The following is a 115,343-nucleotide window of genomic DNA, read 5'->3' as shown; positions in this document are numbered from 1 at the left end:
ACTAAGAATAGTATGAAAAAAGAAGGTGACTAAGGTGAAATTACATAAAGCTCTTCAGCCAAGTTTTATAAAACGAATGTACTATATGAGATTTTTAGGGAAATTTACAAAAGCTGAGAAAGAGAAGAGTGGAGAGAATTTCTTTGTACAATGCTTATCGCCAATACCATTCACTTTACAGGAACAATTTACAAATGAACCATATGTATTTGAAGGGTTATGTAGCAATAAAAAGAATGAAAAAATCTTTTCGGAATTAAAGAAGAGAAAATTAGAAAAGCAACTAGTAATGTTTCGTCTTTATTATGAAAGAGGAAATGTATACGTGGAGTTAATATGTACAGAAGAACCGAAAGAAATAGCAAGCAGCTATAAAATGATTCCGGCACCTAAAGTTACAAATAATAAAAAAAGAGAATCTTTAGAACGAAAACTTAGCAACGGTTATTTATCATTTCTTATGCCAAAATTTCCGAAAGACTTTGAGCCTCCCGAATTATTGTGGCACGATGGAAGACTTTACGGAAACATATCCCTAAAGCCATCAATTAGCTCAATCGCCTATTTTGAACAGAAACGTGAATGTAAATATATAAACTGCAGTGACTGGCCGAAGTATGTAGAAATAGCGGTAGAAGATCAATTATATTTTGTAAGTGATTATGTGTATGAGCAATTAAAAAAACGAATGCATGAAGAAGGTAAGCTAGTTGAAGTAGAGGATATAAAAGTACAAAAAGATGAATGGGAATGGGATGAGCGTGAATCGTCTTTTTTACAGTATGTACAAAGTATGGTGCATAATAAAGGGTTATATTTGGATGAAACGGATATTTATAATTTTCATATAAGTGTAAAAACAAATATGTTAACGATTCTTGGTGGTATACCGGGCATTGGGAAATCACGTTTTGTGCAAACTTATGCAGAAGCATTAGGGTTACAGTATGGGGAAGAGTTGGTTTGGATTCCGATTTCGCCATCGTATCAAGAACCACATGATTTACTTGGTTACCTTCATCCAAATGGTACTTTTATTGAAAGTGAAACGAAGTTAGTTAGGACGTTAATGAAGGCGAAAGAAAATCCAAATCAACTGTATATAATCGTTTTTGATGAAATGAACATGTCTCATATTGAGCATTGGTTTACTCCGTTTCTATCTGTTCTTGAACTTGAAACAAAAAATCGTATTTTAAACTTGTATGAGGGTGTACAGGACATAGAGAATTCAATTCCATCAACAATTGAAATTGGAGAAAATATTATATTTGTAGGTACTGTGAATTTTGATGAAACAACAAAAGAGCTCTCTGATCGATTATTAGATCGAACGAACCTAATAACGTTACAGAAAATTCCGTTTTGTGAGATGGACATGGAACAGGGGAAAGTCGTATTACATCCACCTTTGAAAGTAACAGCGGGAGAATTTCGGATAAATTGGATGAGAAATAAAGCGATGATTGAAGTGTTTTCTGAAGAAGAATTAGAGCTATTAGATAAGTTGCATGTCGTATTGTCATCACATGACGCGTCTAAGGGAATTTCTTTCCGATGTGCAAATGCAATTGCGACTTATTTGCAAAACATACCGTTCCAAAATAACCATACCTATATGATCAGTAGAGAAGAGGGGTTTGATTTACAAATAAAGCAGCGTGTATTGACGAAAATCAGAGGGACCGAAATGATGGTTGGGCCTTTACTTTCTGAAGAAGCAAAAAGGGGGGCGACCTTAGTACCTCTTTTGCAATCTGCACTTGCAAACAGAGTATCTACATTTGAACACTCTTTAGCATATATACGAGAAAAACGTAGAGAACTGGAGCTGTATGGATATGCAAAATGAAGGGCGTTACGAAACAAAAATCGTTGATACGAATGAAACGCTCCCTTTTGTATTAAAGTTAATCATTGGAAATGAGGGGAAAGGAGATTATATTTTATTAAATCGTCTTTGTACATCTACTACAGCATTAGTTCAATGTATTTATAAAGTACAAGAATTAAAACCAATAAGATTGCAGTACAATTATGAAATTCCAATGAATATTACTTTTATATGGAATAAAGTATATGAGGGACAGAAAAATATAAAAGAGGCTCAATATGAAATAAATGAAAAAAAACAAAGAGTATTAATATATGAACATGGGAAAACAGAATTCTTTTATCCATGGCGCTGTGGTTTATACCATTTTGAAGTGCGTATAGAAGATACAACGTATTATGGCGCATTTCAAATCGTACCGAAAAACTTTTTTGATGATCAATTTGAAATGATTCAAGACTATGTGAAGTCAATTTTAAATGAGTTGATTTTGGATAGAGGTTACTATAAAAAGACCTTCTCTGCACTTAGCGATATTGAGGATTCTTCTTATTTAGTGTTACTTAGAAAGTTACCCCAAAAAATGAAAATGATAAAGCAAATCTTTAAGAAAATAGAATCAAGCTCAAAATTTATAAATGAATATAAATGGGAAGGAAAAGAGCGAAGGCCAACAAGAAAAGGAACTATAGTGGCAGAACGAAAACCTTATGCCAAACATTATAATCGTAAGTTTATGGAACAAAAAAATAGTAAGGAAAATGCATTTCTTAAATATAAAGCGATGCAATTTTATCATTATTTAATTGAAGCAAAAAGTTTTTTACGTCAAACAATTGAAATCTTAGAAAGAGAAAAAAAGAAAAAATCAGAAGAGTTTCAAGCCGTAAAAACGATTATACAAACAATTGAGCGTAATGGATCGGTAACTGATAGAGAGAAGCAAAAATATAAAAATATACATTTACTAAAAGAAGCCGATTTACGAAAGAGCTCAATGAAAATACAAGAATATAAAATATTGGCGCATATTGTGCGTGAAAATGTACAATACTTTCAAATGTTAATGCATTCTTCGTTTTGGAGGGAAGTTACTGAAACAAGTAACATGAACTTACATGATTTACCGATACCACATCAACAATTACTACATCATTTAGAAGTACTCCCGCAATATACGGATCAATCTCCATCGTTATTATTTGTTTATAAGCCAACGTTTTTAGTGTATGAATATTACGCTTTTTTTATCGTTATTTCAATTTTAGAGCAAATTGGTTTTGAAGCTAGAAACTCTATCCGTGAACAAATACAAGAACATTTTTATGTAGATGGATTACAAGATGGAACGACAGTAGTTTTAGAACGGGATGATATAAAGGTGCATGTTGCATTTAATGACTTAATTGAAACACATCCTCTTATTGCATTAAGTAAAGGTAGTAATTTTTACAATGGTGAGGATACGAAGAAGCCAGATATTCGCTTAGACTGTTATGTAAAAGAAGATGGGAAATACGTATATAAATCTTCTATTATTATTGAAGTGAAGTATAGTCCAATGTACAATATTTTTCAGCACGTCGGAAATACGAAAGCAACTGAGCAAATGTATAAGTACTGGTCTATAAAGTATGTAGAAGAACAGGATGGAAAGCGAGTCTATTATCGAAGGTCAATTTATGAAGTCATTTGTGTATATCCAGGAAGCCATATGCACAGTAAAAAAATTGAGTCTGGATGCGGTGTTTTCTTGCAGTTATATCCATATAAGACGAAACAAGGGGAAGAGAAATTAGCTGGAAAACATGGGATGGTACAAATTTTTGAAAAATGGTTAAAAAGCATTAAGAAGTAAAAGAAATCCTTTTTCATAAAGGATTTCTTTAGATTAAGAAGAATTATATGCTGTATGGAAAGAAACATAATGTAATTTAGATTTGAAAAGTGCTACAAATGTGTTATTAAAAGGAATGTGAGCGCGGGATAAAAGTCGATTAAATTGGAATCTAATTCATTTTGCAGAATATAATAAGTCATAAATATTTTTAGTTGCATACGAAGATTTGTTCTTATATGATAGATAGTGAAAGCGTTATCAAAAACAGAGCGACGATGGGAAAGGCGGTTAAATATGTTCCAGCGTGTTCAAACAAAGGAAGAACATTTTGGGTTCGAGCAACTATGGGGAGATTTTTGTGAAGAAAGAAACTTAATGTTCGTAGAACGTAATTTAAATCCATCACGATTTTTATTAATAGAAGATGAACATCCTATTGGTACAGTAGAATGTATTAAGTATACGATACCTGAACAATCAAATTCTGAGTTTTTCTATCCGTTTTCTAAAAATGATTTAGTAAAAGATTTGAAGAATGTATATGAAATAGGCAAGTTAAGTATTTCGAAAACGTCTCGTGGGAGAGGACATTTCAAAAGGCTAACAGCTATTTTATTTATACATGCGTTAGAAACAAAAGCTGAATGGTACATTGCAGCAGTAACAAAAAGAATGTATATGTATTTACTTACACTTGGTTTTCCAATTGAGCCAATAGATAATCCATTTCAGTTTCATGATACTTTACAAGGTGTACCAGTAAGAATTCATGCTCGAAAAGGGGTTACGCATTTGTATTCTTTAAAAGAATTTCGTGATGTGATTCAAGGGAATGCTCATGCACAGGCATTAATTGCAGAATACAGTAAAAATATTATGTTAACGAAATAAAGCGAAGTGAATATGTATAATAAAGAGAATAATATTTGTATAGGATATAACTCTTCATTAAAAAAGACCCTTATTATTTTAATAAGGGTCTAAAAATTATAATCCAAATATACTAAAAATCATTTTGCGGCGCTTCGGTTTCTTTTCTCGTTCATATGTTGGTTTTGAATCAGGAGTAATATAAATGGGTTCTTCTTTCGTTAGGGCAGCTTCTAATTTTTGAATTCGCTCTAACATTTCCTCCATTTCACGACGGTGTTGTAAAAGTTGGTACGTGACGACATCATTTGCCTTATCTTGCATTTGTTCTTCCATTCGATCAAGTCTTCTCGTAATAGTGTTTAATTGATCAGCTAATTGCTCAAAATCATTGGGTAATATGTTTTGAACAATTGTATTAACTTGAGTTTTTAATTCCTCAACTTCATTTGAGGAAGCCTTTTGAGTAGATTGAGAATTTTGAGATTGCTCTATTTGAAATCGATGGTGTTCTAACATTTGATCGACATCCTCTTGTGTGAAAATAAAGTGGCCATATTTGTTTTTCTCTATCGTAAGATTTAATTGTTGTGCGATCCGGACAACAGCCTTTGGGCTAACACCTAATTTCTTTGCGATAAATGGTGTTTTATATTCCAAAATAATCCCTCCTATATATATCCTGTTGAATGATTTCGAGCTATGAAGTAAGTTCCCTTCTAGTGCGACAAAAGAAGTGTGGAATCGGCAAAGAAAGTGTTTTTTCACGAAATTGAGTTGAGAAGAATAGTTCGTTTAAATAAAAATGTTTTATCGTAACATTTAGAATAATTTGACGAGTGTAAATGAATTAGATTATCATAATGATAAATATCTTTTTTATGTATGCATATAATATATAAAAAGGTGGTTGCTAATGTAGAATTTTGTTAGAGTATTAGAAGGCTTACTTCACTTGAATAAAATTAAGTAGGAGGTGGCTTCCTTGCTTACAAAGTAAGTAAGGAAAAGTATTTGGACATATATAGTATAAGTATAGTGATTGTTTTAATTGCTTTAACGGCATTTTTCGTTGCAGCAGAATTTGCAATTGTTAAAGTGAGAAGTTCACGAATTGACTATTTAATTGCAGAAGGAAATAATCGTGCAACATCGGTCAAAACAGTCATTACAAACTTAGACGAATATTTATCTGCTTGTCAGCTGGGAATTACTGTTACAGCTTTAGGAATTGGGTGGTTTGGTAAACCTGCGTTAAAGCAAATATTTGATACGCTTTTTGCAAATTGGAATATCTCTACTCAACTAGCAGACATTTTTGCTGTAATTTTAGTGTTTTTGTTAATTACTTTTTTACATGTTGTAATAGGTGAATTGGCCCCAAAAACATTTGCAATTCAAAAATCTGAACAAGTGAGTTTACTTGTTTCTAAGCCGTTAATTTTCTTTTATCGTATTGCATTCCCATTCATTTGGCTATTAAATGGTTCAGCTCGAATCATTACGAAGCTGCTAGGGCTGAAACCGCCGAAGGGACATGATGAGGTTCATTCAGAAGAAGAATTACGGTTGTTAGTTTCAGAAAGTTATAAAAATGGTGAGATTAATCAATCTGAATATAAATATGTGAATAAAATTTTTGAATTTGATGATCGCATTGCAAAAGAAATAATGGTACCTCGAACTGAAATGAATATTATAAGTAAAGAGATGCCTGCTGAAGAAGCTTTGCAAAAAATGTCTCGTGAAAAATATACAAGGTATCCAGTTGTTGATGGCGACAAAGACCACGTAATAGGTTTTGTGAATTTTAAAGATATTTTTACTGAATTTGTACAACATAAAGCTGTTAATAAGAAGACAGTAGAGCAATATATGAGACCAATTATTTTAGTTATCGATTCTATTCCAATTCATGATTTGTTTTTAAAAATGCAAAAAGAAAGAACACATATTGCTATATTGATAGATGAATATGGTGGAACATCTGGACTTGTTACTGTTGAAGATATTCTGGAAGAAATTGTTGGAGATATTCAGGATGAGTTTGATACGGATGAGCAGCCAGAAATTCAAAAGGTTAGTGAAACGAAGACGATACTAGAGGGAAAAGTACTTGTTAGTGAAGTGAATATGTTATTTGGTTTAGGGATTGATGATGATGGTGTTGATACAATCGGTGGTTGGATTTTAACGAAGAATATAGAGATTGCTGAAGAGGATTCCATTGAAATTGAAAATTATAAGTTTTGTGTGAAAGAATTAGATGGACATTATATAAAAAGATTAGAAGTTACAAAGATAGTAGAATCGATTGTTATTTTAGAAGATGAAAAACAAATTTCGTTACAAGAGCAAATTAGCTCGTAAACTCTGCTATATAGCAGAGTTTTTTTGAGCATAATGTTTTTTGAGGGATAGGAGCTATGATACAATGACATAAGTCGAACCTTTCACTAGGTGAAGTATTGTTGTATACATATATTTGGAAGGAGAAGAATTATGAAAAAGCATTTATATATAAATGGAGATTGGAAATCTGTAAACACGTATAAACCATTATATGCACCATATTCTGAAGAAACATTAGCGGAAATTGCACAAGGCACGGAAGAAGATGTAAAAGAGGCTGTTACCGCTGCAAAAAATGCAATGACAAAAATGAATACATTATCTGCATATGATCGTGCGACTATTTTAGAGAAAGTTGCACAAAAAATGGATGAAAGAAGAGAAGAATTTGCAGAGATTATTGCAAAAGAAGCTGCAAAACCAATACGTGCTGCAAGGGGAGAAGTAGATCGTACTGTTCAAACATACAAATTTGCAGCTGAAGAAGCGAAGCGTATATATGGTGAGACATTGCCATTAGACGCCGCACCTGGTGCAGATGGGCGTATTGCATATACAATCCGAAAGCCGATTGGGGTTATAGGGGCTATTACACCATTTAATTTCCCATTAAATTTAGTAGCGCATAAAGTTGGACCAGCAATCGCTGCCGGAAATACAGTTGTATTAAAGCCAGCTGATCAAACGCCATTATCATCTTATGCATTAGTTGAGTTATTTGAAGAGGCAGGATTGCCAAATGGAGCTTTAAATATCATTTCTGGTCCTGGCTCCACGGTTGGTGAGGCAATCGTCAAAAATGATTACGTTGCTTCTATTACTTTTACCGGAAGTCCAAAAGTTGGAATCGGAATAAAACAAAAGGCTGGGCTAAAACGAGTTACGTTAGAACTAGGCTCAAATGCTGCTGTTATCATTGATGAAGATGTAGAGTTAACAGATGAAATAATTGAACGTGTAAAATGGGGAGCATTTGTTAATAATGGGCAAGTTTGTATTTCAGTACAACGTGTTTTTGTACATGAAACGAAAATGCATGAATTTCTTTCGAAGCTAAAGAAAGCGATGGAATCAGTTGTTGTTGGTGATCCACTGCTTGAGGAAACGGATGTATCAGCTTTAATTTCAAAAAGAGATGTAGAGCGAATTGATATGTGGGTTCAAGAAGCAATTAAGGAAGGAGCAACTGTTTTATGCGGTGGTAAGAAGCGGGATGCAAGAATTTTTGAACCGACTGTATTAACAAATGTTCCAGATCATGTATCTGTGCAGTGCCAAGAAGTATTCGGTCCACTCATGACAGTAAATACATTTAAAGAATTTGATGAAGCGATTGAACAAGTAAATAATTCGCGTTACGGCTTACAGGCAGGTGTATTCACAAATAATTTATTTAAAGCAATGCGTGCAATTGATGAGCTAGAGGTTGGTGGTGTCATGATTAATGATATCCCAACGTTCAGAGTAGATCATATGCCTTATGGTGGTGTGAAAGAAAGTGGTACGGGGCGTGAAGGAATTAAATATGCAATAGAAGAAATGACAGAAATGAAATTAGTATGTATTAAAAAATAAAATAGAAAAACTTAAAACTTGCACTAAAAAACGAGTAGGAAATGTTTACGATTCCATACTCGTTTTTTACGCTGCTAGTAACTATTTAATTAAGTGTAACTTTTACTTCATTTCTTGTTTGAAAATAGTATCTTCTACATAAATTTGTTCTTTATCTATAGCAGTAGCATGAGTTAATACTAAACCGATGGGTGTTTTTGTATCTTTATTTTGAACAATTGTAAAAGGAACATTTTTTTCGTTTGCTAATTTAATGTATTTTGATAAATGTGGGTAAGCAATGCCACCATTTAGGAGGAGTTGTAATGATTGAGAAGGGCGCATGCTACCCGCCACTTCAGAGTATACATTACTTTGCATTACTTGACCGATCGTTAAAGCGATTTCCACACGCTCACGTAATGTAGTTAAATACATATTACGTTCTTCTGGTTTGTTTTGCTTTTGGCCGTAAATGCCTTCTTGGAGATAATCTTCCACATTTTTATTTACCATATTTTTCACACCTTTCATTTTCTATTGTACGCAAGAATTAAAAATGATGCAAAAAAGTCGTTTTGATTACGGAAATAATGAAAATATGTGAAGGAAAAAGGGGATTTGCATACAATTAGTTAAATAAGAAAGAAAAAATAATTTTATCAACAGAAATTAACAAAATGTGACAAAAATCTATTAACGAATCGTATTTTTTGTGTTAATATTCAAAATATAAAGGGTATTCGTCGTATGGAAATGGAGGGAATGGAGGTTTTTCCAATCGATAAGGATATTAAAGAAATATTTTGTTCACACTTGAAAAACAATAGGCACCAATTCGTAGAGAACTGGAAAAACAAAATGATAATTTCCGAAAAAGATCCATTTAAACTAGAAGTAGTTCAAAATGGAGAGGATTTACTAGAGTTAATTATCGAACTTACTATGGAAGATAAAGATATAAATTATCTTCAACCGTTATGTGAGAAAATTGCTATTGAACGTGCTGGAGCAGATGCGAATATTGGAGATTTTGTTTATAACGCAAACGTGGGAAGAAATGAACTTTTCGAAGCGATGTGTGAATTAGATGTTAGCGCTCGTGAATTGAAACCAATTATGGCAAAAATACATACTTGTTTTGACAAATTAATTTATTATACCGTTTTAAAATACTCGGAAATTATATCGAAGAATTTAGAGGAAAAACAGCAATATATTAACGAAACACATAAAGAAAGACTGACGATTTTAGGACAAATGTCAGCTAGTTTTGTACATGAATTTCGTAATCCGCTTACTTCCATTATGGGGTTTGTCAAATTATTAAAGGCAGATCATCCGAGTTTATCGTATTTAGATATTATTTCGCATGAATTAGATCAATTAAATTTTCGTATTTCGCAATTTTTACTCGTATCAAAAAAAGAAATGTGGAATGAATCGGAACGGTTTTGGCTTAATGACTTGTTTCAAGACATTATACAATTCTTATATCCGAGTTTGGTCAATGCGAATGTTTTGATTGAAAAGAATTTACCGTATCCAATTCCGCTTGTTGGTTATCGGAGTGAAGTGAGACAAGTATTTTTAAACATATTAATGAATTCAATTGATGCTCTTGAATCAATGAAAGAAGAACGAAAAATTATCATTGATGTATTTGAAGAAGATCAAGCTATTCGAATTGTGATAAAAAATAATGGACCAATGATTCCAGCTGAAAATGTAGAAACGATTTTTGAACCATTTGTAACTACTAAAAAGTTAGGAACTGGTATTGGATTATTTGTATGTAAACAAATTGTGGAAAAACATAATGGATCCATTATGTGTCGATCAGATAACGATTGGACAGAATTTCAAATTGCATTTCAAAAATAAACAGTCTACACCAAATGAATGGTGTAGACTGTTTTAATTTGTGAGTATAACGGCTTCTAATTTAGGATCTTTAGTTGAATAACCTACTATTGAAATTGTATAAATAACATTTGGTTCAACATTGAATTTCGGTATAGTCAATAAAATGTTTTTATTATCTGCGAGTGAAATTTCAATATCTGCTGTACCAGGGCTAACTTGCAAAAAATCGGTTATTTGTTTAAAGAGTACATTTTCAAATAAATGATCTCCATCTTTTAAATCTACATTTACAACAGGGGTATCTGGAGAGAAATGTGCAAAGCGTATTTTTGCTTGACCAGCTGGTAAATGTGTATTATCAAGTATAGGTTGTAATTGTAGGTGATTATCACTATTTATTGCAGCAAGAGTATAAGTATGATTTCCCATTATTGGTACCAACGCTGAAAAGATTGGAGTTTCATTTCCGACAGGAACAATATCTATACGGTATTTCCCTTGCACTAATGATAAATAAGGGCTGAATTGCTTAAATGAAATATTTTTAATAACCTTTTGTCCGTTTACTAAAATGTCAACCGCCGGTATATTTGGATCGGCATGAAAAATTCTTATATGTGATGGTAAAGCAGCTTCTTGTGAGTCTCTTGTTTCATACGCCTGTACAAGTTTTGATAGTGCATCGTAATATTTCATATATAATTCTATATATTTTTTAGGGTTACGAAACTGATAGTAACGTGCGAGCTGTTCGTATTGCGTAACTTCTTGTCCATATTTTTCGATTTCAGATTGAGACATGAACATTCCTCCTTTGTCATCATTAAAACTATATGCGAAGCAAGAAAGCGGTTATGCAAAAAAAATGATTTTATAAAGGGAAAATTAAAAAGTGACAACAAATATGTTTTCATAAAGAGGTGCTGGTGCTTACGAGAATTTCACAGAGTAAAGCAGTACATATGACTGTACGAAAGTAAAATAAATGCCAAATTGAAAGTGCATTTCAATTAACATATTGAATACATGTCCAAAAATCGCTAGAAAACTAGGGATTTTTTTAATTATAGGCAAATACACATACAAAGTGATAATTGTCCTACATAAATTATAAAGGAAAGATACTTTGAATCTGAGGAAAGGAGTGCCACTTCGGGATAGGGATATCCCGATAGTAATTGTGAATGAAGTTATGAAAAGGTTTTGTGTTATAGACTGTAGGATGAATTTGTAAACTTCATTTTTCTATTTATTTTAGCAATTGACAGTATTAACCCATAAGAGAGCGTCATGACGAACTGATTAGTGTGGTTAATCGGTTCTTTTTTTATAGTTTAAAAATGAAAAGTTTACATAATGAATAGGAATCTGAATTGATTAGTAAGGTGGGTGTCGAAATTTGTTTTAAAATATGCAATTTAAAGTAGGATAATAGGAAGGAGTTTAACGGGAGTTCCGTCGAAGTGTACAGAATGTCGGTATTTAAGGACAGCTGGCATTATGCTATAAAAACATTTGGTGATGCAGTCATTTCATATAAAAAGGAGGGTCATTTGGGCGTATAGAAAAGGGTTGGTCTTCGGTTTTTTAGTTCTGAATTTTCTGTTTTATAAAATTTTTTAAGCACTCATTTGTATATTTTATAATAGTTTTTTGATAAATTCACTGCTTTTGCAGAGGATTCTTTTTTATGAAAGAAACGTCAATTTTCTTCATATATATATACAAATTGGAGAAATGGGGGAGCGCTATGCGCGATTACTTAATTAAACCACTTGTTGGTCAGCCGTATCCAATGATTTCACATGGAAAAGGTGTTTATTTGTATGATCAAAATGGCAATAAATATTTTGATGGTTCGTCAGGAGCAATTACGGCAGGTATTGGGCATGGCGTAAAGGAGATTGCAGACGTTATTAAAAAGCAAGCTGAGGAGATTGCTTTCGTTTATAGATCACAGTTTACGAGTGAACCAGCTGAAAAATTAGCGAAGAAGTTAAGTGATTTAAGTGTAGGAGATTTGAACTGGAGTTTTTTTGTAAATAGTGGTACGGAAGCGAATGAAACAGCTATGAAAATTGCAATTCAGCATTTTCAAGAGCGAGGTATTCAAGGGAAACATAAAATTTTATCAAGATGGATGAGTTATCACGGTATTACGATGGGTGCTTTATCAATGTCTGGGCATCCACTACGTAGACAACGTTTCGTATCTATTTTGGAAGATTATCCGACTATACCAGCTCCATATTGTTTCAGATGTCCTGTTCAAAAGGTATATCCAACTTGTCAGCTGGCATGTGCGACTGAACTAGAAAGATCAATTGAAAGAATTGGTGCAGAGCATATTGCTGCTTTTATTGCTGAGCCGATTATCGGAGCAGCTGGAGGCGCGGTTGTTCCGCCGAAAGACTATTATAAAGTCATTAAAGAGATTTGTAATCATTACGATATTTTATTTATTGCGGATGAAGTAATGACTGGGCTTGGTCGTACTGGAGCATGGTTTGCGATGGAGCATTGGGGCGTAGAGCCGGATATTATGACACTTGGTAAAGGGTTAGGAGCGGGATATACACCGATGGCAGCGACAGTTGTAAGTGATCGTGTTATGGAACCAATATTACGTGGATCACGTTCAGTAATGAGCGGTCATACGTTAAGTGCAAATCCATTGTCTGCAGCAACGGCTTTAGCTGTTATTGAATATATGGAGAAACATAATCTTCCTGAAAAAACAGCAGAAAAGGGAGAGTATTTAATAAAAGGCTTACAGAAAGTTCAGCAACAATCGACAATCATTGCTGATGTGCGCGGAAAAGGGTTGCTAATCGGAGTAGAATTGCAACCGTTTACAAAAGCGTCAGAGCTTATTTCAGTTGCAGCTAAAAACGGCCTACTTTTATATCAAGCAGTTTCAGGGCAAGCAGGAAAAGAAGATAGTGCACTGCTTGTAGCACCGCCAATGACAACTACATATTCCGAGTTAGATGAATTACTTTCAATTTTCTCTAAAAGTGTGGAAGAGATGATGCAAAAAGGAGGGCATAGTATCGCATGACAACTATTACAAATACATTCGGTAAATTAAAAGAAATTGAGGAAGTAATTTCTTTGTTCCATGATGATATGACATTAATGTTTGGGGGATTTGGAGGGATTGGATCCCCTCCATCTTTAATACAGGCAATTTTAGAAAAAGGCGTTACAAATTTAAATTTGATTGGAAATGACACTGGATTTCCTGATGTAGGTATCGGTCGTCTTGTTACAAATGAAAGAGTTAAATCACTAATTACTTCTCACATTGGCTCCAATCCAAATGCAGGAAGGCAACTAAACGAGGGAAGATTACAAATTGAGTTTTCTCCGCAGGGAACATTAGCAGAGCGCATTCGCGCTGGTGGCGTTGGTCTTGGTGGTGTTTTAGTTGATGTTGGTGTTGATACGATTGTGGAAGAGGGAAAACGAACAGTTGAAATGAATGGTAAGACCTACTTAGTTGAAACAGCATTAACTGCTGAAGTTTCAATTGTATATGCAAAAAAGGCAGATCCGTTTGGTAACCTTGTATTTGACAAAAGTGCACGAAATATGAATCCTCACGTAGCGATGGCTGGGGATATAACAATTGTAGAAGCGGAAGAAATAGTCCCGCTTGGAAGTTTAGATCCAGAGGAAATTGTCGTTCCAGGTGTTTTCGTAAATTATATTGTACCGTCGGAAGGAGTGAACTGGAAATGGGTATGGGCGTAGAAGTGAGGGATAAGATTGCTAGGCGTGCGGCGAAAGAAATACAAAATGGTATGATTGTAAATTTAGGTATTGGCATACCATCGCTTGTACCAAATCATTTGCCTGACGATATAAATGTTATGTTTCATGCCGAAAATGGAATCGTGGGCATGGGACCAACGCCAAGTAAAGGGAATGAAGACGAAAATTTGTGTAATGCAGCAGGTTTACCAACTTCTCTTATAACAGGAGCGAGTTATTTCGATAGCTGCACAGCGTTTGGGATGATTCGAAAAGGTTTGCTAGACATAACGATTCTTGGTTCATTACAAGTAAGTGAAAATGGCGATTTAGCAAACTGGATTGTACCTGGAAAACGTGTTCCAGGTATTGGTGGAGCAATGGATTTAGCACAAAAAGCGAAGCGGGTCGTTGTTGTGATGAATCATGTTGATAAGTACGGAAATGCAAAAATTGTTTCAGAGTGTACATTGCCATTAACTTCAAAGAAATGTGTAGATTTAATTATTACTGATATGGCAGTCATGGAGGTAACTCCGAGTGGACTTATATTACAAGAATTAATGAGCCCATACACAGTAGAAGATGTAAAACGACATACAGAAGCTGATTTTCAAATTAGTTCTAACTTACTAGTAATTGAATGAAGGGAGATGTAATATATGGAGCAATTAAAAAAGCAAGTTTGTGATTATATTGAGAGCCATGAAGAGGAAAGTGTGAAATTTTTAAAACGATTAATTCAAGAAAAGAGCGTATCTGGTGATGAAAGCGGTGCGCAGGCAATTGTGATTGAAAAATTACGTGAATTAGGTTTAGATCTCGATATATGGGAGCCCTCCTTTTCTAAAATGAAAGATCATCCTTATTTTGTATCACCCCGTACAAGTTTTTCAGATAGCCCAAATATTGTAGCAACTTTAAAAGGAAGTGGCGACGGGAAATCTATGATATTAAATGGGCATATTGATGTAGTTCCAGAAGGGGATGTGAATCAGTGGGAACATCACCCTTATAGCGGTGAGAAAATAGGGAATCGTATATATGGCCGTGGAACGACGGATATGAAGGGCGGAAATGTCGCACTTATGCTTGCGATGGAAGCGATCATTGAATCTAGTATTGAATTAAAAGGAGACATCTATTTTCAAAGTGTAATAGAAGAGGAAAGTGGTGGAGCAGGGACATTAGCAACTATATTACGAGGATATAAAGCAGATGGTGTCATTATTCCAGAGCCTACTAATATGAAGTTTTTCCCGAAACAACAAGGTTCCATGTGGTTTCGTCTACGTGTAAAAGGGAAAGCTGCACACGGTGGAACGCGCTATGAAGGGGTTAGTGCAATTGAAAAAAGCATGTTTGTTATAGAACATGTAAGAAAGCTAGAGGAGAAAAGAAATAGTCGAATTACAGATCCGTTATTTAAAGGAATTCCAATTCCAATTCCAATTAACATTGGCAAAATTGAAGGAGGGAGTTGGCCAAGTTCTGTTCCCGATGAATTAATTTTAGAAGGAAGATGCGGTGTTGCGCCGAATGAGACTATAGAGGCGGCAAAAGAAGAGTTTGAGAATTGGATTGTTGAATTAAATGATGTGGACAATTGGTTTGTTGAAAATCCGGTAGAAGTAGAATGGTTTGGAGCGAGATGGGTTCCTGGTGAATTAGAAGAAAATCATGAACTCATTACAACACTTCATCATAACTTTGTTGAAATCGAAGGGAACGAACCAATTATTGAAGCATCTCCGTGGGGGACTGATGGAGGTTTATTTACACAAATTGCAAACGTACCAACAATAGTATTTGGTCCAGGAGAGACGAAAGTAGCACACTATCCAAACGAATATATAGAAGTTGATAAAATGATAGCTGCCGCAAAAATTATTGCATGTACATTACTAGATTGGTGTGAGGTGAAAAAATGAAATACTATGAATCTTTTAGAGAACAGACGAATTGTTATACAGTAGAAGGCGTTTTAGATTATTTTAATAAACGTATCCGGGTAGATCACTATACAGGAAATGTTGAAAGTATTATACAGACAATTGACGAACTAGCAGAGAAACATTCTTTCACTAAATGTATTATTAAAGGAAAGGGAGAGCATGTTTCAACATGGCTCTCTTTCGGTTTTTTGTTGGAAGCAACGATACCTCATTATTTTCAAGGACACGATGCATACTTTTTTGTGAAATATAATAATGATGAAAGACGAAATAGTATGCATTGGACTGAGGAAGATACTATATTAAGCGGTGTAAAAGGAAAAGAAATAAAAGAAAAAGTAGTTCCAGAGAAATTTTTGCTGAGAAAAGCGACTGAAGAAGATGCAGAAGAATTAGCAACTGTCTTCGGAAAAGTATTTGAAGTGTATCCGACGCCTTTAAATGAAGCGAGTTATGTATTACAGACGATGAAAGAAGACGATACAATTTACTACGTGTATGAATTTGAGGGGAAAATTATTAGTACAGCATCTGCAGAAATGAACATAAAGGAAGGAAATGCAGAATTAACGAATTGTGCTACTTTACCTGAATATCGTAAACATGGATTTATGAAAAGTTTACTAATTAAATTAGAGGAAGAGCTTCGAGAAAGATCTATTTTCTGCTCCTATACAATTGCTCGATCGCTTTCTTTCGGAATGAATGCTGCCTTTCATCAATTAGGCTATACGTATACAGGAAGACTGGCGAATAATTGCTACATTTTTGATAAGTTGGAAGATATGAATATATGGGTGAAAGATCTATCTAGTTATTCGAAAGCAGTAAAACTTCCGTCTCAAAATTTGGTTGTAAAGCAAAACAGTTAGGTGGAGCTGGGTGTTCGAAAAGCTGTACTAATTAGAGTTTCGAGTTATCTAATTAAAATATAAAATTGGTCAAAATTATAGAACGGAATCGTCATGCTTACAATCGCACATAGGTGTGCCGAAAATTCGGCATGTAATTGCCGGATTTTCGGCAAGAGGGGGGATGACATTGCTAGCAGTTTCGACACAAGAAGTCATTGAAGCGATTTTGGGCAGTATTGATGAGGCTATACACGCTGTAGATGAAAATGGAATTACAATATTTTATAATTCTGTAGCTGCAAAACACGATGGATCCAAGATTGAAAAAGTGTTAGGGAAACATCTGTTAGAAGCGTTCCCGTCTTTATCAAGGGAAACGAGTACATTGATGAAAGTACTAGATACAAAAAAACCTATCGTACATCAGGTACAACATTATCAAAATTTAAATGGTGAAGATGTTTGTACAGTAAATACGACGTTACCTATTTTTATAGATGGGAATATTGCTGGGGCTGTTGAAATTGCAAAGGATTACTCTACAATTCAAAAACTTACTGACACAATTGTTGACTTACAGTCGAAAATAAAGCGATCATCTAGAAAAAAAGTAATTAAAAAGCACGCTGCATTTGAGACGATAGTGACAAATGATACGCGGTTTAAACAGACGAAAGAGTTAGCACAAAAAGTAGCACCAACAGACGCGAATGTTTTAATATATGGTGAAACAGGAACAGGAAAAGAACTGTTCGTACAAGCAATTCATGAAGCTTCTAAAAGAAAAAACAAGCCATTTATTGCACAAAACTGTGCAGCTTTACCAGAGTCGCTATTAGAAAGTTTATTGTTTGGAACGACAAAAGGAAGCTATACGGGAGCGATTGAAAGAGCTGGGCTATTTGAACTTGTTGATGGTGGTACATTATTTTTAGATGAACTGAATTCAATGCCTCTTGATTTGCAGGCAAAAATGTTACGAGTGTTAGAAGATGGAGTCATTAGAAGAATTGGTGATAATAAGACGAGAAAAGTAGATGTTCGTGTTATTACCGCAATGAACCAGCCTCCAGAAATATGTTTACGAGAGAATAAAATTCGCACTGATTTATATTATCGCTTAAACGTATTTTCATTATATATCCCACCGCTTCGTGAAAGAACTGAGGATGTACTATTATTAGCATCTTATTTTTTGAAAGAATATAATAAAAGTTATAAAAAAGGTGTACTTCAAATTGATGAGGAAGCGAAAGATAGACTGCAAGCTTATCAGTGGCCTGGAAATGTCCGGGAGTTAAAACATACGATTGAACATGCTGTTATTATTGCAGAAGGGAATACATTAACAGCCAATTGTTTACCACGTACATTTCGGAAAGAGAAGTTTTCGAAGAAGAAGGGTATAATGCCACTTAGAGAAGCACTTCATCAAACAGAAAAAGAATTAATAGATCAAGCGTTGATTGAAACGGAAGGGAATATATTACAAGCCGCAAAAATGTTGGGTATCCCTCGTCAAACGCTTCAATATAAACTGAGCAAGTACGACAAAACCGCCGAATAATCGGCGGTTTTTGTGTGTTTGCACGAATAAAAGAGCGTTTACATATATAAAAAGTAATGAATATGATGTTAAGTATTGATTTCATACAACGCTTAAAAATATTTTTTTGCTTATGTAATAGGGTTCTCCGCACATTTACTTATCAACAATGTAAAGTTGGCATAACTATTGCTTATATAAAGGATGAGCGTATAAAAAGGGGGAATAGCAATGTTACATGATGTATACAAACCAAATCGTCACTGGAAGGATATCGAATTATGGAAAGATGTTACTGAAGAGCAATGGAATGATTGGGTTTGGCAATTAACGAATACGATCAAAACGTTAGATGACTTAAGAAAAGTGATTAACTTAACACCTGAAGAAGAAGAGGGCGTTAAAATTTCAACGAAAACGATCCCGTTAAACATTACACCGTACTATGCTTGGCTAATGAATCCTGATGATCCACGCTGTCCGATTCGGATGCAATCAGTACCGATTTCGGAAGAGTTATATAAAACAAAATATGATTTAGAAGACCCACTTCACGAAGACGAAGATTCACCAGTTCCAGGGCTAACACATCGTTATCCGGACCGTGTACTATTCTTAGTAACAAATCAATGTTCTATGTATTGTCGTTACTGTACACGTCGTCGTTTTAGTGGACAAATTGGAATGGGTGTACCGAAGAAACAATTAGATGATGCAATTGCTTATATTCGTGAAACGCCACAAGTACGAGATGTATTAATCTCCGGTGGTGACGGACTTCTAATTAACGATAAAATTTTAGAATATGTATTAAAAAATTTACGAGAGATTCCGCATGTTGAGATTATTCGTATCGGAACGAGAGCACCAGTAGTATTCCCACAACGTATTACAGAAAACTTATGTAACATTATTAAAAAATACCATCCAGTATGGTTAAATACACATTTCAATACATCTATTGAAATTACTGAAGAATCGAAAAAGGCATGTGAAATGTTAGCGAATGCTGGTGTTCCAGTCGGAAACCAAGCAGTAATTTTAGCTGGTATTAACGACAGCGTTCCAATTATGAAAAAACTTATGCATGACTTAGTAAAAATCCGTGTACGTCCATACTACATTTATCAATGTGACTTATCTGAAGGTATCGGTCACTTCCGTGCACCAGTATCTAAAGGTCTTGAAATTATTGAAGGTTTACGTGGACACACATCTGGTTATGCTGTTCCGACATTCGTTGTTGATGCGCCAGGCGGAGGCGGTAAAATTGCACTTCAACCAAACTATTTAATCTCACAAAGTGCAGATAAAGTTGTACTTCGTAACTTTGAAGGTGTTATTACGACGTATCCAGAGCCAGAGAGCTATATTCCAGGAAGAGCGGAAGGATACTTTAAAGAGATTTATCCGAACTACGAAGAAAAACGTTCAGATGTTGGTATCGCAGGTCTTATGAGCGATAAGAAATTTAACCTCGTTCCAGACGACTTACAGCGTATGAACCGTCGTAAAGACTACGAAGATAATGATACTCATGCATCTTTAAAAGATAAACGTGATAAGCGCGATCAATTAAAAGATAAAAAATATCAAGCACAAATGGCTAAGTTAGAAGAAAACGACAAAAAAACTGAGGGTGATGCAGTATGAATTGTATGTGGTGTGACAGTACAGAAGCGAAAGAAAGCTTGAATACTGTATATTGGGAATTACCAGATGGTACGAAAGCCATTGAAATCCAAGAGACACCATGTATTTCTTGTTCCTCGTGTGGGATGGACTATCAATCAGACCATACAGTAAAAGAAATTGAAGATCAATTATTCTTAATTTACACGAAAGATTTACCAAAACAACTAACATATGAAGAATTAATGGGAAGACCGCGTCTATTAAAAAGAAATTATTTCGACTTTTAACCAGCTTTTATGCTGGTTTTTTTCTTTTTTGCCTTGTATAATGTACCCAAGTTAGAAAGGTAGGGAATATTTTTGAAAAAGACATTTTACCATTATATGATGAAGCATCGTGCAGCTTTATTTAGAAATGAAATTTCAGATTTAGCAGAGGCGATGTATGATGATTTAAGTTTTCCGAAGCAATCTGAAGACTATGATGAAATTAGTTCATACTTAGAGTTGAGCGGAGTGCTAGAAAGTATGTCTATATTTGATGAAGCCTGGGATCTATACATACAAGATAGATAAAAACTATTTGAAAACATACAGAATACATTACTTTGTTTAAAGTGAAGTATTCTGTATGTTTTTTTATTATGAAATTTGTTGATTTGAAGCTAGTCTAGTTACTAGCTTTTGTTTGAGTGTAATGTAAATTTTATAAGATTATATTTTTTATTGAAAAAATTTATGAATATAAGCTTCTGTGATAAGCGTTTTTATGTAGGTTGCATATACTGATATCAAAATCACGACGTCAAAAAAAGGAGAGATAGAGATGGCAAGAAAAAAACAACCTAAATACAACGTAGGGGACATAGTCGTGATTACGCTATATGGAACCGTTGGGAAAATCACAAATATGAAGGTTTTAGATGGAGTTTATGTATACGAAGTCAATAATCACGATGGATTTTACGTAGAGCAAACATTGCAGCACGTTACAGAGCAAGATATGAAAAAGGGCGATACGGAGTGGATTGAATTAAATTATAATTTCACGTTTGGTGATCTTGTGCAAGTAACTGGATATGATAAAGATGTTTTCCGTATTGTTGGTTTTCGTACAGAAGTATGGAGATATAAGAATGACGCATGGGAAGATACAATTTATGAATTGTCACGGATTACGGATGGTGAATGGTTAGAAGCGGATGAATCAGATTTAACGTTACTCGCCAATGCTCAAACGGCAAATGCAATTTTGAAGAAAATGAAACAAGATAAAGCAGGTATGAATAAATTGGATTTAGGTAAGTTAAAGTCAATTAACAACTCGAAAAAAGTGAGTGTTAAGACGAATCGTCAAGAAATCATTGATGGATTACTTGATATTTATAACGATTATCAATTATTGTTCGATACATTTAAAGATGAAGAATATAAAATTGTAATGGATGTTGTTCATAATTATTTAGTTAAATTGACAGAGAAAAAATAGTTAACTAGAAAGAGAGAATAAATTGAACAACAACATATGCAGTATAAGGTATGCCTACAACTATTAAAAAAATAAAAAGCCACTTTATAAGAGAGTCTGCCCATTGATCTTCATGCATGAACTCTTCTTTTGTTTGTCCTACTTCATATTGATTTTCCATTATTATTTCCCCCTTTGAATAGCTTGTACTACAATCGTATGCATCTCGTCCAAAGCTTATGACCTATAAAAAAATAAAATCTATTTTTCTAATCTCATATACATAATTTTGAGATTTTTTCATAAAACAGAAATAAAGGAGTGATGCTCATGAAGGAAATTGAAGTCGTGATTGATACGGAAGAGATTGCGGAGTTTTTTTATGAGCAACTAATTGAAAGAGGGTACGTCCCAAAACGAGAAGAAATTGAAGATCTCGCAGATATTACATTTGAGTATTTATTAGAGAAATGCATGATTGATGAAGTTTTTGATGAAGAGGATGAATGAAAGTAACGACGGGCATAACTCGTCGTTTTTTACTCTTTACAAACCTGTCACAAATATAGTCAATAATTATTGATATAATGAAAAGGAAATTTTACTCAAGAGGTGAAGGAATGTTCAAAAAAATTATTGATTCTTTATTAGGAAAGAAAAAATATCGTTCGTATTCAAGTAGTGATTATCGTCGTAGAGGGCGCTCGTATTCAAGTAGCGATTATAAACGACGTTCATCTGGTTATGGACATCAACATTATAAAAGAAAACGTAAAAGCCGTAGCTTCTTTTCAAGTAGCTGATGAAATGGCGTCGTGTACTAGCATTATTTGATAGACCACTGCGAAAAAATACAATTGTTGCAGAGCGTTATAAAATTGAATCAGTAATTGGAATGGGCAGTTATGGGGTTACATATGTCGTTAATGATTTACAAATAAATAGATATAAAGTCTTAAAACAATTAAGACAAAGTAAACAAAGATATGAGTCTGGTAGAAAATCATTTGAACAAGAGAAAATGATTTTACAAACATTAAATTATCATGCAATTCCTAGTCTATATGATCATTTCATATGGGAGAAAAAGAGCTTCTTTGTGATGGAGTACATGCCTGGTAAAAATTTTGAAGATTATATTTTCATAGATGGGTATGTATATACAGAACGTGAAGTTTTTGAGATTTTATATGAAATATTAGAAATTGTATCGGTGTTTCATAGTGAAGGCATTATTCACCGAGATTTACGCATTCCAAACATATTAATGAAAGAAAATCAAATTAGTATTATTGATTTTGGATTAGCTAAATGGAAAGGTGAGGATGATGAGCGAGCTACAACTTACGAAGGTGAACAAGCTTTGATGCGAGAAGTTCAATTTCGTAGCGACTTTTATGCGCTCGGTCATTTCTCATTATTTTTATTATATGCAGGATATGAATCTAATGAAAAACAGGAAAAACCATGGTACGAAGAATTAACTTTGGAAAATTATAATCGCGAAATGCTTATGCGAATGTTACAAATAAAAACGCCGTACTATGAGAATGTACAAGATTTAAAACAAGATGTAGCTTCTGCTTTAGAAAGGATGGAGACTCCATGTTTCAAAAGTTTTTAGCAAGCGTTGGTATTGGAAGTGCAAAGGTAGATACTGTTCTTGAAAAAGATGAGTATATTGTTGGGGAAGAAATAGTTGGAAAGGTTCATATAACTGGAGGTTCAGTTAGCCAACAAATTGAAAGCATTTACTTAACATTATCGACGTCGTATGTACGAGAAGTGGATGATAAAAAAGTAACAGCAACATATGATTTAGAGCGAGTACGCTTAACCGAACCTTTTTCTGTAGAACCAAATGAAACAGTTGACATTCCATTTTCTTTTCCAATGCCAATTGAAGCACCACTTACACTTGGTATGAAAACGGTTTGGATTCATACAGGTCTTGATATTAAACGTAGTATAGACCCAAGTGACCGCGACTACGTTCAAGTGTTACCTAATGCATTATTAAGTAGTGTTTTAGATAGTGTAAATGAATTAGGGTTTAAAGCACGTCATATAGAATGTGAAGAATTACCGCATCAATTACGTAAACAAGTTCCATTCGCACAAGAATTTGAGTTTATTCCGGTTTCTGGAGAGTACTACGGCAGATTAGATGAATTAGAATTATTAATTTTGCCACGTGCATACGACCGATTAGAAATAATTATGGAAGTAGATAGAAAATCACGTGGATTAGCTGGTTTATTCGCTGAGGCACTTGATCTTGATGAGAAGGTTATTCGCTTCACTGTAACAAGAGAAGATATCCCTGAGATGAAGCAAAAAATTAATAATTATATTTTTTAATAAACTATGCATAAAAAAGAAATGGAGAGGAAAACTAAAACAACCGCTCCATTTTTTTGCATAGTGAGGTTATGTATGTGAAACGATATCGACATTTATACTTGCTAAGTTTTACGTTACTCATTTGTTTTGTCGTATTATCACTTTCGTATCATACCGCTTGTATTGAGAACTTTGACAATATAGTCGCACATTTTATTCAAAGCTTTCGAAACGATTATTTGACGACCTATTTTACTTGGGTGTCTTTTATCGGTTCCAAAAGAATATATTTTCCATTACTCATTATTCTTGTAATGTATTTTCTCGTTAGAAAAAAGTTGCTTAGTGCGTTGCTTCTAACAATTAATTACTACGGATCTCGTTATTTAAACAGTATGCTTAAACTATGGTACGAACGAGCAAGACCTGATGTCACGCAGCTTGTTACTGCAACTGGATATAGTTTTCCGAGCGGTCATACGATGAATGCTACTGCTTTTTTAGGATTTATTGCATACGTCACAATTACTGAAGAGCGTATTTCGTTGCATAAAAAATTGTTAATTATTCTTATAGCAAGCTTTGTTGTATTATCTATTTCAGTTAGCCGAATATATCTTGGCGTGCACTATCCATCTGACATATTAGCAGGATGGGCAGCTGGTGGTAGCTGGCTCGTTTTATGTGTTATATTCCATAAAACGTTCATAAAAAAAGAACCTATGTCATAATAGGTTCTTTTTTCATTGGCTCAACATGAATGTGTGCATGGTAAATTCCAAACTTTTTGCGAAGCATAGCTTCGATGTTGTCGGTAATACAGTGACTTTCTCCAACATCCATGCGAGCATCTACTTCAATTGTAATATCAACGTACGTTTGATTCCCGTACATACGTGCTCGAATATCTACAATGTTTTCCACACCGCCAATATGCTCAATAGCATCAGCGTATTCTTCCATTTTATCAGGATCAATTCCATCTGTAAGCATATGAGAAGATTCTACGAAAATCTCCCATGCAGTTTTACAAATAATAAGACCGACAATTAAAGCGGCAATAGGGTCTAAAATAGGCATTTGGAACTGAGAACCGACAATACCTACTACAGTACCAATACTTACGAGCGCATCTGATAAATTATCCTTTGCAGCGGCTTCTAATGATTTACTTTTTGTTCGTGCTGCAATTTTTTTCGTATACAAATACACGCAATACATAACGACAGCAGAAAATAAAGCAACCCATGCAGCGAGTACATTGGGCGCTGCTTGTTTCGGATTTAAGAAAGATTGAATGGCACTAATAACAACTTCTAATCCGACTGTTGCCATAATGAAGGACGCAACAAGTGATGCGATTTGTTCGGCCCGCGAATGCCCATACGGATGATCTGGGTCACGAGGTTTACGAGATATTTTTAGACCAATTAATATCGCTAAAGAAGCACCGATATCCGTTAAGTTATTTAAACCGTCAGCACGTAATGCGCTAGAGAGGGTAATATAACTGATGATGATTTTCATAGAGGATAAAAATATGTAGGCCATAATGCTGACAATAGCGCCTTTATCAGCTTCTTTATGAGAAAGAGTATCCATTTTAATCACTCACCTTTCTTTAAAGGAATTTCTTTCTATAAATAGAGTATCAAACGAAAGTCGTGTGGGTCTATACAAACATTGTTGACGTTTTATAGCTTTTTAAGAAGGGGATAACAAAGTTTCGTGAAGGAAAAATATGTTGAAAAGTACAAAGTCAGGGTGTAAACCTAATTAGAGTCTATTTACTAAAGAGATAGGAGGGGAGATGGATCAAGAAACGAATACTTTTCTTACTACATATTATTCTTATCATGACAAGGTGTAATTCATTAAACGAGGAAAAACGTCAAAAGATAATTATGAAAACAGATGAAAGCCCTCTGGAAAATATTTTCCAGAGGGCTTTCATCTTAGTATGCTTCTAAAAACTCAGTAACTTGCTCTTCTGTTTTTGCGTTAGCACTATGTAAGTGGCCTAGCTTCTCACCGTTTTGGTATACAAGTAAACTTGGAATACCCATGACTTGATACTCTTCAGCGATACTTGGAAACTCATCTTTATTAATAGAATACCATTCAAATTTATTGAACTCTTCCATTACATCTCCGATAAAGTTGTCCATACGTACGCAATCTGGGCACCATGTAGTAAAGAACTTAACAACTACTGGCTCCTCGCTTGCGATGATGTCTTTGAATTCTTGTTCTGTTTTAATTTCTTTCATAAGTAAAACTCCTTTCAATATCACACGAATTTATATGCAAAATTCGCATTTGCAAACATGTTGCAAACTTATTATTTGTTTTTTAGTTTTGTAGTTCGTTCACACTTATAAAATTGTATGTAACATGGCTGCGCTACTAAGTGTGAAAATAACGGAACCTCACTTTTCTTTATAAGCTTTTTCCAGGATTGTGTCAAACTTTTGAATTTTATACAGAAATTAAAGAAGCCGACACTTTGATTAAGTATGGGCAGAGTGACTAAAATTAATCGCTTATTAATTTCGAATAAATATTTAAATCGATAAGCTTTCCAGCTGATTTTTCGCTTTTTCTCAGAGTACCTTCAAAAGTAAAGTTTAATTTTTCTAATACTTTTATGGAATTTACATTTGCTGGTTCAACTTTTACAAAAATTGAATCAGGTTAGAAATTATATGGTTGTAATGGGAATTGAGGGATATGAATAAAAAAATTGTATCCCGCATTAACGGGCAGTAAGACCCCCACTGATTAAAGTTTCACTTTATTAGGGATTTGCCTTAAACATTTATTACAGTCAAGAATATTTATAATAATATGAACTAAAAAAGGTCCAATTTTTGTAATGTTGGAGGGGATTATTGTGGACATAACTCAAAGCGTGGCAAGAATAGTGGTTAATGGGAAAGACCTTTCTTTCACTTCAGTTCAAACCTCTGCATGGAATCATGGACCTGTAAATGATTTAATCATTACGACGAATCAGAGGGTGAATGAGCTTTTTCAATTCATGTGGTCACAAGTACCGGTTACGATGTCGATATATTTTCTTCAAGGGGCGGATTTACTTAGGTTCGTTAGGGTTGCTGGAATCGATGAGCGTGTAACAGGAGAATATGTATATCATTTCATTTGGTAATAAGAAGAATTCAAAGTAGTCTAGCAGCTACTGTTTTATTTTGTCATTTGAATATAAGCGAGCGGACTAGCTTATAGTACCTACTGAAATAAAGAATCATAATATAATTTGTAATAAATTATACGGAAGTGAGTTGAAGATCATGTTTTATTCATATTTTAATTCTGAAGCTGGCATGCGACCAGCGTATGGTACGTCTATAACATATAGTGGAGCACAAAGTACAGTCCAAGCTATTCAACAAGCATTGCAAATGCAACAACAAATGCAAATGCAGCAGCAAGGAGTACAACCATATTACTCATCCGTAGAGTATTTTTACCCAGTACATCATGTTACACCGTACGGAAGTTCTTTTCTTACTATTCCATATGGAACTATATACAACTTATAACTAGTAAGGAATGAAGTGGTGTATATAAATAAGGGTGCAGATTAATAGCGCCCTTATGAATAATAAAAATAGCTAGTCCAAACCGTATAAATCAATCTTACATAATATGTAGTAATAAGTTTGAAAGGGGAATTAGTATGTCTTGTTATTACTACTGTAAGTATTGTCAGGAGTATAAAGATAAGCATCATGATTGTTGTAAGAACACTAGTAAGTGTCATGATAACAAGGACAATCTTGTTAGAGCATCGGCATTTAGAGCTAGAAATACTGTGAATCAAAATGTTCCTGCTAATACTTTTGTGAAAGTGTTATTTCAAAATGAACAATTTGATTTAGCGAATGAGTATAATCCAGCAACATCTATTTTTACGCCGAAGACTAAAGGAGTATATTCTATTATTGGAACGATTGGTTTCTTTCCAAATGATCCAACTTTAAATTATAGAGCGCGTGTAGAAATTCGTGTGAATGGAAACGCAGCGATAGCTATAGATAATGACTTTTTTGGTCCAATAAGTTTTGGAAATGTCGTAAGTGTTTCGACGATTGTTCAATTGAATGCAGGGGATGAAGTTGAGATTTATGCACAAAGTAGTATAGATGGGGTTTTAAGTCCTTTAGAAGATGGGGCACATTTTGAAGCGGCAAGATTTCCTTCTCCAACTAAATAAAACTGATCATTAAATGTTTTTTAGTAGGTTTAGTTAATCCCCTTACCAAATGGTGGGGGATTACTATTGTTTTTCTAGAATATATAAGTAAACAGGTGAAGTGTAGTTTAATTTGTAGAGGTTTCAATCTTCTTCAGATAATTAAACAGAATAATAAGTAACATGCTTGTGAAAACTCATTGTTAGTAAGTTTGCTAGTTTTCTTATAGAACAAGAAAGACGGAATACATAAAAGATCGTATCATTACGTTTTTTCTTTACTATATAGAAATTATATATTGAACATAGATTTGTGTAGGGAATCCTAATACACTGAAAAGAATAACATAAAGGCGATTACACTATATAAAAACAAAATCAATCCTAAGATGAGTAGTATTGGATGCAGCTTGAACATATTTGACCTCCTTGAGTATATAAAGAATTTTAATATATTGTTGGTCAATTTAGAAGGGGGACGGTTATATAAAAAAAGAGCATACATAATAAGTACGCTCCAAAGAAAGATAGGTTTTATGAGTGGATAATCTCCATACGATAATATATGTTCTTTTAATAAAAACGTGTAAAAAATCAATGAATTATCAATGGAATATCATAAAATGAGTAATTTTAGTCTAGGAATGCAGTTATTTTCTTTCTCAGTTATTTTAGGTAACAAAGTTGTGAAAATCGTGCATTATGCGGACTAACAACGGGATAACGATCGTACTTCAGTTACATATTTCTTAAAGTCTGGATATTGCGTGATAGTTTGACATTTGGGGGCGCATAGTTGATTAATTATAGACACATTTGTAATTACTTCGTTACAAGGACCGAAAAATGTAACTTTTAGTTTTGAATTTGGTGGGATTTTGAACACGATAGGTTTTTTTTCCATGAAATCAGCTCCTAATATTGAGTATTATAATTTAAAGGATATAGAGTCGTATTAGTATAATATGAAATTTCAGTGGATTTGCTTATAATAAAGAATTTCATAGTAGTAAAAGTGCTTAAAGATGTAAAGGGGAAATTGAGAATATGAAATAAAATGTTTAATTAATATAACTAATGCATTTTTTAGTTTGTTACATATTATGTTAGTAAGAATGGTATAAGGAGGTAGTATAAAATATTGGAAGAAAATGTACAAGCTCAGCTTTCGCCACCGTGGATCACATATTTTAATGAATTAAAAAATTCAACATTTGACTTAATAATATATAGAAAATGAGTAGTGATTTTTATTAACTGAAAGGGAATTGATACTGGAAGTTTTAAGTTAATAATATAAGAGGATTTTTTCTAATATCTATAAAAATGTTCAATACCTAAATTGATAGGATGAGACTACATAACAAATAGTAAGGTATATTTCGAATATGAGAATATTTTTTGTGACATACATGTTAAAGCTAATAGAAATATTTCTGAAAGAGAATATATTTTGAAAAACAGTAAAGATTCTTTTTACTTATATTATAGATAGCTAGTTTTAGAGAGCTGAGGCTTACAATAAAACTAGCTATGAATAGGACATTCAAAAGGAGTTGGAATGTATGGGGTATATTGTAGACATTTCAAAATGGAATGGAACTATCAATTGGGATATTGCAGCATCTCAGCTAGATTTAGTGATTGCTAGAGTTCAAGATGGCTCTAATACGGTGGATTTTATGTATCAAAATTATGTTAGTGAAATGAAAAAGCATAGTATCCCATTCGGTAATTATGCTTTTTGCCGTTTTATATCTATTGCTGATGCAAAGAAAGAGGCACAAGATTTTTGGAATCGTGGTGATCAATCTGCTAAGTTTTGGGTAGCGGACGTAGAAGTTCAAACGATGGTAGATATGCAAGGTGGGACACAGGCATTTATTGATGAATTACGCCGTTTAGGTGCGGGAAAAGTAGGATTATATGTAGGGCATCACACGTATCTATCATTTGGAGCACGTAATATTGAAGTTGATTTCGTATGGATCCCTCGTTATGGAGGGAATAAGCCAGCATATCCATGCGATATGTGGCAATATACGGATTCAGGGAATGTTCCTGGGATTGGGAAATGTGATCTGAATCGATTAGTAGGAAATAAGTCACTTTCTTGGTTTATAAATTCGAACAAAGCAAATCAATCTAACATAGTGTATACACAGCAACCGAATGGCATTGGTATTGCAGTTTCGAAATATCCTGATGGATATGGAATAAATTTATATGAAAACCCCATGAATCCTCAATTTACAGGTACACTCACTCAAAAAATTCCATATTTAATCTTAGCAGGTTATTGGGGAGGCGGTGAGCAAGATATGATTTGTTTAGGGAACGATAAGCAGTGGGTATATTTAAACCATTTTAATGTGAAATGGTTTTATGCAACTTCAAAATATCCTGTCGGTTACGGAGTAAATTATTATGAAGAGCCTGAATGTATGAATTATAAAGGAAACATAGATGGATCGACATCTTTTCGAGTGTGGGGTAGAGTGGGAAATGCGGTAGATATCGGACAGAATAGTTGGATACCTGAAAAACATGTAATTATTAAGCAACTATAGAAGCTATATTTTTTTGAGAATTATATAAAGAGCCTTCTTACTATGCATAGTAAGAAGGCTCTTTATATTTAAAAATGAAAATACATGATACATAGTCAACTCATATGAAATGAATTACATGTAGAAAACACACTGTTTTCACAATGACTGTGTATAGTTAATTTGCATAATGATAAAAGTGAGGTATTTGAATTGAAAAAGAAGAAAATATTTATTGGAACAATTATTTCATGCATGATGCTAGCATTATCTGCATGTGGTTCCTCAGACAACGTAGTAACATCAAAAGTAGGAAATGTTACAGAGAAAGAATTAAGTAAAGAATTACGACAACAATATGGAGAAAGTACTTTATATCAAATGATGTTAAGTAAGGCATTGCTAGATAAATATAAAGTTTCAGATGAGGAAGCAAAAAAGAAAGTAGAAGAAGCAAAAGATAAAATGGGTGAAAACTTTAAATCGACTTTAGAACAACTTGGGTTGAAAAATGAAGATGAATTAAAAGAAAAAATGAAGCCAGAAATTGCATTTGAGAAAGCAATTAAAGCAACAGTTACAGATAAAGATGTGAAAGATAACTATAAACCAGAAATGAAAGTAAGTCACATTTTAGTGAAAGATGAAAAAACGGCTAAAGAAATAAAGGAGAAAGTAAATAATGGTGAAGATTTTGCTGCCTTAGCAAAACAGTATTCAGAAGATACTGGTTCAAAGGAACAGGGCGGGGAAATATCTGGTTTTGCCCCTGGACAAACAGTGAAAGAATTTGAGGAAGCTGCGTATAAATTAGATGCAGGCCAAGTAAGTGAGCCGGTTAAAACAACTTACGGTTACCATATTATTAAAGTGACGGATAAAAAAGAATTGAAGCCATTTGATGAAGTAAAGGATAAAATTCGTAAAGATATAGAACAACAAAGACTACAAGATACGACAGGTAAATGGAAACAACAAGTAGTCAATGATTTATTGAAAGATGCTGATATTAAAGTGAATAATAAAGAATTTAAAGATACATTTAAATTTCTAGAAAAGAAATAATGACTGTAATCATAATTAGAAAAGGGAACTCATATAGAGTTCCCTTTTCTAATTAGTGTGTGAGTTATAAATAGATAGTAAGACAATACAATATTACATTTAAATATTAAGAATTACAATGGAAAATTATGGATTATAATTATTTCAACGAAAGTGGATATTCTACGGTTTTCATTATGCAAGTTTATTACATATATTTACTCTTTAATAATGGATATCGAACATAATTTAAAAAATAATACATATAATGTCTTTGAATAAATATTTAACATGGATAATTAGTAAAAAGCTGAGCATTCGATTGGAAAGGATGTTCTTTTTTATATGAAAATTTTAGGATAAAGAATGAATCGTTTTAAACGCGTCATTTACCACATCAATAAATTAAGGTGGTGGAGAATATATGAAAGTAATCTTTCAAGGAGAGGGCGGCGCGAAAATTTTTGAGTCATATGATGAAAATGTAAGTGATTTATTAGCTATATTAAAAGAAACGAAAGGGATTAAAATCGGGATGGTTGAGTATAAAGTGTTAAAGTACGAACTTAATTATTTTCGTCATCCGAAAAAAGCGGATACAGAGAGAGAGTTACATATAATAGTACAACCTAAGTATATGTAATAAAATATAATAATAAAAATCATTGATTCAGTTTTGTAAAGTTCCATAGAGTATGTAAGAAAAGAGAGTGTTGTAAATGCTCTCTTTTCTTATGCTTTGTGAGTTCGTTCATCATAGTATATGTTTTCAGTTATAGATGGTTAATAAACGATAAAAATTTAAAACTTTTTCGTTTAGGCAGGGATTTTATATTTAAGTAAATAAATATACTATGAAGTATTTTTTATACGAATACTGGAGGAGTATAAAATGAGTTTAGCAAGTTACATAGGCTGTAATGTAGAAATTCCGTTAACGGATCCGGATTCTAATAATCTAATTGTTTTTGGACCGTGTTTTTCAGATGAAAGTATGCTTGAAATTGTACAAGATTATCAATTCCAAACAAATTACACATATGAGGTTTCAACTAGTTGGGGAATTGAACTTGTCGAGTGGCAAAATGTAAAGGAAAAAAAGAAGCGAAAGAAAAACTTTTAACTTTATGGAAGGTTATTTGGAAGATAGAGACTATTTCGAATTATTTAGTTGTTGGGTTGGTGATGAAGATAAGGAACGAGTAGGGGAATTGAACTTAAAAATAAATCATTTTAATATAGATGAATTATGTATTCCAGAAAGAACATTAGTTAGGATAGAAAAATAAGCTTTGAAATATTTTTTAGAAAAAGGCGATTTCACTTTGGGTGAAGTCGCCTTTTAGTTGTTATATGCATGTTATATAAGAAATGAGAAGTTTATTTGATAAAGGAAAAAAGTATGGAGATAAATAAAATTATGTTTTTTGTTAAGAAATAATAAGTATGGCTCTTCTCAAAAGAACGTAAGTTCGTGTATAATAGGAACGAATGTTCTTTTAAGAAGTAACCTAATTATAGTTTAGAAGTAAATCCGAGTTTAGTGAGTATTAAAAATAACTAAGGGATAGTATGGCTAAATAAATGTATAAATGATCAAGGAGATAAAAAATGAACGATGTAAAGATACAAAAAGAAGAAAGAGAGTGGGTTCCGTTTACAGTAATGTCCGAACAACTTTTAAATATGAGAAAGATTATTGGAGAGAAATTAAAAGTACAAAAACCGCTTTTAACAAATGAAGCAAAAGAGAGAATTTCTGATAAATTATTAACGTCATTATTGTCTGAGAAAGAAATATTGGTAACATATTTTGAAGATGGTTACATACTAACAAGCTACATGACTGTTGTACATATCAATCCGGTAAAACAAATTGTAATTTGTACAGACGCCTTTTATAAAACTTACGTATTTAACGCTATGGATATTATTGAAATAACGTAAAAGAAGCTGAATATTAAATGGCAGCTTCTTTTATTTCTGATTTATGAGACAAATAATACATGAAAAAGCAGCTAGCTTCGTGCTAGCTGCTGAGCCCCAGGGAAAGGGAGAAAAAGATAGGGTACTCCAAAATCAACAAGAGCTGTCAAACAGCCTGATTATAGTATAGACAAATTAAAATTTTCTATACAGAAAGTTGAACATAAGATTAGGCTGTACCCACTTGGTTTTGATCTGCAAGGTCAGAATCAAATGTATTGGTCGCGCTAACACCGCTAAAAGTATTAACAACAAAACCAACGTTTGATGCGCCGGAACCATTATAAGCTTTCGTATTTTCTTTCGGAGATACGTTGTAGAAATCACCTAAGTTAAATGATCCATTGCTATTTTGTACAACTAAATTTCCTACAACTGATGGCATAATTTTCACCTGCTTTATAATAAGTTGTTAACATTACTATATGGAGTTATAGTCCAGATGGTTCATACAATAAAAATTGTGGAATAGTAAAACGTTTGGAGCGTGGATTTCAATAAAAGTGTGTTAAAATTAATATAATAAAGTTGAGTAATTTTTTAAAAAAATTTGTATAATTGATATATATGAAAATAAAGGAGGCAAAATGTAATGAAAGATATTATGAAAAAAGTTGATTTAACAGATGCCAAATCAAGTAATCTTGTTGCATTAATTTATAGTAATGAAGTTATATTAGTTGAAGACGCATTTTGTCCAAATGAAATAAAATTAAAGTTTAATGAAATTGCAATTTTATCTGCAATTAAAACAGCTCATATTGCGAAAGTGTCTATTAGGAAAGAACTTGAAGCGCTTTTTCATGACACGGGTGTTATATTAGTGAAACAAAATGTTGATTATGGTAGTAGCCAATCTATTACCATGCATTTTGAGCAATTTAAAAAATTGCAAGATGAGATTGAACATTTAAATAAAAGTATGTAATAAAGCAGCTAAATAAAGGTTCTATCACAAAGGTGGAATGTGTTGTGTTGAAAAAGTGGTTTAAAAATTATTTGGGTGAATCGCATTGTAAACATAAATATATTTTTATTAAGATGCAGGATAATGAGGATTTTAAAAAAGGTATATTAGGTGTAGTTTATATTTACCAGTGTGAGAAATGTGGAAAAGAGAAGTTGAAATGTAAAAACAATAATGAAATAAACAATGAATTTTTAGATATATAGCAAAAAGTAACCATGATGGTTACTTTTTTTGCTTATGTATGCAATATCAAAACCATTACTAAAGTATGAGTTGAGTTGATACTATAGTAAATCGCTGAATAAAAATGAAGAGAGTAAGATATAGGGAAGGAGGATGAGAGAAATGAAGCGAAAAGAAATTAGTAAATCTGTAATTATTACAGGCGTGACACAAGGGTTAGGACGTGCGATGGTTGATCGATTTCATGAATTAGGGTGGAACATATATGGTTGTGGACGTTCAAAAAATAAAATTGAAGAACTAAAAAAACAGTACAGTAAAATACATGATTTCCAAGTAATTGATGTTTCAGATTCTCAGCAAGTTAACGATTGGGCAAATTATATACTTAATAGACATATGGCTCCCGATCTGATAATAAATAATGCATCGATTGTAAATCAAAATGCACAACTTTGGAAAATTACGGCTCAAGAATTCGAAAATGTAATGAATGTAAACGTGAATGGTGTAGTAAATGTAATAAGAGCGTTTGTTCCCGCAATGGTAGCTAGGAAAGAAGGAATTATCATTAATATGAGTTCTAGTTGGGGGAGAGAAGGTGAAGCTGAGCTTGCGCCATATTGTGCCTCGAAATTTGCAATTGAAGGTATCACTAAATCTATGGCCCTGGAATTACCCCATGGCATGGCTGTAGTTGCTTTAGATCCTGGAGGGAGTATTAGTACTCCAATGCTGAAGTCATGTGCGCCACAATATATATATGAATCGCCTACACCTGAAACTTGGTCACATAAAGCGATTGAATATATATTGAATATAACAATAGATAAAAATGGAGATTCATTGACATGCCCAGCATGCGTATAAAAAGCACCTTTAAGGTGCTTTTTATATTAGTAGCACATTATATCATTCACAAAATTACATCTGAAAAATAAAATAAAAGATTAAGGGTGAGATTTGTTTGTTTTGAAAGCTTTAGAAAATATTTGAATAGGTGATAAAAATGAATCCAAGCAGTTTAAAAGTGACAGGGGCATGGTTTCAAGTAGGGGGGAATCTTACAGCTGCTATTGGAACGACAAGAGGATTTATTGGAGAAGAGAAAGTTGAATCGGAACTTGTTATTGTAGGAAGCTCATTACAAGCCCTCGGGTATATATTACAAATCATTGCGAGCAATTATGATGATGGGGAAGAAAAAAGAGAGAATCAAAGTAAATTACTTGATCAAATAGGAATTGAGTTATTAGCATTAGGAAATATATCAAATGTAATAGGAATATATTTTAATATAAATGAACAATTGAAAGAAAATGATTATCTTATCATTACAGGGAACAGTTTACAATCGATTGGTGCTTTTTTAGGAGTAGAAGCAGCTTTGGTGGATATAAATGTATTACAGAAAATTATTATACTGGGTAACTCCATGCAAAGTTTAGGAGCTGGATTACAAGCGTATCAAGGTGTTTTAAATGTATTGAAAGATGAGAAAGAAAATAAAGATAGTATTTTTGATAAGAAGGATGAGAGAATCATTGCACTCATTGGTATTTGGATACAAGCGATAGGAACGTTAATTTCCGCAATTGGAATAACTGCAATAGAGGAAGAAAATAGGCTAGAAAACAATGAAAAGTCTGAAATACTTATATAAATAGAAGGAGATACATTGATTTTAGAGGCAGGTTAAGATTAAAATGGTAGTAGGTTTTTTTGCGTATATTTTGAAAAGTGATATATAAAATACAAAATAAGGAGTTTTCAAGGGATGATGTATTTATTAGCAATTTTTCTTCCACCTGTTGCTGTATTATTTTGTGGAAAACCAATTCAGGCAATCATAAATTTCATATTAACATTAATATTTTGGGTTCCAGGAGTTATACACGCAATTCTTGTAGTGCATGATAAAAAAGCTGATCAGCGTTTGAAAAAACAAATTCAAGCATATGATGAAATTAATAAGAGAAATCGAAGATAATTCATCTGCCAAATGTTTTTAAAAGAAAGGAGGATTAACCTCCTTTCTTTTTTTAGTGGGTGTTAAGTTTAAATTTTTGTGTGGCGGAAAGAATTTTTAATGTAAGTATTATGATAATAACTTTTAGATTGTGCATGTAATAGGCCGGTATAAATGCTTTCTGGTACATTAAAGAAATCATACATACCATGCTTTAATTGGATTCGCAAAATCATAGAAAAAGGATTATAACCAACAGCAACTATATTTTTTGAGGTAACCGGAGATAGCTTCATTATTATGCAACTCCTTATTTTTCATTTTTAATAATTCTTTGTAGGTAACGGTATTGTGGTGTTGAAATCTTTATAATTAAAGAGGTATTATACCTATATTCAATATATTTAATATTGGTTATACGTAATTATAAGTAAGTTCACACGAAGTTCATATCGATATGCTATTTTTATTTCACCTTTGATTTATTAATAAGAAAATATTGACCATTTGAAAAAAAGGTATATTATTTATACGAGGTAATAAAAATTCACTTCTTTCATTATTATGCTAAAAGGGGCAGCATTATTAGAAAATTAGAAGTGAAAATAGTATGTATAAGAGCCATTCTAAAATTTGTAATCTGTGAATTAGGAAAATATTGAATGCTCCAGGTCAGTACACTTTCTTGCCTAAACGTATTTACGAAAGTGACCTCAATATTTTTAATTAAATCAACGGGAGAATTGAAAGGCAGGAGAAAGTAACATGTCAGAAAATTATCGTTCTCGCGAGGAGCGACGACAAGTTAAAAAGAAAAAACAACCAGCTTCTAAAACACAAAAACCAAAAGGTAAAACATCATTTTTCCGCAAGTTTTTAATTACTTGTTTATTACTTGGTATTGTAGGTTTAGTGGCGGGGGTTGCTACCTTTTTCGTAATGATTAAGGACGCACCAAAACTGGAAAAAGCAAAACTTGTTAATCCGTTATCCTCAAAAATTTATGATAAAAACGGGGATTTGGTATATGAATATGGAAAAGAAAAAAGGACGAATGTTACGTATGATCAAATACCTAAATTAGTAGAAAATGCATTTTTAGCGACAGAAGATTCACGTTTTTATGAGCATAGCGGAGTAGACTTTAAAGGTACTGCCCGTGCTGTTTTAGTGAGTCTTAAAGGAGATTATGGCTCTCAAGGTGGAAGTACGATAACGCAGCAAGTTATTAAAAACTACTTCTTATCTATGGATAAAACACCAAAGCGTAAGGCGCAAGAAATATATTTAGCTTATAAGCTAGAACAACAGTATTCAAAACATGAAATATTAGAGATGTACTTAAATAAAATTAACTTAGGTAATCGTTCATATGGTATCGCAACAGCAGCACAAAACTACTATGGTAAAGAATTGAAGGACTTAACATTACCAGAAGTTGCGATGCTTGCAGGTTTACCGAAAGCACCGAATAACTATGATCCAACGAAAAAAGAAAATGTTCAAAAAGCAACAGAAAGAAGAAATGTTGTTCTAAACTTAATGAATCGACATGGATATATAACAAAACAGGAAATGGAAGAAGCAATAAAAGTTGACGTAGAAAAGGGACTCAAGCCTGCAGCTCAACTACAAACAATGCCATACCCTGCATTTATGGATGCAGTTGTGAAAGAAGTAGAAAAAGAATTGCCAGATGCTAATATTGGTTCTGACGGTTTAGAAATTTATACAACGTTAGATCCGAAAGCACAGAAACTTGCTGATAATATTTTAAATAATAATATCATTGATTATCCAAACGATAAATTCCAAGGTGCATTCACATTTATGGATACGAAAACAGGAGAAGTTCGTGCTATAGGTAGTGGCCGTGGAGAAAATAAAGCTGTATTTAAAGGGCATAATATGGCAATTGAATTAGATCGTGCAGCTGGTTCAACGATGAAGCCAATTTTCGACTATGCTCCTGCAATTGAATATTTAAAATGGGCTACGTATCATCAAATCGATGACTCTCCATTTAAGTATTCAACGGGTCAAGAAGTTCGAAATGCAGATAGAAGTCATATGGGTCCAATTACGATGCGTGAAGCATTAAAAATGTCGCGTAATATTCCTGCAATTAAAACTGCAAAAGAAGTAGGGATTAGTAAATCAAAAGAATTCTCTGAGAAACTAGGTATTACATTTAATACAGCACCGACGGAATCGACAGCGATTGGTACAAATGAAGTATCGCCAACTGAAATAGCGGGTGCTTATGCGGCATTTGGTAATGAAGGTAAATATACGAAACCGCATTTTGTTAAGAAAGTCGTTTATCCAGACGGTAAGTCACAAAGTTTTGGACAAAAACCAAAACAAGTTATGACAGATTCTACCGCATACATGATTACTGATATGCTTCGTTCTGTAGTTACATCGGGTACTGGTACATCGGCAAATGTAGGCTCTTTAGATGTAGCTGGTAAAACGGGTACGACAAACTATTCATCAAAGCAATTAGCTCAATATAAAATTCCAGAAAGTGCAACTCGTGATAGTTGGTTTGCTGGATATACACCGCAATATACGATGGCAGTATGGACTGGGTATATGAAAGATGGTAAAGACGAGTATATTAGTAGTAAAAATACGAAAATTGCACAGTTGATCTTTAAAGAAATGATGAGCGAAATGGCTACAGATAAATCACGCTTTAAAATGCCAAGTAGTGTTATTCAAGAAGGTAGTGAGCTACGTATAAAAGGTGAAAAACGTGATTCATCGCCAAATACTAGCGTACCGGATACAACGGAGCAACCAAAACAAGATCAACAGCAAAAAACTGAAGAAGAGAAAAAGCAAGAAGAATTAAAGAAACAAGAAGAACTGAAAAAACAAGAAGAACAAAAGAAACAAGAGGAACTTAAGAAGCAAGAAGAACAAAAGAAACTAGAAGAGCAAAAGAAACAAGAAGAAGAAAAGAAACAAAATGAACAAAATAACGGAAATGGTCAAGGAACGACACCTCCAGCAAATAACGGAGGAGGCCAAGGAACGACACCTCCAGCGAATAACGGAGGAGGCCAAGGAACGACACCTCCAGCGAATAACGGAGGAGGCCAAGGAACGACACCTCCAGCAAATAACGGAGGAGGTCAAGGAACGACACCTCCAGCGAATAATAATGGAGGTCAAGGAACTCCAACCCCACCTGCAACAGTACAACCAAATAATGGTGGAAATGCAGGAGAGGTTCCTGCCAATAATGGACAATAAGAAAAATTTATAAAAAATATTAAAAAGCACTTAAGATTTGTGAAAATTACAATCTTAAGTGCTTTTTACATTTTGCTACAGAAAATGTAATGTTAAGGGCTAGATAGAAGAAAAAGAGTGAATTAACGTAAAGAGAGAAAAGTCTACTTGCAAATGATGGTATGTGTTGGTTATCCCGCAAAGGGACTAACTATGATGAATCATATAAAGTATTAAATAAGTAAAAATTATATTCAAATCTTTAATAAATGTCTTTCTTTAACGGTTACTTTAGTTTGGAAAACAATTAAAAAGTTGAATTTCTTATTTAAGGAATTCGACTTTGTTATGTTGAAACTGGATTAAAGGTTCGCCTTATTAAAATGTAGGGGTAATACAGTGATAGCTATTAAATGTTAAACGTACCATGAAAATTTTGGGAAAAAATTGAAGGGAAATGATAAAAGACTTGAGTCGGAGGTAGTGGAGGATAACTATGGCTATGAATGGGAGTACTACTGGGGTGTGTACCATGATGCCAAAATGATGGGGTAACTTGACCGGGAATTTGATATTGCTGCCAAGTTGCGGGAAGTTCAATTCCTACATCGGAGCTAGCTGTATGAACTGCAGGAACATGTATCCCAGGAGTCGAAGGAACTACGGCAGTTACTCTTAATAATACCCACATGAAATATTCACTCCTAAGTTGAGTTAATAAATTAGTATATTCTTTTCACACGTATAAAGGTACATATATAGGACTTTCGTTTAAAACATGCGTACAAAGTCTTAAGACTAATGTAAGCTGATGGTGGACTTATTTAATATGAAAAGATACGTCTATTTGCGGAGGGAAAAGAGATAAAAAAAATATACAATGAGGGTGTTAATCGTAATATTTTACGAGTGTATGGAGGTATTTTTATGGAACGATTATGGACGAAATCATTTATTCAAATGACTTTCGCAATGTTATTTTTATTTACAGGATTTTATTTACTTGTTCCAACGCTCCCGCTCTTTATTAAAGAGATAGGTGGCAATGAATCGCAAGTTGGACTTATGATGGGGATGTTTACAATAGCTGCTGTTGTAATACGACCGATTATTGGAGGAATGTTAGATCAATATGGTAGAAGATCCTTTATTATTTTCGGACTCATCTTTTTTGGCTTAACGATGTACTCCTATAATATAGCATCGACTATTGTCCTTTTAGCTGTTTTACGTGTTATTCACGGAGTAACATGGGCTGTTTCTACAACAGCTGTTGGAACAGCAATAACGGATATTATTCCAGATTCACGCCGCGGTGAAGGTATGGGGTGGTATGGGATGGCGATGACAATTGCAATGGCGATTGGACCTATGATTGGATTATGGGTTGTGCAAAATTATTCATTTGATGGTCTATTTTTATTAGCGACGTTGTTATCTTTTATGGCAGTTGTATTATCATTAATAACGAAGATCCCATTTACGCCACAAAAAGAAAAAGGGAAAATTCAGCTATTTGAGAAATCCGTATTAACAATCACGATTGTAGTATTCTTTTTATCGTTTGCATATGGAGGAATAACAACCTTTTTACCGTTATTTGCATCATCAATTCATGTAAACCCGGGAACTTTCTTTCTTGTATATGCAATTGCATTAACAATTGTAAGACCAATTTCAGGGAAACTATTAGATAAGTATGGAGAAGTATTCATCATACTTCCAGCATTATGTATTACTATTTTAGCTATAGTTGTTTTAACTATCTCAAATGGTTTGATAGGTGTAATTATCGCAGCAACATTATACGGTATTGGATTTGGTTCAGCGCAGCCAGCTTTGCAAGCGGCAATGCTTACAATTGTCGATCCGAGTAAAAGAGGAGTTGCAAATGCTTCATTTTTTACAGCGTTTGATTTAGGAATCGGGTTAGGTGCTATTTTACTTGGAGTTGTTTCACAAATGTTTGGTTATCGTATTTTATTTTCAGGGAGTGCAATTTCAGCATTGATAGCCTTAATTATTTTCGTCTTCTTTGTAAAACAACGATTAGGAAAAAAAGAGTTTGCGTAAACTGGAGGAATAAAGATGAGAATTTCAATTGATCGTAAAGCTCTGCAATGGTTCCAGGAAGAATTACGTATAAAGCACGGTGAATCTGTACGTTTTACTGTAAGGTACGGAGGGGATAGTTCAATTCAGCCCGGATATTCTTTAGGGGTTGTTGCTGAGAAACCCGATGGCGAAATAGTGTCAGTTGAGAAGGAAGGTATTATATTTTTTGTAGATTCTGATGATCTTTGGTATTTTCAAAACTATGATTTATTTGTAAGTTATCATGAGGAAATGGAAGAAATTCAATTTAATTATGTAAAATAATAACTTTATTAAAAATGAATAAGTTTTATATAAAAATTATATTTAAGAGATAGTGAAATAAATATCATATAGTAACGAGCTGTATTTATGTACAGCTCGTTTTTTCTATTTCTCAAATAAAATTAGAATAATTGTATATTTGGCGGTGTTATATGAAAAATCTTTATATTGTGTTTTTGAAAATACGCAAAGAAGTCTATCCTTTCTTTATAAAATATAAGAATTATTTTCAAAAAATTGTATTGTTACAGTAAGAAAAGTGTAGGAAACTTATCATTATAAAATAAATTGAAATCTTCTAAAAACTCTGATACATTGAAATAGAAATGTAGTTTCACAATATTGTAAAGGCTTACAGTTATGTGCACGAAGATCTATTAGGATTGGAGGAAATAATGATGAAAGCTGAAGAGAAATTTTCCCCGGGATTAGATGGTATAGTGGCAGCGGAGACGAAAATCTCGTTTCTTGACACAGTAAAAGGTGAAATTGTAATTCAAGGGTATGACTTAATCGAACTCTCAAAAACAAAAGAGTATTTAGACATTGTGCACCTTTTATTGGAGGAACATCTACCGAATGAAGATGAAAAAGCAACACTTGAAAAGAAATTAAAAGAAGAATATGCAGTACCAGAAGGTGTGTTCAACGTACTAAAGGCATTGCCTAAAGAGACGCATCCCATGGATGGATTACGTACAGGTGTGTCAGCGTTAGCTGGTTACGATAATGATATCGAAAACCGCTCGTTAGAAGTGAATAAAAGCCGAGGGTACAAGCTGTTAAGTAAAGTGCCAAACATTGTAGCGAATAGCTATCATATTTTAAATAATGAGGAGCCAATTGAACCTCTTAAAGAATTATCTTATAGTGCGAATTTCTTCTATATGTTAACTGGTAAAAAACCAACTGAACTTGAGGAAAAGATCTTTGATCGTTCCCTTGTTTTATATAGTGAGCATGAAATGCCAAACTCTACATTTACAGCTCGCGTTATTGCATCAACACAATCAGATTTATACGGTGCTTTAACAGGTGCAGTTGCATCTTTAAAAGGAAGTTTACATGGCGGTGCAAATGAAGCGGTTATGTACATGCTTTTAGAAGCTGGTAATGTTGAGAAATTTGAAGAGTTATTACAGAAGAAACTATATAACAAAGAAAAAATTATGGGCTTTGGACACCGTGTTTATATGAAGAAGATGGATCCAAGAGCACTTATGATGAAGGAAGCTTTAAAACAGTTATGTGATGTAAAAGGTGATTATACACTATATGAAATGTGTGAAGCTGGAGAAAAGATTATGGAGAAGGAAAAAGGAATTTATCCAAATCTTGATTATTATGCAGCTCCAGTATATTGGATGCTAGGTATTCCAATTCAACTTTACACACCAATCTTCTTTAGCTCTAGAACAGTGGGGTTATGTGCGCACGTTATTGAGCAACATGCAAATAATCGTTTGTTCCGTCCACGTGTAAATTATATTGGCGAGCGACATGTACTTAGTAAATAAGAACAACTGGGGAGTTGTTAGCGCCGCCCGCCAGATGGGTGTTTGACCGACACCCATCATTAATAATAACGAATTTTCGACAGAAAGGGAAGGATAGCATGATTAAAACAAATGAAATTAAGCAAAAAGATGCATTATTAGAAGAGATTACCGATTATGTATTAAATAAAGAGGTTACTAGTGCAGAAGCATTCAGTACAGCCCGTTACGTATTACTTGATACACTTGGATGTGGAATTTTAGCACTGCAATATCCAGAATGTACGAAATTACTAGGACCAGTTGTGCCAGGAACAATCGTGCCAAATGGTACACGTGTACCAGGTACGTCTTATGTACTAGATCCAGTAAAAGGTGCATTTAATATCGGATGTATGATCCGTTGGTTAGACTATAACGATACTTGGCTTGCAGCAGAGTGGGGACATCCATCTGATAACCTAGGCGGAATTTTAGCAGTTGCAGATTATATTAGCCGTGTTCGTATTTCAGAAGGAAAAGAAGCTTTAAAAGTACGTGAAGTATTAGAAATGATGATTAAAGCACATGAAATTCAAGGCGTGCTTGCTTTAGAAAACAGCTTAAACAGAGTTGGTCTTGACCATGTATTATATGTAAAAGTAGCAACAACTGCAGTAGTTGCGAAAATGCTTGGTGGAACACGTGAAGAAATCTTTAATGCATTATCACATGCGTGGATTGATAATTCTAGTCTTCGTACATATCGTCATGCTCCAAATACGGGCTCACGTAAATCATGGGCTGCAGGTGACGCAACGAGCCGCGGTGTTCATCTTGCAATGACTGCTCTAAAAGGTGAAATGGGTTATCCAACAGCATTATCTGCGCCAGGATGGGGATTCCAAGATGTATTATTCAATAAACAAGAATTAAAATTAGCAAGACCACTAGAGTCATATGTAATGGAAAATGTATTATTTAAAGTGTCATATCCAGCAGAATTCCATGCACAAACGGCTGCAGAATGTGCAGTGAAGTTGCATCCGGAAATTAAAGAGAGATTAGATGAAATTGACCGTATTACAATTACAACTCATGAATCAGCAATTCGTATTATTGATAAAGAAGGTCCATTAAATAACCCAGCTGATCGTGATCATTGCTTACAATACATTACGGCAATTGGTTTATTAAAAGGAGATATCGTTGCAGACGATTATGAAGATGCAGTAGCAAACGATCCACGTGTAGATGAATTACGTAATAAGATGGTTGTTGTTGAAAACAAACAATACAGTTTAGATTACCTTGACCCGAACAAGCGCTCAATCGCCAACGCTGTTCAAGTTCACTTTAAAGATGGCACAGTAACAGAAAATGTGGAATGTGAATATCCACTTGGTCACCGCTTCCGTAGAGACGAAGCAATTCCAAAAGTTGTTCAAAAATTCACTGCAAATATGGCAGGTCATTATTCTAGTAAGCAACAAGAACAAATTCATGAAGTTTGTTTAAATGAAGAAAAACTAGAAAATATGAATGTAAACGAATTTGTAGATCTATTCTTAATTTAATAATAGGGGGAATTTAGAATGGCTTGGGTTGTGAAAAAGCAGTCAACACAAGAGGAGCTTGCGAATCGATTCCGAGCTTTAGTAGAAGCAAATGAAATTTTGCAAATTCCAGGTGCTCATGATGCAATGGCAGCTCTTGTTGCAAAAAATACAGGTTTTTCAGCTCTTTATTTATCAGGAGCTGCTTATACTGCAAGTAAAGGATTACCAGATTTAGGTATCGTGACGTCTACTGAAGTGGCTGAGAGAGCAAGAGATTTAGTAAGAGCTACAGACTTACCTGTTCTTGTTGACATTGATACAGGATTTGGTGGTGTACTAAATGTGGCGAGAACAGCTGTAGAAATGGTGGAAGCGAAAGTAGCAGCTGTCCAAATTGAAGATCAGCAATTACCAAAAAAATGTGGACATTTAAATGGTAAGAAACTTGTTACTACAGAAGAATTGGTTCAAAAAATTAAAGCGATTAAAGAAGTTGCACCGAGCTTATACATTGTAGCACGTACTGATGCTCGCGGCGTTGAAGGATTAGATGAAGCAATTGAAAGAGCAAATGCATATGTAAAAGCAGGTGCAGACGCAATTTTCCCTGAAGCGCTTCAATCAGAGGAAGAATTCCGTCTATTTAATAGTAAGGTAAATGCACCTTTGCTTGCGAATATGACTGAATTCGGAAAAACTCCATATTATAGTGCAGAGGAATTTGCGAATATGGGCTTCCAAATGGTTATTTATCCTGTAACTTCACTTCGCGTTGCAGCGAAAGCATATGAAAATGTGTTTGCTTTAATTAAAGAAACAGGTTCTCAAAAAGATGCACTTTCTAATATGCAAACGAGAAGTGAATTATACGAAACAATTTCATATCATGACTTTGAAGAGTTAGATACTGGTATTGCAAAAACAGTATTATCAGAAGATCAATAGATAAAGCAGCGAAGGCGATGAAAATACATCTTTGGCAAAATAAAATGCTTGATGTGAAAAATCATCGCCTTCTATTTTCAAAAAAGATATTCCACTCATCGTAGACGAGCATAAGCAAAAAGCTATGAAAGCCGAATGATAGGGGGATACATATGGAGAAAACGAAGTTACCATGGGATGAATTTTTTTCACTTAATAAAGATATAAATCATACTTACTTTACACCAGAAGATTTTTCAGGTGATGAAGATTTAATCGCAAAAACGACAGAACAATTCGTTAAACAAGAAATTGTTCCACAAATGGAGAATATTGAACAACATAACTATAAAGTTTCTCGTCAATTATTTGAGAAAGCTGGGGAACTTGGATTATTAGGCATTGAGGTACCAGAAGATTATGGCGGGTTCGAGTTAGGAAAGGCTGTCTCAGGTCTTGTAGCAGAGAAAATGGGTTACGCTGGTGCGTTTAGCGTTTCTTTTAATATACACGCTGGTGTCGGTACATTGCCTTACATATATTATGGAACGAAAGAGCAAAAAGAAAAATATTTACCGAAAATCGCATCGGGAGAATGGATTGGGGCTTATGCTTTAACGGAGCCAAATGCTGGTTCGGATGCATTAAGTGCAAAAACAAGCGCCGTATTGAATGAAGAGGGAACAGCTTGGAAGTTAAATGGTGAGAAGCAATGGATTACAAATGCTCATATGGCAGATGTATACGTTGTTTTTGCGAAGACAAATAAAGGAATGACAGCGTTTATTGTCGAAAGAACATGTGAAGGTGTATCTATTGGATTAGAAGAAAAGAAAATGGGGATTAAAGGTTCTTCAACAGCGACTCTTATTTTAGAAGATGTTGTCATCCCTGCTGAAAATGTTTTAGGGGAAGTTGGGAAAGGGCATCACGTAGCCCTTAATATTCTTAACTTTGCTAGACTTAAACTTGCTTTTGGAAATATTGGAACAGCAAAACAAGCAATTGGTTTGTCGGTTCAATATGGAAAAGAGCGAAAACAGTTCCAAACGGAATTAGTAGACTTTACGATGATTCAAGAGAAAATTGCAAATATGATTATTGCTACATATGGAGCCGAAAGTGCAGCTTATCGTACAGCAGGTGTAATCGATGAAGCAATTCATGAGAGCGATGAAGATCTTATGAAGAAAATGTCCCAATTTGCAATTGAATGTGCACTGAATAAAGTAAATGCTTCTGAAACACTTGCTTATATCGTAGATGAAGCTGTACAAATTCATGGTGGTTACGGTTATATGCAAGAGTATGAGGTAGAACGATTATATCGTGATGCAAGAATTAGTCGTATTTTTGAAGGAACGAACGAAATTAATAGATTAACAGTTGCTAAAATGTTAATGAAGCAAATCGAACAATTAGAAGACACTGAAGTAGAAAGTGATGTAGCAAATGTAGAAAGAAACCATCGTTACATTTTATTAGCGAAAAAATTGTTAAAACAATCTTTGAAAACGCTCTCTAAAACTCCAGGTCTAAAAATTGACCAAGAACAAGAATATTCACGTGTAATATCAAATATGTTGACGGACGTGTACATCATGGAATCAGCGTTTTTACGTACGAGAAAAGCAGTACGTAAAAATGGAGAGGAAAAAGAACGTACGAAGCAACTCATAACGGATGTTATTTGTGAAGAAGGATACCGTAAAGTAGAAGAAACGGCGATTTCTGTACTTTCAGCAGCTGTCACAGAAGAACAAGATAGAAATGTGATTTTAGCTGAAATCCGTCAATTATTAGTACCTTTATACACGAACGTATTTACGAAGAAGAGAGAAATTGCGAAAGCTATTATAAATCGTGGGAAATATATTGTGTAAATAGGAGGAAAGCGATATGAAAAAGATTGGTTTTATCGGTTTAGGTAACATGGGTCTTCCAATGTCAAAAAATCTAGTTAAATCAGGTTACACAGTATATGGCGTGGACTTAAATAAAGAGGCGGAAGCGTCCTTTGAAAAAGAAGGCGGAATTATCGGTCTATCAATCTCAAAACTAGCAGAAACATGTGATGTAGTTTTTACAAGTTTACCTTCACCTCGCGCTGTTGAAGCGGTATATTTTGGAGCAGAAGGATTATTTGAAAATGGTCACTCGAATATAGTTTTCATTGATACAAGTACGGTATCGCCGCAGTTAAACAAACAATTAGAGGAAGCTGCAAAGGAAAAGAAAGTAGACTTTTTAGCAGCACCTGTGAGCGGTGGTGTAATCGGAGCCGAAAACCGAACATTAACGTTTATGGTTGGTGGATTAAAAGAAGTATATGAGAAAACGGAATCTATCATGGGCGTACTAGGCGCGAACATTTTCCACGTTAGTGAGCAGATTGATAGTGGTACAACTGTTAAGTTAATTAATAACTTATTAATTGGTTTTTATACAGCTGGTGTGAGTGAAGCTTTAACATTAGCGAAAAAGAACAATATGGATTTAGATAAAATGTTTGATATTTTAAATGTAAGTTACGGTCAAAGTAGAATTTATGAACGTAATTATAAAAGTTTTATAGCACCTGAAAACTACGAGCCAGGATTTACTGTGAACTTATTGAAGAAAGATTTAGGATTTGCAGTTGACTTAGCTAAGGAAAGCGAACTCCATTTACCGGTAAGCGAAATGTTATTAAACGTATATGACGAAGCGAGTCAAGCTGGATATGGTGAAAACGATATGGCTGCTTTATATAAGAAAGTTAGCGAGCAATTAATTTCTAATCAAAAATAAATTATACAAAGGAGAGAATACAATGATTACAACTGAAATTAAACGAGTAAAAAATCACATTAACGGTGAGTGGGTTGAATCGACAGGTACGGAAGTAGAAGCAGTTCCAAATCCAGCGACTGGAAAAATTATCGCTTACGTTCCACTATCTCCAAAAGAAGATGTTGAAAAAGCTGTTGAAGCGGCAAAATCAGCATTCGAAACATGGTCTAAAGTACCAGTTCCAAATCGTTCAAGAAATTTATATAAATATTTACAGCTATTACAAGAAAACAAAGATGAGCTTGCAAAAATCATTACGCTAGAAAATGGTAAGACGCTAACGGATGCAACAGGTGAAGTACAGCGTGGTATTGAAGCGGTAGAACTTGCAACATCTACGCCAAATTTAATGATGGGTCAAGCACTTCCGAATATCGCTAGCGGAATTGATGGATCGATTTGGCGCTACCCAATCGGAGTTGTTGCTGGTATTACGCCATTTAACTTCCCGATGATGATTCCGTTATGGATGTTCCCACTTGCAATTGCTTGCGGTAATACATTCGTATTAAAAACATCTGAAAGAACGCCACTTTTAGCGGAGCGACTTGTAGAATTATTCTATGAAGCAGGTTTCCCAAAAGGCGTATTAAATTTAGTACAAGGCGGAAAAGATGTTGTGAATAGTATTTTAGAAAATAAAGATATTCAGGCTGTTTCGTTCGTTGGCTCTGAGCCGGTAGCTCGTTACGTATATGAAACAGGTACGAAACACGGAAAACGTGTACAAGCGTTAGCAGGTGCGAAAAACCATGCGATTGTAATGCCAGATTGCAATCTTGAGAAAACAGTACAAGGTGTAATTGGATCTGCATTTGCAAGTAGTGGAGAGCGCTGCATGGCATGCTCAGTAGTAGCAGTAGTGGATGAAATTGCTGATGAATTCATTGATGTATTAGTAGCAGAAACGAAAAAATTAAAAGTAGGCGATGGCTTTAACGAAGATAACTATGTTGGACCATTAATCCGTGAATCTCATAAAGAGCGCGTTTTAGGCTACATTAATAGCGGTGTAGCAGATGGGGCAACTTTATTAGTAGATGGCCGTAAAATTAATGAAGAAGTTGGAGAAGGTTACTTTGTAGGTGCGACAATCTTTGATGGCGTGAATCAAGAAATGAAAATTTGGCAAGATGAGATTTTTGCTCCAGTATTAAGCATTGTACGAGTTAAAGATTTAGAAGAAGGTATTAAACTAACAAATCAATCTAAATTTGCAAATGGTGCAGTTATTTATACGTCAAACGGTAAACATGCCCAAACGTTCCGTGATAACATCGATGCTGGTATGATCGGTGTAAATGTAAACGTTCCAGCACCAATGGCATTCTTCGCATTTGCAGGAAATAAAGCTTCATTCTTTGGTGATTTAGGTACAAATGGTACAGATGGCGTTCAATTCTATACACGTAAAAAAGTTGTAACTGAGCGCTGGTTTTAATATAGAGTAAATAACCAAATCAGTTATTAAATGAAACCACCACTATTAATAGTGGTGGTTTTCGTCTTGTTAATTATTTTTTTCAAAAGCTAGTTTAATACCAAATCCAATTAGGACGACTCCTGTTAGCCCTTGAATATAACGCTGCGTCTTCGGTTTTTTCATAAAAGCACTAATTTTATCAATTAAAAATATATAAAATGCAAACCAAATGACTGTTAAAACGAGGTAAGTAAGGCCCATTACAAGAAGTTGAATAAATGTATTATGATTTGGATTTAAAAATTGCGGTAAAAAAGTTAAAAAGAAGACTGCAACTTTAGGGTTTAATAAATTTGTAAGAAATCCTTGGCGAAAGCAAGAAGTATGTTCGTTTTCATTATTCAAAGATAGATCATTTGTATCTAAGTTTTCTTTGTTTCTTACTGCTAAAAGGGCTTTAATACCGATATAAATTAAATAGAGAGCCCCGACGTACTTGAAAATAGAAAATAATAGAGCTGACTTTACAATAAGTGCAGAAAGACCAATTACAGCAGCTAAAGTATGAATTAATAGTGCAATACATGTACCAAACACTGTTTTCACTCCACCGACTTTACCAGCAGCCAATGTATTTTTCGTAGCCATTGCTGTATCTGGACCAGGTAAAATGATAAGGCAAATAGACATAATGATGAAAAGAAGATAATTTTCTATCATAGCCGCCCCTCCTTTTTATTTTTAGAATATTTGATTAAAAATAGTGTAGCACAAAAATGGATTTAATAAAATTAAATTTTGTGAAAAATAATTAAATAAAAAAGGCTATATAGTAGCTGTAATTACACTACTATATAGCTTCGATTTTATACCGCTATTTGCGGGTAGTAAGATTTTCACCGCACAAGATTTAGCTGAAGCAAAGAAGTTAGGTAGGGGATGAACGAAACATCCCCTCATGACAATTTCATTTTATGCATTAAGTAAGTTAAAGAAACGATTCACATCTTCTTCTGAAACGTCACTTAACTGTTTATATTTATAATTCGGATTTTGATCTTTATCAACGACAACGGAGCGTACTCCTTCGAAGAAATCTTCATGTCTCATGAAATTTTTAGCAAGTATAAGGTCCGTAGCGAAACATTCTTCAACGGATTTATCTTTTCCATCAATAAACTGTTTTAATGTTACTTTTAGTGAAATAGGGGATTTTGATAACAGTGTTTCTTTCGTTTTTAGAGCAAAGGAACTTTCATCTTTCTCCAATGAATGGATGATTTCTTCAATTGTATCGAAAGCAAAATGTGAATTGATTACTTCTAATGAAGGAGCGAGCTCGCTTTCTAAGTTTGGAGCAGTTGCAAATGTACGAATAACTTCTTTTAAATTAGTATGTACATCATCTTCTTTATGCCAATTTACACTTTCAAGTTCAGTAAGAAACTTTGGTAATGAATCAGATGTCATAAAGTAATCAGCAGCATTAATAAATAATACGTCAGAAGCTTTTAAAATAGATGCTGTTAAAGCAACGAATCGTCCTGTATATCCAGGCGCTTTATTTAAGAAATATGCAGCTCCGACGTCTGGGAAGAAGCCAATATTCATCTCTGGCATTGCCCATTTCGTACGCTCAGTTACAATGCGATACTTCGCACCATTTGTAAGACCGACACCACCGCCCATTACAATTCCATCTAAACAAGCAATAATCGGTTTTGTATATTGATAAATATATGTATCAATTTCATACTCTTCTTCAAAAAAACGTCCTGCATGTTGCAATGCCACTTCATTGGAACGCGCTTCATAAAGAGTTTTAATGTCGCCGCCTGCACAAAAACCTTTTGTGCCAGCTCCTTTTAACACGATAAGTGCAATACGCTCATCGTGTTCCCACTCTTTAAGTTTTTGTCCGATAGGTTGTAACATGTCATAAGATAAAGAATTAAGTGCTTTTGGACGGTTTAAAGTAATTGTCGCAACGCCGTTTTCACTAACAGAAAATAAAACTTGTTCAGTCATAATGCATCCTCCCTTACATATCTTCTTATTCTTAATTCTTGATATGTACTGAAATGTCCTTTATAAATTTTGTCAAAAGTTGACGGTAAATATTAATTTGGTCACTGCATATTTTGACGAGTTATCTTTGCAGGATTTCAGAGACTGAGGGGGAATATTACAACATTACTGTAAGTGTAATTATTTGAAGTTATAATGATAAAAGCGCTATTATATAGGTGTGAAATGTTCATTATCAATTCTAAAAGTGTGTTTGAAGAAAAAATAAATCGTACAATTGTAATAAAAAATTTTACACTGAATTAGAAATAGAGAAAGGAGAAATCGGAATGCCAGGACCTTTACTATTGTCGGTTATTATTTTGTCTTTTTTAATGATAGGAATAACGCAGTATTTTCATCATACAGATACGACAGAAGAAGTGAAGGATAAAGTACGTCTCGTATTTCCGATTTTTATAATATCTATTTCATTCTGTATTTTATTAAATAAAGATGGCTACATTGTCGCAGTGTTCTCATTTTTCGTCGCAATCGTCTTAATTACCGTTTTATATTATGTAATGAAAGACTTTATACAAAAATAAAGATGTCATAATAGACATTTTTATTTTGGGGAAAATATAAAATTTCACATACCGTATTTTATATAAAATACATAAAACATATAACAATAGAAAAGTGTGTACTTTGCTGTGTATGTACTTGTCAATCTTGCATAGCCACTATACTATTAAAATGTAGAGATTATAAAAAGGGGTTGTATCTATCATGAAATTTGAGATGCACACAAAAATTATTTCAAATGAAAAAGAAGTAAGATTACATATTGAAGAAAATATATTTCAATTAATATTGGATGGTTATCACTTATTTACAGTTCAAGAAATATTGCCTTTATATAAATCAAATGAAGAAAGAATTGGAAGTGCAACGATATTGAAGCTAGAGTGGGAGAACGGAAAAACTACAATAAACTATCAACTCGTTTCACTAAAATCAGTAAATTAAAAGGAGTAGAAAAATATGAAGTTATTTCATACAGCGGATTGGCATTTAGGTAAGCTTGTTCATGGCGTGTATATGACTGAAGACCAAAAGATTGTATTAGATCAGTTTGTACAGGCTGTTGAAGAAGAAAAACCAGATGCTGTAATTATTGCAGGGGATTTATATGACCGAGCAATTCCACCTACAGAAGCAGTAGACTTATTAAATGATGTGCTGCAAAAAATAGTTATTGATTTGCAAACACCAGTTATTGCGGTAGCTGGTAATCATGATAGTCCGGATCGTATCCATTTTGGAAGTAGTTTAATGAAAAAACAAGGATTACATATTGCAGGTCAATTTCAATTCCCGTATGAACCTGTTGTACTAAATGATGAATATGGAGAGGTTCACTTCCATCTAATACCGTATGCAGACCCAAGCATAGTGAGGCACGTGTTGAAAAATGAAGACATACGTTCTCATGATGATGCGATGCGCATTTTTATGAATGAGCTCTCTGAAACGATGGATAAAGAAGCTAGACATGTATTTGTTGGACATGCATTTGTAACTTCTTCAGGAGAAGCGGAGGAGAATACAAGTGATGCAGAACGACCACTTTCAATTGGTGGTGCTGAATATGTAAATAGTCATTATTTTGATAAGTTTCATTACACAGCGCTTGGACATTTACATCAAGCGCATTTCGTACGTAATGAGACGATTCGATATTCAGGTTCACCACTTGCCTATTCAATTTCTGAAGAGAAACATAAAAAAGGCTATTACATTGTACAACTGAATGAAACTGGTGAAGTAGCAATTGAAAAAAGGTTACTTTCACCACGTCGTAAAATGCGAACAGTAGAAGCGAAAATAGATGAATTATTACAGCACCCAGTAAGTGAAGATTACGTATTTGTAAAATTATTAGACGAAAACCCTGTCTTACAGCCAATGGAGAAAATACGATCTGTATATCCAAATGCAATGCACGTTGAAAGAGCGATGCAAAGACGAGAACTCACAGATACAAATGAAGTAACTGTTTCAAGACATAAAACGGATGATTTATCTCTTTTAAAGGCTTTCTATAAAGAAATGAAAGGGTTAGATTTATCAGAAGAGAAAGAACGCCTATTTATAGATGTATTACAAACAGTGCAAGAACGGGAAGGTGAACGAGGATGAGACCGATTCAGCTTATTATGACAGCATTCGGGCCATATAAACAGAAAGAAATAATCGATTTTGAAGATCTTGGAGAACATCGTATTTTCGCTATTTCTGGGAATACAGGAGCTGGAAAAACAACGATTTTTGATGCGATTTGTTATGTGTTATATGGTGAGGCTAGTGGAGAAGAACGTAGTGATACGAGCATGCTTCGAAGTCAATTTGCTGATGATAATGTTTATACAAGTGTTGAATTAACCTTTCAGTTAAAAGGGAAACGCTATGAAATAAAACGACAACTTGGACATAAAAAACAAGGGAATAAGACTATTACAGGACATGCAGTAGAATTATATGAAGTTATTGATGGAGAAAACGTTCCAGCCGTCGATCGTTTTCATGTAACAGACGTAAACAAAAAAGTGGAAGATTTAATTGGGTTAAGTAAACATCAATTTAGCCAAATTGTTATGTTACCCCAAGGGGAATTCCGAAAACTATTAACATCTGAGACGGAAAACAAAGAAGAGATTTTACGTCGTATTTTTAAAACGGATCGTTATAAATTAATGCGTGAGTTACTTGACCAAAAACGAAAACAATGGAAAGACGTCTTGCAAGAAAAACAAAAAGAGAGAGAGCTCTATTTCCGTAATGTTTTTAAATTACCAATCCGTGATGGAGCATTATTAGAGACATTAGTGGCACAAGAACATGTAAATACGCATCAAGTAGTAGAAGCGTTAGAACAAGAAACAACCGTGTATAAGGCAGAGGTTGAGCAATTACAAGTAGAACAAGATGTTCAAACGAAGCAATTAAAGGATGCAGAAACACGTTTTCATGCAGCAAAATCTGTAAATGAGAAATTTATAGATTTACAACAAAAGAATGAGAAATATAACAATTTACAAGAGAACCGTGCAGCAATTGAAAGGAAAGAAAAATCCTTTAAACGTGCGGAACAAGCAAAGCGCTTATTACCATTTGAACAATGGTATGAAGAAGCGATGGAAAATGAGCAGAAAGCTGAAAGTTTGTTAAAACAGATAATCGTCAAACAAGAACAGATAATGAACAGCTTTGAACTTGCTAAGGAGAAGTATGAAGTAGTAAAGAATAAAGAAGCTGAAAGAGAAGATGCTAAAAAGCTTGTTCAAAGATTAGAAGAGTTACAAGCGATCATTGAATCATTAGCTGAGAGAAAGCTGAATTTACAAAATGCCGAAATTCAAATAGGGAAATTAAAAGAAAGTATGCAAAAGTTAGATCAACAACTAGAAGAGCATACAAACCAAAAACAGAGAATGTCTGATGAATTGCAGCAATTAGAACAAGCACTTGAGCAATATGTAGCTAAAGTGGAAGAACTAACGAATATGCGAGAAGATGCAAAAGTTTTAAAACAAGCATATGATGTTTGGCAAGAAAAACAAAAATTCGAGCAAGAAAAAGAAGCGACAACTAATAAAATGCAAGTGGCAGTTCGTGCATATGAAAACATGGAGCGCCGCTGGTTAAGTGAACAAGCTGGTATATTAGCTCTTCATTTACATGACGGTGAATCTTGTCCGGTATGTGGTAGTACGAATCATCCGCAAAAAGCTACAGAGCAAAGTAATGTGATCGATGAAAGAGAGTTAAACGATTTAAGAGATAAGAAGAACATTGCTGAAAAATTACATGTGCAAGTAGAGGAGAAATGGAATTTCTATCGACTACAATATGAACAAGTGATAGAAGAAGTTGTGAAGCGCGGCTACAATTCGGAAAAATTAGCTGAAACATATAGTGCACTTGTTCAAAAAGGAAAACAATTAGCTGCAGACGTGAATACGTTAAAAGCAAGTGAAGAAACACGTAAGCAGATTGCTGCGAACATGAAAAGCGTAGAAGAAAAAATAGAAGAACTTCAGAAACAAAAACGAGAATTGGAAACAATGCAGCACCGTACAGAAATGGAGTGTATGCAACTTCGTACGTCATATGAACATGATAAACGAAATATTCCAGAAAACTTACAAACAGTACAAGCTTGGAAAGCACAGTTTGACCAAGCTATGCAGGAACTTAGGTTAATGGAGGACGAATGGAAGAAAGTGCAGGAAGCGTATCAGCATTGGCAAAATGAAAATATACGTATTCAAGCAGAACAAAAAGGTGCTTCTAATCAATTTGAAAGTGCAAAATTAAAGAAAGAAGAGACTTTCGCACGCTTTATGAAAGAGCTAGAACAAAGCGGGTTTACAGATGAATTCACGTATAAAAAAGCCAAATTAAGCGATCCCGAGATGGAGATGTTACAAAAAGAAATTCAAGGTTATTATTCATCGCTTGAAGTGCTTGCAAAACAAATTGAAGAGTTAAACTCAGAATTAAAAGATAAAGAGTATATGGATATTACATCTTTAGGTGAACACATAAAAGAACTAGAAATTAATCTCGATATCATTAAAGAAAAACGTCAACGTGCGCAAAATGCGGTAACATATATTTCTGATTTACATGAAAACATTAGACGTATTGACGAACAAATTCACGAGGAAGAAAAAGCCTTCCAAGAACTTGTTGATTTATATGAAGTAATGAAAGGTGATAACGAAAGTCGTATATCATTTGAACGTTACATCTTAATTGAGTATTTAGAACAAATTGTTCAAATCGCAAACGAACGACTACGTAAATTATCAAATGGACAATTTTATTTAAAACGAAGTGAGCGAGTTGAAAAAAGAAACCGTCAAAGTGGATTAGGTTTAGATGTGTACGATGCATACACTGGCCAAACACGCGATGTAAAAACACTATCCGGTGGAGAGAAATTTAACGCATCACTTTGCCTAGCGCTAGGAATGGCAGATGTCATTCAAGCATATGAAGGCGGTATTTCCATCGAAACGATGTTCATCGATGAAGGGTTCGGTTCATTAGATGAAGAATCGTTAACGAAAGCGGTAGATGCCTTAATTGACTTACAAAAATCAGGCCGATTTATCGGTGTCATCTCACACGTTCAAGAGCTGAAAAACGCAATGCCAGCTGTATTAGAAGTAACGAAGCAGAAGGATGGGTGTAGTCAGACTAGGTTTGTGGTGAAGTAAGCTTAGAAAATGGAGTAGGGAATCTACCGATACTTTTAGTGTCATATGTATGAATAATAAAACGTCGTCTCTTCATATTGGAGGCGACGTTTTATTTTATAAAATATCTATGAATTATCTGTAGAAGGCGGCGTATTCTCCAAACGATTATAAGTTTTAAAGGCTGAAATTGCTGAGATAACTCCGCCTACTAAAAATAAAGCGGATCCTCCAACTAAGATGATACGACTGACATATGTTTCCCGTGCTTCTTCGACTTCTTCTTGTAACGCTGTAGGCATATGAATCCCCCCTTTATAAAAGTTGTTTTATAAATAGTATATACAAACGCCTAAAATGTGTTAAAATAACTGATGATTTTATGCAGTGGGTAATTAGATGAGTAGGATGCGAGTGGCTAAGTAAATCTTCATCATAAATTTATGTGAACTTCACATAGAGCACATATTAACATTGTATTATGTATATGTACCAAATAAATAAATAAATAAAGTGAATGTAAGTTCTGTTTTCAAAAATTTAAAATCCTTTTATTTCTATATAAAAGTTTTAATCAAGGGTTTTAAAAAATTTGGAAATAGATCTTATGAATATGGAATTCATATAAAAGGGGAATGTCTTATGACAACATATACGAGTGAAATGAGAAAAACTTTAGTTTCAGAAGAAGATGTAGATATTTTAAAAATTATGGCGCATCCAATCCGACTGCAAATTGTAAATGAATTAAGTACGAGAAAAACTTGTAATGTAACACAATTAACAGAGTTACTGAATATTCCGCAATCTACTGTTTCACAACATTTATCAAAAATGAAGGGTAAAGTGTTACGAGCAGAGAGAAGAGGTTTAGAAATTTATTATCATATTAACAATTTAAAAGCGAGTAAGATTGTTAATGTTTTAGGGTATATAAACTAGTGAAATATTTTTATATAAAATAGCCCCTGCTGTTGAGCAGGGGCTATTTTGTGTTGTTTTATGTATTTGTATTTAAAACTTTATAGTTTTTATGATTTACAATTGTTCGATCAAATTCAAAAGTACCACCGCTTACATTTGTAATTTCAACTAAGACCGATTCAGTATAAAGTTTTAATACAGATCCTGTAATCTTTAAATTATTTCGTTGAAAAAGTATAGTATCCCCTACGTTTGCTTTCATAGTACCTCCTCATTAAAGACAGAAATATTTTTTTATTATATATATTAAACCACGGATAGATATATTAGTGAATATTTAGTTTTATTTATTGGAAAAAAATTTGTGATTTTATAAAAAATAAGGTGGATTGAAGTATAAAAAATTTTTCTATTGTATTTAATCAGTAGTTTTTTGTATTTCATCCTTCGTTTTTTGTAACTGATTCTACGTTTTTGACGCTCTGTCTTGTAAGTGCTTACATAAACAAAAACATCTTATACAATGAAGGTGTTAAATCAAAAGAGGTGACCAAAATGAACATAAAAAAAGTAAATTTAGCGAATAGCATTGAAATAGAAAGAGGAGGCGGAAAGGTATGAAAAAATCAACTGTTAATCCATGGCTTGTTGTCCTTGGCACAGTTATAGTACAAATGGGGCTTGGGACGATATATACATGGAGTTTATTCAATCAGCCTTTAGTTAGTAAATATGGTTGGAGTCTTAACGCTGTTGCGATAACTTTCTCAATTACTAGTCTTTCTTTAGCATTTTCAACTTTATTTGCGAGTAAATTGCAAGAAAAATGGGGACTTCGTAAACTTATTATGATAGCTGGATTAGCATTAGGACTAGGATTAATATTTAGTTCACAAGCATCCTCACTAATATTACTTTATGTACTAGCGGGAGTTGTTGTAGGTTATGCAGATGGTACAGCATATATCACTTCACTATCAAATTTAATAAAGTGGTTTCCAGAGCGTAAAGGTTTAATTGCTGGTATTTCTGTCTCTGCATATGGTTCAGGTAGCTTAATCTTTAAATACGTTAACGCACAGTTGATTGAATCAGTTGGTGTATCCCAAGCATTTATATACTGGGGTTTAATTGTTACAGCTATGATTGTAATTGGTGCTTGTTTAATCCATCAAGCTGCAGATCAAGGAGCAGTTCATGAAACAAAAACTGAGGAATACACAACGAAAGAAATGTTAGGCACAAAACAAGTATACTTATTATTTATCATGTTATTTACATCATGTATGAGTGGCTTATACTTAATTGGTATGGTAAAAGACATTGGTGTTCAACTTGTAGGACTTAGCGCAGCAACAGCAGCTAATGCGGTGGCTATGGTTGCAATCTTCAATACATTAGGTCGTATCATTTTAGGACCGTTATCGGATAAAATTGGGCGTTTAAAAATCGTTACTGGTACTTTTGTTGTTATGGCGAGTTCAGTCTTAGTTCTAAGTTTTGTAGATTTAAATTATGGTATTTACTTCGTATGTGTAGCAAGTGTAGCGTTTTGCTTTGGTGGAAATATCACTATTTTCCCAGCTATTGTTGGTGATTTCTTCGGTATGAAAAACCATAGTAAGAACTACGGAATTGTGTATCAAGGATTTGGATTTGGGGCGCTTGCAGGTTCCTTTATCGGTGCACTTCTAGGTGGATTCAAACCAACGTTCATGGTAATAGGTGTATTATGTGTCGTGTCATTCATTATCGCAATTTTAATTCAAGCACCTAAGCAGAAAAAAGAAAAAGAAGAAGAGTATCGCAGCGTAGCATAAGTATATAAATCTTCTATAACAATATGATTACGAAAAAGCATCCTATTCTATTAATTAGGATGCTTTTTTTATGAGTTATTTTAACAAGGTTAAATTACTTTTATGATTTTCATAGATGTAAAAGTGAGTGAAATGCCTATTTGGATTATATTGAAATACAATAAATTGATACATCGTATTCGAAATATATATTAAATCTTAAATGACAAAAAAGACATTCATTAGTATTTGTAAGATATATTTTCAGAAAAATATTGAGAAAATATATACTTGAGTTTTTCATAAAGCATTGTAAATGAACGTATCTCTAGTTTAGTTTCTTCAATTTTAAAAAGAGGACTTTGAATTTTATTTATAATATAAGTACTTTTAATGCGTTTACATATGATTTTATTAAGAAGCATTAAAATGGTTTATCTGAAAAATAAAAAAAGATTGACAAGTTTATTGAGAAACATTATCATTTCGGTGTAAGATGTTAAATGAAAAACATTATCAATAAAATGGATTTTAAAGTAATGCGCACTTGACCAATTAGTTTAGTAAGTGTATTATTTTTTACAACACAACTGATAATGAAAATCAATATCATTGGTGTTACTTAATGAAATTAATGTTTATGTGAAAGGATAGAGAAAATGAACTTAGGGGAATTTGATGGGAAAACAGTTTTAGTAACAGGTGCAGCACAAGGCATAGGCAGTGTCGTTGCCAAAATGTTTTTAGAAAGAGGAGCCACAGTTATTGCGGTTGATCAAAATGAAGAGGGGTTAAATGTACTCTTAAATCAAAATGAATTAAACAATACACGTATGAAAACGTTTCGTTTAGATGTGAGTGATAGCGCCGCTGTTGAAGACATGGTAAATCATATTGCAAATGAAATAGCGCCAATAGATATTTTAATAAATGTTGCAGGGGTTTTACGTATGGGACCAATTCATTCGTTAAGTGATGAAGATTGGAATAAAACATTCTCTGTAAATACGACAGGGGTTTTCAATATGTCCCGAGCGGTAAGTAAAAATATGATGTTAAGAAAATCGGGGGCAATTGTTACAGTCGGTTCAAATGCGGCAAATACGCCAAGAATGGAGATGGCTGCGTATGCTGCGTCAAAGGCCGCAACGACGATGTTTATGAAATGTTTAGGACTAGAGCTTGCAGCATACAATATACGCTGCAATTTAGTTTCTCCAGGTTCTACTGAAACTGAGATGCAAAGATTACTATGGGCTGATGAGAATGGAGCTAAAAATATAATTGCTGGTTCTCAAAATACATATAGACTCGGAATTCCATTACAAAAAATTGCACAACCTTCAGAAGTTGCTGAAGCAGTGTTATTTTTAGCCTCAGATAGAGCAAGTCATATTACAATGCACAATTTATGTGTTGATGGCGGTGCTACGTTAGGAGTTTAATAAAAATTCAGGAGGTTATTATATTATGAATGAACATATAGCTGTAAAGGAATTGTCAGAAAAACTTTTAGAAGATTATAAGACTGAATCTTCATTCTTTTTCGCTTCACCAACTCGAACGATATTAGCAGAAGGAGAGTTTACTACAGTAAAGTATCGTGAAATTGAAAGTTTCCCAGAGCTTGTGCAAGCGACATTAAGTAATGCGAAACAAGCTGGAAATCCAAATCCTATCGTTGTGGGTGCTTTGCCATTTGATCGTAGAAAAGAAGTCCAACTCATCGTACCAGAATATAGCAGAATTTCTGAGCGTTTACAATTGGATACAACAAATCAGCTTGAAACAAATGAGAATGTAACATTTGAAATGACACCAGTGCCAGACCCTGAAGTTTATATGAATGGTGTGAAGCAAGGAATTGAAAAAATACAGGACGGTGATTTAAAGAAAATCGTTCTATCCAGATCGTTAGATGTTAAATCTTCCGAAAAGATTGATAAGCAAAAACTTCTGCGAGAATTAGCAGAGCATAATAAGCATGGTTATACATTTGCTGTAAATTTACCGAAAGATGAAAAAGAGAACAGTAAGACGCTAATTGGAGCAAGCCCTGAATTACTTGTTTCACGTAATGGTATGCAAGTTATTTCTAACCCGTTAGCTGGTTCAAGGCCACGTAGTGAGGACCCAGTAGAAGATAAAAGAAGAGCAGAGGAATTACTTTCTTCGCCAAAAGATTTACATGAACATGCGGTAGTAGTTGAAGCGGTTGCCGCTGCACTTCGTCCGTATTGTCATACATTACATGTTCCAGAAAAGCCATCAGTTATTCATAGTGAAGCGATGTGGCATTTGTCTACAGAAGTGAAAGGTGAACTTAAGGATCCAAATACTTCTTCTTTACAATTAGCAATTGCCCTTCATCCTACGCCAGCAGTTTGCGGAACTCCGATGGAAAAAGCAAGAGAAGCTATACAGCATATTGAGCCATTTGACCGCGAGTTCTTTACAGGAATGCTAGGATGGAGCGATTTAAATGGAGATGGAGAATGGATTGTTACAATTCGTTGTGCTGAAGTACAAGAAAATACACTTCGTTTATATGCAGGAGCTGGAGTTGTTGCTGAGTCAAAACCAGAAGATGAGTTAGCAGAAACATCAGCTAAGTTCCAAACAATGCTAAAAGCTTTAGGGTTAAGAGATAGTTCACTTAATGAAAAATAGGGGGAAGAAAGAATGCTAGTAGGTTATACAGAATGGCCAAAAGAATTTGCCGATCGTTACCGAGAAGCAGGATGTTGGCTTGGTGAAACATTTGGAGGAGTGTTAAGAGAGCGGGCTGAGAAATATGGAGATCGAATCGCGGTTGTAAGTGGTAAGAAGCATATAACATATAGTGAACTTAATAAAAAGGTAGATCGTTTAGCAGCAGGTTTACTGAATTTAGGAATAAAGAAAGAGGACAGAGTTGTAATCCAGTTACCTAACATTATCGAGTTTTTCGAAATATGTTTTGCACTATTTCGAATTGGAGCGCTTCCTGTCTTTGCACTACCTTCACATCGAAGCAGTGAAATTAGTTATTTTTGTGAGTTTGGCGAGGCGAGCGCTTACGTTATTTCAGATAAGGCTCTCGGTTTTGATTATCGAAAATTAGCAAGAGAAGTGAAAGAGAAAGTGCCAACTTTACAACATGTAATTGTAGTGGGAGAAGAAGAAGAGTTTGTGAACATAAATGATCTGTATATGGATCCCGTCTCATTACCAGAAGTTCAGCCAAGTGATGTTGCATTTCTCCAATTATCAGGAGGCACAACAGGTCTTTCTAAATTAATTCCTAGAACACATGATGACTATATTTATAGTTTACGTGTTAGCGCTGAAATTTGTAATTTGAATGCAGAAAGCGTCTATATGGCAGTTCTTCCAGTAGCACACAATTACCCAATGAGTTCTCCAGGGACATTTGGAACTTTCTATGCGGGTGGAAAAGTGGTATTGGCAACTGGTGGTAGTCCAGATGAGGCCTTTGCTCTTATCGAAAAAGAAAAAGTTACAATTACAGCGCTTGTTCCGCCATTAGCAATGATTTGGCTTGATGCTGCATCTTCTCGTAATGCCGATTTATCCAGCCTAGAGGTTATTCAAGTAGGTGGTGCTAAGTTTAGCGCTGAGGTTGCAAAACGTATACGTCCTACATTTGGATGTACGTTACAGCAAGTGTTCGGTATGGCGGAAGGATTAGTGAACTATACAAGATTAGATGATCCGGAAGAATTTATTATTTATACACAAGGTAGACCAATGTCTGCACTCGATGAAGTACGAGTTGTTGATGAAAATGATAACGATGTACAACCTGGCGAAGTAGGTAGTTTATTAACAAGAGGTCCATATACAATTCGTGGTTACTATAAAGCCGAAGAGCATAATGCACGATCATTTACAAAGGATGGATTTTATCGGACAGGTGATCTTGTAAAAGTAAATGAACAAGGATACATCATTGTAGAAGGAAGAGATAAAGATCAAATTAACCGCGGTGGTGAGAAAGTTGCTGCGGAAGAAGTTGAAAATCATCTATTAGCACACGATGCGGTCCATGACGTAGCAATTGTATCTATGCCTGACGATTATTTAGGTGAACGCACCTGTGCTTTTGTTATAGCTCGCGGACAAGTTCCAGCAGTAAGTGAATTAAAAATGTTTTTAAGAGAACGTGGTATAGCGGCTTATAAAATTCCAGATCGAATTGAATTTATTGAAGCATTCCCGCAAACAGGAGTCGGAAAAGTCAGCAAAAAAGAACTACGTAAAGTCATTGCTGAAAAGCTTATTACAGTAAAACAATAATAAAAACCGGAAGGAAGTGATTAGATGGCTATCCCATCTATTTCAGTATATAAAATGCCAATTGAATCAGAACTACCAAAAAATAAAGTGAATTGGACACCAGATCCGAAACGTGCAGTACTTTTAATTCATGACATGCAAGAATATTTTCTTGATGCATATAGCGATAAAGAATCACCAAAAGTAGAACTTATTTCAAATATTAAAATGATAAGAGAAAAATGTAAGGAACTTGGTATACCAGTTATTTATACAGCACAACCTGGTGGGCAAACGTTAGAACAACGAGGTTTATTACAAGACTTTTGGGGTGACGGTATACCTGCTGGACCAGATAAAAAGAAAATTGTTGATGAACTTACTCCTGATGAGGATGATATATTCCTCACAAAATGGAGATATAGTGCATTTAAAAAGACAAATCTATTAGAAATTTTAAATGAACAAGGAAAAGATCAACTCATTATTTGCGGTATTTATGCGCATATTGGCTGTCTTTTAACAGCTTGTGAAGCATTTATGGATGGTATAGAGCCGTTCTTTGTAGCAGATGCAGTTGCTGATTTTTCACTAGAGCATCATAAACAAGCATTGGAGTATGCAGCTAATAGATGTGCAGTAACGACATCAACAAACCTACTGTTAAACGATTTACAAAGTGTAAAAGATGATGAGAGTGAAGGAATCACTATACAGGAAGTGCATGAACTAGTTGCACAACTACTTCGTGAGCCAGTAGAGAGTATTGATATTGATGAGGACTTATTAAATAGAGGGCTTGATTCGGTCAGAATTATGAGTTTAGTAGAGAAGTGGCGTCGTGAAGGGAAAGAAATCACTTTTGCACATTTAGCAGAACGTCCAACTGTTGCAGGTTGGTACAGTTTACTATCTTCACAAACAGCACAGGTGCTGTAACAAATAGACTACATAATAAAGGGGTAGTAAAGAATGCCTAACAGTCAAAAGATTCGTCATTCGTTATCATCTGCGCAGTCTGGTATGTGGTTTGCGCAACAATTAGATCCGCTTAATCCGATATATAATACTGGGGAATATGTAGAAATAAACGGGAATATTCATCAAGACATTTTTGAATTAGCTGTACGTAAAGTTGTAATGGAAGCAGAAGCACTTCACGTTCGCTTCGAAGAGGATGAAATTGGCCCATGGCAAGTTATTGAAGAATCACAGTTTCATATGCATTTTATTGACGTTCGGAAAGAAGAAAATCCTGAAGAAGCTGCTAAAGTATGGATGAAAAATGATTTATCTATGCCAGTCGATTTGAAAAAAGATACATTATTTACTGAAGCACTTATTCAAGTTGAAAATAATCGTTTCTTTTGGTATCAGCGCATCCATCACATTGTGATGGATGGCTATGGATTTTCACTTCTTAGCCAAAAAGTGGCGAATGAGTATACATCACTTATAGAAGAAACAAACAAGAATGAAAAGCCGTTTGGTTCTCTTACAAAAGTTGTGCAAGAAGATATTGAGTATCGTGATTCTAAAAAATTTCAGGAAGATCGTACTTTTTGGTTAGAAAAATTTGCGGATGAACCAGAAGTTGTAAGCTTGGCAGAGCGAGCACCGAGAACATCAAATGGATTTTCACGAGAAACAGCTTATTTATCTAGTTCTAGCACGAAAACTTTACTAGAAGATATCAATATTTCGTTAACAAGTTGGCCGGAATTCATTGTCGCTGTAACAAGTATTTATATGCATAAATTAACAGGTGAAAATGATATTGTTTTAGGTTTACCGATGATGGGACGTTTAGGTTCTGTATCTATTCATACACCAAGTATGGTAATGAATTTAGTTCCACTTCGTATTACAGTAACTCCAAATATAACTCTTGCGGAATTATTGCAGCAAGTTTCTAAAGAAATCCGAGATGTACGTCGCCATTATAAATACCGTCATGAGGAATTAAGAAGAGATTTAAAGTTACTAGGTGAAAATCAAAGGTTGTTTGGACCGTTAGTGAATGTTATGCCTTTTGATTACGGGCTAAATTTTGCTGGAAATCGTGGTATTACGCATAATTTATCAGCCGGACCTGTCGATGATTTATCGATAAATGTATATAAACGTTTTGATCAAAATGAGCTAATGATTCATTTTGATGCGAATCCCGAAGTATATAATGGCGCAGAGCTAGCATTGCATAAAGAAAGATTTATGAATCTATTTGAATTAGTAATAAATAATTATGAGAAAAACGAGTCGATTGGAAAAATAAACATTACTCTGCCTGAAGAAAATCATAAAGTTTTATTGGAATGGAATGAAACGAAGGAAGACGATGAGTTAATCAGTTTACCTATATCATTTGAAAAACAAGTGCAAAAAAATCCAAATAAACTAGCCATTACTTGTGACGGTGTAATCCTTACGTATAAAGAGCTAAATGAACGAGCGAATGAACTAGCACATTATTTAGTAGAAGAAGGAATACGACCAAATCAGTTTGTAGCTTTAGTATTCCCTAGATCAATAGAAATGGTAGTTAGTATGCTAGCAGTCTTAAAGGCTGGTGCAGCGTATTTACCAATAGATCCAGAATACCCAGCAGATAGAGTTAATTATATAGTAAATGATGCAAAACCAGTTTGTATCATAACACATTCATCTGTTTCATCTAAGTTAGTTATAGAAAATGATATGAAAAAAATTGTATTAGATGACGAAGAAACGAAACTAGCGTTACATACATATTCTCGTATGAATATAGCATGTAAGAATGATGCATCACTTTTAAACCCAGCCTATACAATATATACTTCAGGCTCAACAGGAAACCCAAAAGGTGTAATTGTTCCTATGAGAGGTTTAAGTAACTTTTTAATGGCTATGCAACAAAAGTTTTCATTAAATGAAAATGATCATTTATTAGCAGTTACAACGTTTGCGTTTGATATTTCTGCTCTAGAAATTTATTTACCTCTTATTAGTGGTGCAAGTTTAACAATTGCGCAAAAAGAAGACATACAAGAGCCATCGGCATTAACGACACTTTTACAAGAAGAAAGAGTGACCATTATGCAGGCTACACCGACGCTTTGGCAGGCGTTAGTAACTGATTATCCAGAGAAGCTACAAGGGCTAAATATACTTGTTGGTGGTGAAGCTCTTCCAGCGCATTTAGCAAATAAATTAAAAGAATTAGGTTGCTCAATAACTAATTTATATGGACCAACTGAAACGACGATTTGGTCTACTTTCATGAACATTGATGAAGGTGAAAAGGGTATACCTCCTATTGGAAAGCCAATTTCCAATACAGAAGTGTATGTATTGGATGCAGGGTTACAACCAGTTCCACCTGAAGTTATTGGGGAATTATATATTGCAGGGGAGGGACTTGCAAGCGGATATTTAGGAAAACCTGAGTTAACAGCTGAACGGTTTGTTGCAAATCCTTATGGAGAATCAGGGAAGCGCATGTACCGTACAGGAGATCTTGTGAAATGGCGTAGTGATGGTGCGTTAGAGTACATTAGTCGCGCAGATCATCAAATTAAAATTCGTGGATTCCGAATTGAATTAGCTGAAATTGAAACGGTATTACAACGACATGAAAATATTCAACAAGCGGTAGTAATGGTACGAGAAGATCGTCCAAATGATAAACGCATCATTGCGTATATCGTTGCAGAAGAAAAGGAACTGATTAATCTTTCAGAAATTCGTTCTTATGTTTCAGAAAGTTTAGCGAATTATATGATACCATCGGCATTTGTTGTGCTAGAAGAATTACCATTAACGCCAAATGGTAAGGTTGACAGAAAGAAATTACCTGCTCCTGATTTTAATGGAATGAACAACGAGAGAGTTGCTAGAAATCCGAAAGAAGAAATATTATGTGATTTATTTGCAGAAGTACTTGGTGTTTCTCGAATTAGCATTGATGATAATTTCTTTGAAATGGGTGGACATTCACTTCTCGCATCTCGTTTAATGGCAAGGATTCGTGAAACGTTAAGTGTGGAATTAGGAATCGGGAAACTATTTGAATCACCAACTGTTGCCGAACTGGCGAAACAATTAAACGATGCAAAAAGTGCAAGACCAGCTATTCAGAAAGCAAGTAGGCCAAATGAAGTTCCACTTTCATTTGCACAGCGCAGGTTATGGTTCTTAAATTGTTTAGAAGGTCCAAGTCCTACTTATAATATTCCGCTAGTCATTCGTATGAATGGAATATTGAATCGGGAAGCATTACAAGGTGCTTTTTATGATGTAGTTGAGAAACATGAAACACTTAGAACAATTTTCCCTAACGTATTAGGTAGTTCCTATCAGAGAATTTTAGATATGGAAAACTTAAATCTAGAAATGGTTATAACTAATACATGTAAAGATGAATTAGAAAGTGTACTTTCAGAGGCGGTAAGATATAGCTTTAACCTCGATTTTGAGCCGGTAGTTCGTTTACAACTTTTTACAGTGAGTGAAAACGAACATGTATTATTAATTTTATTACATCATATTGTAGGTGATGGCTGGTCATTACAGCCGTTAACGAGAGATTTTACAGTGGCGTATAAAGCACGATGTCAAGGTGACAGAGTTCAGCTGGAGACACTACCAGTTCAATACGCGGATTATGCACTTTGGCAACAACAATTGCTAGGTGATGAAACGACACCAGAGAGTCTTATTTCAACACAATTAGATTTTTGGAAAGAAGAACTTAAAGGTTTACCAGACCAAATGGAGTTACCTACAGATTTCCAGCGTCCAATTGAGACGAGTTACCGCGGGGAAACAATTCATTTTCATATAGATGAAGGTATGCATAGTAGGTTAGTAGAGCTTGCACGTAAAAATGGAGTTAGTTTGTTTATGGTATTGCAAGCAGGGCTTAGTGCACTATTTACAAGATTAGGTGCAGGCACTGATATACCAATTGGAAGTCCGATTGCTGGAAGAAATGATGATGTACTTTCAGATATTGTTGGTTTATTTGTAAATACATTAGTGTTACGTACAAATACGTCAGGAGATCCAAGTTTTAAAGAATTATTAAATAGAGTGAAGCAGGTAAATCTTGCAGCTTATGAAAATCAAGATGTTCCATTTGAAAGGCTTGTTGAAGTGTTAAATCCAGTACGTACTCGAAACAGCCACCCGTTGTTTCAAGTTATGTTAGCTTTTCAAAATACACCAGAAGCAACGTTTCATGTACCAGGTTTAGAAGCGAGCCTTGAAATTCAAAGCGTCGGTTCTGCAAAATTTGATTTAACATTTGAAATTAGTGAGAGTAACGGGGTTGATGGTACTCCGAACGGTTTACATGGATTACTAGAGTTTAGTACCGATTTATATAAACGTGAAACGGTTCAAAAACTAATAGAACGATTCATTTTGTTATTAGATGATGCAGCTACAAATCCGGATCAATCAATTGGCAGATTAGAAATATTAACTGTAGCAGAGAAAAATACAGTGTTAGAAAAGTGGAATGGTGGTTTTCAAATTGCACCAGAAATGACATTGCCACAATTGTTTGAAAAGCAGGTTTATATAAATCCAAATTCTATTGCTGTTGTCTTTGAAGATAAGAAATTAACTTATGAAGAGTTAAATAGAAAAGCAAATAAAATAGCTCGATTCCTAATAGCAAAAGGGATTGGTCCTGATCAACTCGTTGCTTTAGCGATGCCAAGATCATTAAACATGGTTGTAAGCTTATTAGCTGTTCTTAAAGCTGGTGCTGGATATCTTCCGTTAGATCCAGATTACCCAGCAGACCGCATTTCATTTATGCTACACGATGCGAAACCAACATGTGTTTTAACGAATTCAGAAGTGGAAATTGAATGTGATGAGGCACTAAAAGTTTTAGTTGATGATGTAAAAGTAATAGCAGAAGTTGAGAAATATAGTGAAGAAAATATTGATGAAGTGGAACGCATTAAGCCATTATCTCCATTACATATTGCTTACGTTATTTATACGTCAGGCTCAACGGGTAGACCGAAAGGCGTTATGATACCTCATCAAAATGTAGTAAGACTTTTAGGAGCAACTGATCATTGGTTCCAGTTTGACGGAAACGATGTTTGGACGATGTTCCATTCATACGCTTTTGATTTCTCTGTTTGGGAAATTTGGGGACCTTTATTATACGGAGGGCGTTTAGTTGTAGTGCCACATACTGTAAGTCGCTCACCGAAAGAATTTTTACAGCTTCTTGTTAAAGAAAAGGTTACGGTTTTAAATCAAACTCCATCAGCGTTCTATCAATTGATGCAAGCAGATCGTGAAAATGAAGAGATTGGCCAAAAATTATCTTTACGATATGTTGTTTTTGGAGGAGAAGCACTTGAGCTAAGTCGCTTAGAAGATTGGTATAGTCGACATCCTCATAACGCACCAAAGCTTATTAATATGTACGGTATTACGGAGACGACAGTACATGTTAGTTATATTGAATTAGATGAAACTATAGTCTCTTTACGAGCAAATAGTTTAATTGGGTGCAGTATATCTGACCTTAAAGTGTATGTGTTAGACAACTATTTACAACCAGTGCCACCTGGAGTAGTTGGAGAAATGTATGTTGCAGGTGCAGGGCTTGCGCGTGGATATTTAGGAAGAGCAGGATTAACGGCTGAACGCTTTATCGCAGATCCATTTGGAAAGCCAGGTACAAGAATGTATCGTACAGGAGACTTAGCTCGCTGGCGTAAAGATGGGACGCTAGATTATATAGGACGTGCAGATCATCAAATAAAAATTCGTGGGTTCCGAATTGAATTAGGAGAAATAGAAGCAGTCATAATGAAGCACCCTAAAGTTGAGCAAGTAGCCGTTATTGTACGGGAAGATCAACCAGGGGATAAACGGTTAGTTTCTTATATCGTTGCATCAAATAATGAAGCGATTGATACGAATGAAATGCGTCAGTTTGCTAGTGGTAGTTTACCAGATTATATGGTTCCATACGCTTTTGTAGTAGTAAATGAGTTACCTTTAACTCCAAACGGTAAATTAGATAGAAAGGCATTGCCAGCTCCAGAATTTATCGCATCATCTTCTAGTCGTGGTCCAAGAACACCGCAAGAAGAAATGTTATGTGACTTGTTTACAGAAGTGCTAAGTGTACCTCAAATTGGAATTGATGACGGATTCTTTGATCTTGGTGGCCATTCACTCCTTGCAGTGCAGCTTATGAGCCGCATGAAAGAGGCGCTTGGAGTGGAACTAAACATTGGCACTTTATTTGCAGCACCGACTGTTGCAGGGTTAGCTGAAAGACTTGAGATGGGGAATGGTCAAAGTGCACTTGATGTGTTGCTTCCATTACGAGCAAGCGGGGATCAATTACCACTATTTTGTGTACATCCAGCAGGTGGATTAAGTTGGTGCTATGCAGGACTTATGAAATCTTTAGGAACAGATTATCCAATCTATGGTGTACAAGCACGTGGTATTGCTAAAAATGAAGAACTTCCAAAAAGTTTAGAGGAGATGGCGGCGGATTACTTGAAACATGTTCGTGAAGTACAGCCTTATGGACCATATCGTTTATTAGGTTGGTCGCTTGGAGGAAATGTTGTGCATGCAATGGCGGCGCAACTACAAAATGAAGGGGAAGAAGTAGAATTACTCGTTATGCTTGATTCTTATCCTGGACACTTCTTACCGAATACGGAAGCGCCTACTGAAGAGGAAGCGTTAATCGCATTACTTGCTTTAGGCGGATATGACCCAGATAACATGGATGGTAAACCACTTACAATGGAAAGTGCAGTTGAAATCCTTCGTAAAGATGGAAGTGCATTAGCAAGTCTTGAAGAAGAGACTATATTGAACTTGAAAGAAACATATGTAAATTCAGTAGGGTTGTTAGGGAAATATGTACCGAAAGTTTATAACGGAGATATCTTATTCTTTAGATCTACTGTTATACCAGACTGGTTTGATCCTATTTCTCCAAATACGTGGCTAAATTATTTAGATGGGCAAATTGTGCAGCACGATATTGATTGTAGACATAAAGATCTATGTCAGCCAGGTCCACTTACGGAAATTGGACAAGTATTAGCGAAATATTTGCAGAATAAGAAAGGGGTAAGTAGAGTATGACGAATCCATTTGAAAATGATAATTACACATATAAAGTATTAATAAATGAGGAGGGCCAGTATTCTCTCTGGCCTGCTTTTCTCGATGTACCTATTGGCTGGAATGTCGTATATGAAGAAGCTAGTAGGCAGAGTTGCTTAGAATATGTTGAATATAACTGGAAAGATTTGAATCCACAAGGTAATCAAGTTCGCGAAAAAACATTAGTAGGAAAACGATAATGAAAGAAAAACTAAATCCAAAAGTAGTTGTAAGTATCGTTTATATAACTGCGATGTTTATGGCTGCGATGGACGCAACGATTGTAAATGTAGCACTGCAAACGATAAGTAGAGAACTACAAGTACCTCCATCTGCAATGGGGACGGTGAATGTTGGATATTTAGTTAGTTTAGCTGTTTTCCTTCCGATTTCTGGTTGGTTAGGAGATCGTTTTGGTACGAAAAGAGTATTTTTAATTGCTCTTTTCGTATTTACAATTGCATCTGCTTTATGCGGAATGGCTAACGATATTACTTCATTGAATATTTTCCGTATTATTCAAGGTGCTGGCGGAGGGCTTTTAACACCGGTCGGAATGGCGATGTTATTTCGAACATTTTCATCCGAGGAAAGACCGAAGATTTCCCGGTTCATTATACTTCCAATTGCTGTAGCACCAGCAATTGGTCCTATCATCGGTGGTTTCTTTGTAGATCAAATGTCTTGGCGTTGGGCATTTTATATTAATCTACCGTTTGGAATCGTTGCATTGCTATTTGGACTTCTATTTTTAGCAGAACATGTTGAAAAATCAGCTGGTCGCTTTGATTCGCTCGGCTTTATTTTATCAGCACCAGGATTTGCGATGCTCATATATGCACTCAGCCAGGGACCATCAAAAGGGTGGATTTCTCCAGAAATTATGAGTACTGGGATAGCTGGGGTTGTATTCATTACATTGTTTATAATTGTAGAACTGAAAGTAAAGCAACCGATGTTAGATTTACGCTTATTAAAAGAACCAGTCTTTAGAAAGATGAGCATTATATCATTATTTTCATCAGCTGGTTTATTAGGAATGTTATTTGTTTTTCCTCTTATGTATCAAAATGTGATAGGAGTTTCTGCACTGGAATCAGGACTTACGACATTTCCAGAGGCGATTGGATTAATGATTTCTTCACAAATTGTACCATGGTCATATAAGAAATTAGGAGCTCGAAAGGTAATTTCTATTGGATTAATATGTACGGCGGTTATATTTGTTTTATTGAGTTTTTTAAATCACGATACGAATCCGTGGCAAATCCGGGCATTATTGTTTGGTATCGGTATTTTCTTAGGTCAATCTGTCGGTGCGGTTCAATTTTCTGCCTTTAACAATATCACGCCGCCTTCTATGGGGAGAGCGACTACTATATTCAATGTGCAAAATCGACTAGGTTCAGCAATAGGAGTAGCGGTTTTAGCTAGTATACTAGCTGGTTTTGGAGGTAATAACGTTCAATCCGATTTTTTACCATATCAAGCAGCATTAATTGGGTCAGCAATATTTTTGCTCATAGCACTACTATTTTCTTTACGTATTTCCGATAAAGAGGTAATGTCAAAGAAGAAAGAAAAAACATTATCTGTATCAGAAAAAGAGAAAGTACTTGTCAATGAATAACAATATACGTATGCTTTTTTATGAAAATTGATATTCGTTGAATAAAGGAGAGTTTACATGATAGAAAGTAAAGTTGTAGATTCTATTCCAACTTTGAATGAGAATGATTGTCAAATATGGTGGGCAAGAATTTCGGATTTACAATCATGGCATTACAATTTACTAAATGATATAGAGCGAGAGAAAGCAAATTCGTATCATCATTCGGCAGATCGAGCTCGTTTTATAATAGGTTGCGTAATAAGTAGATTAGTTCTCGGCAAGATACTTTCTATGTCACCAGTCCAAGTACCAATTGATCGAATGTGCTCAGTATGTAAATTGCAGCATGGAAGACCACAATTACCAGAAGGTATGCCGCAATTATCCGTTTCGCATTCAGGTGAGTGGGTTGTCGTTGCATTTACAAAATCTGCACCTGTTGGCATAGATGTAGAACAAATGAATCCAAGTATAGATGTTATGAAAATGGCAGAAGGTGTATTAACAGACATTGAAATAGCGCAAGTTATGAAACTGCCAAATGAACAGAAAATAGAAGGTTTTTTAACATATTGGACTCGAAAAGAAGCGGTGCTGAAAGCGACAGGTGAAGGACTAATGATTCCACCAGTACATATTACAGTATCAGCTCCAAATGATCCTCCAAACTTGTTGGTTTTTAAGGATAGACAAGAGTTAGCAAGTAATACAATGATGGAAGATGTAAGGCCTAGTTTAGATTATAGGGCTTCTGTTGCAATATTCAGTAAGGAAGTGACTGAAATTACGCAATTAGACGCGGTAGCACTTTTAAATCTTAAATAAAAAAATTACAGAAGAGGTGTTCCTCATGTTAGTAGCGGAAAATAGAAAGAATGAATTCACTTATAATGTACAAGCAATTAAAAATATTTTATTTTCTGGAGATACATCATCCATTCATGCTTTAGAAAAGCTTTTAAATGATACAGTTCAGTTTGATGTTCTTGAACAAGAGGCACTTGGTAGACAGTACATTCCGAAAGAAGCAAAGAATTTCTTTGATAAAGATGGAACATTTCTTTACCGTGTATCTAATGTTAGTTATAAAGGAAAGGTGTTATCTGAAAATCTAATTTTTGCAGACACTTCGTTTTTACCGGACGCAATAAAGAGTGAATTAGAGAGTGGAAATATTCCTGTTGAAAAGCTTATAGAAAAGATGGAAGTAAGAAGAAACGTATTATATGAAGGATATCAGCCATCTGGAAATATTATTGAATTGTTTGATGGATGTTCTGTTACAGCGAATGTGTATCCAACTAGAAAGTATCAAATTGTAAGTAACTGCAAATGTGTATTTTATATTTGTGAAGTGTATCATGCAGAGAATATAAAGCAATTGCTTAAATAAAAACAAGAAACCAGCCTATAAAATGGCTGGTTTCTTGTTTTTATTTAACAGCTTCTTTTAATTCTTTACCCGCTTTAAATGCAGGAACTTTACCAGCGGCGATTTGAATTTCTTCGCCAGTTTGCGGATTACGTCCTGTACGAGCAGATCTTTCGCGTACTTCAAAAGTTCCAAACCCGATTAGTTGAACTTTATCTCCAGATTGTAATGCATTAGCAATTGTGTCAAATACGGATTGTACAGCTGCAGAAGCGTCCTTTTGAGAAATATCAGCTGATTGAGCTACGTTTTTAATTAATTCTGTTTTGTTCATGTTTTCACCTCATAAAAAAATTTTTGGAATGAATGTTTTAGTATAATAGATAGTAAAGATAAAGCTATCACTATGATTAGAAAGAATACTATATAATTATGTTAATTTCGTTGCAAGAGACTGAATCCCTTCTATTATTTAGGGATTAATTAAGAATCGATGCATATAAAAAGCTTTAATATGAGGATGAGGGGGAGTATACGAATGATTTTTCGTGAAAAAAATGAGAAGGAAAGTATTTTAATTCGTCAACATAATCATGGTTTTTTAGCTGGAGAGATTGCAAAGCATATAAAAGAAGACTTTTTTGAAGATAAAACATATTTAAAAGAAACAGTTGATGCAATATATGAGCATGACAGAGGATGGATAGAGCTTGATAAAGTACCAATTTTGAATGATGCTAAAAATATTCCATATACATTTATGGATTGTCCAAGCCCATTACGTTTTGTTTTTTATACGATTGGATTGAATGAAATTGAAAATTCTAATCCATACGGGGCATTGCTTTGTAGTAAACATTTTTTATCATTTCCACTAAACGAGGAAGATGAAGAGATGATGTCATTTTATAAACATGAATTAGAACGACAAAAAAGAATTTTGAAAACGTTAACAAAGGAACAGTTTGCGATGTTCGATAAGCATTATAGATTATTAAAGTTTTGTGATGAACTTTCTTTATACGTATGTATGAATAAGCCTGGTGTCAAAAAGAAAGATGAAATTGACTTATTTAAAGATGGTTTTGAAGGAACAGAAATGTTTAATAGTAAAGAGGAGAAACTTATTCAAGCTGAATGGGTGGACGAGGAAACAATTCGGATTACACCATTTCCATTTCAAACGGAATTTTATACGTATGTAAAATATAAAACGATAAATAAGCATGAAATGAAAGAAAAAGGGATTGCAAAGGCTGATAGAGAATCAGAAATGAAGAAACAAACCATTCGTTTCATACAATAAGGAGGTAATATAAATTGAAAGATTATATATTAAAACAGTGTGATTACCATGCTTGGGCTAATACTAGATTATTCAATCGATTAAAAGAGTTACCAAACTATGAGACAATTTTTAATGAGCAGATACAGAGTGTATTCCCATCCATTAAGGATACTTTTGTGCATATTTATATTACAGATCAAGTGTGGTTACATATATTGCATGGTAAAAGTATGAATGAAGCAATACAAGACCGAGAAGAGTTACGAAAACAAATTGAAACTAAATCGTTACATGAATTAGAAAAAATGTTTGAAAACATGGCAAATCAATATAAAGAGTTTTTAATTACAATACAAGATGTGAATGCTGTATTTGTTATTGAGAATCCATACGTAGGGAAATTAGAAACTTCGATTTTAGAATTAGTGCAACATGTCGTAAATCATGGTACATATCATAGAGGAAATATAACAGCGATGATTCGTCAACTTGGTCATTCATCGACAATGATGGATTTTGTACTGTATTTACATATGGTTAAAAAGCAGGGAGAGTAATATAGTTTGTAAGAAGGAGAGGCTTTAATTATAGAAGTCTCTCCTTCTATTTTATTCTGCATTCATGGTAGATCGACTGATTAAAGTTTTCTTAAGAAGCTTTATTTTCTTGTAATTGCTTAGCGTATTGTACAGCCTTATATGCATTGACTCTACCGTTTTTCCAGTACGTACCTGTACCACTAATTTTATCAGTAGTAGACTCAATAATTTGGCGGATTTGTGTATTGCTATATCCTTGATTTGCTAAAAGAGCTGCGACTCCTGCAACATGAGGTGTTGCCATAGATGTACCACTTAATGATTGATACGTGCTTCCTTTATATGTTGAATATATATTTGAACCTGGTGCTGCAACATCTACCCAGCTACCATAAGTAGAGAATGAAGATTTTCTATCTGATTGATCTGTAGAAGCAACTGCAATTACTTCGCTGTAATAAGCAGGGTAATTAGCTTTTGTATTTCCAGCATTTCCAGCAGCTGCAACTATAACAGACCCTTTATTCCATGCATATTGAACGGCTTGTTGTAATGCAGTACCACCATTTGGAGCTCCTAAACTTAAACTAATTACTTTTGCACCCGAATCAGCAGCTTCTCGAATACCTTGCGCTACAGCATCAAGAGTACCACTTCCTTGATTATCTAATACGCGGACAGCATAAATTGAAGTTTGTGGGGCAACACCAGCAATTCCGACGCTGTTATTCGTAAGTGCTCCAGTAATTCCAGCGCAATGTGTACCATGACCATTACCATCATCAGATGTATTGTCGTTATCAACATAATCATGCCCATAAATTACTTTCGAAGCCAGATCAGGGTGTGAGCCTTGAACTCCTGTATCAATAATAGCTACTTTTACACCAGGATCACTTCGTTGGCTATCCCAAGCTTGTGGAGCTTGAATCTTTTGTAACCCGTATTGATTATTAAAATATGGGTCGTTTGGAGTCCAAAAGGCGTGAACGTAATAATTCGGTTCTGCATATTCCACATCTGGATTATTTTTATAGCTCTTTATTTTTTCTTTTACAGTACCTTTTGAAAATTGTACGACTTCAAAACCTAACTTATCATCTTTAGATAAGACATTAGCTCCGACAGATTTATGAAAAGATTGCACATTACTTAAAGATGCATTTTGTTTGAACTTAACGATTAATTGGTTAGGAACATAATCAGTAGATGATGCTTCAGCGCTTGAAGTATTCGTGTTAAAGAAGAAACCACCAATAATAAATGACAAAACAGATAGGAAAACGATGATTTTGTTTTTCAAAAGATTTTTCCTCCCTTTTCTTGGATGAGTTTTTCAGTGACACCTTAATGTCGCATTCCTTTTCAACTATATAGTTAGACCATACGATTTATGACATTTATGTGAAAAACTTTTGAAGGAATAAAAAGGAGTAAATATTGATATAAATATATTTTTAATGATAGTAATTAAGTAAAAGAGGGGATGAAAAAAGGAACGCTCATCATGTATGAGTCATTCCTTTTTTCATAGATTAACTTGCCTGTTTTTTATTATTTTCTTTCAATTTCTCTGCTTGTAAAAAGCGATTCGTTTCAGCAACAACAATACTACTTAATCCAATTAGACCAATCAAGTTTGGAATTGCCATAAGTCCATTTGCAATATCAGCAAATGTCCATACGATTCCTAGCTTTAAATTAGCACCAATTGCAATCATAACAATAAAGATTGCTTTATAATATTTAACTGCACTTTCTCCGAATAAATAAGCTACACATTTTTCTCCATAATACGACCAGCCTAAAATAGTAGAGTAGGCAAATAAAATAATTGCGATACCGAGAATCATACTACCAGCAGTACCAAATACAGATTGGAATGCAAGTGTTGTAGCTTCAACGCCAGTTTTACCAGATCTCCAAGCACCTGTAGTAATTAATACTAGTCCTGTAATTGTACATACAATAAACGTATCTAGAAAAGTACCAGTCATTGAAACTAAAGCTTGCTTTGCAGGCGAATCAGTTTTTGCCGCCGCCGCGGCAATAGGGGCACTCCCTAAACCAGCTTCGTTCGCAAATACACCACGCGCCATTCCGATTTGAATGGCTGATGCAACTGTTGCCCCAATAAAACCACCAGCAGCTGCTGTACCATTAAATGCACCAGAAAAAATAAGTGAAAATGCTTCTGGAATTTGGTCGTAGTGATAGAAAATAATTATAAGACCAGCAATTATATAAAAGAAAGCTTTAATAGGAACGACATATCCCGTCACTTTCCCAATTTTTTTTACACCGCCTAAAATAACAATTGCGATTAAAAATGACATTACTATACCAGTTAAAGCAGGAGGGAAAGAGAAATTAATTCGCATTGCCTCTGCAACTGAGTTAGATTGCACCATATTACCAATACCGAAAGAAGCAGTTGTGCCGAATATAGCGAATAATACTGCCAGCCATTTCTTACCTAAACCACGCTCTAAATAATACATTGGTCCACCTGAATATTCACCATTTTCATTACTAACACGGTATTTCACTGCAAGTATTGCCTCGGCATACTTTGTTGCCATACCGAATAAAGCGGTAATCCACATCCAAAATATTGCACCAGGACCACCAATTGTAACAGCTGTTGCAACACCGGCTATATTTCCCATACCAATCGTTGCGGCCATAGCTGTCATAAGTGCTTGGAAGTGACTAATATCTCCAGAAGAAGAGGTATCTTCTGATTTTTTAAATGCTAGTTTGTGAGCGTATAATAGTTTACTAAACTGTAAACCTTTTAAACGCACTGTGAGAATGATACCTGTTCCAACGAGTAGCAACAAAGTTGGTAATCCCCACACGTATTGATTCATTTGTTCTAATACTTTACTTACTGTCTCCATCTTTATTCTCCTTTATTTAGAAAAAATAAAAACCACTTCAAGTAAATGAAATGGTCTCTGGAGAAACAAGGGATAGAAAAATAAACCGATACAAATCGGCATTTTCTTTCGCTTGTCTCTGTCCTTTTACCTGAGAGATTATCCGCTATAGTAGCGGATTTGCTCCTTCGGTGCTCGTTTTCCTCCGCGCTCTATGAAAGCGAGAGGGAGTCTCTCCAGAGATTCGTCCCCATGCAGTTCTACTTGTAACCAAGACCTGAGAGTTTCAAAGTTGGTATAACAACTTTTTGCCCCGTCGGTAGATCAATAGACCTTCTCCTGAATGGTTCATCCGAATTATAAAATTTATAAACACATTGATTGTAAATCAATAAAAACATTATAGACATACAAATTGTGAATTGCAATCATTTTTTATTTTAAAATAGTAAATAGTTTTATTTTTTTGTAAGTCCTAATTTATCTTCAACTTCATTTAAAGTAGATAAAGCGATGACAATATGTTGATCCGCAAGTCCTAAAGCTTGTTTTGTTTTTTCAATAGTTTCATCGGTTGGAGTAGAGGTATTTGCTCCGTCTATAATTAAATTTGCTGCATTTTTCATGAAATTTGATGCGGATTTAAACTGAGTTGTGAACTGAAGTAGTTGTTTTTGTATATCTATATCTGTTATGTTTTCTTCAATTTTAAGCGTGTCTATTTCGTTCATAATTGTTTCGTACTGCTTGGAAACAGCACTCATTGTAACTAATAGTTTATTTCGATCTACTGAATCTCCATTCGTGTTAATCTCTTCCCAGGCAGGTAACCAATCTTTTTCGATGATGTCATTATAATGAGTAGTCAATTCATTAATTTTAGGTTGTAATTTAGTTTTGAAAGTTTTTGTCTCCGCTGTTTCTACAGTTGCTTTTTCGTGGTTATTTTTAACATTAGTAACGTAGAAAATTGTACCAAAAATGATGAAAATAGAAATAACAACTGTCCATTTAGTAAAAAGTAATTTCTGCAATATGTAACGCCTCCAAAATTTAAAAACTTATAATTATAATATATAATAATAATGTTGTTTTAAGTAGAGAAAATAGGTTAGAAATAATTAAAGTTAGTAAAATGATGAAAGTTATATGTGAGAAAAGAGGGTTTTTAGTGAAAATGAATAGAAGAAAACTAGTTTCAAGTATTTCAATGGCTATGTTATTAGTTGGTGTAATTGCATTCATATTTATGAATAAAGAATCTAAAATTAAAGGTTTTCCAGTACCAATGTCAGCAATTCATATTAACGATGATAAGGAAGAGGACTATCAATATATAAGTGTAATGCCGATTACAAAGGCGAGTGGATGGGAGAACTTAGGGGAAAACGGGCATACTGTTAGTTTTAAAAAAGGGGAGCGGAAGGTAGCAGTAGTACATTATCCGGGAGAAATTACGTATTATTTATTTGAGAAAAAGATGAATAAGGGAGATTAGCTAAAGATGTAATTCATTAAGAGTTACATCTTTTTCGTTCTGAATTATTTGAAATTAAATTCGATAGATGTTTTGATAGATGTAGTGATAAATATGATTAGTTCTATATGTCTATAAAGAGTATTAGGGTGATTATAAAAATATTATGCGAACTAATTATTGTGAGAAGAAGATAAATTATATGCTAAAGGGGGAATTAAAAATGCTACTAAAAACAATCTACTGTAAGGTGGAAGAAGAGAAAAAGGAATTGTTTTCAAATGCGCAAGGAAAATGGCGTGATATACGGCACCTAGATGGTTTTCATGGACAATTTGGTGGATGGTATGAAGATGAGGCATGTGTATTTACTTTATGGGAAGATAGAAGTACATATCAATCATTTATGAATGGTGCTCACGATACAATTTATTTAAATAGTAATCAAGAGGATACGTTTCTTTCATGTGAAATTGAATTATTTCAAACGTTGTATGATATAACTGATACGCATTTGAAAGACGTTGTTACAGAAGGATCATTCGTAAGAGTTGCTATATGTGATGTAAAGGTGGAAAAGGAAAATCATTTTTTACAGAAGCAAGAAACAATTTGGAATAAAGGAATGGAAAAAGCAAAAGGAATGTTAGGTGGAGTAGTTGGGAAGTCTTTAAAAAATGAAAATCGTTACATAGTGTTAACGTATTGGAAAGATGAAAAGACGCATCAACATTATGTGGAAGAGATTTTCCCAGGTTTATATAAATTAGCTAATATTCATGAAGAGATAGAAGAGATAAAAGGAAAACAAGCTGTATGTAAGGAAGAATGGCTTGTATATTAAACGCTGAAAAAGTGCATAAATGAATGTATAATAAAGATATTTTCTTATAAACAAGTAATTAATAGAAGACGTTATATACCCTTTCATGTTAATATATTTAAGTTATAATAGGAGGCTTACCCTTTTGTATTGTACGGTAGAAGCAGTGTGAGCTTGAAATTTTTTTAGAAAAGGATGTGCCTAATTTGCGTATCAATAAATTTATTAGTGAAGCTGGAAAAGCGTCTCGACGTGGAGCGGATAAACTAATTAATGAGAGAAGAGTAATTATTAACGGTAAGGTTGCAAAAATTGGTGACCAAGTGAACCCAGGTGATGATGTACGAGTAAATGGAGAGCAGCTTCGAATTGCTCGAGATCACGTATATATCGCTTTAAATAAACCAGTAGGTATTACATGTACGAGTGAAAAATCAGTAAAAGGTAATATTATTGATTTAGTGAATCATCCTTTACGAATTAGTCACATTGGACGTCTTGATAAAGACTCTGACGGTTTAATTTTGTTAACGAATGATGGCGATATTGTTAATGAGATTTTACGTGCTGAAAACAAACATGAGAAAGAATATATCGTTTCAGTAGATAAGCCAATTACACCTGATTTCTTAGAGAAAATGGCAGCGGGTGTTAAAATTTTAGGAACAAAAACGCTTCCTTGTGAGATTACACAGTTATCAAAATATGAGTTCCAAATTATTTTAACACAAGGGCTAAATCGCCAAATTCGCCGTATGTGTGAAGCTTTAGGTTATCAAGTATACACGTTAAAACGTACGAGAATTATGAATATCGAATTGAATAATTTACCAGTTGGGCAGTGGAGAGATTTAACGAAGAAAGAGAAAAGACGTCTATTTGCAGACTTAAATTACGAACCACAAGATTGGTAAAATTGTGAAGTGAAACCAAAAAAATTTGGTTTCACTTTTTTAAATTAAATAAATAATTTTTTTAAACACTTGCAAAAATAAAATGAATAAGATATATTAAATAACAATAAATGGATGTTTTACAAAAGCGAAGAAAAGGACATGAGTTATTTTACCCGGTTATACAGAGAAGGAAGGAAAGCTGAGAACTTCCTAACGCAGAAAAATAACTTACCACCTTAGAGCTGCACTAGGGAAATGAAGTATCTAGTGCCGTGTATGCGACGTTATCGCAAAAGAAGCCATTATGTTTTTTGTGATGGGAATCTGGGTGGAACCACGGATATAAGCATATTCGTCCCTATATTTAGGGATGAATATGCTTTTTTGCATTCAATTTCATAATAAGCGAAGAAAAGGACACGAGTTATTTTACCCGGTTATACAGAGAAGGAAGGAAAGCTGAGAACTTCCTAACGCAGAAAAATAACTTACCACCTTAGAGCTGCACTAGGGAAATGAAGTATCTAGTGCCGTGTAAACGACGTTACCGTAAATGAAGCCATTGTATATTTACAATGGGAATCTGGGTGGAACCACGGGTAAAAGCACACTCGTCCCTATTTTAGGGATGAGTGTGCTTTTTATTATGAAATGGAGAGATGAAAAATGAAAGAACAAATGATTGAAATTAAATTTCCAGATGGTAGCGTTAAAGAATTTGTAAATGGAGTTACTTTAGAAGAAATTGCTGGATCCATTAGCAGTAGTTTGAAAAAGAAAGCAGTCGCGGGGAAAGTAAATGATGGATTATATGATTTACGCCGAAATATTGAAGAAAATGCGGAAGTGGAAATCATTACTATAGATTCAAATGAAGGGGTAGAAATTGCAAGACACTCCGCGGCACATATTTTAGCGCAAGCTGTAAAAAGATTGTATGGTGATATAAATCTTGGAGTAGGACCTGTTATTGAAAATGGATTTTATTATGATATGGATCTTCCAAGTAGTGTAAACATAGAAGATTTACGAAAAATCGAAAAAGAAATGAAAAAGATCATAAATGAAAATATAAAGATAGAACGAGTTGAGGTTTCTCGAGAAGAAGCAGCTAAACTGTTTCAAGAAATGAACGACCGCTTGAAATTAGAACTTTTAGAAGCAATTCCTAGTGGGGAAAGTGTAACACTATATAAACAAGGTGAATTTGTAGATTTATGTAGAGGACCACATTTACCATCTACAGGTTATTTGAAAGCATTTCAATTAACTCACGTTTCCGGTGCATATTGGCGAGGTGATAGTAATAACCAAGTGCTTCAGCGCATATATGGTGTTGCATTCTCTTCTCAAAAAGAATTAGAAGAGTATTTACATTTCGTTGAAGAAGCAGCAAAAAGAAATCATCGTAAGTTAGGCAGTGAGCTTGAGTTATTTATGTTTTCTGAAGAGGCTCCGGGAATGCCGTTTTATTTACCGAAAGGACAAATGATTCGTAACGAATTGGAAGCATTTTTAAGAGAAATTCAAAAAGAGTATAAGTATCAAGAAGTACGCACTCCGTTCATGATGAACCAAGAAGTATGGGAGAGATCAGGGCACTGGGGACATTATAAAGATAATATGTATTTCTCTGAAGTAGATAATAAAAGTTTTGCATTAAAACCGATGAACTGCCCAGGGCACATGCTTATGTTTAAAAATAAATTGCATTCTTATCGTGAATTACCGATTCGTATGTGTGAATTTGGTCAAGTACATCGTCATGAATTTAGTGGTGCGTTAAACGGATTATTAAGAGTACGTACTTTCTGCCAAGATGATGCACATTTATTTGTAACTCCAAAACAAATTGAAGATGAAATTAAATCAGTAATGGCGCAAATTGATTACGTATATAAAACTTTTGGATTCGAATATGAAGTAGAGCTTTCTACTCGTCCAGAAGATTCAATGGGTGATGATAAATTATGGGAGCAAGCAGAAGCGGCATTAGAAAATGTATTACAATCGCTAAATTATAAATATAGACTAAATGAAGGTGACGGTGCATTTTACGGGCCGAAAATTGATTTTCATATTAAAGATGCTTTAAATAGAAGCCACCAGTGCGGAACAATCCAGCTTGATTTCCAAATGCCAGAGAAATTTGATTTAAATTATATAGATGAAAATAATGAAAAGAAAAGACCAGTTGTTATTCACAGGGCAGTTTTAGGGTCATTAGATCGCTTCTTAGCAATATTAATTGAGCACTTTGGAGGTGCGTTCCCGGCATGGGTGGCACCAGTTCAAGTGAAAGTAATTCCAGTTTCAAATGCAGTACATGAACAATATGCCAATGAGATTGCACATAAATTAGCACAAGCTGGAGTTCGTGTTGAACAAGATGCACGAGATGAAAAATTAGGATATAAAATAAGAGAAGCACAAATGCAAAAAGTACCGTATGTTCTTGTTATTGGTGATAAGGAAATGGAAAACGGAGCTGTAAATGTACGTAAATATGGGGAAGAGAAGTCAGAAGTTATTGCGCTAGATGTATTTGTGGCAACTATTGAAGAGGAAATAAAGAATAGAAAATATTGATTGTAAAGAAAACACACTATTAGCAATTAGTGTGTTTTCTTTTTTATCTTACAAAAATGTAAGGTAAATGTAAGCGAAATCGAGGGAACGAGTTGTAGAAAAATGAGAATATGAAGTAGGAAAAAGGTTCATGTTACAGGTGTAACTCTTCTTGAATGAATAATTAAAAAATTCTTAAGAATTCACATGACAAAATAATAAGAAATATGTGAGAAATTAATTTTATACAAAAGGGATGGAGTGAAAGAGATGTCAACAAATGTAGTTACTGTAGAAAGTGTAGAAAAAACGTATGGGAAAAGAAATGAGAATCAGTCAAAAGCATTAAGGGGTGTATCGTTAAGTATTAAAGAAGGAGAATTTGTCGGGATCATGGGACCTTCTGGGTCTGGAAAAACGACTTTACTTAATGTGATAAGTACACTTGACCAAGCGACAGGTGGTAGTGTGACGATAGCTGGTACAAATATTACTTCTATGAAGGGCAATGCGTTATCTGATTTTCGTTCTCAAAAATTAGGTTTCATTTTTCAAGATTTTAATCTTCTAGAAAACTTATCAATTTATGAAAATATAGCTTTACCACTTTCTTTGCAAGGCGTACCGTCAAGTGAGATTACTGGAAAGGTAAATGACGTTGCGAAGAAATTAGGCATCACCGAAATTTTAACAAAATATCCGACGGCTGTTTCTGGAGGACAAAAGCAAAGAACAGCGGCGGCAAGAGCTTTAGTACATAATCCAGCAATTGTATTAGCAGATGAACCGACAGGTGCGCTTGATAGTAAAAACGCAAAAAGTTTATTAGAAGCGATGCAAGATTTACATGAAAATCACAATGTAAGTATTTTGATGGTTACACACGATGCATTTAGTGCAAGTTATTGTGAGCGTATTTTATTTATTCAAGATGGTCTTCTTTATAAAGAATTAAACCGTCAAGGTACTCGAGAGAATTTCTATCAAGACATTTTAGGTGTGCTCGCTCATATGGGCTCAGCTGCTGAGTCTAAGTAGGGGGTGAAACTATGTTATTTAAATTATCACGTCATAGTATGAAAAAGATGTTAAAAGATTATATGGTTTTACTTATTGGCCTCGTTATTAGTATTAGTATTTTCTACATGTTCCAAACGATGGCGATGAATAGTGAATTTACAAAAGATAATAGTCTAATTAGTAGTATAAGGCTCGTCTTCTGGGTAGGTGCAATACTATTATCCTTCATTACTGTATTTTATATTATATATGCCAACTCTTTCTTGCTCACGTTAAGAAGAAAAGAACTCGGTATGTACATGATGCTTGGTGCGAAAAAGAAAAAAGTAGCACAGTTATTATTTATTGAAACATTCGGTATGGGTATTGTCAGTATTATTATCGGTATTTTAGTAGGGATGTTACTTGCAAGTGTAGCAGGAAACTTTTTAATGAATGGAATGGAAATTTCAGCAAAAGGTAGTTATGCATCTGTATACACACCAGCAATTTTAGTCACAGCTATTTTCTTCTTAATACTATTTTTCATTACTGGCTTAATGAACAGTGTCCGATTATTACGTAAAACTGAATTAGAGTTAATTCGTGAAGATGAAACACTAGATGAAGTGAAGAAAAGTAAAACTCGCATTATAATAATGACAGTACTTGGTGTATTACTAGTAAGTACAGGGTACTATTTTATGATCAATGTAAAAATTTATGCTGAATTAGGTTTTATTATAGCAACCATCGTTACAACACTTGGAACATATTTTATCTTTAGTTCATTACTCCCGTTTTTTGTGATGAAAATTAAGGGGAATAAAAAACGAAATGAAACTGGTCTAAATAGTTTTACATATGCACAGCTGCGCTTTCGAGTAAATAGTTTATCGAGAGTATTAGGTACTGTAGCAATGTTAATTGCATTAGGCGCAGGTGCGATGACGGCAGGTATGGCGTTCCAAAAAAATGTAGGTATTATGACAGACTTTTCTCGTGTATATGATGTTGTAATTCATGATCCGAATGATCAAGATAAAGCTGCCTTAAAAGAAATGGAAATTGTTGAAGAAAGCAAGTACAAATATAAAGTAGATGGAGAAGCGGTTTATTATTTACGTAACGACTTAACTGCGAAACCGCCACTTGTTTCAGACCATTTTGATACAAAAACTTTAAAAGAGCCTGTTCGCAAACGTGTGACTGAACCTTTAACTGAACCTGTATATTCAGCTTTAGAGGCTCCTGAATTAGCAAAATTCCCTCAAATGCCAAAGGATTGGGAAGACGCAGTTGTAAGAGAGATACAAATTACGCATAATCAATTTAGCGGAAAACCAGTAAGGATTTCAGACGAAGAGCATTATAAAGGGATTCAAGGAACAGAACATACTGTAACATTAGCAAAAGTAGATGATATGAAAAAATATAAACCGTTATTGATCGAAATAGACAAGAGACAAAAAGCACAAATTGAAAAAGCAACAGGTGAAAAGGTAGACTTATTTACGAAAATGACAATTTATCAGTTTATGAACAGCTTCATGAGCGGAACAATGTTTATGGGATTTTTCCTCGGAATTGCCTTTTTAGCAATGATGGCAAGTTCCCTTATGTTCAAAATATTAACAGGTGCTTCTCGCGACGTACGCCGTTATGAAATGTTACGAAAAATTGGTGTGAGACGTAGTATGTTAACGAAAAGTATATATAAAGAAATTTCGTATTTATTTATCTTCCCAGCGATCATTGGCATTTCTCACGTTTTAGTTGGGCTTAACTTATTCAGCTTTATATTAGTTGACCCGTTTGTGAAAGTGTGGGTGCCAATAGGAATCTTCTTAGTCATTTATTTCATGTATTACTGGATAACTGTTCAACTTTATAAAGGTATGGTAATGCCGAAAAAAGAGGTAGCTAAATAGTTTATGAAAAGAGTCCTTGTGTTGAGAATAAGGGCTCTTTTTTATGTTTTTTATAAAGAAGGAAAATATTGGATAATGGTCGAAAAATATAATGTAACTTCCAAGAAATTACTAAAATAATACTATTTTGTCGAGAGAAAGGATACGAAGTATGAAAGAAATGCTACAGTTATTTCGCAACAAAGTGTATGCACGTTTTTTCTAGCAAATATTTTAGAGCGACTCGGTTCTATGATTGCTGGAATTTTTTTAATGTTTTATTTGCTAGATTAATACGGAAAACAACCAGTTTACGCAACGATGACACAAATTATGATTGCATTACCTGCATGAATCTTTTTTCTATTAGTAGGGACAGTAGTGAATCGTTTTGATAGACAACGTATATGTACAGTAAGTAACATATGTTGTTCGCTCTGTAATATTGGAATCCTAATTTCGCTTTATTACGGGATGATTATACTTGTCTTTATATTTTTATTTTTGGAAAATGCATGTATACAATTTTTCTCTCCATTAGAACAATCGATGATACAGGGAGTAGTTGAATCAGACCAATACGGTGCAGCAGCGGGTATTAATCAAATGGTAAATAGTTTGTATGCTTTGTTTGGTGTAGGAATTGCAACGATGGTGTACTGGACTTTTGGGATTTATCGTGTTTGGTTGATTATTTTTTGTTACGTGTTTATTCCAAGCTATTTTACTAAGTGGGAAAAAGCGAATTAAAGGTATGGTTGAAGAGGTTTGTTTTTTCTGAATATTCTTTTTTAAAGGGGTAATAGTTATGTTGATGCGAACTGCTAAGTGGTGTGGGATTACTTGTTTACAATTATTCGCTGCAATTCTATGTATAATCTGTTTAGGTGCGCTCCCTCGATTATTTAAGGGATTACAAATTGATTTAATTGGTTTTTGGAACACGATTGTGTTTATTGGAGGAAAGTTACTCCAACCTTGGGAAATTACATATGGATTTCGAGATTCGAGGAAATTATTTCCGCAAATATGGATTCATTATTTAGAGACAATGTTTGTATTTATTTCGGCATTTTTACTGTCATTACTTATTGCGTATGTCCTCGTTGTGTGGGTATTACAACGGTCTCAATCAAAGCAACGAATGTGGAATGGGATTTTTGTTGTACTTGAAAGCATCCCAGATATTTTAATAATTTTATTATCGCAACTTCTAGTCGTAATAATCTTTCAAAAGACAGGCTTTATGCCAGTAAAACTAGCGGGGATTGGGGAGGAAAGGGCTCGCCTATTGCCAATAATATGTCTAACTTTGCCTACAACACTATTATTTATTAAGCTACTACTATTACGTTTCAGAGAAGAATTAGAGAAAGATTATAGTATATTTGCTAAAAGTAAAGGGCTTAGTTTACGACATATTTTAACAAATCATATTTCAAGAAATGTTTTGTTAACAACAATCTATTATGCAAAAACAAATATTTTATTTATGTTATCAAATTTATATATTATTGAATGGATATTTAATACGTACGGTATGTTTGTTTTTGTAAAAGAAAATTCGAAATTAGAAATATTTACAGTAAGTTTAATTATATTATACGTACCGCTTTTTATACTATTTCGTTTATTACATACGTTTTTACAAAATGTAATAAAGGAGCGTGTTTAGCATGTGGCAAGTTGTAAAAAGAGATGTGAGATTTTGGTTTGGTGTTACTTTTTTAAGCGTACTTATGATTGTTAGTATTGGAAATACTTTATTTTTCGATGGGAATATCCGTGAACTTACGATGATGTATAACGAAAAAGGAGAACTAGAGGCTGCTCCATTTTCACCGTCGAATAAATTTGGGTTCGGTAGTGATGAGAAAGGACGCGATCTTTTCCAGCTAATAATAGAAGGAGCGAAATGGACAGTTGGTGCGAGCGTAATTATAGCGATTCTACGAGTTATAGTTGGAGGAGGTATTGGTTTGCTTCTTGGTATGTATAGCAAACGTTCTTTTCCAGTTATAGCATCTTTTTTTGATCCGTTCAGCATTGTACCTATGGTTATGATTTCTTTTTTTGTGTTAAAGGAAGTTTTAGTGTTTGAAAATGGGACAGTACCAGAGCCGTTTCATTTAAGGGTAATATTTCAAATGGTTATCCTTACATGTTTAGCGGTACCAACAATTATGTTATATACAGCGCAGGAAGTCCGTCGGATAAAAAGAGAAGAATTTATGATGGCAGCAACTGTGCTTGGGGGCAGTAAATGGCATAGAGTGAAAAATCACGTATGGCCACACGTATTACCATCATTTTTTTTACTTGTTGCTCAACAATTTGTGAGTACTTTATTACTTCTCTTGCATCTTGGCTTGTTAGAGTTATTTTTTGGTGGAACAATTATCTTTGGTACAGAGGCAGATAGTGTAACAAAAGAATGGACCGGCCTAATTGGTCAAAACTTCCGTCATTTAACTACTCATACATGGATTGTACTTATACCGATTGCTTTTTATAGTATGACAATTTTAGCTGGAAATCTAATTAGTAATAGCATGCAAGATGCGATTAAGTTAGGAAATGTGAGAAAGCTAGAGAGGGAAAGTAAAGAATTACAAGTAGAGAAACAAGTACAACCAACTATGAATGACTTTTCTTTTTATAGAGAGATACAAAAATAAAAAAGATAGCTGAAGACAAATTGTTTTCAGCTATCTTTTTTCGTTTAAAGTGGAGGTAAATCAATCTTACCTTCTTCAAATAATTCTTTTATCATATGCTTCGTATAACCAGCGGCTTGACCAAATGTGATTTTTGCTGGCATTGGTGCTTCGTTAGCATCTACAACTACATCAATAATACAAGGTTTATTTTGTTTTACTGCATTTTCGAAAGCGGGAAGGAGTTCATCTAAATTCTCAACACGGTATCCAATACCTCCACACGCCTCTGCATATTTTGCGAAATCTGGGTTCGTTAAGTCTGTTTCGAATTCGATATTACCCATAACTTCTTGTTCAAATTTAATCATCGCAATTTTATTATTGTTTAATACGACGACAACGATTGGTAATTTATATTTTACAGCTGTTACGAAGTCATTCATCGTCATTCCAAATCCACCATCACCACAAACTGCAAATACTTGTTTATCCGGGAAAGCAATTTTTCCAGCAAGTGCACCAGGTAAACCGCAGCCAAGTGTTGCGAGCCAGCTAGAAATGACAAATTGCTGGTTTGTCATACGGAAGTGTCTTGCGGTCCATACTGTTACATTTCCAACATCGACTGATAGAATTGCGTCATCATGTGCTACTTGCTGCAGAGCATGCATAACGCGTTGTGGTTTAATTGGAATGGAAGAGTCTTCTTCTTGATCGTGTAATTTATCTTCCCACTTTTTCATCATTTCTTGGTGCTGTTCTAAGAAGGAATGATCTGTGTGTTCTTTAACATTTTCAATTAACCATCGTAATGTTTTATCAGCATCACCAGCTAAACCAATATCTGTCGCATAACGTTTCCCAATTTGGGCAGGATCTGTATCGATATGAATTGTTTTTGCTTTTTCAGGTAAGAAGCCGGTGAACGGATAAGAAGTACCGACCATAATTAAAGTATCTGCATGCTTCATTGCTTCATAAGAAGGTTTCGTTCCAATTAATCCTAATCCACCGATACAAAGAGGATGCTCATCAGGAATAATTCCTTTAGCAGGTAATGTAAGTACGATTGGAGCACCAATTTGTTCTGCTAATGCAAGTAAAGATTCTCTCGCATGTTTTGTTCCTTTTCCAGCTAAAATCACAGGCTTTTTCGCTTCATTTATTGCGAGTTTCGCTGCATCTAAATCTTCTTTTTGTGGAAACAACTCAGGCAAAGTAAAAGAAGTATTTGTAACACGGGCACCATTTTTCACTTCAAATTTCGGGACATCATCTGGAATAGTAAGAACGGATACACCTTTTTTCGTATAAGCCATTCGAATTGCTTGATTCACTACGGCAGGTAGTTGCTCTGCTGACATAATACGCTGGTTATAAACCGCAACATCATCAAACATTCTTTCTAAATTTACTTCTTGGAAAAAGTCCGTTCCAAGTAAATCGGTTTCTACTTGACCTGAAATTGCTAGAACAGGGGCTTTATCGAGTTTCGCATCATATAAACCATTTAATAAATGAATAGCACCAGGTCCTGCAATTGCCATACAAACGCCAAGTTTTCCTGTTAATTTCGCATAGGCAGCCGCTGCTAATGCACCAGCTTCTTCATGGCGAACTTGAATGAATTTAATTTTATCTTGTTTTTTTCTTAAAGCTTCAATGATAGAATTAATGGAATCTCCAGGCATACCGTATATGTGCTCTACTCCCCAATCAATTAATAAATCAACTAATGCTTCACCTGCTGTTTTCCCAAACATAATTGTTCCTCCTTATAATAGGTAGATAACATTATGTTTTGAATAAAAAGGAAAAATATACAAGTAAGAAATTTATCTAGTTATTTGTAATCCAAGAATCAGTGTGGGAGGAACAAAAGTTTCACTTTAGCAACTTTAATGATGACCAGCGAATAAAGTGAACACTGTTATTAGTAAAAAACCACTAGTTGCCCACATTAGAAATGTAAGGAAAGAGAGCTGTTTCTTAGCTTTCCAAAGCATTTCATGAATTGTGACATATCCAAGTGAACCAATAGCACTTCCCATAATGAGGCCTTGCAGGTGAAGAGCTTTTCCTTCCATCAAAATGCCAAAAACTGTGCCAGTACCGAGAATAAGAGAAAGTAATAAAGTCGTTAATAAAAAGGAAATATATTTATGTTTTGTAAAAAGAAATGGAATAATTAAAGCTAATCCTTCTGGAATATGGTGAACGACGATTGCTATTAAAAAGGGAATGGCAGAGTCATTATGATTTATAAAAGCTGTACCTAACGCAAATCCACTCGGTATATTATGAATAAATATAGCGAAAGAGAGAAAAAGAAAGGTTTGCCATGCTTGTTGATCTTTTTTATGTATCATTGGATGGTGACAATAGTTATCTAATAAGCCCATAACTAAAATACCGATAGCTATACCAAGTATAGGTCCAATCATTTCATAGCTTGAAAATGTTTCAGGAATAATTTCAAGTGATAATAATCCGAATAAAATACCGCCACATAATGCGTATAAACGATGCATCTTTTCTTCAATGAGTTGGCGTGTTGCTACTCCAACAGCACCTCCTAATAGTAATCCACCGAACGAAAAAAATGTTACAATCATTGGAATCCATAAACGTTCCATAGTATCACACTCCGATTCTATTCCCTTATTTTTAGCTTACGAAAAGGAAAGTTAGATTAGTCCAAGTAATTGTGTTTGATTATAGAGAAAAAAGTAGTGATTCGTTATAATTTATATATTAATTTTAAGTGAGAAAATGAAAAGGGGAATTGGTTATGCAACAAATTAAAAAAATAGGAAACTCATTTTGGTATATGACACCTGTTTCTGAAACAGATAGACCTATCTTAGGAATGGTCGTTGGACAAGAAAAAACGTTAATGATTGATGCAGGAAATTCAGAAGAACATGCACAATTATTTTTAGAAATGTTAAAAGAACAAAATGTATCGAATCCTGATTTTGTAGCATTAACGCATTGGCATTGGGATCATATTTTTGGATTATCTGTATTACAGAATGCATTAACTATTTCGCAGGCTGAAACGAAAAAAGAAATTCAGGCAATAGTATCTTATGAATGGACAGATGAAGCGTTGGACGCACGCGTAAAAGAGGGTACTGAAATTGCATTTTGTGCGGATTGTATCAAGAAAGAGTTTGAAGAAAAAGCGAGAAATATTAACATTATTCCTCCAACCTTAACGTTCCAGGATCAAATGGAATTAGACCTTGGTGAAGTGACATGCGTGTTAAAACATGTGGGCGGAGATCATGCGCATGATTCAGTTGTTATGTACATAAAAGAAGAAAAGATATTGTTTGTAGGAGATTGTATATATGCAGATATTTTTTCTTCAAAGTGGAACTATACGACGAAAAGAACGTTTAAATTGATAGATGAATTAGAGAAATTTGATGCTGAGACATATATTCTTTCTCATGGGGAAGCGATAAATCGAGAGGAGTTTTTACAAGAGATTCGCATGTTAAAAGCAGTAGGAACTTATACAGAAGCTCATAAGGGCGATGAAGAGAAGATAAAGGCAGCGTACAAACAAGAGCTAGATAGAGAATTAAATGCAGATGAGTTAGAAACAATAACGTATTTTGTCAATGGTTATGAAATGAATAATCTGTAAGACACTACATTAATCAAATATAATTAAATTGCACAAAAAGAGTATTGAAATTTAATTCAATACTCTTTTAAATATTAAGTTCCAAGCAATTTCTAAATTTTTTGGCTGGTTCATCATCTGGATTTATACCACTTTCAAAACTGGTAGTGAAAGGTAACCACTGCCAATCTTCGCATCCTACAAAAGCTACCCTTGACCAATTCTCAATGAATTCAATGAAATTATTCGCAATCTTATACCCATGTCCTTCTCCATCGTCGTGGCTTAGGTAAATTATCGGAGCATCTATATCATCTTTCATATCAAATGCTAAATAATCTCCATTTCCCACTTCACAAAATGCTAAATTGTTGTGCCAAACTACATCATATTCATCATCCATATTTGAAAAAACCTCGTCAACCAAGCCTTTACGTTCTTTTTCGAATTCAGAAAGACTTTCTAAACTCCAGTGAGGTGTTCCGCAAAAAATATCAGTAAATTCATTTGGTAGCTCTACATCGTCAGGTAAAAACCAGCGTAAGCTAAAATTTCCTGAGAACTCTAAAAGTACTTTTTTGAAGCTATTTGGTAGTTTAATACCCAGTTTTTCTTCTACTTGGATTATTTGTTCAAGGGAAGATGGTTCATCTATACAAACTTCTTGAACTTCACCACCTATGTATTTAATTCTAGAAGTTATAATTTCTATTCGTTCTTTTAGTAACTCATAATCCATCTTATCACCTCATGTTATATTAATTAAAGTATATCATTCTTAATAAATTTTTTCGTGTTATTAAGGTTTTTAGTAGAAGCTTTCTTTGCTAATTCAGTAATATATTCAAAGAAAACATCATGTTTTACATCATAAACGACATTTACAGGTCGTCCATCAGTAGTTTCTTCGGTACGTCCTTGGCTTGGTCCGTATGTATGAACGATACTATTAATCGTTTCAGTTTTTGCAAGGCTAGTGTTTCCGACAAAAGCGGTAGTTAGTACATCCCATAAATAGTAAGTAGAGTTCGTTGAGAAGTGAACGAGAGGAGGGACCATTGCATAGCATTGACCAAGGAAATCCATACCAATATACTTTCGCTCTTTTGCCCACTGTTCACGTATGTTTATAGTTAACGGAACTTGGTTTGTACTTTCTAGTGTCACTAAGTCGATTTTAATTTTTGCATCCCATACACGAGCCACTGCTTCAGGGTCCCAAAACGAATTCCACTCAGCTGTTCCATCATGCTCTGGTTCATGTACATTGCCAGCTTTAAGAAATGTACCACCCATCCAAACGAGGCGTTCAATTTTATCTTCGATTATGGGAGCTTCATATAATGCACGAGCAAGGTCAGTTAGGGGCCCAGTAAATAATAAAGTTGTTTTTCCTTCCGTTTGTAGAAGCGTTTCTATTAAATGATGATGCGCGGGTTTTGCCACCACGGGTGTTACAACTTTTCCAGACTCATTTAAAATTGGTAGAGCATCTACATAAAATGCATGCATCCGCCAGTCTTTCGGAAACGGGTTTTGCCCGCGAGAGTTTGAAGCGGCTACGGCAATATTACCTTTGCCGAAGCGATCGATAATTTTACGACTGGCAGACATTGCGGGTTCTAAATAGCAGTCTGCTGGGATAACAGATACCCCCGTAAGTTCAATGTTTTCCATTTGAAGTAATAAAAATAATGAAATTAAATCATCTACGCCGCCATCATGATTGAAGTACACTTTTTTCTTCATTGTAATCTCCATCCTATATGATTTAGTTAGAAATTAAATATGAATTGAGGAAAAGTCATCAATAATTTCCACCACTTCAATTTCTCCATTAATCAGTAGCTCAGGAAGATCATTTCTAATATTTCCTTTCCAATACTCTCTAGCTTGTTCGATTTTTTGAGAAAAAGGAATTCCATCTTCTTTCGGTAAAAGATTCCCGTCACCTTCAAAAGAATTTCCGATCACTCGTAGTTTAACAATCTGTAAAACTTCTCGATTGTAAGAATCAAATAATGTTTTCCATTTTAAAGCATCTTCATAGCTTTTTGAAGCGTATAAACAAGATAACCTGGAAGGGTATTCAGGGAATTCTTGTAGTCTAACCATTTCTACAATTGTTTCTCTAACTGCTCTAATTGTTTGATCCATATAACTCATAACTACTTTAGTATTTTCATTATTTATATGTAATTCGTTATTTTTATAGTGTTTATTTAAAATTTGTATGCCATCTTCACCACTAGCATTTAATTGTTCTCTTTCAAAAAAGAAGTGATATAGAGTATTGTGTTGATTTTTGTTAAAAAGAATGATTTGTCCGATATGCATTTTTTTCCTTGTTACGATGTGATATGCGTAAAATTCTGCTTCATTCATGGTTATCCTCCTAGTAATAGTGTAATGCAATGTTAAATTTAGTAATTCAACATTGCGATATATATAACCTCTATAAGTAAAAGTGAGAATTTGAGTAGAAAGGAAAAAATGAAAACGTTTTAAATTTGTTCACAAAATGTTCACTTACGAAGGGGTTTCCAATGTCGATATAATGACAAAGACTCAAAGAGAAAGGGTGATGAAATTTGCCAACAACAAGAAAGGAAAACCTCCAATTTGGCATGATGATGTGCCTTGGGATGGTTATCGTAATGACGTTTTACAATTTACTAATGAATGAAACAGGAGGACCAATTTATATTAAAGAGATTGCATTAGAACTATTAATTGGCTTTATTATTGCACTATTAATTGAAATATGTATCGTTGGACCTTGTGCGAAAAAAATTGTATTCATATTGCCATTTGATAAATCTAAAAAAATAAATATTATCGTTGCAATGGCGACAACTATGGTAATTGGAATGGTGTTCTTTATGTCATTTTTCGGTATGGCTATGATGTATTTACATGGTGGACTACAAGGAGATTCATTTGTTTCCATTTATTTTACGATTTTTATTAAAAATTTCATAATGGCATATCCATTACAATTAATTATTATGGGACCGCTTGTACGTTTCTTATTTGCAAAGTTTGTTATGAAAAAGAAATCTTTTAATGTAGCGTAATTTTAATTTATAAAACATTATATATAAATAATAAAAAAACATCTCGCATTTTTGAGGTGTGTTTTTTTGTTCATTCCAAGTTATTTTCATAGTGATGTGACATTTGTCCTTTTGCCATTATAGGATGATGGTTTTTAATTAAGTCAGAAATAAAGGAGGAGGAGATGATTTTTTGAAAGGTATTATATTTGCTATTTTTGCGGGGATATTTATAACACTTCAAGGAACCTTTAATGCGAAACTTAGTTCACATATCGGTATATGGTCGACGAGTATTATAACCCATTTAATTGGATTCATTATTGCAACAACTGTATTTTTGTTAAAGAAAGAAGAGAAAATAACGGATTTAAAGAGTGTGAAAAAAATATATTTGGTAGCTGGTGCACTTGGTGGGTTAATCATTTGTGCAGAAACAGTAGCGATACATGCAATGGGAGTTACAGTAACAGCGGGAACACTTATGGTTGCTCAATTATTAACAGCAACTTTTATTGAGATGAAAGGATTATTTCAAATGAAAAAGATACAGATGGAGAGATATCATATTGTGGGAACAATAATAATGATTATAGGTATTGTTGTATTTAATATGTAAATGAAAGGAGAAATGAATATGGAGGATAGATCAGGTTTAATTACGCATTATTTGAAAACCAATAAAACGCTCGAGGTTTTTTCAGAAATAGATACAGCTTATTTTCAATTAAATCACTTTGAAAAAGGCGAGCTCATTTGCAATATAGATGACGAAATGGATCGTTTATATTTTGTTGTTAAAGGTAAAGTAAAAGTTTATACGATTACACCTGAAGGGAAGAAACTAATTCTTCGCTTTATCAATCCATTGGCCATTGTTGGTGATATTGAACTAATTCAAAATAGCAAAGCACATAATGTCGTTGAGGCTTGTTCAGATGTTGTAGCAATCTCTATTTCTAATACGGTTATTAGAAACAAGTTATTACATGATCCTATATTTATAAAGTTCTTGCTTGAAAACATTGCGAACACATTAAAAATATCGACTCGTTTTACTGCTCTTAATTTACTTTATCCTGTAGAAGTACGTGTAGCTAGTTATTTGCTTTCAATTTCAACAGATAGTAACGGGAATATGTATAAAGAGGATTTGGATGCAACTTCGGTAACGAGTATTGCGGATTTTATAGGGGTAAGTTATAGGCACATAATACGGGTATTACAAAGATTTTATAATGAAAAATTAATTGAAAAGAGTAATGGAGTTATTGTAATTAAAGATTTTTCTAGAATGAAGGAAGTCGCTAAAGATAATATATATGAGCAATGAAAGGGAGGGGTAGATTTTGATTGGATTTAGTTTAGCTATATTAGCAGGAATATTAATTAGCTTACAATCTGTTTTTAATGCAAAAGTAAATGAAAATGTAGGACAGTGGTTAACGACTACATGTGTCCTTGGAATAGGTCTCATTAGTTCTATTCTATTTTATATCATTACAGAAAACAGTATTAACATTAAAGTGTATACTACAAATTATTTGTTTTATGTAAGTGGACTGTTTGGCATCGGGTTAATTATTTGCATAATGGGTGCAATAAAGAGCTTAGGTCCAGCATATACAGTGCTAATTAGTCTTATTACTCAATTGGTTGTTGCGTTATGCATTGATACATTTGGATTATTTGGAATGGAGAGTATTCCATTACAAGTAAATAAATTAGTTGGTATAGGTTTATTAATTGTGGGAGTAGGAATTTTTAAAAATCTATTTTTGAATAAGAAAGCTATTCATATAAATGAGGATAGTGTCTAAAGAATATAAAGGGAAAAAGTGTAAATGGTCAGAACTTATACATTTAGATAGTAACAAGTGAGCGATGAGGAGAGAGGATAAATGAATCAGTTAATGTTGCAAGATGGTATACACTATTTGAAAATCAATGGGATTATGCATTGGTGTAAAGTTGCAGGGACAGCTCATAATACAGTCCCTCTTATTATAGTACATGGTGGTCCAGGTGGTAATCATTATGTATTCGAAAGAACGCTTGGTTTGAAGTTAGAAGGAAATATGACTGTAGTTTATTACGAACAAAGAGGTTGCGGACGAAGTGAGGCACCACAAGATGACGGTGAGTACTCAATCAATATTCTAGTCGAAGATTTAGAGAAATTAAGAAAGCAATTACATGTAGAGAAGATAAATTTGTTAGGATATTCTTTTGGTGGACAACTTTGTTTAGAGTATGCTTTGAAATATCCAAAAAATGTTGAACAAATGGTATTACAAGCACCATCGTTAGATGATTTTAATGATATGTATACTGTGCAGATAGAAGGTTTTCTACAAGTAACGAAAGGGGAAATGAAAGAACAAATATTGATAATAAGTAAGTCAGAAATTCCTTTAAAAGAAAGGTATAATCAAGTTTGGAGTATAGTTGATACAAAAGCTGTAGATCGACTATTGTTTAAAAATGAAGAATTTGCAAAGCTAAATCGGAGTCTTTGGGAGGAAAGTCAGTTAAGTAATACAGGGAAGATGAGCAAAGTTATTTTTGGAACAAAAGCATCTTTACCGCTTATTGAGCGTATTAAAGGTTTAGAAATTGATACGTGTGTCATAGTTGGAGCGCATGACTATAACACGGGTGTAGGAATGAGTTATAGAATAACGAGACAATTGAAAAATGGTAAACTTGTTATATTTGAAAATAGTGGACATTTCCCAGATATCGAGGAGATGGATAAAGTATGTGAAACGATTATTGAGTTTTTGGAATAAAAGGGGGATATTAAGGTCGAACCGAATTAATAGAGTTGAATTGGCTATTGGGATATTAAATCATGTAATATGCTAATTGTTTACTTGTAATTGAGGAAGAATCAATTAGTGTATTTGGAAAATAAGTAAAAAAGATCTCGTAAGGTGGAGGTCTTTTTTACTTATTATTTAATATTTTGAACTTATATGAACTGAAGTAGAAGAGTATGATAAGCACTTTCAGGCAACGAGAATATAACCGAAAATAAAATATTACTAAACATATATAACTAATGAATACAATGTCTTTTTCAGTTATTAAGTTGTAAATCATTTTATGATAAAATCTTTTACATAATTTAATAAAGGGGTAGTATTCAATGGGTTATTTCTCAAATGGTTTATTAGTTTTGTTTGTGCTAATCGTATGCAGTTGTATATTTTTTGGTTGATAATATAATGAGAGTCTTATATAAAAGAAGTTATCTTAAGTGAGATAACTTCTTTTTATTTTATATTGAGAAGGAATTCTATCTTTCTTATTGAAGTTTGTTCTAGTTATTTTTACATCGATCACATTTGTGTAATGGGAATTTTATGAAATATAAACAAGCCAGAGAATAGGGAGTATTTACATGGAAAATAGTATACGCTACACAAGTGAACATCCTACAGATTTTAATGGATTATTATCCTTATACGAATCTTTAGAATGGAATTCTCTTAAATTAACTGTTAACGAGTTAGAACGAATGTGTAAGCAAAGTTGGTATGCAATTTATGTTTTTGATGATAAGAGGTTAGTAGGGATGGGGCGTGTCATATCAGATGGAGTCATAACAGGCATTATTTGTGGAGTTGGTGTATTGCCAAAATATCAGTCTAGTGGCATCGGAAAAGAAATAGTGGAACGATTAATCCAGCACTGTGAACAAAACAAGGTTATTCCACAACTTATGTGTGTAGAAAAATTGCAATCTTACTATGAATCTATAGGGTTTGAAGCATTCTCTATTGGGATGACAAAACATATTATAAGATAGAGGTGCTTTATCCTGCTATTTGTCGGGTAGTAAAACCCCACGGATTAAAGTTTCACTTTATATTTTCAGTTTACTTGTACATATTTTCAAACTTCAACATAAAGGAGAATGGCTGTATGGAGATTGCTAAAGGAGTAGAAATGTTACAACTTGAATTTCAAGAATTTGTTATTCATCCAATTCTTTTATGGGATGATGAAATGGCAGTATTAATAGATACGGGTTTCCCAGGACAAATTGAAGATATACAAGTAGAGATGGAAAAGGTTGGGGTATCATTTGATAAGTTAAAAGTCGTGATTTTGACGCATCAGGATATTGATCATATAGGTAGTCTGCCAGAATTGTTGCAGCGCTGTCGAAGTAATATTAAAGTTTATGCGCACGAACTAGATAAGCCATATATCGAGGGGGATTTACCTTTATTGAAGGACGGAAATGTAGAGAACCGCCCAAAAGGAAAAGTGAGTGATACTGTGATTGACGGGCAAGAACTTCCGTATTGCGGTGGAATACTAATTCTTCATACTCCAGGGCATACTCCGGGTCATATTAGTTTATATTTGAAACAAAGCAAAATTCTTATTGCAGGAGACTCTATGTATAGTGTGAATGGGATGTTAGGAGGAATTCACGCCCAAACAACTATAAATATTAAGGAAGCAAAGCAGTCTTTGAAGAAGTATTTAAATTTACATATTGAATCTGTAGTTTGTTACCATGGGGGATTAAGTAAGGAGAATATAAATGTTCAACTTCAAAATTTGTAAAGTTAAAATGGAGTTTTTTGTTAAGTGACGTTGAAGTATAATCTGATTATTAGTATATAAACAAATTATAAAAGAGCATGTTTGAAAAAATTAAACATGCTCTTTTATTAAAGTAAATCAGTTTAATATGAATGACCTAACCCATTCCAATAAAAAGAAACGATTTCTTGTGCTAATTCATCTATATTTGCCAGAATAGGATTGTGATTTTCATCTTTAAAATTCCCAATTGATAATAAAGATACGAAAGCATGAGCCACAAATTTAGCGTTTCCTTTCGGAATTTCTCCCATGTGCATCGCAGTATCGAGTGCTTTTTCTAGCACTTCATACATATTATTTTCAGCATTTTTTAATTCCTTCAATTGTTCTTCAGATAACGACATTTTAGCATCTTTCATAAAATTTTTCATATCAATATCCATCGTTGCGTGTAAGTAAACTTTGGCGAAGTCTAATAATCTTTCTTCTAAAGTTTTGTTTGTAGAGAGTATTTGAGACATATTCTCTCGTATACGTATCATCATTTGGGTCATAGTAGCGGTAAATAAATCGGCTTTTGTTGAATAGTAATAGTAGACGGTTGCTTTCGTAACACCACAAACTTTTGCGACTTCACCCATAGAAACGACTTGATAATTTTGTGTAAGAAATAAGCGAGTTGCCACTTCTAAAATGGTTTCTTTTGTAGATTTTGTATTTTTATTTTGCCGTGGCCTTCCGAGAGGACGTTGTTTTTGTTCCAAATCCATTCGCTCCTGACATTTATTCTTGAGATAATTATAACATAATTTTCAATCATTCTTGATTAATTAACCTACCAGTATATATAATTAATAATGAAGGAAAAAAGGAAGGTGGGTTTTTATGAAAAAGCACCCGTTACATATGTTAGGGAGGCTTGTAGCAGGAAAAAATACGCAATGGATCACTTTATCGGTATGGGTTCTTATTACATTATTACTTTCATTTACGTTACCACAAGTAAACAGTACGAAAGAACCGAATCCAAAAAATTTACCTGAAACAGCTATGTCACAGCAAGCGGAAGCGCTTATGAAAAAAGAGTTTCCGAATAATGCAGGGAATCCGTTGTTAGTAGTATGGTATAGAGATGGTGGATTACAGTCACAGGATTATAAACTCATACAAGACGTTTATAAAGAGTTAAAAGCTAGTCCTTTAAAAGAACAATCAACGTTACCGCCATTTGATACAATTCCAGAGCAAGTATTATCAAAAAGTGCATCAAAAGATGGTACATCATTTGTTACACCGGTATTCTTTAATAAATCTGCTGGTACGGATATATTAAAAGGAAATCTTGAAGAGTTTAGAAAAATAGTGAATAGTAAGGTGGATGAAGATCCATTTAAACAAAAAATAAGTGAATCTGGTTTACATGTTCGATTATCTGGACCTGTAGGTATTCAAACGGATGCAGTTAGTTTATTTAGTCAAGCAGATGTGAAATTGTTAGTGGCTACTGTACTACTAGTGTTAGTTTTGTTAATTTTACTGTATCGTTCACCAATTTTAGCGATTTTACCTATACTTGTTGTTGGCTTTGCATACGGTATTATTAGTCCTACACTCGGTTTTTTAGCTGATCACGGATGGATTAAAGTAGATGCCCAAGCGATATCAATTATGACAGTATTATTGTTTGGTGCTGGAACGGACTATTGTCTATTTTTAATTTCGAGATATAGAGAGTACTTGTTAGAAGAAGAAAGTAAATATAAAGCATTACAACTTGCGATTAAAGCTTCTGGCGGTGCAATAATAATGAGTGCGTTAACTGTTGTACTTGGATTAGGGACATTATTACTTGCTCATTATGGTGCCTTTCATCGATTTGCAGTACCATTTAGTGTTGCTGTATTTATAATGGGAATCGCGGCTTTAACGATTTTACCAGCACTATTATTAATTTTCGGTAGGATTGCATTTTTCCCGTTTATACCGAGAACAACTTCAATGAATGAGGAGTTTGCAAGAAAGAAAAAGAGGGCTGTAAAAGTTGAAAAATCAAAAGGCTCCTTTAGTAAAAAACTTGGAGATGTAGTAGTACGAAGACCGTGGACAATAATTATGCTAACTGTGTTTGTATTAGGTGGATTGGCTTCGTTCGTACCACGTATTCAATACACATATGACTTATTAGAATCGTTTCCAAAGGATATGCCTTCTCGCGAAGGGTTTACGTTAATTAGTGATCATTTCTCGGCTGGTGAACTAGCACCAGTAAAAGTGGTTGTTGATACGAAAGGAAAAGAGCTTCCTATTAAACAAGAACTAGAGAAATTTTCTTTCATAAATACAGTGAAAGAGCCAAAAGAGGGAAAAGAAAATAAGCAAATACAAATGTATGAAGTTTCTTTAGCGGAAAATCCATACTCAATTGAAGCGTTAGATCAAATTCCTAAATTGAAAAGTAATGTAGAAAAAGTATTAAAAGATGCTGGGATTAGTAATGCTGAAGAGCAATTGTGGATTGGTGGAGAAACAGCTTCATTATATGATACAAAGCAAATTACTGAACGTGATGAATCAGTAATTATTCCAGTAATGATTAGCATTATCGCTTTACTATTACTTGTCTACTTACGATCGGTTGTTGCGATGATTTATTTAATTGTAACTGTCGTTTTATCATTCTTCTCAGCGTTAGGAGCAGGATGGATATTGCTTCATTACGGTATGGGAGCGCCGGCCATTCAAGGTGCGATACCGTTGTACGCATTCGTATTTTTAGTTGCTTTAGGTGAAGATTATAATATCTTTATGGTTTCAGAAATATGGAAAAACAGAAAGACACAAAATCACTTGGATGCAGTAAAAAATGGTGTAATACAAACAGGTAGTGTTATTACATCGGCAGGTTTAATTTTAGCAGGAACTTTTGCAGTGTTAGGTACACTTCCAATTCAAGTATTAGTTCAATTTGGTATTGTAACTGCAATTGGCGTATTACTAGATACGTTTATCGTAAGACCGTTACTTGTACCCGCAATTACAGTTGTGTTAGGCCGATTTGCTTTTTGGCCAGGTAAACTTTCAAGAAAGAGTGAAGAAATACAAAAGGTGGATGCATAGTGAAAAAAGCCAAGGGTATTTTCCTTGGCTTTTTTCAATGTAGTTAATTAATTTTTTGAAGTCAAATCATCAGCTGCAGCGTGATCAGCATCTTCAATTGTTGTTTCGGGCATTCCGTATAAGCCGTTCATTGCTTGTTCTTCAATAGTAAGGTTTGCAGTATTATTATTTTGAATAGATGTAGTATTTTCAGTAACATTTTCTTTTTTATTCATATTTTTGTTATTCATGTATGTATCCTCCAAATTTCATTTGATTTATCTATAGTATGTGGATGGATTTCAAGAAATATGTGAATTGATTCTTACATATGTTATATAATTAAATAAATAATTAGGGTGAAATGTAAACTGTTAGGAGTGAACAATTATGGTGAAAGCAAGGGAAATAGCCTTCTAAAATAAAAAGAAAATTTTAGGAGGCTATTAGAATGAAGTTTCATGTAATTGATAGAGAAGATTGGAATAGAGAGCAGTATTTTGAGCATTATTTAAAGTTGAAATGTACATTTAGTATGACTGTTAATGTTGATATCACGATGTTATTAGAGAAAGTATATCAAAAGGGAATAAAATTTTATCCCGTTTTTATATATTTAATTTCTAGAGTAGTAAATAATCATAAAAAATTTCGAACATGTTTTAACGATGAAGGAGTTTTAGGCTATTGGGAGGAAATGATACCGAGTTATACAATCTTTCATAAAGATGATAAGTCTTTTTCAAGTATATGGACGGATTATTCAAGTGATTTCCGCACTTTCTATAAAAATTATGAAGACGATATGAGATGCTATGCTAGTGTTCATGGTCTTTTCACGAAAGAAAATATTCCTCCTAATGTATTTCCGATTTCTAGCATACCTTGGACTAGTTTTACTGGATTTAATCTTAATATTAATAATGATGAAAATTTTCTATTGCCAATTATAACTTGTGGGAAATATTTTAACGAAGGAAATAAGGTTATGCTACCAGTTTCATTGCAAGTACATCATTCGGTTTGTGATGGATATGATGCGAGTCAATTTATAGAAGATTTACAGCAGTTAAGTAACACTTGCAACGATTGGCTTAAGTAATATCTAATTTTTAATTATATAAAGTGAAACTTTAATCAGTGGGGTGTCAGCCCCCGCTGATTATTAGCCCGACCCCCACCTAACTTCTTTGCTTTCGCTGAATTTTGAGATGGGGGTCTTACTGCCCGGCAAATAGCGGAATAAAATTGAAAATGAATAAAAGAAGAGACCATGTTGATATTACATGGTCTCTTCTTTTATTCATTAATACTAAGTAATTGTGGAAAATATAGGATGATTTGTAGTTTAATAGTAAAGAGAGTGATTAGTATTAATTTTCTTTGTTTTTAAAATTTTAAGTATGTAAATGTTTAACAGGGGGGAATAAAGTGAAATTCGTAAGCATTGAAAAAGATGAAATCTTAATTGAGGATATGGCAAAATTGTATTGTAAAGTATTTGAGAAAATAAATTTCAATGAAATGATCGAGCGAATGAATAGGCATATAGAATATACAGGTTTTAAAGGTATAGTAGCAATAAATGATGAAAATGAAGTAGTTGGTTTTACTTATGGTTATCGCTCAATGGAGGGACAGTACTATAATCAATTAATGAGAGAAGCGTTACATCTAGAGCAAGTAGACGAATGGTTGCAAGATTGTTTTGAATTTGTAGAGTTAGCAGTTCACCCACAATATCAAAATAAAGGTCTTGGAACGAAATTACATAATAAATTACTAGAAGGAGTTTCAAATAGAACGAGTGTTTTAACAACACAAAAAAACAATGAAAAAGCACGTTCGTTATATGAAAGATTAGATTGGATAAATGTATTGGAGCCATTTCATCCAAGTAAAAATGATGTTCCATATGTAATAATGGGAAAAGCATTAAAAACAAAAGTGAATTGATAATTATGGCATTCACAAAAATTATTGGTTTGTAATAATGAAGGGGAAAACAACAATGATATCTATAGAAAAAGCTACAATTTTAGATGCTGAGAAATTAACAGAAATAATGAAAAGAACATTTGATGCAGAAGCAAAACAATGGCTATACGGCCAAGATGATGTCATTGATTATAACATTCAACCGCCAGGATATTCTTCAGTTGAAATGATGGAATATTCCATTGAAGAATTGGATTCTTTCAAAGTTGTAATGGATAAAGAAATAATCGGAGGGATAATAGTTACGATTTCTGGTAAGTCGTACGGTCGAATTGATCGTATTTTTGTAAATCCTGTTTATCAAGGAAAAGGAATTGGATCACATGTTATGAAATTAATAGAAAAGGAATATCCAAACATAAAGATTTGGGATCTCGAAACATCTAGTAGACAAATTAATAATCATCACTTTTATAAAAAGATGGGCTACCAAATGATGTTTGAATCGGAAGATGAGTATTGTTACGTGAAAAGAATAAAAACAAGCTCAAACAAAGCGAGTGTAGTTACAAATAAAGATATGAAAAATAGTCAATACGAAAACTGTAATTTAGCAAATACAGAGTATTATCAAGTGAATTTAAAAAACAGTTCATTTGTTGGTAGCAATATAATGAATACGAATATGAGTAATTGTAATGTAAGTCAATCCAAGTTTAGAAATATAAATTTTAGAAGGTCATCATATGCAGATTTAAATCTTTCTGGCAGTAAATTTAATTTGGTGACTTTAGGTGGAGTACAATTTAAAAATACAAGTCTCGGAGATGAGAAGGAACCTATTGTATTCGATAAATGTGATTTGGAAGGTAGCACTATAAGTAATAGTAATCTGAAAAATATTGAAATAGAAAATTGTGATATAGTCGGCATGAAACTAAATGGTATTCTGATTGAAAATTTGCTTGATTTATATAACAAGGTGAAAAGTTAACCAAATCCATATCCATATGTCTTTAATCTTTTTGGAAATTAAGTATTATATCGAAATAATTATGTAAAAATGACATAAAGAAATACGGGCGAGAAGGTCATTCGTGAACGTTTCTAGAATACACACAAATATATTGTTATTTATATGGAGGAGAGAAAGATGGGAATCAACGTTAGAGCAGTAGAAATACAAGATGCTAGAGCAATTCATCGTATATGTATACAGGATGACGTTTTACCGTATATGGTTTTCTTACCTAGCATGCGTGTAGAGGCTATGGAAAATAGAATTCGAAATTTAGCACCAAATCAATTTGAATTTGTTGCAGAATATGATGGAGAAGTTGTTGGGTTTGTAGGTTTAACACAAAGTCCGGGCCGAAGATCTCATTCAGGCGATTTATTCATTGGGGTAGACAGTGAATATCATAATAAAGGAATTGGGAGAGCACTTCTTACGAAGATGCTTGATTTGGCTGATAATTGGTTAATGTTAGAGAGAGTAGAACTAGGTGTGTTAGAAACGAATCCAAAAGCAAAAGCTTTATATGAAAAATTTGGATTTGTAGAAGAGGGAGTAAAGATAGGGAATTTGAAAGCTCATGGAAAGTTTATTAATGAAATTATGATGAGTCGTTTTAGACCGAATGGTTTAATTGTACATAATGAATAGTTAAAAGCATGACAGTATACTGTCATGCTTTTTTATTAGAACTTGGCTGCAATAAAAATAATACTAAACCAATAAAAATAACGGTAATTCCTAGTCCTTGTTGTAAAGAAATAGTCTCATGTAATATAAAGTACGCTAGCATACAAGTGCCAATTGTTTCACCTAAAATACTCATTGAAATTACAGTAGCACTCATCCATTTTAATAACCAATTAAAAATGGTTTGTCCTAAAATTGTAGCAATGAAAGCTAATCCAATAAAGCACAACCAAGTTTGTGTAGAGTAATGGATGAAAGATTCTTTTTGCATGAAAGCAAATATGCCAAGAAAGCCAGCACTACTTCCATAACTAATTACCGAATATGGTATAAGTGACAAATCTTTACGAACGTGTTGGCTAATGAAAAAATAAGCAGTAATGATACCGGCAGCGATAAATGCTAAAATATCTCCATATAAAGTTTCTCCACTAATTTTGAAATCTTGCCAGCCAATGATGATACTACCTGAAATAGCGATGAGGCAACCAATAACCGCTCCTTTCGTAAATCTCTCCTTAAATAAAAAATAACCACCAATCATTGAGAACAAAGGTTGTAACGTTACGATAACTGTAGAGCTTGCTACAGAAGTATATTGTAATGATTCAAACCATAGTACATAATGTGCAGCTAAAAATAGCCCAGATGTGAATCCGAATGTCCATTGTTTTTTCGTTAAAGTTTTTAGCTCATTTCGACTATTTTTATTAAATAGTAATAACGGTAACAGGATCAGTGTGGCAAAGAATAATCGGTAAAAAGCAATGATTGTCGCAGGAGCATCTGCCAATTTTACAAAAATTGCTGAAGTTGATAAGGCGAATACACCAAAAAATAAGATGAAATATGAAAGAATAGGTGATTTCAAAGTTTGTCCCTCCGATAGAATGTTTATTATAATAAACTTAATGCGATATAATGTACAAAAGTAAGTATATAAGTCCCGGAGATAATAGGAAAGGATTATTTGCCTTTGTTTAGTATGTCAGCACAAAGACAATGAAATATGCATTATGATGGACGAAAGGAAGTTTTACTATGATACATGATAGGCTTGGACAAACAGTATTAAGTTATCGTAAGAAAAATAATATGACAATTCGTGAATTCGCTGATTATGCAGGGATTAGTACATCACTAATTAGCCAAATTGAAAGAGGACATGCTAATCCTTCTTTAAATGTTTTGGAGTTAATTGCAAAAGCATTAAATGTACCGCTATTTACACTTTTTATTAATGATATCGATACAGATTCGCTCATTTCTAAGAAAAAAGATCGAAAAAAAGTATATCGGGAAAACAATGATCATATTGTATATGATGTATTAACACCTGATTTTATGAAAGCACGTATTGAAATGTTAATGATGGATTTAAATAAACAAGCAAACACAACAGAAAGTCATTATTCCCATGAAGATAAGGAAGAGATTGCTGTTATTATGAAAGGGGAAGTGTACGTAGAATTGGAGGGAAAAGAATATTTTTTAGAAGAAGGCGATGTTGTACGTATTCCACCAAATGTGAAGCATCGATTTTTGAATAAAAGTGATGAATCGAATCACATTTTATTTGTACTGACACCATCTTTAGGATGAAAATATAGTGATTTTAACTAGAGGAGAAAGAAAATGGAAAACAAAAGTATTTTAAAAGGCGGCCTTTCAATTATTTCTCAATGTAAAAAAGAAACAAATGATATTTGGCATGCGCATTTTGGAGCAGCTGCAATTGCTAGTTATTTTTTTATGAAAGATAATAATATTGATGAAGAAACAGCTCGTAATATGTATTCGCAAACAAGGATGATGCTGAACAAGAAAAAAATTGGTGAGATGATTGATGATAAAAAAGAAATAGATTTTAAAATTGCGGAAAATATGATTATAAAATCTTTAGAACAAACGATTGATGAGCTTCATTGGGTGGGGCATAACGTCATTTATGCGTCATTAAGTTTATTAGCTATGAAAGAGCTACAAAAATGGGGTGATAATCAAGCAATTGAAGGGATTACTACTCTTATTTTATCATTTCGAAAAACAATTCCAGGTAGATCGTGGATTGGTTATACGACGAAAGAAGTAAAACAATTAAGTTTTGAAGAGGAGATACAAAGTGAATTGAGTAATCCAACACAAGTATCTCAGTTCATTTTAAATGAGTTATCGAAATTTAATAGTATTTATCGAGCGGAATCACATCATGATTTAATTGGGCATTTGCTTACATACTCCCACGCAATTAATATAATGTACGATTTAGGACATATAGATATATTTCAACGAGGGATACGTCCGCTGTTAAAACTAGTATACGTACTAAGAGCTAGCCAAAAGCTCAAGCTGAATACGGAAATAACTTTACACTCACCTATAGATCGATTACCTTTAATTCAATCTAAACGTGCAAATATTTTACCAACTGAAAATATATTTTGGATAAAAGACTATAGTGAATTCGATTGGGATTTTGGTCATGTATTTAAATTCTCATATAGTTATTTTAATCATATACAGAGAGCTCCAAATTATAAAGATATCACATTAGAAAAATTCCGTTATGTTATTCATTCTTAATGAACGTTAATGATCTGTAAAAGGATGTTTAATCTAGTTTCTTTTTTTGTTAGTAGTATATTATTTTTTCAAATATGTAAGATTTTACATGTGTATTTTACTTTTACTAATTATGTAAGTAGGCTATACTGAAATACATACATTTTATTTTTGGAGAGATGTAAAACGACATGGAACTAGCGAAATTGGAAAAAGTAATTGAAATAAAAAAAGAAGAACTTTTATATTTAGTATCGGATTATGGAATTCAACATGAAAAAGTATTGGCATTGAGTCAAGAACTAGACAAATTAATCAATTACTTTATGTTTTTAAAATAAAGAGAACTATGACGGGGTTTGTAAATGTTATAGTTCTTTTTTATTAGGTAATTTGAAAATATATTCAAATATATTGTCTAATTTCTTACAGAATGCGCAACTTGCTAGTCGAATATAAGGACTTTTGGTTATAATAAAAAGGAATTATTAATTGTATCGGTTAGGAGCGCAGCACATATGAAAACAGTTGTTGTTATCGGTGGAGGTATAACGGGACTTTCTACTATGTTTTATTTAGAAAAATTAAAAAAGGATTATAATATCGATTTAAATTTAATTCTTATTGAGAAAGAAGAGTATTTAGGTGGTAAAATCCATAGTGTGGAAGAAAAGGATTTCATTATGGAGTCAGGAGCGGATTCAATCGTTGCTCGTAATGAATATGTTATGCCACTTGTAAAAGATTTAAATTTAGAAGATGAAATGGTATATAATGAAACGGGTATTTCTTACATATATTCTGAAAACATGTTACATCCGATTCCTTCTGATACTATATTTGGGATACCGATGAGCGCCCAGTCTTTGTTTAGCAGTACGCTAGTCTCAACGAAAGGGAAAATCGTAGCTTTAAAAGATTTCATAACGAAAAATAAAGAGTTTACGAAAGATACATCACTTGCTCTATTTTTAGAAAGTTTCTTAGGGAAAGAGTTAGTGGAAAGACAAATTGCTCCTGTACTTTCAGGTGTATATTCTGGTAAATTGAATGAGCTTACAATGGCATCTACATTACCGTATTTACTGGATTATAAAAATAAGTATGGAAGTATTATTAAAGGTTTTGAAGAGAATAAAAAACAATTTCAATCAGCAGGAAATAAAAAATTCGTATCATTTAAAGGTGGACTATCTACGATAATTAATCGCTTAGAAGAAGTGCTCACTGAAACTGTCGTAAAAAAAGGTGCTATAACGACGGCTGTAAGTAAACAAGAAGATCGATATGAGATTTCTTTTGTAAATCATGAAACAATACAAGCTGATTATGTTGTTTTAGCAGCTCCGCATGATATAGCACAAACTTTATTACAGTCTAATGAGTTAAATGAGCAGTTTAATACATTTAAAAACTCATCTCTTATAAGTATTTACTTAGGATTTGACATACTAGATGAACAACTACCAGCTGACGGCACAGGGTTTATTGTAACGGAAAACAGTGATTTACATTGTGATGCTTGTACATGGACAAGTCGAAAGTGGAAACATACATCGGGTAAACAAAAATTATTAGTAAGAATGTTTTATAAGAGCACCAATCCGGTATATGAAACAATCAAAAATTATAGTGAAGAAGAATTAGTACGAGTAGCTTTATATGATATTGAAAAGAGTCTCGGAATTAAAGGTGAACCAGAAGTAGTCGAAGTTACAAATTGGAAAGATTTAATGCCGAAATATCATTTAGAACATAATCAAGCGGTTCAAGCATTGCAAGAAAAAATGACGAATCTTTATCCAAATATATATTTAGCTGGTGCCTCATATTATGGTGTCGGAATTGGTGCGTGTATTGGAAATGGAAAGAATATAGCCAATGAAATAATGGCTACATTAAATGAATAATACTGTAGAATAAATAAAAACTGTTCCTTCAGCAAAATGGAGGAACAGTTTTTATTTATTTTATTTGAATGGAAATTGTATTGTTTTTTACATTGTTTTCTTTTAATGTTAATGTTATTTCTCCAGACTCTTTAAATGAATACGGTGATAGTTGATAAATATCTTTTATATCATGTTTTTCTTGTAATTTATTTACCGGTATTGATATGATATTTGGCTTCCATGTTTCTTGTTTTCCTGAAGGATATTCTATAAGTATTACCGGATTTTTTAACTGTATTGTTTTCCAAGAGACAAAATATAGTTGTACTTCTGTATCTTTTTTTAATAATTCTTCGGAGAAATAACCGAATTCGCCTACATTACCGAAAACAGTATAGTTTTGATTTTTTAATTTAATATCTAAATAACTAGGTTGATATGTTACCGCATGATAAGTTCCATATGAAAGTGAGAGTATGGCAGCGATTAAAATACCGATTGAAAATGTCCTAAAGCTATTACCTTTAAAGCTAGTCATCATGAATGAGTTTGGTGTGAATTTTTTTGCGAATAAAAAAATAAGTAATATGAGTAAGAGGGATAAGCCGATGAATATATACATAGATTTTTACACCTCCATAGCGCAAAATGGATTAACTATATTTTACCATAAATGTATGGGTTAGGGTGGTTGTTTAGAAGGAAAAAATGAAGGAACAAATTCTTTACAGTTCTTGATAATTTAAAATTTGATTTATGAAAATTATAGTGTCATGTTTGAGTCGCAATCAGAAGGTATCCAATTCGTGTAT

At 33.9% G+C, this 115,343-nt stretch carries 112 protein-coding genes, 2 pseudogenes, 1 riboswitch and 2 other annotated features; of the genes and pseudogenes, 86 read left to right on the top strand and 28 right to left on the bottom strand.

The features are described 5' to 3' along the window. Positions 1 to 34: 34 nt before the first annotated feature. The 3 genes from AU379_RS12650 to AU379_RS12640 all read left to right on the top strand — a co-directional run bounded on the left by AU379_RS12650 (position 35) and on the right by AU379_RS12640 (position 4,565). Positions 35 to 1,852, top strand: a complete 1,818-nt coding sequence (locus AU379_RS12650) for an AAA family ATPase (protein ID WP_061139335.1) — start codon at positions 35 to 37, stop codon at positions 1,850 to 1,852. Continuing rightward, entirely contained in the window at positions 1,842 to 3,692 is a 1,851-nt protein-coding gene (locus AU379_RS12645; RefSeq protein ID WP_001178734.1) for a hypothetical protein, read from the top strand. Before AU379_RS12650 ends, AU379_RS12645 begins: the two co-directional genes overlap by 11 nt. 276 nt (positions 3,693 to 3,968) lie before the next feature. Continuing rightward, entirely contained in the window at positions 3,969 to 4,565 is a 597-nt protein-coding gene (locus AU379_RS12640) for a hypothetical protein (RefSeq protein WP_000487794.1), read from the top strand. 96 nt (positions 4,566 to 4,661) lie between these two features. Here AU379_RS12640 and racA read toward each other — a convergent pair whose 3' ends face one another. After that, positions 4,662 to 5,204, bottom strand: coding sequence for a chromosome-anchoring protein RacA (racA, locus tag AU379_RS12635; RefSeq protein WP_000456021.1), 543 nt, complete (start codon positions 5,202 to 5,204; stop codon positions 4,662 to 4,664). 354 nt (positions 5,205 to 5,558) lie between these two features. Here racA and AU379_RS12630 point away from each other — a divergent pair, with 354 nt between their 5' ends. Continuing rightward, the gene (locus AU379_RS12630; RefSeq protein WP_061139334.1) at positions 5,559 to 6,914 is read left to right on the top strand and encodes a hemolysin family protein; all 1,356 of its coding nucleotides are present in this window, start codon (positions 5,559 to 5,561) and stop codon (positions 6,912 to 6,914) included. Between the two features lie 132 nt (positions 6,915 to 7,046). Then, complete coding sequence (locus AU379_RS12625) at positions 7,047 to 8,471, top strand: aldehyde dehydrogenase family protein (protein WP_000716459.1); 1,425 nt, start codon at positions 7,047 to 7,049, stop codon at positions 8,469 to 8,471. A 102-nt stretch (positions 8,472 to 8,573) separates the two neighbouring features. Here the strand turns inward: AU379_RS12625 and AU379_RS12620 are convergent, their stop codons facing one another. Beyond that, complete coding sequence (locus AU379_RS12620) at positions 8,574 to 8,966, bottom strand: YueI family protein (protein ID WP_061139333.1); 393 nt, start codon at positions 8,964 to 8,966, stop codon at positions 8,574 to 8,576. Positions 8,967 to 9,200: 234 nt separating this feature from the next. On the opposite strand from AU379_RS12620, the gene AU379_RS12615 reads away from it, so the two are divergent. After that, positions 9,201 to 10,334 carry a BA2291 family sporulation histidine kinase gene (locus AU379_RS12615; RefSeq protein WP_000425086.1) on the top strand — a complete coding sequence of 378 codons (1,134 nt, stop codon included), beginning with the start codon at positions 9,201 to 9,203 and terminating at the stop codon, positions 10,332 to 10,334. A 33-nt stretch (positions 10,335 to 10,367) separates the two neighbouring features. Here the strand turns inward: AU379_RS12615 and AU379_RS12610 are convergent, their stop codons facing one another. Continuing rightward, complete coding sequence (locus AU379_RS12610; RefSeq protein ID WP_030025541.1) at positions 10,368 to 11,117, bottom strand: DUF4397 domain-containing protein; 750 nt, start codon at positions 11,115 to 11,117, stop codon at positions 10,368 to 10,370. A 949-nt stretch (positions 11,118 to 12,066) separates the two neighbouring features. Here AU379_RS12610 and AU379_RS12605 point away from each other — a divergent pair. The 10 genes from AU379_RS12605 (at position 12,067) to AU379_RS12560 (ending at position 21,550) form a co-directional block, all read left to right on the top strand. Then, positions 12,067 to 13,377 carry an aspartate aminotransferase family protein gene (locus AU379_RS12605; RefSeq protein ID WP_001205884.1) on the top strand — a complete coding sequence of 437 codons (1,311 nt, stop codon included), beginning with the start codon at positions 12,067 to 12,069 and terminating at the stop codon, positions 13,375 to 13,377. Then, positions 13,374 to 14,072: an acetate CoA-transferase subunit alpha gene (gene atoD, locus AU379_RS12600; RefSeq protein ID WP_000208107.1), complete on the top strand. Its 699-nt coding sequence runs from the start codon at positions 13,374 to 13,376 to the stop codon at positions 14,070 to 14,072. The genes AU379_RS12605 and atoD overlap by 4 nt, the downstream gene beginning before the upstream one ends. Next, positions 14,057 to 14,719 (top strand): CoA transferase subunit B, encoded by a 663-nt coding sequence (locus AU379_RS12595; RefSeq protein WP_000525278.1) that lies wholly within the window; start codon positions 14,057 to 14,059, stop codon positions 14,717 to 14,719. Before atoD ends, AU379_RS12595 begins: the two co-directional genes overlap by 16 nt. A gap of 15 nt (positions 14,720 to 14,734) precedes the next feature. After that, the gene (locus tag AU379_RS12590) at positions 14,735 to 16,003 is read left to right on the top strand and encodes a peptidase (RefSeq protein WP_000436691.1); all 1,269 of its coding nucleotides are present in this window, start codon (positions 14,735 to 14,737) and stop codon (positions 16,001 to 16,003) included. Then, positions 16,000 to 16,899, top strand: a complete 900-nt coding sequence (ablB, locus tag AU379_RS12585; protein ID WP_000878603.1) for a putative beta-lysine N-acetyltransferase — start codon at positions 16,000 to 16,002, stop codon at positions 16,897 to 16,899. Before AU379_RS12590 ends, ablB begins: the two co-directional genes overlap by 4 nt. 163 nt (positions 16,900 to 17,062) lie before the next feature. Then, a complete protein-coding gene (gene rocR, locus AU379_RS12580; protein WP_011110073.1) occupies positions 17,063 to 18,448 on the top strand; it encodes an arginine utilization transcriptional regulator RocR in 1,386 nt (461 codons plus the stop codon). A gap of 210 nt (positions 18,449 to 18,658) precedes the next feature. Further along, entirely contained in the window at positions 18,659 to 20,080 is a 1,422-nt protein-coding gene (ablA, locus tag AU379_RS12575; RefSeq protein ID WP_000902142.1) for a lysine 2,3-aminomutase, read from the top strand. After that, positions 20,077 to 20,349, top strand: a complete 273-nt coding sequence (locus tag AU379_RS12570) for a YokU family protein (protein WP_000995763.1) — start codon at positions 20,077 to 20,079, stop codon at positions 20,347 to 20,349. The genes ablA and AU379_RS12570 overlap by 4 nt, the downstream gene beginning before the upstream one ends. A 72-nt stretch (positions 20,350 to 20,421) precedes the next feature. Then, a complete protein-coding gene (locus AU379_RS12565) occupies positions 20,422 to 20,637 on the top strand; it encodes a YozE family protein (RefSeq protein ID WP_000750720.1) in 216 nt (71 codons plus the stop codon). 250 nt (positions 20,638 to 20,887) lie between these two features. Then, a complete protein-coding gene (locus AU379_RS12560) occupies positions 20,888 to 21,550 on the top strand; it encodes a hypothetical protein (protein WP_000101499.1) in 663 nt (220 codons plus the stop codon). A 4-nt stretch (positions 21,551 to 21,554) separates the two neighbouring features. Here AU379_RS12560 and AU379_RS29110 read toward each other — a convergent pair whose 3' ends face one another. Further along, positions 21,555 to 21,710, bottom strand: a complete 156-nt coding sequence (locus AU379_RS29110; protein ID WP_000431486.1) for a DUF3930 family protein — start codon at positions 21,708 to 21,710, stop codon at positions 21,555 to 21,557. A gap of 149 nt (positions 21,711 to 21,859) precedes the next feature. On the opposite strand from AU379_RS29110, the gene AU379_RS12555 reads away from it, so the two are divergent. The 5 genes from AU379_RS12555 to AU379_RS12535 all read left to right on the top strand — a co-directional run bounded on the left by AU379_RS12555 (position 21,860) and on the right by AU379_RS12535 (position 24,603). Then, positions 21,860 to 22,039 carry a YozD family protein gene (locus tag AU379_RS12555; RefSeq protein WP_000658451.1) on the top strand — a complete coding sequence of 60 codons (180 nt, stop codon included), beginning with the start codon at positions 21,860 to 21,862 and terminating at the stop codon, positions 22,037 to 22,039. Between the two features lie 110 nt (positions 22,040 to 22,149). After that, the gene (locus tag AU379_RS12550; RefSeq protein ID WP_000473371.1) at positions 22,150 to 22,332 is read left to right on the top strand and encodes a hypothetical protein; all 183 of its coding nucleotides are present in this window, start codon (positions 22,150 to 22,152) and stop codon (positions 22,330 to 22,332) included. Continuing rightward, positions 22,332 to 23,153 carry a protein kinase gene (locus tag AU379_RS12545; RefSeq protein WP_000872067.1) on the top strand — a complete coding sequence of 274 codons (822 nt, stop codon included), beginning with the start codon at positions 22,332 to 22,334 and terminating at the stop codon, positions 23,151 to 23,153. Before AU379_RS12550 ends, AU379_RS12545 begins: the two co-directional genes overlap by 1 nt. After that, positions 23,135 to 23,890, top strand: a complete 756-nt coding sequence (locus tag AU379_RS12540; protein WP_061139332.1) for a sporulation protein — start codon at positions 23,135 to 23,137, stop codon at positions 23,888 to 23,890. Before AU379_RS12545 ends, AU379_RS12540 begins: the two co-directional genes overlap by 19 nt. Positions 23,891 to 23,967: 77 nt before the next feature. After that, positions 23,968 to 24,603, top strand: a complete 636-nt coding sequence (locus tag AU379_RS12535; RefSeq protein ID WP_000833370.1) for a phosphatase PAP2 family protein — start codon at positions 23,968 to 23,970, stop codon at positions 24,601 to 24,603. Here AU379_RS12535 and AU379_RS12530 read toward each other — a convergent pair. From AU379_RS12530 to AU379_RS29105, 3 genes and pseudogenes are all read right to left on the bottom strand, one after another. Further along, positions 24,593 to 25,474: a cation diffusion facilitator family transporter gene (locus tag AU379_RS12530; RefSeq protein ID WP_000380385.1), complete on the bottom strand. Its 882-nt coding sequence runs from the start codon at positions 25,472 to 25,474 to the stop codon at positions 24,593 to 24,595. The genes AU379_RS12535 and AU379_RS12530 overlap by 11 nt on opposite strands. A gap of 353 nt (positions 25,475 to 25,827) precedes the next feature. Then, positions 25,828 to 26,142, bottom strand: coding sequence for a thioredoxin family protein (locus AU379_RS12525; RefSeq protein WP_000658787.1), 315 nt, complete (start codon positions 26,140 to 26,142; stop codon positions 25,828 to 25,830). Between the two features lie 265 nt (positions 26,143 to 26,407). Continuing rightward, positions 26,408 to 26,548 (bottom strand): annotated as a pseudogene (locus AU379_RS29105) (GNAT family protein); the annotation flags it as partial. A gap of 217 nt (positions 26,549 to 26,765) precedes the next feature. Here AU379_RS29105 and AU379_RS12520 point away from each other — a divergent pair. The 3 genes from AU379_RS12520 (at position 26,766) to AU379_RS12510 (ending at position 28,109) form a co-directional block, all read left to right on the top strand. Further along, entirely contained in the window at positions 26,766 to 27,041 is a 276-nt protein-coding gene (locus AU379_RS12520; protein WP_000355689.1) for a hypothetical protein, read from the top strand. A gap of 142 nt (positions 27,042 to 27,183) precedes the next feature. Then, entirely contained in the window at positions 27,184 to 27,435 is a 252-nt protein-coding gene (locus tag AU379_RS12515; protein ID WP_000500092.1) for a DUF3947 family protein, read from the top strand. 137 nt (positions 27,436 to 27,572) lie between these two features. Then, positions 27,573 to 28,109: an ABC transporter permease gene (locus tag AU379_RS12510; protein ID WP_061139331.1), complete on the top strand. Its 537-nt coding sequence runs from the start codon at positions 27,573 to 27,575 to the stop codon at positions 28,107 to 28,109. 688 nt (positions 28,110 to 28,797) lie between these two features. On the opposite strand, the gene AU379_RS12505 is transcribed toward AU379_RS12510, so the two are convergent. Then, positions 28,798 to 28,992 (bottom strand): hypothetical protein, encoded by a 195-nt coding sequence (locus AU379_RS12505; RefSeq protein WP_000412556.1) that lies wholly within the window; start codon positions 28,990 to 28,992, stop codon positions 28,798 to 28,800. Positions 28,993 to 29,653: 661 nt separating this feature from the next. Between AU379_RS12505 and AU379_RS12500 the strand changes: the two genes are divergently transcribed. From AU379_RS12500 to AU379_RS12480, 5 genes are all read left to right on the top strand, one after another. Further along, the gene (locus tag AU379_RS12500; RefSeq protein WP_061139330.1) at positions 29,654 to 30,658 is read left to right on the top strand and encodes a glycoside hydrolase family 25 protein; all 1,005 of its coding nucleotides are present in this window, start codon (positions 29,654 to 29,656) and stop codon (positions 30,656 to 30,658) included. Between the two features lie 192 nt (positions 30,659 to 30,850). After that, a complete protein-coding gene (locus AU379_RS12495) occupies positions 30,851 to 31,702 on the top strand; it encodes a peptidylprolyl isomerase PrsA (RefSeq protein WP_000727342.1) in 852 nt (283 codons plus the stop codon). Between the two features lie 403 nt (positions 31,703 to 32,105). Further along, on the top strand, positions 32,106 to 32,324 hold the full coding sequence (locus tag AU379_RS12490) for a hypothetical protein (protein WP_000864279.1): 219 nt from the start codon (positions 32,106 to 32,108) through the stop codon (positions 32,322 to 32,324). Positions 32,325 to 32,573: 249 nt separating this feature from the next. Further along, positions 32,574 to 32,804 (top strand): hypothetical protein, encoded by a 231-nt coding sequence (locus AU379_RS12485; RefSeq protein ID WP_000050517.1) that lies wholly within the window; start codon positions 32,574 to 32,576, stop codon positions 32,802 to 32,804. Between the two features lie 488 nt (positions 32,805 to 33,292). Then, positions 33,293 to 33,628: a YolD-like family protein gene (locus tag AU379_RS12480; RefSeq protein ID WP_001999741.1), complete on the top strand. Its 336-nt coding sequence runs from the start codon at positions 33,293 to 33,295 to the stop codon at positions 33,626 to 33,628. A 208-nt stretch (positions 33,629 to 33,836) separates the two neighbouring features. On the opposite strand, the gene gerPF is transcribed toward AU379_RS12480, so the two are convergent. Beyond that, positions 33,837 to 34,052, bottom strand: coding sequence for a spore germination protein GerPF (gene gerPF / locus AU379_RS12475; RefSeq protein WP_001141569.1), 216 nt, complete (start codon positions 34,050 to 34,052; stop codon positions 33,837 to 33,839). Between the two features lie 207 nt (positions 34,053 to 34,259). On the opposite strand from gerPF, the gene AU379_RS12470 reads away from it, so the two are divergent. The 5 genes from AU379_RS12470 (at position 34,260) to AU379_RS12450 (ending at position 36,810) form a co-directional block, all read left to right on the top strand. After that, positions 34,260 to 34,595, top strand: a complete 336-nt coding sequence (locus tag AU379_RS12470; protein WP_000651907.1) for a hypothetical protein — start codon at positions 34,260 to 34,262, stop codon at positions 34,593 to 34,595. 44 nt (positions 34,596 to 34,639) lie between these two features. Further along, positions 34,640 to 34,840, top strand: a complete 201-nt coding sequence (locus tag AU379_RS12465; RefSeq protein ID WP_000915140.1) for a hypothetical protein — start codon at positions 34,640 to 34,642, stop codon at positions 34,838 to 34,840. 142 nt (positions 34,841 to 34,982) lie between these two features. Then, positions 34,983 to 35,690, top strand: coding sequence for an SDR family oxidoreductase (locus tag AU379_RS12460; RefSeq protein WP_000823069.1), 708 nt, complete (start codon positions 34,983 to 34,985; stop codon positions 35,688 to 35,690). Positions 35,691 to 35,829: 139 nt separating this feature from the next. Further along, on the top strand, positions 35,830 to 36,483 hold the full coding sequence (locus AU379_RS12455) for a hypothetical protein (protein ID WP_001070041.1): 654 nt from the start codon (positions 35,830 to 35,832) through the stop codon (positions 36,481 to 36,483). Between the two features lie 114 nt (positions 36,484 to 36,597). Beyond that, the gene (locus tag AU379_RS12450) at positions 36,598 to 36,810 is read left to right on the top strand and encodes a YqaE/Pmp3 family membrane protein (RefSeq protein WP_000990218.1); all 213 of its coding nucleotides are present in this window, start codon (positions 36,598 to 36,600) and stop codon (positions 36,808 to 36,810) included. A 68-nt stretch (positions 36,811 to 36,878) separates the two neighbouring features. Here AU379_RS12450 and AU379_RS12445 read toward each other — a convergent pair whose 3' ends face one another. After that, positions 36,879 to 37,085, bottom strand: coding sequence for a KTSC domain-containing protein (locus AU379_RS12445; RefSeq protein WP_000777843.1), 207 nt, complete (start codon positions 37,083 to 37,085; stop codon positions 36,879 to 36,881). A 469-nt stretch (positions 37,086 to 37,554) separates the two neighbouring features. Between AU379_RS12445 and AU379_RS12440 the strand changes: the two genes are divergently transcribed. Next, positions 37,555 to 40,053 (top strand): PBP1A family penicillin-binding protein, encoded by a 2,499-nt coding sequence (locus AU379_RS12440; protein ID WP_001293942.1) that lies wholly within the window; start codon positions 37,555 to 37,557, stop codon positions 40,051 to 40,053. Between the two features lie 388 nt (positions 40,054 to 40,441). On the opposite strand, the gene AU379_RS12435 is transcribed toward AU379_RS12440, so the two are convergent. Beyond that, on the bottom strand, positions 40,442 to 40,723 hold the full coding sequence (locus AU379_RS12435; RefSeq protein ID WP_061139329.1) for a hypothetical protein: 282 nt from the start codon (positions 40,721 to 40,723) through the stop codon (positions 40,442 to 40,444). 236 nt (positions 40,724 to 40,959) lie between these two features. Between AU379_RS12435 and AU379_RS12430 the strand changes: the two genes are divergently transcribed. From AU379_RS12430 to AU379_RS12395, 8 genes are all read left to right on the top strand, one after another. After that, on the top strand, positions 40,960 to 42,105 hold the full coding sequence (locus AU379_RS12430) for an MFS transporter (RefSeq protein ID WP_000440662.1): 1,146 nt from the start codon (positions 40,960 to 40,962) through the stop codon (positions 42,103 to 42,105). Positions 42,106 to 42,120: 15 nt separating this feature from the next. Then, positions 42,121 to 42,411 carry an iron-sulfur cluster biosynthesis family protein gene (locus tag AU379_RS12425; RefSeq protein ID WP_001222842.1) on the top strand — a complete coding sequence of 97 codons (291 nt, stop codon included), beginning with the start codon at positions 42,121 to 42,123 and terminating at the stop codon, positions 42,409 to 42,411. Positions 42,412 to 42,806: 395 nt separating this feature from the next. After that, on the top strand, positions 42,807 to 43,928 hold the full coding sequence (mmgD, locus tag AU379_RS12420; RefSeq protein ID WP_001987369.1) for a citrate synthase: 1,122 nt from the start codon (positions 42,807 to 42,809) through the stop codon (positions 43,926 to 43,928). Positions 43,929 to 44,026: 98 nt separating this feature from the next. Beyond that, positions 44,027 to 45,463: a 2-methylcitrate dehydratase gene (prpD, locus tag AU379_RS12415; RefSeq protein WP_000598123.1), complete on the top strand. Its 1,437-nt coding sequence runs from the start codon at positions 44,027 to 44,029 to the stop codon at positions 45,461 to 45,463. An 18-nt stretch (positions 45,464 to 45,481) separates the two neighbouring features. After that, complete coding sequence (prpB, locus tag AU379_RS12410) at positions 45,482 to 46,390, top strand: methylisocitrate lyase (protein WP_000312639.1); 909 nt, start codon at positions 45,482 to 45,484, stop codon at positions 46,388 to 46,390. 152 nt (positions 46,391 to 46,542) lie between these two features. Next, complete coding sequence (locus tag AU379_RS12405; protein WP_044584428.1) at positions 46,543 to 48,252, top strand: acyl-CoA dehydrogenase family protein; 1,710 nt, start codon at positions 46,543 to 46,545, stop codon at positions 48,250 to 48,252. A 16-nt stretch (positions 48,253 to 48,268) separates the two neighbouring features. After that, entirely contained in the window at positions 48,269 to 49,159 is an 891-nt protein-coding gene (locus AU379_RS12400) for an NAD(P)-dependent oxidoreductase (protein ID WP_000719406.1), read from the top strand. Positions 49,160 to 49,181: 22 nt separating this feature from the next. Further along, a complete protein-coding gene (locus tag AU379_RS12395) occupies positions 49,182 to 50,642 on the top strand; it encodes a CoA-acylating methylmalonate-semialdehyde dehydrogenase (RefSeq protein ID WP_000633363.1) in 1,461 nt (486 codons plus the stop codon). Between the two features lie 69 nt (positions 50,643 to 50,711). On the opposite strand, the gene AU379_RS12390 is transcribed toward AU379_RS12395, so the two are convergent. Then, a complete protein-coding gene (locus tag AU379_RS12390; protein WP_000572345.1) occupies positions 50,712 to 51,344 on the bottom strand; it encodes a LysE family translocator in 633 nt (210 codons plus the stop codon). 252 nt (positions 51,345 to 51,596) lie between these two features. Then, on the bottom strand, positions 51,597 to 52,652 hold the full coding sequence (locus AU379_RS12385; RefSeq protein ID WP_061139328.1) for an enoyl-CoA hydratase/isomerase family protein: 1,056 nt from the start codon (positions 52,650 to 52,652) through the stop codon (positions 51,597 to 51,599). A 329-nt stretch (positions 52,653 to 52,981) separates the two neighbouring features. Between AU379_RS12385 and AU379_RS12380 the strand changes: the two genes are divergently transcribed. The 4 genes from AU379_RS12380 to AU379_RS12365 all read left to right on the top strand — a co-directional run bounded on the left by AU379_RS12380 (position 52,982) and on the right by AU379_RS12365 (position 57,922). Further along, positions 52,982 to 53,239, top strand: coding sequence for a hypothetical protein (locus AU379_RS12380; RefSeq protein WP_001119404.1), 258 nt, complete (start codon positions 52,982 to 52,984; stop codon positions 53,237 to 53,239). A 184-nt stretch (positions 53,240 to 53,423) separates the two neighbouring features. Beyond that, positions 53,424 to 53,663, top strand: coding sequence for a DUF2584 family protein (locus AU379_RS12375; RefSeq protein ID WP_000667346.1), 240 nt, complete (start codon positions 53,424 to 53,426; stop codon positions 53,661 to 53,663). A 15-nt stretch (positions 53,664 to 53,678) separates the two neighbouring features. After that, the gene (locus AU379_RS12370) at positions 53,679 to 54,836 is read left to right on the top strand and encodes an exonuclease SbcCD subunit D (protein ID WP_000765146.1); all 1,158 of its coding nucleotides are present in this window, start codon (positions 53,679 to 53,681) and stop codon (positions 54,834 to 54,836) included. Further along, positions 54,833 to 57,922, top strand: a complete 3,090-nt coding sequence (locus AU379_RS12365) for an SMC family ATPase (RefSeq protein ID WP_061139327.1) — start codon at positions 54,833 to 54,835, stop codon at positions 57,920 to 57,922. The genes AU379_RS12370 and AU379_RS12365 overlap by 4 nt, the downstream gene beginning before the upstream one ends. Positions 57,923 to 58,029: 107 nt before the next feature. Here the strand turns inward: AU379_RS12365 and AU379_RS30580 are convergent, their stop codons facing one another. After that, positions 58,030 to 58,203, bottom strand: coding sequence for a hypothetical protein (locus AU379_RS30580; protein WP_001141667.1), 174 nt, complete (start codon positions 58,201 to 58,203; stop codon positions 58,030 to 58,032). A 340-nt stretch (positions 58,204 to 58,543) separates the two neighbouring features. On the opposite strand from AU379_RS30580, the gene AU379_RS12355 reads away from it, so the two are divergent. Continuing rightward, positions 58,544 to 58,843 (top strand): metalloregulator ArsR/SmtB family transcription factor, encoded by a 300-nt coding sequence (locus AU379_RS12355; protein WP_000214801.1) that lies wholly within the window; start codon positions 58,544 to 58,546, stop codon positions 58,841 to 58,843. A 58-nt stretch (positions 58,844 to 58,901) separates the two neighbouring features. Here AU379_RS12355 and AU379_RS12350 read toward each other — a convergent pair whose 3' ends face one another. Then, the gene (locus AU379_RS12350) at positions 58,902 to 59,087 is read right to left on the bottom strand and encodes a YkvS family protein (protein WP_000646793.1); all 186 of its coding nucleotides are present in this window, start codon (positions 59,085 to 59,087) and stop codon (positions 58,902 to 58,904) included. Positions 59,088 to 59,442: 355 nt separating this feature from the next. Between AU379_RS12350 and AU379_RS12345 the strand changes: the two genes are divergently transcribed. From AU379_RS12345 to AU379_RS12300, 10 genes are all read left to right on the top strand, one after another. After that, the gene (locus AU379_RS12345; RefSeq protein WP_000750119.1) at positions 59,443 to 60,645 is read left to right on the top strand and encodes an OFA family MFS transporter; all 1,203 of its coding nucleotides are present in this window, start codon (positions 59,443 to 59,445) and stop codon (positions 60,643 to 60,645) included. 638 nt (positions 60,646 to 61,283) lie between these two features. Next, on the top strand, positions 61,284 to 62,069 hold the full coding sequence (gene dhbA / locus AU379_RS12340) for a 2,3-dihydro-2,3-dihydroxybenzoate dehydrogenase (protein ID WP_001048430.1): 786 nt from the start codon (positions 61,284 to 61,286) through the stop codon (positions 62,067 to 62,069). 25 nt (positions 62,070 to 62,094) lie between these two features. Then, positions 62,095 to 63,294, top strand: coding sequence for an isochorismate synthase DhbC (gene dhbC / locus AU379_RS12335; protein WP_061139326.1), 1,200 nt, complete (start codon positions 62,095 to 62,097; stop codon positions 63,292 to 63,294). Between the two features lie 12 nt (positions 63,295 to 63,306). Further along, on the top strand, positions 63,307 to 64,923 hold the full coding sequence (locus AU379_RS12330) for a (2,3-dihydroxybenzoyl)adenylate synthase (RefSeq protein WP_061139325.1): 1,617 nt from the start codon (positions 63,307 to 63,309) through the stop codon (positions 64,921 to 64,923). Positions 64,924 to 64,947: 24 nt separating this feature from the next. After that, positions 64,948 to 65,841: an isochorismatase family protein gene (locus tag AU379_RS12325; protein WP_061139324.1), complete on the top strand. Its 894-nt coding sequence runs from the start codon at positions 64,948 to 64,950 to the stop codon at positions 65,839 to 65,841. Between the two features lie 33 nt (positions 65,842 to 65,874). After that, entirely contained in the window at positions 65,875 to 73,032 is a 7,158-nt protein-coding gene (locus AU379_RS12320) for a non-ribosomal peptide synthetase (RefSeq protein ID WP_061139323.1), read from the top strand. Further along, positions 73,029 to 73,253, top strand: a complete 225-nt coding sequence (locus AU379_RS12315) for an MbtH family protein (protein WP_000184059.1) — start codon at positions 73,029 to 73,031, stop codon at positions 73,251 to 73,253. The genes AU379_RS12320 and AU379_RS12315 overlap by 4 nt, the downstream gene beginning before the upstream one ends. Next, the gene (locus AU379_RS12310) at positions 73,253 to 74,683 is read left to right on the top strand and encodes an MDR family MFS transporter (protein ID WP_061139322.1); all 1,431 of its coding nucleotides are present in this window, start codon (positions 73,253 to 73,255) and stop codon (positions 74,681 to 74,683) included. Before AU379_RS12315 ends, AU379_RS12310 begins: the two co-directional genes overlap by 1 nt. A 57-nt stretch (positions 74,684 to 74,740) precedes the next feature. Next, entirely contained in the window at positions 74,741 to 75,490 is a 750-nt protein-coding gene (gene sfp, locus AU379_RS12305) for a 4'-phosphopantetheinyl transferase Sfp (protein WP_000573000.1), read from the top strand. Positions 75,491 to 75,515: 25 nt separating this feature from the next. After that, positions 75,516 to 76,058: a hypothetical protein gene (locus AU379_RS12300; protein WP_000959126.1), complete on the top strand. Its 543-nt coding sequence runs from the start codon at positions 75,516 to 75,518 to the stop codon at positions 76,056 to 76,058. A gap of 40 nt (positions 76,059 to 76,098) precedes the next feature. Here AU379_RS12300 and AU379_RS12295 read toward each other — a convergent pair whose 3' ends face one another. After that, a complete protein-coding gene (locus AU379_RS12295; RefSeq protein ID WP_001043905.1) occupies positions 76,099 to 76,371 on the bottom strand; it encodes an HU family DNA-binding protein in 273 nt (90 codons plus the stop codon). Positions 76,372 to 76,575: 204 nt separating this feature from the next. Between AU379_RS12295 and AU379_RS12290 the strand changes: the two genes are divergently transcribed. Both AU379_RS12290 and AU379_RS12285 read left to right on the top strand, forming a co-directional pair. Next, positions 76,576 to 77,343, top strand: a complete 768-nt coding sequence (locus AU379_RS12290; RefSeq protein ID WP_061139321.1) for a DUF3891 family protein — start codon at positions 76,576 to 76,578, stop codon at positions 77,341 to 77,343. Between the two features lie 14 nt (positions 77,344 to 77,357). Then, positions 77,358 to 77,882, top strand: a complete 525-nt coding sequence (locus tag AU379_RS12285; RefSeq protein ID WP_000656271.1) for a DinB family protein — start codon at positions 77,358 to 77,360, stop codon at positions 77,880 to 77,882. 91 nt (positions 77,883 to 77,973) lie between these two features. Here AU379_RS12285 and AU379_RS12280 read toward each other — a convergent pair whose 3' ends face one another. From AU379_RS12280 to AU379_RS12270, 3 genes are all read right to left on the bottom strand, one after another. Further along, positions 77,974 to 79,167 carry a S8 family peptidase gene (locus AU379_RS12280; protein ID WP_000790924.1) on the bottom strand — a complete coding sequence of 398 codons (1,194 nt, stop codon included), beginning with the start codon at positions 79,165 to 79,167 and terminating at the stop codon, positions 77,974 to 77,976. A gap of 232 nt (positions 79,168 to 79,399) precedes the next feature. Then, positions 79,400 to 80,767: a sodium:alanine symporter family protein gene (locus AU379_RS12275; RefSeq protein WP_016109930.1), complete on the bottom strand. Its 1,368-nt coding sequence runs from the start codon at positions 80,765 to 80,767 to the stop codon at positions 79,400 to 79,402. Between the two features lie 108 nt (positions 80,768 to 80,875). Further along, positions 80,876 to 80,996: riboswitch (glycine riboswitch) on the bottom strand. A 208-nt stretch (positions 80,997 to 81,204) separates the two neighbouring features. Next, entirely contained in the window at positions 81,205 to 81,780 is a 576-nt protein-coding gene (locus tag AU379_RS12270) for a hypothetical protein (RefSeq protein ID WP_061139320.1), read from the bottom strand. 101 nt (positions 81,781 to 81,881) lie between these two features. Here AU379_RS12270 and AU379_RS12265 point away from each other — a divergent pair, with 101 nt between their 5' ends. The 9 genes and pseudogenes from AU379_RS12265 to AU379_RS12225 all read left to right on the top strand — a co-directional run bounded on the left by AU379_RS12265 (position 81,882) and on the right by AU379_RS12225 (position 92,097). Beyond that, complete coding sequence (locus AU379_RS12265; protein WP_061139319.1) at positions 81,882 to 82,244, top strand: hypothetical protein; 363 nt, start codon at positions 81,882 to 81,884, stop codon at positions 82,242 to 82,244. Positions 82,245 to 82,446: 202 nt separating this feature from the next. Then, entirely contained in the window at positions 82,447 to 83,067 is a 621-nt protein-coding gene (locus AU379_RS12260; RefSeq protein WP_061139318.1) for a YdbC family protein, read from the top strand. 185 nt (positions 83,068 to 83,252) lie between these two features. Further along, positions 83,253 to 83,960, top strand: coding sequence for a 23S rRNA pseudouridine(2604) synthase RluF (rluF, locus tag AU379_RS12255; protein ID WP_001222170.1), 708 nt, complete (start codon positions 83,253 to 83,255; stop codon positions 83,958 to 83,960). A gap of 121 nt (positions 83,961 to 84,081) precedes the next feature. Then, positions 84,082 to 84,305: a binding site (T-box leader), on the top strand. Positions 84,306 to 84,341: 36 nt separating this feature from the next. Next, positions 84,342 to 84,564 (top strand) — a binding site (T-box leader). Between the two features lie 44 nt (positions 84,565 to 84,608). Beyond that, a complete protein-coding gene (gene thrS, locus AU379_RS12250; protein WP_000663093.1) occupies positions 84,609 to 86,531 on the top strand; it encodes a threonine--tRNA ligase in 1,923 nt (640 codons plus the stop codon). 249 nt (positions 86,532 to 86,780) lie between these two features. Beyond that, complete coding sequence (locus AU379_RS12245) at positions 86,781 to 87,548, top strand: ABC transporter ATP-binding protein (protein ID WP_000106426.1); 768 nt, start codon at positions 86,781 to 86,783, stop codon at positions 87,546 to 87,548. Between the two features lie 11 nt (positions 87,549 to 87,559). Beyond that, a complete protein-coding gene (locus AU379_RS12240; protein ID WP_061139317.1) occupies positions 87,560 to 89,440 on the top strand; it encodes an ABC transporter permease in 1,881 nt (626 codons plus the stop codon). A 151-nt stretch (positions 89,441 to 89,591) separates the two neighbouring features. After that, positions 89,592 to 90,166, top strand: a pseudogene (locus tag AU379_RS12235) (MFS transporter); the annotation flags it as partial. 61 nt (positions 90,167 to 90,227) lie between these two features. Next, entirely contained in the window at positions 90,228 to 91,094 is an 867-nt protein-coding gene (locus tag AU379_RS12230) for an ABC transporter permease subunit (protein WP_000929104.1), read from the top strand. Position 91,095: 1 nt separating this feature from the next. Continuing rightward, entirely contained in the window at positions 91,096 to 92,097 is a 1,002-nt protein-coding gene (locus tag AU379_RS12225; protein WP_061139315.1) for an ABC transporter permease subunit, read from the top strand. Positions 92,098 to 92,141: 44 nt separating this feature from the next. Here the strand turns inward: AU379_RS12225 and AU379_RS12220 are convergent, their stop codons facing one another. After that, positions 92,142 to 93,842 (bottom strand): pyruvate oxidase, encoded by a 1,701-nt coding sequence (locus tag AU379_RS12220; protein WP_061139314.1) that lies wholly within the window; start codon positions 93,840 to 93,842, stop codon positions 92,142 to 92,144. 135 nt (positions 93,843 to 93,977) lie between these two features. Next, entirely contained in the window at positions 93,978 to 94,715 is a 738-nt protein-coding gene (locus AU379_RS12215) for a ZIP family metal transporter (protein ID WP_000440615.1), read from the bottom strand. Positions 94,716 to 94,870: 155 nt separating this feature from the next. Here AU379_RS12215 and AU379_RS12210 point away from each other — a divergent pair, with 155 nt between their 5' ends. Next, the gene (locus tag AU379_RS12210) at positions 94,871 to 95,737 is read left to right on the top strand and encodes an MBL fold metallo-hydrolase (protein ID WP_061139313.1); all 867 of its coding nucleotides are present in this window, start codon (positions 94,871 to 94,873) and stop codon (positions 95,735 to 95,737) included. Between the two features lie 67 nt (positions 95,738 to 95,804). Here the strand turns inward: AU379_RS12210 and AU379_RS12205 are convergent, their stop codons facing one another. The 3 genes from AU379_RS12205 to AU379_RS12195 are packed head-to-tail and all read right to left on the bottom strand — an operon-like array spanning position 95,805 to position 98,101. Further along, positions 95,805 to 96,455: an SMI1/KNR4 family protein gene (locus AU379_RS12205; RefSeq protein ID WP_061139312.1), complete on the bottom strand. Its 651-nt coding sequence runs from the start codon at positions 96,453 to 96,455 to the stop codon at positions 95,805 to 95,807. 23 nt (positions 96,456 to 96,478) lie between these two features. After that, positions 96,479 to 97,477 carry a nucleoside hydrolase gene (locus AU379_RS12200; protein ID WP_139147415.1) on the bottom strand — a complete coding sequence of 333 codons (999 nt, stop codon included), beginning with the start codon at positions 97,475 to 97,477 and terminating at the stop codon, positions 96,479 to 96,481. Positions 97,478 to 97,498: 21 nt separating this feature from the next. Further along, positions 97,499 to 98,101 (bottom strand): DUF2441 domain-containing protein, encoded by a 603-nt coding sequence (locus AU379_RS12195; protein WP_001001044.1) that lies wholly within the window; start codon positions 98,099 to 98,101, stop codon positions 97,499 to 97,501. Positions 98,102 to 98,307: 206 nt separating this feature from the next. Between AU379_RS12195 and AU379_RS12190 the strand changes: the two genes are divergently transcribed. From AU379_RS12190 to AU379_RS12160, 7 genes are all read left to right on the top strand, one after another. Next, positions 98,308 to 98,793 (top strand): hypothetical protein, encoded by a 486-nt coding sequence (locus AU379_RS12190; RefSeq protein ID WP_009326921.1) that lies wholly within the window; start codon positions 98,308 to 98,310, stop codon positions 98,791 to 98,793. A 172-nt stretch (positions 98,794 to 98,965) separates the two neighbouring features. Beyond that, entirely contained in the window at positions 98,966 to 99,391 is a 426-nt protein-coding gene (locus AU379_RS12185) for a DMT family transporter (protein ID WP_000676010.1), read from the top strand. Positions 99,392 to 99,409: 18 nt separating this feature from the next. Further along, complete coding sequence (locus AU379_RS12180; protein ID WP_000390201.1) at positions 99,410 to 100,105, top strand: cyclic nucleotide-binding domain-containing protein; 696 nt, start codon at positions 99,410 to 99,412, stop codon at positions 100,103 to 100,105. A 16-nt stretch (positions 100,106 to 100,121) separates the two neighbouring features. Next, complete coding sequence (locus AU379_RS12175) at positions 100,122 to 100,592, top strand: DMT family transporter (protein WP_000579010.1); 471 nt, start codon at positions 100,122 to 100,124, stop codon at positions 100,590 to 100,592. A gap of 81 nt (positions 100,593 to 100,673) precedes the next feature. After that, positions 100,674 to 101,564: an alpha/beta fold hydrolase gene (locus tag AU379_RS12170; protein ID WP_061139311.1), complete on the top strand. Its 891-nt coding sequence runs from the start codon at positions 100,674 to 100,676 to the stop codon at positions 101,562 to 101,564. A 614-nt stretch (positions 101,565 to 102,178) separates the two neighbouring features. Continuing rightward, positions 102,179 to 102,586, top strand: coding sequence for a GNAT family N-acetyltransferase (locus tag AU379_RS12165; RefSeq protein ID WP_000431733.1), 408 nt, complete (start codon positions 102,179 to 102,181; stop codon positions 102,584 to 102,586). Positions 102,587 to 102,702: 116 nt separating this feature from the next. Continuing rightward, positions 102,703 to 103,356, top strand: coding sequence for an MBL fold metallo-hydrolase (locus AU379_RS12160; RefSeq protein WP_061139310.1), 654 nt, complete (start codon positions 102,703 to 102,705; stop codon positions 103,354 to 103,356). Between the two features lie 122 nt (positions 103,357 to 103,478). Here the strand turns inward: AU379_RS12160 and AU379_RS12155 are convergent, their stop codons facing one another. Beyond that, positions 103,479 to 104,102 (bottom strand): TetR/AcrR family transcriptional regulator, encoded by a 624-nt coding sequence (locus AU379_RS12155; protein WP_000436044.1) that lies wholly within the window; start codon positions 104,100 to 104,102, stop codon positions 103,479 to 103,481. 121 nt (positions 104,103 to 104,223) lie between these two features. Here AU379_RS12155 and AU379_RS12150 point away from each other — a divergent pair, with 121 nt between their 5' ends. Then, a complete protein-coding gene (locus AU379_RS12150; protein WP_000716579.1) occupies positions 104,224 to 106,455 on the top strand; it encodes an MMPL family transporter in 2,232 nt (743 codons plus the stop codon). 47 nt (positions 106,456 to 106,502) lie between these two features. Here the strand turns inward: AU379_RS12150 and AU379_RS12145 are convergent, their stop codons facing one another. After that, a complete protein-coding gene (locus AU379_RS12145) occupies positions 106,503 to 106,685 on the bottom strand; it encodes a DUF4021 domain-containing protein (RefSeq protein ID WP_001060657.1) in 183 nt (60 codons plus the stop codon). Positions 106,686 to 106,885: 200 nt separating this feature from the next. Between AU379_RS12145 and catA the strand changes: the two genes are divergently transcribed. The 4 genes from catA to AU379_RS12125 all read left to right on the top strand — a co-directional run bounded on the left by catA (position 106,886) and on the right by AU379_RS12125 (position 110,038). Next, complete coding sequence (catA, locus tag AU379_RS12140) at positions 106,886 to 107,536, top strand: type A chloramphenicol O-acetyltransferase (RefSeq protein ID WP_000668535.1); 651 nt, start codon at positions 106,886 to 106,888, stop codon at positions 107,534 to 107,536. 329 nt (positions 107,537 to 107,865) lie between these two features. Further along, the gene (locus tag AU379_RS12135) at positions 107,866 to 108,390 is read left to right on the top strand and encodes a GNAT family N-acetyltransferase (RefSeq protein WP_061139309.1); all 525 of its coding nucleotides are present in this window, start codon (positions 107,866 to 107,868) and stop codon (positions 108,388 to 108,390) included. A gap of 37 nt (positions 108,391 to 108,427) precedes the next feature. Next, entirely contained in the window at positions 108,428 to 109,366 is a 939-nt protein-coding gene (locus AU379_RS12130) for a GNAT family N-acetyltransferase (protein ID WP_061139308.1), read from the top strand. 159 nt (positions 109,367 to 109,525) lie between these two features. After that, a complete protein-coding gene (locus AU379_RS12125; protein ID WP_000512619.1) occupies positions 109,526 to 110,038 on the top strand; it encodes a GNAT family N-acetyltransferase in 513 nt (170 codons plus the stop codon). A gap of 22 nt (positions 110,039 to 110,060) precedes the next feature. On the opposite strand, the gene AU379_RS12120 is transcribed toward AU379_RS12125, so the two are convergent. After that, a complete protein-coding gene (locus AU379_RS12120; protein WP_061139307.1) occupies positions 110,061 to 110,948 on the bottom strand; it encodes a DMT family transporter in 888 nt (295 codons plus the stop codon). 170 nt (positions 110,949 to 111,118) lie between these two features. Here AU379_RS12120 and AU379_RS12115 point away from each other — a divergent pair, with 170 nt between their 5' ends. The 4 genes from AU379_RS12115 (at position 111,119) to AU379_RS12100 (ending at position 114,549) form a co-directional block, all read left to right on the top strand. After that, positions 111,119 to 111,679: an XRE family transcriptional regulator gene (locus AU379_RS12115; RefSeq protein ID WP_000581029.1), complete on the top strand. Its 561-nt coding sequence runs from the start codon at positions 111,119 to 111,121 to the stop codon at positions 111,677 to 111,679. Positions 111,680 to 111,712: 33 nt separating this feature from the next. Then, the gene (locus AU379_RS12110; RefSeq protein WP_000428899.1) at positions 111,713 to 112,660 is read left to right on the top strand and encodes a hypothetical protein; all 948 of its coding nucleotides are present in this window, start codon (positions 111,713 to 111,715) and stop codon (positions 112,658 to 112,660) included. 170 nt (positions 112,661 to 112,830) lie between these two features. Next, positions 112,831 to 112,980, top strand: coding sequence for an aspartyl-phosphate phosphatase Spo0E family protein (locus AU379_RS12105; RefSeq protein WP_000417698.1), 150 nt, complete (start codon positions 112,831 to 112,833; stop codon positions 112,978 to 112,980). Positions 112,981 to 113,157: 177 nt separating this feature from the next. Beyond that, positions 113,158 to 114,549 (top strand): protoporphyrinogen oxidase, encoded by a 1,392-nt coding sequence (locus tag AU379_RS12100; protein WP_000860361.1) that lies wholly within the window; start codon positions 113,158 to 113,160, stop codon positions 114,547 to 114,549. A 55-nt stretch (positions 114,550 to 114,604) separates the two neighbouring features. Here the strand turns inward: AU379_RS12100 and AU379_RS12095 are convergent, their stop codons facing one another. After that, entirely contained in the window at positions 114,605 to 115,153 is a 549-nt protein-coding gene (locus AU379_RS12095) for a hypothetical protein (RefSeq protein WP_000275249.1), read from the bottom strand. Positions 115,154 to 115,343: the final 190 nt, after the last annotated feature.

Source organism: Bacillus sp. JH7 (assembly GCF_001563515.1).
Classification (GTDB): domain Bacteria; phylum Bacillota; class Bacilli; order Bacillales; family Bacillaceae_G; genus Bacillus_A; species Bacillus_A cereus.
This window is presented reverse-complemented; position numbering and strand designations above follow the sequence as displayed.

What these genes read in the sequence shown, in the direction of transcription:
- AU379_RS12645 (WP_001178734.1), top strand. Translation starts at nt 1,842, where the DNA reads ATGCAAAATGAAGGGCGTTACGAAACAAAAATCGTTGATACGAATGAA.
- AU379_RS12640 (WP_000487794.1), top strand. Translation starts at nt 3,969, where the DNA reads ATGTTCCAGCGTGTTCAAACAAAGGAAGAACATTTTGGGTTCGAGCAA.
- AU379_RS12625 (WP_000716459.1), top strand. Translation starts at nt 7,047, where the DNA reads ATGAAAAAGCATTTATATATAAATGGAGATTGGAAATCTGTAAACACG.
- AU379_RS12620 (WP_061139333.1), bottom strand. Translation starts at nt 8,966, where the DNA reads ATGGTAAATAAAAATGTGGAAGATTATCTCCAAGAAGGCATTTACGGC.
- AU379_RS12615 (WP_000425086.1), top strand. Translation starts at nt 9,201, where the DNA reads ATGGAAATGGAGGGAATGGAGGTTTTTCCAATCGATAAGGATATTAAA.
- AU379_RS12610 (WP_030025541.1), bottom strand. Translation starts at nt 11,117, where the DNA reads ATGTCTCAATCTGAAATCGAAAAATATGGACAAGAAGTTACGCAATAC.
- AU379_RS12605 (WP_001205884.1), top strand. Translation starts at nt 12,067, where the DNA reads ATGCGCGATTACTTAATTAAACCACTTGTTGGTCAGCCGTATCCAATG.
- atoD (WP_000208107.1), top strand. Translation starts at nt 13,374, where the DNA reads ATGACAACTATTACAAATACATTCGGTAAATTAAAAGAAATTGAGGAA.
- AU379_RS12595 (WP_000525278.1), top strand. Translation starts at nt 14,057, where the DNA reads ATGGGTATGGGCGTAGAAGTGAGGGATAAGATTGCTAGGCGTGCGGCG.
- AU379_RS12590 (WP_000436691.1), top strand. Translation starts at nt 14,735, where the DNA reads ATGGAGCAATTAAAAAAGCAAGTTTGTGATTATATTGAGAGCCATGAA.
- ablB (WP_000878603.1), top strand. Translation starts at nt 16,000, where the DNA reads ATGAAATACTATGAATCTTTTAGAGAACAGACGAATTGTTATACAGTA.
- rocR (WP_011110073.1), top strand. Translation starts at nt 17,063, where the DNA reads ATGACATTGCTAGCAGTTTCGACACAAGAAGTCATTGAAGCGATTTTG.
- ablA (WP_000902142.1), top strand. Translation starts at nt 18,659, where the DNA reads ATGTTACATGATGTATACAAACCAAATCGTCACTGGAAGGATATCGAA.
- AU379_RS12570 (WP_000995763.1), top strand. Translation starts at nt 20,077, where the DNA reads ATGAATTGTATGTGGTGTGACAGTACAGAAGCGAAAGAAAGCTTGAAT.
- AU379_RS12560 (WP_000101499.1), top strand. Translation starts at nt 20,888, where the DNA reads ATGGCAAGAAAAAAACAACCTAAATACAACGTAGGGGACATAGTCGTG.
- AU379_RS29110 (WP_000431486.1), bottom strand. Translation starts at nt 21,710, where the DNA reads ATGGAAAATCAATATGAAGTAGGACAAACAAAAGAAGAGTTCATGCAT.
- AU379_RS12555 (WP_000658451.1), top strand. Translation starts at nt 21,860, where the DNA reads ATGAAGGAAATTGAAGTCGTGATTGATACGGAAGAGATTGCGGAGTTT.
- AU379_RS12550 (WP_000473371.1), top strand. Translation starts at nt 22,150, where the DNA reads ATGTTCAAAAAAATTATTGATTCTTTATTAGGAAAGAAAAAATATCGT.
- AU379_RS12545 (WP_000872067.1), top strand. Translation starts at nt 22,332, where the DNA reads ATGAAATGGCGTCGTGTACTAGCATTATTTGATAGACCACTGCGAAAA.
- AU379_RS12540 (WP_061139332.1), top strand. Translation starts at nt 23,135, where the DNA reads ATGTTTCAAAAGTTTTTAGCAAGCGTTGGTATTGGAAGTGCAAAGGTA.
- AU379_RS12530 (WP_000380385.1), bottom strand. Translation starts at nt 25,474, where the DNA reads ATGGATACTCTTTCTCATAAAGAAGCTGATAAAGGCGCTATTGTCAGC.
- AU379_RS12525 (WP_000658787.1), bottom strand. Translation starts at nt 26,142, where the DNA reads ATGAAAGAAATTAAAACAGAACAAGAATTCAAAGACATCATCGCAAGC.
- AU379_RS12515 (WP_000500092.1), top strand. Translation starts at nt 27,184, where the DNA reads ATGTTTTATTCATATTTTAATTCTGAAGCTGGCATGCGACCAGCGTAT.
- AU379_RS12510 (WP_061139331.1), top strand. Translation starts at nt 27,573, where the DNA reads ATGTCTTGTTATTACTACTGTAAGTATTGTCAGGAGTATAAAGATAAG.
- AU379_RS12505 (WP_000412556.1), bottom strand. Translation starts at nt 28,992, where the DNA reads ATGGAAAAAAAACCTATCGTGTTCAAAATCCCACCAAATTCAAAACTA.
- AU379_RS12500 (WP_061139330.1), top strand. Translation starts at nt 29,654, where the DNA reads ATGGGGTATATTGTAGACATTTCAAAATGGAATGGAACTATCAATTGG.
- AU379_RS12490 (WP_000864279.1), top strand. Translation starts at nt 32,106, where the DNA reads ATGAAAGTAATCTTTCAAGGAGAGGGCGGCGCGAAAATTTTTGAGTCA.
- AU379_RS12485 (WP_000050517.1), top strand. Translation starts at nt 32,574, where the DNA reads ATGAGTTTAGCAAGTTACATAGGCTGTAATGTAGAAATTCCGTTAACG.
- AU379_RS12480 (WP_001999741.1), top strand. Translation starts at nt 33,293, where the DNA reads ATGAACGATGTAAAGATACAAAAAGAAGAAAGAGAGTGGGTTCCGTTT.
- gerPF (WP_001141569.1), bottom strand. Translation starts at nt 34,052, where the DNA reads ATGCCATCAGTTGTAGGAAATTTAGTTGTACAAAATAGCAATGGATCA.
- AU379_RS12470 (WP_000651907.1), top strand. Translation starts at nt 34,260, where the DNA reads ATGAAAGATATTATGAAAAAAGTTGATTTAACAGATGCCAAATCAAGT.
- AU379_RS12460 (WP_000823069.1), top strand. Translation starts at nt 34,983, where the DNA reads ATGAAGCGAAAAGAAATTAGTAAATCTGTAATTATTACAGGCGTGACA.
- AU379_RS12455 (WP_001070041.1), top strand. Translation starts at nt 35,830, where the DNA reads ATGAATCCAAGCAGTTTAAAAGTGACAGGGGCATGGTTTCAAGTAGGG.
- AU379_RS12450 (WP_000990218.1), top strand. Translation starts at nt 36,598, where the DNA reads ATGATGTATTTATTAGCAATTTTTCTTCCACCTGTTGCTGTATTATTT.
- AU379_RS12445 (WP_000777843.1), bottom strand. Translation starts at nt 37,085, where the DNA reads ATGAAGCTATCTCCGGTTACCTCAAAAAATATAGTTGCTGTTGGTTAT.
- AU379_RS12440 (WP_001293942.1), top strand. Translation starts at nt 37,555, where the DNA reads ATGTCAGAAAATTATCGTTCTCGCGAGGAGCGACGACAAGTTAAAAAG.
- AU379_RS12435 (WP_061139329.1), bottom strand. Translation starts at nt 40,723, where the DNA reads ATGTGGGTATTATTAAGAGTAACTGCCGTAGTTCCTTCGACTCCTGGG.
- AU379_RS12430 (WP_000440662.1), top strand. Translation starts at nt 40,960, where the DNA reads ATGGAACGATTATGGACGAAATCATTTATTCAAATGACTTTCGCAATG.
- AU379_RS12425 (WP_001222842.1), top strand. Translation starts at nt 42,121, where the DNA reads ATGAGAATTTCAATTGATCGTAAAGCTCTGCAATGGTTCCAGGAAGAA.
- mmgD (WP_001987369.1), top strand. Translation starts at nt 42,807, where the DNA reads ATGATGAAAGCTGAAGAGAAATTTTCCCCGGGATTAGATGGTATAGTG.
- prpD (WP_000598123.1), top strand. Translation starts at nt 44,027, where the DNA reads ATGATTAAAACAAATGAAATTAAGCAAAAAGATGCATTATTAGAAGAG.
- prpB (WP_000312639.1), top strand. Translation starts at nt 45,482, where the DNA reads ATGGCTTGGGTTGTGAAAAAGCAGTCAACACAAGAGGAGCTTGCGAAT.
- AU379_RS12405 (WP_044584428.1), top strand. Translation starts at nt 46,543, where the DNA reads ATGGAGAAAACGAAGTTACCATGGGATGAATTTTTTTCACTTAATAAA.
- AU379_RS12400 (WP_000719406.1), top strand. Translation starts at nt 48,269, where the DNA reads ATGAAAAAGATTGGTTTTATCGGTTTAGGTAACATGGGTCTTCCAATG.
- AU379_RS12395 (WP_000633363.1), top strand. Translation starts at nt 49,182, where the DNA reads ATGATTACAACTGAAATTAAACGAGTAAAAAATCACATTAACGGTGAG.
- AU379_RS12390 (WP_000572345.1), bottom strand. Translation starts at nt 51,344, where the DNA reads ATGATAGAAAATTATCTTCTTTTCATCATTATGTCTATTTGCCTTATC.
- AU379_RS12385 (WP_061139328.1), bottom strand. Translation starts at nt 52,652, where the DNA reads ATGACTGAACAAGTTTTATTTTCTGTTAGTGAAAACGGCGTTGCGACA.
- AU379_RS12380 (WP_001119404.1), top strand. Translation starts at nt 52,982, where the DNA reads ATGCCAGGACCTTTACTATTGTCGGTTATTATTTTGTCTTTTTTAATG.
- AU379_RS12375 (WP_000667346.1), top strand. Translation starts at nt 53,424, where the DNA reads ATGAAATTTGAGATGCACACAAAAATTATTTCAAATGAAAAAGAAGTA.
- AU379_RS12370 (WP_000765146.1), top strand. Translation starts at nt 53,679, where the DNA reads ATGAAGTTATTTCATACAGCGGATTGGCATTTAGGTAAGCTTGTTCAT.
- AU379_RS12365 (WP_061139327.1), top strand. Translation starts at nt 54,833, where the DNA reads ATGAGACCGATTCAGCTTATTATGACAGCATTCGGGCCATATAAACAG.
- AU379_RS30580 (WP_001141667.1), bottom strand. Translation starts at nt 58,203, where the DNA reads ATGCCTACAGCGTTACAAGAAGAAGTCGAAGAAGCACGGGAAACATAT.
- AU379_RS12355 (WP_000214801.1), top strand. Translation starts at nt 58,544, where the DNA reads ATGACAACATATACGAGTGAAATGAGAAAAACTTTAGTTTCAGAAGAA.
- AU379_RS12350 (WP_000646793.1), bottom strand. Translation starts at nt 59,087, where the DNA reads ATGAAAGCAAACGTAGGGGATACTATACTTTTTCAACGAAATAATTTA.
- AU379_RS12345 (WP_000750119.1), top strand. Translation starts at nt 59,443, where the DNA reads ATGAAAAAATCAACTGTTAATCCATGGCTTGTTGTCCTTGGCACAGTT.
- dhbA (WP_001048430.1), top strand. Translation starts at nt 61,284, where the DNA reads ATGAACTTAGGGGAATTTGATGGGAAAACAGTTTTAGTAACAGGTGCA.
- dhbC (WP_061139326.1), top strand. Translation starts at nt 62,095, where the DNA reads ATGAATGAACATATAGCTGTAAAGGAATTGTCAGAAAAACTTTTAGAA.
- AU379_RS12330 (WP_061139325.1), top strand. Translation starts at nt 63,307, where the DNA reads ATGCTAGTAGGTTATACAGAATGGCCAAAAGAATTTGCCGATCGTTAC.
- AU379_RS12325 (WP_061139324.1), top strand. Translation starts at nt 64,948, where the DNA reads ATGGCTATCCCATCTATTTCAGTATATAAAATGCCAATTGAATCAGAA.
- AU379_RS12320 (WP_061139323.1), top strand. Translation starts at nt 65,875, where the DNA reads ATGCCTAACAGTCAAAAGATTCGTCATTCGTTATCATCTGCGCAGTCT.
- AU379_RS12315 (WP_000184059.1), top strand. Translation starts at nt 73,029, where the DNA reads ATGACGAATCCATTTGAAAATGATAATTACACATATAAAGTATTAATA.
- AU379_RS12310 (WP_061139322.1), top strand. Translation starts at nt 73,253, where the DNA reads ATGAAAGAAAAACTAAATCCAAAAGTAGTTGTAAGTATCGTTTATATA.
- sfp (WP_000573000.1), top strand. Translation starts at nt 74,741, where the DNA reads ATGATAGAAAGTAAAGTTGTAGATTCTATTCCAACTTTGAATGAGAAT.
- AU379_RS12300 (WP_000959126.1), top strand. Translation starts at nt 75,516, where the DNA reads ATGTTAGTAGCGGAAAATAGAAAGAATGAATTCACTTATAATGTACAA.
- AU379_RS12295 (WP_001043905.1), bottom strand. Translation starts at nt 76,371, where the DNA reads ATGAACAAAACAGAATTAATTAAAAACGTAGCTCAATCAGCTGATATT.
- AU379_RS12290 (WP_061139321.1), top strand. Translation starts at nt 76,576, where the DNA reads ATGATTTTTCGTGAAAAAAATGAGAAGGAAAGTATTTTAATTCGTCAA.
- AU379_RS12275 (WP_016109930.1), bottom strand. Translation starts at nt 80,767, where the DNA reads ATGGAGACAGTAAGTAAAGTATTAGAACAAATGAATCAATACGTGTGG.
- AU379_RS12265 (WP_061139319.1), top strand. Translation starts at nt 81,882, where the DNA reads ATGATGAAAGTTATATGTGAGAAAAGAGGGTTTTTAGTGAAAATGAAT.
- AU379_RS12260 (WP_061139318.1), top strand. Translation starts at nt 82,447, where the DNA reads ATGCTACTAAAAACAATCTACTGTAAGGTGGAAGAAGAGAAAAAGGAA.
- thrS (WP_000663093.1), top strand. Translation starts at nt 84,609, where the DNA reads ATGAAAGAACAAATGATTGAAATTAAATTTCCAGATGGTAGCGTTAAA.
- AU379_RS12245 (WP_000106426.1), top strand. Translation starts at nt 86,781, where the DNA reads ATGTCAACAAATGTAGTTACTGTAGAAAGTGTAGAAAAAACGTATGGG.
- AU379_RS12240 (WP_061139317.1), top strand. Translation starts at nt 87,560, where the DNA reads ATGTTATTTAAATTATCACGTCATAGTATGAAAAAGATGTTAAAAGAT.
- AU379_RS12230 (WP_000929104.1), top strand. Translation starts at nt 90,228, where the DNA reads ATGTTGATGCGAACTGCTAAGTGGTGTGGGATTACTTGTTTACAATTA.
- AU379_RS12225 (WP_061139315.1), top strand. Translation starts at nt 91,096, where the DNA reads ATGTGGCAAGTTGTAAAAAGAGATGTGAGATTTTGGTTTGGTGTTACT.
- AU379_RS12220 (WP_061139314.1), bottom strand. Translation starts at nt 93,842, where the DNA reads ATGTTTGGGAAAACAGCAGGTGAAGCATTAGTTGATTTATTAATTGAT.
- AU379_RS12215 (WP_000440615.1), bottom strand. Translation starts at nt 94,715, where the DNA reads ATGGAACGTTTATGGATTCCAATGATTGTAACATTTTTTTCGTTCGGT.
- AU379_RS12210 (WP_061139313.1), top strand. Translation starts at nt 94,871, where the DNA reads ATGCAACAAATTAAAAAAATAGGAAACTCATTTTGGTATATGACACCT.
- AU379_RS12205 (WP_061139312.1), bottom strand. Translation starts at nt 96,455, where the DNA reads ATGGATTATGAGTTACTAAAAGAACGAATAGAAATTATAACTTCTAGA.
- AU379_RS12200 (WP_139147415.1), bottom strand. Translation starts at nt 97,477, where the DNA reads ATGGAGATTACAATGAAGAAAAAAGTGTACTTCAATCATGATGGCGGC.
- AU379_RS12195 (WP_001001044.1), bottom strand. Translation starts at nt 98,101, where the DNA reads ATGAATGAAGCAGAATTTTACGCATATCACATCGTAACAAGGAAAAAA.
- AU379_RS12180 (WP_000390201.1), top strand. Translation starts at nt 99,410, where the DNA reads ATGGAGGATAGATCAGGTTTAATTACGCATTATTTGAAAACCAATAAA.
- AU379_RS12170 (WP_061139311.1), top strand. Translation starts at nt 100,674, where the DNA reads ATGAATCAGTTAATGTTGCAAGATGGTATACACTATTTGAAAATCAAT.
- AU379_RS12165 (WP_000431733.1), top strand. Translation starts at nt 102,179, where the DNA reads ATGGAAAATAGTATACGCTACACAAGTGAACATCCTACAGATTTTAAT.
- AU379_RS12160 (WP_061139310.1), top strand. Translation starts at nt 102,703, where the DNA reads ATGGAGATTGCTAAAGGAGTAGAAATGTTACAACTTGAATTTCAAGAA.
- AU379_RS12150 (WP_000716579.1), top strand. Translation starts at nt 104,224, where the DNA reads ATGAAAAAGCACCCGTTACATATGTTAGGGAGGCTTGTAGCAGGAAAA.
- AU379_RS12145 (WP_001060657.1), bottom strand. Translation starts at nt 106,685, where the DNA reads ATGAATAACAAAAATATGAATAAAAAAGAAAATGTTACTGAAAATACT.
- catA (WP_000668535.1), top strand. Translation starts at nt 106,886, where the DNA reads ATGAAGTTTCATGTAATTGATAGAGAAGATTGGAATAGAGAGCAGTAT.
- AU379_RS12130 (WP_061139308.1), top strand. Translation starts at nt 108,428, where the DNA reads ATGAAGGGGAAAACAACAATGATATCTATAGAAAAAGCTACAATTTTA.
- AU379_RS12125 (WP_000512619.1), top strand. Translation starts at nt 109,526, where the DNA reads ATGGGAATCAACGTTAGAGCAGTAGAAATACAAGATGCTAGAGCAATT.
- AU379_RS12115 (WP_000581029.1), top strand. Translation starts at nt 111,119, where the DNA reads ATGATACATGATAGGCTTGGACAAACAGTATTAAGTTATCGTAAGAAA.
- AU379_RS12110 (WP_000428899.1), top strand. Translation starts at nt 111,713, where the DNA reads ATGGAAAACAAAAGTATTTTAAAAGGCGGCCTTTCAATTATTTCTCAA.
- AU379_RS12105 (WP_000417698.1), top strand. Translation starts at nt 112,831, where the DNA reads ATGGAACTAGCGAAATTGGAAAAAGTAATTGAAATAAAAAAAGAAGAA.
- AU379_RS12100 (WP_000860361.1), top strand. Translation starts at nt 113,158, where the DNA reads ATGAAAACAGTTGTTGTTATCGGTGGAGGTATAACGGGACTTTCTACT.
- AU379_RS12095 (WP_000275249.1), bottom strand. Translation starts at nt 115,153, where the DNA reads ATGTATATATTCATCGGCTTATCCCTCTTACTCATATTACTTATTTTT.